The 111,265-nt window shown below is 59.8% G+C and carries 99 protein-coding genes and 1 pseudogene (1 of these 100 only partly in view); 36 read left to right on the top strand and 64 right to left on the bottom strand.

Annotation, left to right across the window (positions count from 1 at the left end; genetic code table 11):
* Window positions 1-154: 154 nt before the first annotated feature.
* Window positions 155-1,342 (bottom strand): MFS transporter, encoded by a 1,188-nt coding sequence (locus tag PMI32_RS21615; RefSeq protein ID WP_008026597.1) that lies wholly within the window; start codon window positions 1,340-1,342, stop codon window positions 155-157.
* A gap of 269 nt (window positions 1,343-1,611) precedes the next feature.
* Window positions 1,612-3,201, bottom strand: coding sequence for an ABC-F family ATPase (locus tag PMI32_RS21620; RefSeq protein WP_008026595.1), 1,590 nt, complete (start codon window positions 3,199-3,201; stop codon window positions 1,612-1,614).
* 493 nt (window positions 3,202-3,694) lie between these two features.
* Between PMI32_RS21620 and lpxO the strand changes: the two genes are divergently transcribed.
* The 3 genes from lpxO to PMI32_RS21635 all read left to right on the top strand — a co-directional run bounded on the left by lpxO (window position 3,695) and on the right by PMI32_RS21635 (window position 6,314).
* On the top strand, window positions 3,695-4,594 hold the full coding sequence (gene lpxO, locus PMI32_RS21625; RefSeq protein ID WP_008026594.1) for a lipid A hydroxylase LpxO: 900 nt from the start codon (window positions 3,695-3,697) through the stop codon (window positions 4,592-4,594).
* Window positions 4,595-4,754: 160 nt separating this feature from the next.
* Entirely contained in the window at window positions 4,755-5,111 is a 357-nt protein-coding gene (locus PMI32_RS21630; protein WP_008026592.1) for a hypothetical protein, read from the top strand.
* A 51-nt stretch (window positions 5,112-5,162) separates the two neighbouring features.
* The gene (locus tag PMI32_RS21635; protein WP_008026590.1) at window positions 5,163-6,314 is read left to right on the top strand and encodes a PQQ-dependent sugar dehydrogenase; all 1,152 of its coding nucleotides are present in this window, start codon (window positions 5,163-5,165) and stop codon (window positions 6,312-6,314) included.
* 143 nt (window positions 6,315-6,457) lie between these two features.
* Here PMI32_RS21635 and rimI read toward each other — a convergent pair whose 3' ends face one another.
* On the bottom strand, window positions 6,458-7,552 hold the full coding sequence (rimI, locus tag PMI32_RS21640; RefSeq protein ID WP_008026588.1) for a ribosomal protein S18-alanine N-acetyltransferase: 1,095 nt from the start codon (window positions 7,550-7,552) through the stop codon (window positions 6,458-6,460).
* Window positions 7,553-7,644: 92 nt separating this feature from the next.
* On the opposite strand from rimI, the gene PMI32_RS21645 reads away from it, so the two are divergent.
* Together PMI32_RS21645 and PMI32_RS21650 are read left to right on the top strand one after the other, a co-directional pair.
* Window positions 7,645-9,219, top strand: coding sequence for a RimK family ATP-grasp domain-containing protein (locus tag PMI32_RS21645; RefSeq protein ID WP_008026587.1), 1,575 nt, complete (start codon window positions 7,645-7,647; stop codon window positions 9,217-9,219).
* Window positions 9,220-9,226: 7 nt separating this feature from the next.
* Window positions 9,227-10,150: a magnesium transporter CorA family protein gene (locus tag PMI32_RS21650; protein WP_008026585.1), complete on the top strand. Its 924-nt coding sequence runs from the start codon at window positions 9,227-9,229 to the stop codon at window positions 10,148-10,150.
* Window positions 10,151-10,264: 114 nt separating this feature from the next.
* On the opposite strand, the gene PMI32_RS21655 is transcribed toward PMI32_RS21650, so the two are convergent.
* Window positions 10,265-10,600, bottom strand: coding sequence for a DUF2834 domain-containing protein (locus tag PMI32_RS21655; protein ID WP_008026584.1), 336 nt, complete (start codon window positions 10,598-10,600; stop codon window positions 10,265-10,267).
* 247 nt (window positions 10,601-10,847) lie between these two features.
* Between PMI32_RS21655 and ilvA the strand changes: the two are divergent.
* A pseudogene (ilvA, locus tag PMI32_RS21660) lies at window positions 10,848-11,864 on the top strand (threonine ammonia-lyase, biosynthetic); the annotation flags it as partial.
* A gap of 117 nt (window positions 11,865-11,981) precedes the next feature.
* On the opposite strand, the gene eco reads toward ilvA, so the two are convergent.
* Window positions 11,982-12,464, bottom strand: a complete 483-nt coding sequence (gene eco / locus PMI32_RS21665) for a serine protease inhibitor ecotin (RefSeq protein ID WP_008026580.1) — start codon at window positions 12,462-12,464, stop codon at window positions 11,982-11,984.
* Between the two features lie 304 nt (window positions 12,465-12,768).
* Here eco and PMI32_RS21670 point away from each other — a divergent pair, with 304 nt between their 5' ends.
* Entirely contained in the window at window positions 12,769-13,038 is a 270-nt protein-coding gene (locus PMI32_RS21670) for a DUF1652 domain-containing protein (RefSeq protein ID WP_008026579.1), read from the top strand.
* Between the two features lie 130 nt (window positions 13,039-13,168).
* On the opposite strand, the gene PMI32_RS21675 is transcribed toward PMI32_RS21670, so the two are convergent.
* Window positions 13,169-13,435 carry a DUF2790 domain-containing protein gene (locus PMI32_RS21675; RefSeq protein WP_008026577.1) on the bottom strand — a complete coding sequence of 89 codons (267 nt, stop codon included), beginning with the start codon at window positions 13,433-13,435 and terminating at the stop codon, window positions 13,169-13,171.
* A 443-nt stretch (window positions 13,436-13,878) separates the two neighbouring features.
* Between PMI32_RS21675 and PMI32_RS30585 the strand changes: the two genes are divergently transcribed.
* The 3 genes from PMI32_RS30585 (at window position 13,879) to PMI32_RS21685 (ending at window position 16,104) form a co-directional block, all read left to right on the top strand.
* Window positions 13,879-14,871 (top strand): polymorphic toxin type 44 domain-containing protein, encoded by a 993-nt coding sequence (locus PMI32_RS30585; protein ID WP_008026576.1) that lies wholly within the window; start codon window positions 13,879-13,881, stop codon window positions 14,869-14,871.
* A 3-nt stretch (window positions 14,872-14,874) separates the two neighbouring features.
* Window positions 14,875-15,303: a hypothetical protein gene (locus PMI32_RS30235; RefSeq protein WP_157214349.1), complete on the top strand. Its 429-nt coding sequence runs from the start codon at window positions 14,875-14,877 to the stop codon at window positions 15,301-15,303.
* Between the two features lie 504 nt (window positions 15,304-15,807).
* Window positions 15,808-16,104: a hypothetical protein gene (locus tag PMI32_RS21685; protein WP_008026572.1), complete on the top strand. Its 297-nt coding sequence runs from the start codon at window positions 15,808-15,810 to the stop codon at window positions 16,102-16,104.
* Between the two features lie 94 nt (window positions 16,105-16,198).
* Here PMI32_RS21685 and PMI32_RS21690 read toward each other — a convergent pair whose 3' ends face one another.
* Window positions 16,199-18,175 carry a type VI secretion system Vgr family protein gene (locus tag PMI32_RS21690; protein WP_008026569.1) on the bottom strand — a complete coding sequence of 659 codons (1,977 nt, stop codon included), beginning with the start codon at window positions 18,173-18,175 and terminating at the stop codon, window positions 16,199-16,201.
* Between the two features lie 372 nt (window positions 18,176-18,547).
* Here PMI32_RS21690 and PMI32_RS21695 point away from each other — a divergent pair, with 372 nt between their 5' ends.
* Window positions 18,548-19,849, top strand: coding sequence for an OprD family porin (locus tag PMI32_RS21695; protein WP_008026568.1), 1,302 nt, complete (start codon window positions 18,548-18,550; stop codon window positions 19,847-19,849).
* A 122-nt stretch (window positions 19,850-19,971) separates the two neighbouring features.
* On the opposite strand, the gene PMI32_RS21700 is transcribed toward PMI32_RS21695, so the two are convergent.
* The 12 genes from PMI32_RS21700 to PMI32_RS21755 all read right to left on the bottom strand — a co-directional run bounded on the left by PMI32_RS21700 (window position 19,972) and on the right by PMI32_RS21755 (window position 33,609).
* The gene (locus PMI32_RS21700) at window positions 19,972-20,916 is read right to left on the bottom strand and encodes a carbohydrate kinase family protein (RefSeq protein WP_008026566.1); all 945 of its coding nucleotides are present in this window, start codon (window positions 20,914-20,916) and stop codon (window positions 19,972-19,974) included.
* A 13-nt stretch (window positions 20,917-20,929) separates the two neighbouring features.
* Entirely contained in the window at window positions 20,930-22,426 is a 1,497-nt protein-coding gene (gene xylB / locus PMI32_RS21705) for a xylulokinase (protein ID WP_008026563.1), read from the bottom strand.
* 157 nt (window positions 22,427-22,583) lie between these two features.
* Complete coding sequence (locus PMI32_RS21710) at window positions 22,584-24,056, bottom strand: mannitol dehydrogenase family protein (RefSeq protein ID WP_008026561.1); 1,473 nt, start codon at window positions 24,054-24,056, stop codon at window positions 22,584-22,586.
* Window positions 24,057-24,072: 16 nt separating this feature from the next.
* Entirely contained in the window at window positions 24,073-25,176 is a 1,104-nt protein-coding gene (locus PMI32_RS21715) for an ABC transporter ATP-binding protein (RefSeq protein WP_008026558.1), read from the bottom strand.
* Between the two features lie 174 nt (window positions 25,177-25,350).
* Complete coding sequence (locus PMI32_RS21720) at window positions 25,351-26,181, bottom strand: carbohydrate ABC transporter permease (RefSeq protein WP_008026557.1); 831 nt, start codon at window positions 26,179-26,181, stop codon at window positions 25,351-25,353.
* Window positions 26,182-26,191: 10 nt separating this feature from the next.
* On the bottom strand, window positions 26,192-27,118 hold the full coding sequence (locus PMI32_RS21725; protein ID WP_032828623.1) for a carbohydrate ABC transporter permease: 927 nt from the start codon (window positions 27,116-27,118) through the stop codon (window positions 26,192-26,194).
* Between the two features lie 154 nt (window positions 27,119-27,272).
* A complete protein-coding gene (locus PMI32_RS21730) occupies window positions 27,273-28,583 on the bottom strand; it encodes an ABC transporter substrate-binding protein (RefSeq protein WP_008026554.1) in 1,311 nt (436 codons plus the stop codon).
* Between the two features lie 327 nt (window positions 28,584-28,910).
* The gene (locus PMI32_RS21735; RefSeq protein ID WP_008026553.1) at window positions 28,911-29,816 is read right to left on the bottom strand and encodes an AraC family transcriptional regulator; all 906 of its coding nucleotides are present in this window, start codon (window positions 29,814-29,816) and stop codon (window positions 28,911-28,913) included.
* Between the two features lie 95 nt (window positions 29,817-29,911).
* Window positions 29,912-30,787 carry a phosphatidylinositol-specific phospholipase C domain-containing protein gene (locus PMI32_RS21740; RefSeq protein ID WP_008026552.1) on the bottom strand — a complete coding sequence of 292 codons (876 nt, stop codon included), beginning with the start codon at window positions 30,785-30,787 and terminating at the stop codon, window positions 29,912-29,914.
* A 119-nt stretch (window positions 30,788-30,906) separates the two neighbouring features.
* On the bottom strand, window positions 30,907-31,800 hold the full coding sequence (locus PMI32_RS21745; RefSeq protein WP_008026551.1) for a phosphatidylinositol-specific phospholipase C domain-containing protein: 894 nt from the start codon (window positions 31,798-31,800) through the stop codon (window positions 30,907-30,909).
* Window positions 31,801-31,850: 50 nt separating this feature from the next.
* On the bottom strand, window positions 31,851-33,152 hold the full coding sequence (locus PMI32_RS21750) for a glycosyltransferase (protein WP_008026550.1): 1,302 nt from the start codon (window positions 33,150-33,152) through the stop codon (window positions 31,851-31,853).
* Between the two features lie 91 nt (window positions 33,153-33,243).
* Window positions 33,244-33,609: a response regulator gene (locus tag PMI32_RS21755; RefSeq protein ID WP_008026549.1), complete on the bottom strand. Its 366-nt coding sequence runs from the start codon at window positions 33,607-33,609 to the stop codon at window positions 33,244-33,246.
* A 262-nt stretch (window positions 33,610-33,871) separates the two neighbouring features.
* On the opposite strand from PMI32_RS21755, the gene PMI32_RS21760 reads away from it, so the two are divergent.
* The 5 genes from PMI32_RS21760 to PMI32_RS21780 all read left to right on the top strand — a co-directional run bounded on the left by PMI32_RS21760 (window position 33,872) and on the right by PMI32_RS21780 (window position 40,416).
* The gene (locus PMI32_RS21760) at window positions 33,872-37,363 is read left to right on the top strand and encodes a response regulator (RefSeq protein WP_008026548.1); all 3,492 of its coding nucleotides are present in this window, start codon (window positions 33,872-33,874) and stop codon (window positions 37,361-37,363) included.
* Window positions 37,363-38,196, top strand: a complete 834-nt coding sequence (locus PMI32_RS21765; protein WP_008026547.1) for a CheR family methyltransferase — start codon at window positions 37,363-37,365, stop codon at window positions 38,194-38,196. Before PMI32_RS21760 ends, PMI32_RS21765 begins: the two co-directional genes overlap by 1 nt.
* Window positions 38,193-38,786 carry a chemotaxis protein CheB gene (locus tag PMI32_RS21770; protein WP_008026546.1) on the top strand — a complete coding sequence of 198 codons (594 nt, stop codon included), beginning with the start codon at window positions 38,193-38,195 and terminating at the stop codon, window positions 38,784-38,786. The genes PMI32_RS21765 and PMI32_RS21770 overlap by 4 nt, the downstream gene beginning before the upstream one ends.
* Window positions 38,780-39,961 carry a hybrid sensor histidine kinase/response regulator gene (locus tag PMI32_RS21775; protein ID WP_008026544.1) on the top strand — a complete coding sequence of 394 codons (1,182 nt, stop codon included), beginning with the start codon at window positions 38,780-38,782 and terminating at the stop codon, window positions 39,959-39,961. Before PMI32_RS21770 ends, PMI32_RS21775 begins: the two co-directional genes overlap by 7 nt.
* Window positions 39,962-40,038: 77 nt before the next feature.
* Window positions 40,039-40,416: a response regulator gene (locus PMI32_RS21780; RefSeq protein ID WP_008026542.1), complete on the top strand. Its 378-nt coding sequence runs from the start codon at window positions 40,039-40,041 to the stop codon at window positions 40,414-40,416.
* Between the two features lie 181 nt (window positions 40,417-40,597).
* Here the strand turns inward: PMI32_RS21780 and PMI32_RS21785 are convergent, their stop codons facing one another.
* Entirely contained in the window at window positions 40,598-41,653 is a 1,056-nt protein-coding gene (locus PMI32_RS21785) for a tetratricopeptide repeat protein (protein WP_008026541.1), read from the bottom strand.
* Window positions 41,654-41,832: 179 nt separating this feature from the next.
* On the opposite strand from PMI32_RS21785, the gene PMI32_RS21790 reads away from it, so the two are divergent.
* Genes PMI32_RS21790 through PMI32_RS21800 form a run of 3 tightly spaced genes read left to right on the top strand, consistent with a single transcriptional unit; the run spans window position 41,833 to window position 45,140 of the window.
* Window positions 41,833-43,980, top strand: coding sequence for an FUSC family protein (locus PMI32_RS21790; RefSeq protein ID WP_008026539.1), 2,148 nt, complete (start codon window positions 41,833-41,835; stop codon window positions 43,978-43,980).
* Window positions 43,970-44,170: a DUF1656 domain-containing protein gene (locus PMI32_RS21795; RefSeq protein ID WP_008026537.1), complete on the top strand. Its 201-nt coding sequence runs from the start codon at window positions 43,970-43,972 to the stop codon at window positions 44,168-44,170. Before PMI32_RS21790 ends, PMI32_RS21795 begins: the two co-directional genes overlap by 11 nt.
* Window positions 44,171-44,174: 4 nt before the next feature.
* The gene (locus tag PMI32_RS21800) at window positions 44,175-45,140 is read left to right on the top strand and encodes an HlyD family secretion protein (protein ID WP_008026536.1); all 966 of its coding nucleotides are present in this window, start codon (window positions 44,175-44,177) and stop codon (window positions 45,138-45,140) included.
* A gap of 54 nt (window positions 45,141-45,194) precedes the next feature.
* Here PMI32_RS21800 and efeO (PMI32_RS21805) read toward each other — a convergent pair whose 3' ends face one another.
* From efeO (PMI32_RS21805) to efeU, 4 genes are all read right to left on the bottom strand, one after another.
* The gene (efeO, locus tag PMI32_RS21805) at window positions 45,195-46,019 is read right to left on the bottom strand and encodes an iron uptake system protein EfeO (RefSeq protein ID WP_008026534.1); all 825 of its coding nucleotides are present in this window, start codon (window positions 46,017-46,019) and stop codon (window positions 45,195-45,197) included.
* A gap of 25 nt (window positions 46,020-46,044) precedes the next feature.
* Window positions 46,045-47,343 carry an iron uptake transporter deferrochelatase/peroxidase subunit gene (gene efeB, locus PMI32_RS21810; protein WP_008026531.1) on the bottom strand — a complete coding sequence of 433 codons (1,299 nt, stop codon included), beginning with the start codon at window positions 47,341-47,343 and terminating at the stop codon, window positions 46,045-46,047.
* A 17-nt stretch (window positions 47,344-47,360) separates the two neighbouring features.
* Window positions 47,361-48,560 (bottom strand): iron uptake system protein EfeO, encoded by a 1,200-nt coding sequence (efeO, locus tag PMI32_RS21815; protein ID WP_008026529.1) that lies wholly within the window; start codon window positions 48,558-48,560, stop codon window positions 47,361-47,363.
* 110 nt (window positions 48,561-48,670) lie between these two features.
* Window positions 48,671-49,513, bottom strand: coding sequence for an iron uptake transporter permease EfeU (efeU, locus tag PMI32_RS21820; RefSeq protein WP_008026527.1), 843 nt, complete (start codon window positions 49,511-49,513; stop codon window positions 48,671-48,673).
* A gap of 284 nt (window positions 49,514-49,797) precedes the next feature.
* Between efeU and PMI32_RS21825 the strand changes: the two genes are divergently transcribed.
* From PMI32_RS21825 to PMI32_RS21855, 7 genes are all read left to right on the top strand, one after another.
* A complete protein-coding gene (locus PMI32_RS21825) occupies window positions 49,798-50,814 on the top strand; it encodes an AraC family transcriptional regulator (protein WP_008026525.1) in 1,017 nt (338 codons plus the stop codon).
* A gap of 250 nt (window positions 50,815-51,064) precedes the next feature.
* Window positions 51,065-52,729, top strand: coding sequence for an AMP-binding protein (locus PMI32_RS21830; protein WP_008026523.1), 1,665 nt, complete (start codon window positions 51,065-51,067; stop codon window positions 52,727-52,729).
* 16 nt (window positions 52,730-52,745) lie between these two features.
* The gene (locus PMI32_RS21835) at window positions 52,746-53,507 is read left to right on the top strand and encodes an SDR family NAD(P)-dependent oxidoreductase (protein WP_008026522.1); all 762 of its coding nucleotides are present in this window, start codon (window positions 52,746-52,748) and stop codon (window positions 53,505-53,507) included.
* A 12-nt stretch (window positions 53,508-53,519) separates the two neighbouring features.
* Complete coding sequence (locus PMI32_RS21840; RefSeq protein WP_008026520.1) at window positions 53,520-54,713, top strand: acetyl-CoA C-acyltransferase; 1,194 nt, start codon at window positions 53,520-53,522, stop codon at window positions 54,711-54,713.
* A gap of 147 nt (window positions 54,714-54,860) precedes the next feature.
* Window positions 54,861-55,988, top strand: a complete 1,128-nt coding sequence (locus PMI32_RS21845; protein WP_008026517.1) for an acyl-CoA dehydrogenase — start codon at window positions 54,861-54,863, stop codon at window positions 55,986-55,988.
* Window positions 55,989-56,001: 13 nt separating this feature from the next.
* On the top strand, window positions 56,002-56,775 hold the full coding sequence (locus PMI32_RS21850) for an enoyl-CoA hydratase (RefSeq protein WP_008026516.1): 774 nt from the start codon (window positions 56,002-56,004) through the stop codon (window positions 56,773-56,775).
* Between the two features lie 273 nt (window positions 56,776-57,048).
* On the top strand, window positions 57,049-57,318 hold the full coding sequence (locus tag PMI32_RS21855) for a hypothetical protein (RefSeq protein ID WP_008026514.1): 270 nt from the start codon (window positions 57,049-57,051) through the stop codon (window positions 57,316-57,318).
* 122 nt (window positions 57,319-57,440) lie between these two features.
* Here PMI32_RS21855 and PMI32_RS21860 read toward each other — a convergent pair whose 3' ends face one another.
* Window positions 57,441-58,592, bottom strand: a complete 1,152-nt coding sequence (locus tag PMI32_RS21860; RefSeq protein ID WP_008026512.1) for an acyl-CoA dehydrogenase family protein — start codon at window positions 58,590-58,592, stop codon at window positions 57,441-57,443.
* Between the two features lie 3 nt (window positions 58,593-58,595).
* Window positions 58,596-59,702 carry an enoyl-CoA hydratase/isomerase family protein gene (locus PMI32_RS21865; protein ID WP_008026511.1) on the bottom strand — a complete coding sequence of 369 codons (1,107 nt, stop codon included), beginning with the start codon at window positions 59,700-59,702 and terminating at the stop codon, window positions 58,596-58,598.
* A 448-nt stretch (window positions 59,703-60,150) separates the two neighbouring features.
* Between PMI32_RS21865 and PMI32_RS21870 the strand changes: the two genes are divergently transcribed.
* From PMI32_RS21870 to aruG, 7 genes are all read left to right on the top strand, one after another.
* Complete coding sequence (locus PMI32_RS21870) at window positions 60,151-60,930, top strand: transporter substrate-binding domain-containing protein (RefSeq protein ID WP_008026508.1); 780 nt, start codon at window positions 60,151-60,153, stop codon at window positions 60,928-60,930.
* A gap of 75 nt (window positions 60,931-61,005) precedes the next feature.
* Entirely contained in the window at window positions 61,006-61,731 is a 726-nt protein-coding gene (locus PMI32_RS21875) for an ABC transporter permease (protein ID WP_008026506.1), read from the top strand.
* Complete coding sequence (locus PMI32_RS21880; protein WP_008026504.1) at window positions 61,728-62,438, top strand: ABC transporter permease; 711 nt, start codon at window positions 61,728-61,730, stop codon at window positions 62,436-62,438. Before PMI32_RS21875 ends, PMI32_RS21880 begins: the two co-directional genes overlap by 4 nt.
* A gap of 51 nt (window positions 62,439-62,489) precedes the next feature.
* A complete protein-coding gene (locus PMI32_RS21885; protein WP_008026502.1) occupies window positions 62,490-63,251 on the top strand; it encodes an ABC transporter ATP-binding protein in 762 nt (253 codons plus the stop codon).
* Window positions 63,252-63,263: 12 nt separating this feature from the next.
* Complete coding sequence (locus PMI32_RS21890; protein WP_008026500.1) at window positions 63,264-63,743, top strand: Lrp/AsnC family transcriptional regulator; 480 nt, start codon at window positions 63,264-63,266, stop codon at window positions 63,741-63,743.
* A 266-nt stretch (window positions 63,744-64,009) separates the two neighbouring features.
* Entirely contained in the window at window positions 64,010-64,948 is a 939-nt protein-coding gene (gene ctlX / locus PMI32_RS21895; protein WP_008026498.1) for a citrulline utilization hydrolase CtlX, read from the top strand.
* Window positions 64,945-65,979: an arginine N-succinyltransferase gene (aruG, locus tag PMI32_RS21900; RefSeq protein WP_008026496.1), complete on the top strand. Its 1,035-nt coding sequence runs from the start codon at window positions 64,945-64,947 to the stop codon at window positions 65,977-65,979. Before ctlX ends, aruG begins: the two co-directional genes overlap by 4 nt.
* 51 nt (window positions 65,980-66,030) lie before the next feature.
* On the opposite strand, the gene PMI32_RS21905 is transcribed toward aruG, so the two are convergent.
* The 9 genes from PMI32_RS21905 to argH all read right to left on the bottom strand — a co-directional run bounded on the left by PMI32_RS21905 (window position 66,031) and on the right by argH (window position 75,511).
* The gene (locus PMI32_RS21905; RefSeq protein ID WP_008026493.1) at window positions 66,031-66,738 is read right to left on the bottom strand and encodes an HPP family protein; all 708 of its coding nucleotides are present in this window, start codon (window positions 66,736-66,738) and stop codon (window positions 66,031-66,033) included.
* 159 nt (window positions 66,739-66,897) lie between these two features.
* Window positions 66,898-68,076, bottom strand: coding sequence for an MFS transporter (locus tag PMI32_RS21910; RefSeq protein WP_008026490.1), 1,179 nt, complete (start codon window positions 68,074-68,076; stop codon window positions 66,898-66,900).
* 151 nt (window positions 68,077-68,227) lie between these two features.
* Window positions 68,228-69,577, bottom strand: coding sequence for an MmgE/PrpD family protein (locus tag PMI32_RS21915; RefSeq protein ID WP_008026489.1), 1,350 nt, complete (start codon window positions 69,575-69,577; stop codon window positions 68,228-68,230).
* A complete protein-coding gene (locus PMI32_RS21920) occupies window positions 69,574-70,461 on the bottom strand; it encodes a polysaccharide deacetylase family protein (protein ID WP_008026487.1) in 888 nt (295 codons plus the stop codon). The genes PMI32_RS21915 and PMI32_RS21920 overlap by 4 nt, the downstream gene beginning before the upstream one ends.
* Window positions 70,454-71,296 (bottom strand): polysaccharide deacetylase family protein, encoded by an 843-nt coding sequence (locus PMI32_RS21925; protein WP_008026485.1) that lies wholly within the window; start codon window positions 71,294-71,296, stop codon window positions 70,454-70,456. The genes PMI32_RS21920 and PMI32_RS21925 overlap by 8 nt, the downstream gene beginning before the upstream one ends.
* A 135-nt stretch (window positions 71,297-71,431) precedes the next feature.
* Window positions 71,432-72,256, bottom strand: coding sequence for an ABC transporter substrate-binding protein (locus PMI32_RS21930; protein WP_008026483.1), 825 nt, complete (start codon window positions 72,254-72,256; stop codon window positions 71,432-71,434).
* A 38-nt stretch (window positions 72,257-72,294) separates the two neighbouring features.
* A complete protein-coding gene (locus PMI32_RS21935) occupies window positions 72,295-73,059 on the bottom strand; it encodes an amino acid ABC transporter ATP-binding protein (protein WP_008026481.1) in 765 nt (254 codons plus the stop codon).
* Between the two features lie 10 nt (window positions 73,060-73,069).
* Window positions 73,070-73,948 carry an amino acid ABC transporter permease gene (locus PMI32_RS21940; RefSeq protein WP_008026479.1) on the bottom strand — a complete coding sequence of 293 codons (879 nt, stop codon included), beginning with the start codon at window positions 73,946-73,948 and terminating at the stop codon, window positions 73,070-73,072.
* Between the two features lie 135 nt (window positions 73,949-74,083).
* A complete protein-coding gene (gene argH / locus PMI32_RS21945) occupies window positions 74,084-75,511 on the bottom strand; it encodes an argininosuccinate lyase (RefSeq protein ID WP_008026477.1) in 1,428 nt (475 codons plus the stop codon).
* Window positions 75,512-75,807: 296 nt separating this feature from the next.
* Here argH and PMI32_RS21950 point away from each other — a divergent pair, with 296 nt between their 5' ends.
* Entirely contained in the window at window positions 75,808-76,776 is a 969-nt protein-coding gene (locus PMI32_RS21950; RefSeq protein ID WP_008026474.1) for a LysR family transcriptional regulator, read from the top strand.
* Window positions 76,777-76,909: 133 nt separating this feature from the next.
* Here PMI32_RS21950 and PMI32_RS21955 read toward each other — a convergent pair whose 3' ends face one another.
* From PMI32_RS21955 to arnB, 8 genes are read right to left on the bottom strand one after another with little or no spacing between them, the layout of a single operon-like run.
* Window positions 76,910-78,289 carry a UDP-glucose dehydrogenase family protein gene (locus tag PMI32_RS21955; protein WP_008026472.1) on the bottom strand — a complete coding sequence of 460 codons (1,380 nt, stop codon included), beginning with the start codon at window positions 78,287-78,289 and terminating at the stop codon, window positions 76,910-76,912.
* Window positions 78,286-78,687, bottom strand: a complete 402-nt coding sequence (gene arnF / locus PMI32_RS21960) for a 4-amino-4-deoxy-L-arabinose-phosphoundecaprenol flippase subunit ArnF (protein ID WP_008026471.1) — start codon at window positions 78,685-78,687, stop codon at window positions 78,286-78,288. The genes PMI32_RS21955 and arnF overlap by 4 nt, the downstream gene beginning before the upstream one ends.
* Window positions 78,684-79,028 (bottom strand): 4-amino-4-deoxy-L-arabinose-phosphoundecaprenol flippase subunit ArnE, encoded by a 345-nt coding sequence (gene arnE / locus PMI32_RS21965; protein WP_008026468.1) that lies wholly within the window; start codon window positions 79,026-79,028, stop codon window positions 78,684-78,686. Before arnE ends, arnF begins: the two co-directional genes overlap by 4 nt.
* Complete coding sequence (gene arnT / locus PMI32_RS21970; RefSeq protein WP_008026464.1) at window positions 79,025-80,674, bottom strand: lipid IV(A) 4-amino-4-deoxy-L-arabinosyltransferase; 1,650 nt, start codon at window positions 80,672-80,674, stop codon at window positions 79,025-79,027. Before arnT ends, arnE begins: the two co-directional genes overlap by 4 nt.
* Entirely contained in the window at window positions 80,671-81,555 is an 885-nt protein-coding gene (gene arnD, locus PMI32_RS21975) for a 4-deoxy-4-formamido-L-arabinose-phosphoundecaprenol deformylase (protein WP_008026462.1), read from the bottom strand. Before arnD ends, arnT begins: the two co-directional genes overlap by 4 nt.
* Window positions 81,555-83,546, bottom strand: coding sequence for a bifunctional UDP-4-amino-4-deoxy-L-arabinose formyltransferase/UDP-glucuronic acid oxidase ArnA (gene arnA, locus PMI32_RS21980; protein ID WP_008026460.1), 1,992 nt, complete (start codon window positions 83,544-83,546; stop codon window positions 81,555-81,557). Before arnA ends, arnD begins: the two co-directional genes overlap by 1 nt.
* On the bottom strand, window positions 83,543-84,562 hold the full coding sequence (gene arnC, locus PMI32_RS21985; protein WP_008026458.1) for an undecaprenyl-phosphate 4-deoxy-4-formamido-L-arabinose transferase: 1,020 nt from the start codon (window positions 84,560-84,562) through the stop codon (window positions 83,543-83,545). The genes arnA and arnC overlap by 4 nt, the downstream gene beginning before the upstream one ends.
* Window positions 84,559-85,707, bottom strand: coding sequence for a UDP-4-amino-4-deoxy-L-arabinose aminotransferase (gene arnB, locus PMI32_RS21990; protein WP_008026456.1), 1,149 nt, complete (start codon window positions 85,705-85,707; stop codon window positions 84,559-84,561). Before arnB ends, arnC begins: the two co-directional genes overlap by 4 nt.
* Window positions 85,708-86,140: 433 nt before the next feature.
* Here arnB and PMI32_RS21995 point away from each other — a divergent pair, with 433 nt between their 5' ends.
* Window positions 86,141-87,031: a site-specific integrase gene (locus tag PMI32_RS21995; protein WP_008026453.1), complete on the top strand. Its 891-nt coding sequence runs from the start codon at window positions 86,141-86,143 to the stop codon at window positions 87,029-87,031.
* Here the strand turns inward: PMI32_RS21995 and PMI32_RS22000 are convergent.
* The 17 genes from PMI32_RS22000 to PMI32_RS22080 form a co-directional block, all read right to left on the bottom strand.
* The gene (locus tag PMI32_RS22000) at window positions 87,028-88,098 is read right to left on the bottom strand and encodes an ABC transporter ATP-binding protein (protein WP_008026452.1); all 1,071 of its coding nucleotides are present in this window, start codon (window positions 88,096-88,098) and stop codon (window positions 87,028-87,030) included. The two genes, PMI32_RS21995 and PMI32_RS22000, sit on opposite strands and share 4 nt — an antisense overlap.
* Window positions 88,095-89,693, bottom strand: coding sequence for an ABC transporter permease (locus PMI32_RS22005; protein WP_032828628.1), 1,599 nt, complete (start codon window positions 89,691-89,693; stop codon window positions 88,095-88,097). The genes PMI32_RS22000 and PMI32_RS22005 overlap by 4 nt, the downstream gene beginning before the upstream one ends.
* 3 nt (window positions 89,694-89,696) lie before the next feature.
* Window positions 89,697-90,710, bottom strand: coding sequence for an iron ABC transporter substrate-binding protein (locus PMI32_RS22010; protein ID WP_008026448.1), 1,014 nt, complete (start codon window positions 90,708-90,710; stop codon window positions 89,697-89,699).
* A 192-nt stretch (window positions 90,711-90,902) separates the two neighbouring features.
* The gene (locus PMI32_RS22015) at window positions 90,903-91,658 is read right to left on the bottom strand and encodes an ABC transporter ATP-binding protein (RefSeq protein ID WP_008026446.1); all 756 of its coding nucleotides are present in this window, start codon (window positions 91,656-91,658) and stop codon (window positions 90,903-90,905) included.
* Complete coding sequence (locus PMI32_RS22020; RefSeq protein ID WP_008026444.1) at window positions 91,652-92,713, bottom strand: FecCD family ABC transporter permease; 1,062 nt, start codon at window positions 92,711-92,713, stop codon at window positions 91,652-91,654. The genes PMI32_RS22015 and PMI32_RS22020 overlap by 7 nt, the downstream gene beginning before the upstream one ends.
* Window positions 92,710-93,897, bottom strand: a complete 1,188-nt coding sequence (locus PMI32_RS22025; protein ID WP_008026442.1) for an ABC transporter substrate-binding protein — start codon at window positions 93,895-93,897, stop codon at window positions 92,710-92,712. Before PMI32_RS22025 ends, PMI32_RS22020 begins: the two co-directional genes overlap by 4 nt.
* Window positions 93,898-93,962: 65 nt before the next feature.
* Window positions 93,963-96,392 carry a TonB-dependent receptor gene (locus tag PMI32_RS22030; RefSeq protein ID WP_008026440.1) on the bottom strand — a complete coding sequence of 810 codons (2,430 nt, stop codon included), beginning with the start codon at window positions 96,390-96,392 and terminating at the stop codon, window positions 93,963-93,965.
* A 102-nt stretch (window positions 96,393-96,494) separates the two neighbouring features.
* Window positions 96,495-97,472 (bottom strand): FecR domain-containing protein, encoded by a 978-nt coding sequence (locus PMI32_RS22035; protein WP_008026438.1) that lies wholly within the window; start codon window positions 97,470-97,472, stop codon window positions 96,495-96,497.
* Window positions 97,473-97,988: a sigma-70 family RNA polymerase sigma factor gene (locus PMI32_RS22040; protein ID WP_008026436.1), complete on the bottom strand. Its 516-nt coding sequence runs from the start codon at window positions 97,986-97,988 to the stop codon at window positions 97,473-97,475.
* A 77-nt stretch (window positions 97,989-98,065) separates the two neighbouring features.
* The gene (locus PMI32_RS22045) at window positions 98,066-99,310 is read right to left on the bottom strand and encodes an MFS transporter (protein WP_008026434.1); all 1,245 of its coding nucleotides are present in this window, start codon (window positions 99,308-99,310) and stop codon (window positions 98,066-98,068) included.
* Between the two features lie 79 nt (window positions 99,311-99,389).
* A complete protein-coding gene (locus tag PMI32_RS22050; protein ID WP_008026433.1) occupies window positions 99,390-99,950 on the bottom strand; it encodes a PqiC family protein in 561 nt (186 codons plus the stop codon).
* Between the two features lie 17 nt (window positions 99,951-99,967).
* Entirely contained in the window at window positions 99,968-101,623 is a 1,656-nt protein-coding gene (locus tag PMI32_RS22055) for a PqiB family protein (RefSeq protein WP_008026432.1), read from the bottom strand.
* A complete protein-coding gene (locus PMI32_RS22060) occupies window positions 101,604-102,254 on the bottom strand; it encodes a paraquat-inducible protein A (RefSeq protein ID WP_008026429.1) in 651 nt (216 codons plus the stop codon). Before PMI32_RS22060 ends, PMI32_RS22055 begins: the two co-directional genes overlap by 20 nt.
* Window positions 102,251-102,847 carry a paraquat-inducible protein A gene (locus tag PMI32_RS22065; protein WP_008026427.1) on the bottom strand — a complete coding sequence of 199 codons (597 nt, stop codon included), beginning with the start codon at window positions 102,845-102,847 and terminating at the stop codon, window positions 102,251-102,253. The genes PMI32_RS22060 and PMI32_RS22065 overlap by 4 nt, the downstream gene beginning before the upstream one ends.
* A gap of 413 nt (window positions 102,848-103,260) precedes the next feature.
* Window positions 103,261-104,562 carry an NAD(P)/FAD-dependent oxidoreductase gene (locus PMI32_RS22070; RefSeq protein ID WP_008026426.1) on the bottom strand — a complete coding sequence of 434 codons (1,302 nt, stop codon included), beginning with the start codon at window positions 104,560-104,562 and terminating at the stop codon, window positions 103,261-103,263.
* On the bottom strand, window positions 104,559-105,647 hold the full coding sequence (locus tag PMI32_RS22075) for a polyamine ABC transporter substrate-binding protein (protein WP_008026423.1): 1,089 nt from the start codon (window positions 105,645-105,647) through the stop codon (window positions 104,559-104,561). The genes PMI32_RS22070 and PMI32_RS22075 overlap by 4 nt, the downstream gene beginning before the upstream one ends.
* A 172-nt stretch (window positions 105,648-105,819) precedes the next feature.
* Window positions 105,820-107,178, bottom strand: a complete 1,359-nt coding sequence (locus tag PMI32_RS22080; protein ID WP_008026421.1) for a glutamine synthetase family protein — start codon at window positions 107,176-107,178, stop codon at window positions 105,820-105,822.
* Between the two features lie 161 nt (window positions 107,179-107,339).
* Here PMI32_RS22080 and PMI32_RS22085 point away from each other — a divergent pair, with 161 nt between their 5' ends.
* Window positions 107,340-108,260, top strand: a complete 921-nt coding sequence (locus PMI32_RS22085; RefSeq protein WP_008026419.1) for a helix-turn-helix domain-containing protein — start codon at window positions 107,340-107,342, stop codon at window positions 108,258-108,260.
* Between the two features lie 12 nt (window positions 108,261-108,272).
* On the opposite strand, the gene PMI32_RS22090 is transcribed toward PMI32_RS22085, so the two are convergent.
* The 4 genes from PMI32_RS22090 to PMI32_RS22105 all read right to left on the bottom strand — a co-directional run.
* Window positions 108,273-109,193, bottom strand: coding sequence for a MurR/RpiR family transcriptional regulator (locus PMI32_RS22090; protein ID WP_008026418.1), 921 nt, complete (start codon window positions 109,191-109,193; stop codon window positions 108,273-108,275).
* Between the two features lie 120 nt (window positions 109,194-109,313).
* Window positions 109,314-110,078, bottom strand: coding sequence for an ABC transporter ATP-binding protein (locus PMI32_RS22095; RefSeq protein ID WP_008026415.1), 765 nt, complete (start codon window positions 110,076-110,078; stop codon window positions 109,314-109,316).
* Between the two features lie 18 nt (window positions 110,079-110,096).
* Complete coding sequence (locus tag PMI32_RS22100) at window positions 110,097-111,209, bottom strand: succinylglutamate desuccinylase/aspartoacylase family protein (protein WP_008026414.1); 1,113 nt, start codon at window positions 111,207-111,209, stop codon at window positions 110,097-110,099.
* 9 nt (window positions 111,210-111,218) lie between these two features.
* Window positions 111,219-111,265 carry the 3' end of an ABC transporter permease gene (locus PMI32_RS22105; RefSeq protein ID WP_008026413.1) on the bottom strand. 652 nt of this gene lie beyond the right edge of the window, so 47 of the gene's 699 nt are visible here — the last part of the coding sequence; the start codon falls outside the window, past its right edge; it ends in the stop codon at window positions 111,219-111,221.

The following is a 111,265-nucleotide window of genomic DNA, read 5'->3' as shown; positions in this document are numbered from 1 at the left end:
GGCGATGGCGTCCATGAAATCGCCATCGCCGGCAAGCCGGGCTCCTACAGGTCTTGCGGCGTACCCACAAACCCAGTCATCCCCGAATCCGTAGGAGCCGGCTTGCTGGCGATGGCGTCCATGAAATCGCCATCGCCGGCATGATTTGAAATGATCAGGCTGTAGCGCGGCGTTTCAGTAGCAGAGTCAGGGCCAGGCCGGTGATCGACAACATTGCCGCACTGAAGAAAATCCACGAATACCCCAGGTTCAACGCCACTGCGCCCATCAGCGGTCCGGCAATCGCCAACGCCAGATCGAAAAACACCGCATAAGCACTCAAACCCGCGCCGCGACTGGAGTTGGGCACCTGTTTAATGGCTTCTACCCCCAACGCCGGGTACACCAGCGACAGGCCAAACCCGGCCAGACCCGCGCCAATCAGGGCGAAACCGGTCGACGGCGCGAGCCACAGCAGCACCAGGCCCGCTGTTTCAATGCTCATGCAGACAATCGCCGAGGTGAATCCACCAAAACGACTGATGCTGGAAATGAACAGCAGTCGCGCCAGAATGAAGCAGACACCGAACACCGTCAGACAGTACGCGGCGCCGGTCCAGCCACGGTTGACGTAATACAGGGTAATAAAGGTGGTCAGCGTGCCGTAGCCGATCGACGCCAGGCTCAAGCTCGCGCCGAACGGCGCAATACGCCCGAACACCGCCCAGAACGGCAGGCGTTCACCGCGAACCACTGGCACCGAAGGTTTATTGCGGATCAGCAGCAGCGCCAACGCAGCCAGCAATGACAACGCGATGCCCAGGCTGGCAAAACCATACGCGGCCACCATCACGACGCCCAATGGCGCACCGATCGCGATGGCGCCGTAGGACGCGATGCCATTCCACGAGATCGAGCGCGCGGTGTGTTCCGCGCCGACCTGGCCCATGCACCAACTGATGGTGCCAACGCCGATCAATCCCTGCGCGATGCCCAGCAACAAACGGCCGGCGATCAGGATCAACAGGCTCGTCAGCGGAAAGCTTTGCAGCAGCGTCGACAGCAACGTCAGCGCGCCGCTCAAGACAATCCCCGCCAACCCGTAAACAATCGATCGTTTCGTTCCGATGCTGTCCGACATGCGCCCGGCCATCGGGCGGCTGAGCAGGGTGGCGAGGTATTGCGAACCGATGGTCAGCCCTGCGACGACGGCGCTGAACCCGAGCTGTTCGTGGACATAACCCGGCAACACAGCAATCGGCAGGCCGATGCAAAGGAAGGCAATAAAGGTATAGAAAACGATGGAGACGATCTGCAGGGTGATCGCCATGGAGCTTTGCGGTGGCAGTTGCTGCGCAGACATGAGGGCTCGTTCGCGGGCGGCGGTGGGAGAGGTCCATCATGGCGCGGGTGTGGAATAAAAGAAAGCAGGCTAACGATCAAACATCGCACCTTCCTGACTTGGAATACGGACTACTGTAGGAGCCGGCTTGCTGGCGATGGCGATCTTGAGGACGCTATCGCCGGCAAGCCGGCTCCTACAGGGACCGGTTACCGCAGGCTCAAGCTATTTGATCCTGAAATGCAAAAAGCCCCGTCACATGGACAGGGCTTTTCATTTATAGCGAACGCTTAGAACACAACGCCCTGACTACGCAGGTAATCATCATAAGTACCGCTGAAGTCGATCACGCCGCTAGGGCTCAACTCGATGATGCGGGTGGCCAGCGACGATACGAACTCACGGTCGTGGCTGACGAAGATCAGCGTGCCCGGATAGTTCTCCAGCGCCAGGTTCAGCGCCTCGATGGATTCCATGTCCAAGTGGTTGGTCGGTTCGTCCATGATCAGCACGTTCGGCTTTTGCAGGATCAGCTTGCCGAACAGCATGCGACCTTGCTCACCACCGGAGATGACCTTGACCGACTTCAGAATCTCGTCGTTGGAGAACAGCATGCGGCCGAGGGTGCCGCGAACCAGTTGCTCGCCGCCCTGGGTCCACTGGCCCATCCAGTCGAACAGGTTGCAGTCGTCTTCGAAGTCGTGCGCGTGGTCCTGGGCGTAGTAGCCCAGTTCCGCGGCGTCGGTCCACTTCACGGTGCCGGCATCCGGGGTCAATTCGTTGACCAGGGTGCGCAGCAGGGTAGTTTTGCCGATACCGTTCGGGCCGATGATCGCAACACGCTCGCCAGCTTCAACCTGGAAACTGAAGTCCTTGAACAGTGTCTTGCCGTCGAAGCCTTTGGCCATGCCCTCGACGATGACCGCTTGACGGTGCAGCTTCTTGGTTTGTTCGAAGCGGATGAACGGGCTCACACGGCTCGAAGGCTTGACTTCGGCCAGCTGGATCTTGTCGATCGCCTTGGCGCGGGAAGTGGCCTGCTTGGCTTTCGAGGCGTTGGCCGAGAAGCGGCTGACGAACGATTGCAGTTCCGAAATCTGTGCCTTCTTCTTGGCGTTGTCCGACAGCAGTTGCTCGCGGGACTGGGTCGCCACGGTCATGTACTCGTCGTAGTTGCCCGGGAACAGGCGCAGCTCGCCGTAATCCAGGTCAGCCATGTGGGTGCACACGCTGTTCAGGAAGTGACGGTCGTGAGAGATGATGATCATCAGGCTGGAGCGCTGGGTCAGCACGTTTTCCAGCCAGCGGATGGTGTTGATGTCCAGGTGGTTGGTCGGTTCGTCGAGCAACAGTACTTCAGGATCGGAGAACAGCGCCTGCGCCAGCAATACACGGAGTTTCCAGCCTGGGGAAACCTCGCTCATCGGGCCAAAGTGCTGTTCGATGCCGATACCCAGGCCCAGCAACAGTTCGCCGGCGCGGGATTCGGCGGTGTAGCCGTCCATTTCGGCGAATTCGGTTTCCAGCTCGGCCACGGCCATGCCGTCTTCTTCGGTCATTTCCGGCAGCGAGTAGATGCGGTCGCGCTCGGCTTTAACCTTCCACAGTTCTTCGTGACCCATGATCACTGTGTCGATCACGGTGAATTCTTCGTAGGCGAACTGGTCCTGGCGCAATTTACCCAGACGCACGTTCGGCTCGAGCATGACCTGACCGCCGGAAGGCTCGAGGTCGCCACCGAGGATTTTCATGAAAGTCGACTTGCCGCAGCCGTTGGCGCCGATCAAGCCGTAGCGGTTGCCCGCGCCGAATTTGACCGAAACGTTTTCGAATAGCGGCTTGGCGCCGAACTGCATCGTGATGTTAGCTGTAGAGATCAAAGGTTTTTCCTGCGAAGCATTCAGAGTAGCTAGGGTTGCGGCAGTACCGATTCAGTACCCGTTTCCGGTATTCAAACCACGGGAAATACATCCCGATCAGAAGCGGAAGGTCCATCTGGCAATAAGTGGACAGCAGCAGTTGGAGCGCTTGGCCCGAGTCGAAGTGCGCTGAGACGGGGTTCATTCCCGTCATCAACCAAGGGGGGCGCGTAATGTTTGGCGGCGATTGTACTGGTCTGGCTCTTTAAACGATAGGGCGTTGAGGCCGCACGGATGCTTTGGCGGTACAAGTGGACAGATTTTCACACCTGAATGCTAACCATTTGTTACAAGCCGTGGCTAAAATGCCATCTTTCAACCGGGTGCCGGCCACGGGGATGCTCTAGGACGCGCCTCAGGGACGCTGTTTCGTATTCAGACGCTGCACAAGACCCTTGGGCCGTAGGGCCTGTCAGGTGTCGCAGTTTGTTCACTTCTGACGTGTGACGATTTCGTGAAACTCATCATTGCCGCTATTTATGTTGTATCGATTGCGTACGTCCACCTGCGCGGTCAAGTGCGCCACAAAGTGGGCCGCCAACTGAGCGATCACTCGACGTTTCTCGCGCCGATCAATTGCTTCCTGTACCTGTTCTCGAAGATTCCCAACAAACCGTATCTCGATCCGGCCGACTTCCCGGACCTGAGCCCGTTGCAGACCCATTGGGAAGAAATCCGCGCCGAAGGTCAGAACCTGCTCAAGGCGGGTGAGATCAAGCGCTCGAACCAGTACGACGACGTCGGCTTCAACTCGTTCTTCAAAACCGGCTGGAAGCGCTTCTACTTGAAGTGGTACGGCGACAGTCATCCTTCGGCAATGAAGCTTTGCCCGCGCACCACCGAACTGGTGCAGAGCATCGGTTCGATCAAGGCGGCGATGTTCGCCGAACTGCCGCCCGGTTCGAAACTGGTACGTCACCGCGACCCGTATGCCGGTTCCTACCGTTATCACCTGGGCCTGGAGACGCCGAACGACGCCGGTTGCTACATCAACGTCGATGGCGAGAACTATCACTGGCGTGACGGTGAAGCGGTGATGTTTGACGAAACCTTCATTCATTACGCCGAAAACACTACGCAGCAGAACCGCATCATTTTGTTCTGCGACATCGAGCGCCCCATGAAGTATCGCTGGGCGGCGGCGTTCAATGGCTGGTTCAGCCGCAACGTGATGTCGGCGGCGGGTGCGCCGAACGAAGTGGGCGACAAGACGGGTGGCATCAATCGACTGTTCACCAGAATCTACAAGATTCGCCTGCGCGGCAAAGCGTTGAAGAAGCGCAACCGCAAACTCTATTACCTGGAGAAGTGGGCGATTTTTGCCGGGTTGCTGGCGATTTTTGTCTGGATCTGATTGACGCGTCGTGGCTGCCCATGGCCCGGCGCAAAGTTTTCAGCGGCGTACCAGCCAGTCCTGGCAGGGGATCAACTTCGTGTTACATGGTTTTGGTTAACAAATCCGAACCCTCGGCGTAGCGTGCTATCGAAGGCTGTATCACCTGGAGGGACTGGTCATGAACCGATTAGCGTTTGGCATCATCACGATGGTATTGACGGGCGTGCTGAGCCAACTGGCCCAGGCCGACACCCGGTTACCCGTATTCCCGATGCTGTTGGCCCAGAGCCCGACGGGCGCCGCCAGCAATCCTTACAACAGCCCGATTCGCCGGGCCAACCCCAATAGCATGCAAGGCACACAACCCAGTGCACCGGCCATCCGCGGGCCGAACACGGTTCCCGTTCCGCGGTCACCGACGCTGGACAACGGCGGCATTGGCAACCGCTATCCCCAGGATCGGTCGGCGCCTGTCAGCCCACCGAAATTCATCCCTAATCCACCCCCTCGGGACGCAGGCACCAGCAACCGTTGAGCAGCAGGACGCACGTCTTGCCAGCCATTCAGACGACAAAAGGAATCGTGCATGTTGCGTAAAACCCTCCTGGCCACTGTGTGTGCCAGCGCCCTGATCAGCGCCGTCGCGCCGGTTTTCGCGGCGTCCGTGCAAGCGCTGAAAAGTGAACAGGGCACCCTTGAGGTCACGCCCATCGCCAAGGGGCTGGATCACCCGTGGGCCTTGGCGTTTCTGCCGGATCGCCAAGGGATGCTGGTGACCGAACGGCCCGGCAACCTGCGCGTGGTCAGCGTCGACGGCAAACTTTCGGCACCGCTCAGTGGCGTGCCGAAGGTCTGGGCCAAAGGGCAGGGCGGTCTGCTCGATGTGGTGTTGTCGCCCGATTTCAAACAGGACCGCACGGTCTATCTGTCCTACGCCGAAGGTGGCGGCGAGGGTAACAAGGCCGGCACGGCGGTCGGTCGCGGGCAACTGTCGCAAGACCTGACGGCGATCAGGAATTTCAAAGTGATCTTCCGTCAGGAGCCCAAACTTTCGGTCGGCAATCACTTTGGTTCGCGACTGGTGTTCGACCGTGACGGCTACCTGTTCATCACCCTCGGCGAGAACAATGACCGGCCAACCGCGCAGGACCTGGACAAGCTGCAAGGCAAGGTCGTGCGGATCTACCCGGACGGCACGGTGCCCGACGACAACCCCTTTGTCGGCCAGGCGGGCGTGCGCCCGGAAATCTGGTCGTACGGCCAGCGCAATCCACAAGGCGCAGCGCTCAATCCCTGGACCGGCGTGCTCTGGGAAAACGAACACGGCCCGCGCGGCGGTGACGAGATCAACGTCATCGAACGTGGCAAGAATTACGGCTGGCCGCTGGCGACCCATGGCATCAACTACTCCGGTCAACCGATCCCGGAAGCCACGGGCAAGACCGCTGTGGGCACTGTTGCACCGCGCCACGTCTGGGAAAAATCTCCCGGCCTGAGCGGCATGGCGTTTTACGACGCTGACCGCTTCAAGGCGTGGCAGCACAACGTGTTCATCGGTGCGCTGGTCAGTCAGGAGTTGATACGCCTGCAGTTGGACGGCGACCGGGTGGTTCACGAGGAGCGTTTGATGGGCGAGCTGAACAAACGCATCCGCGACGTGCGGCAGGGGCCGGACGGGTATTTGTATGTGCTCACCGATGAAGATGATGGCGTGTTGTACAAGGTCGGGCTGAAGTAACTGACTCAACACAACTCCTGAAGCCGCTGGCAAAACCTGTAGGAGTGAGCCTGCTCGCGATGAGGCAATAACAATCGATATAGATGCTGACTGTCAGACCGCTATCGCGAGCAAGCTTGCTCCTACACGCTTCGCGGCTACATCTAGCGCTGATAAAGAATCACCGCCGCCCGCAACTTGCCGCGCCCGAAACTGCACATCTTTTCGAACTCCCCATGGCTGACCGGCAAATGCTGGCAATCCATGGGCTGACGATGCTGGCTATGGTCGACATCCGGGTCGTGCAGGTACACAAACTCTTCATCGCAATCGGTGACGATCACCCAGTGCGGCGACTTGGAACGGGTCAGCCGGTAACTGCTGATCAGCACCAGCGGCTGTCCGCCGTCGTTCAGTAACCTAGGCAGGTCCAGCGGACCACCGAGCACCTGTTCGACGTCAGTCGTTCCCAACTGAGCCATGAACTCCTCATGCACCAGGCGCATGACGTCTTTTTTATGCTCATTGCGCACGCCATCGAGAAACAACGGCCCGGCCATGCTCACTTGCAGGCGCACACGAAACCCGCGTCGCGCCGCCGCCAATGCCAGGCCTTGAGGGCTGCACCCGCCGTGGCCAGAGGTCATGAACACGGTGGTCGCCTCGCGCCAGATCTGCAGTTCTTCGCGGCGCTCCAGCACGCGACCGGTTTGCAGTGCGCCCATGGCCATCATCAGGCACGCGGGGCCGCAGGTGAAATCGGTGGTCTGGGCGTACCAGGGCACGTTGATATTGCGCGAGTCACGGTGCTGAAGGATGCGTTTTTCCAGGCGCAGCGCATCGGCATGGTCCTGGTAATAATCATGGATCAGCGCGAAGCGCCGGTAACCGTTGCGCTCATACAGGGCGATGGCGGCGGGGTTGTCGATACGCACTTCCAGCCGCAGGTACGCGCAGTCGTGTTCCAGGGCGCAGGCCTCGATGCGTTCCAGCAATTGCTTGCCGAGCCCACTGCCGCGTGCCTGTTCGGCGATGGCAATCGAGTAGAGCCGCGCCAGCGATGTGCCCCGGTGAAACAACACCACCGCGTAACCCAGCAATTGCTCGCCACGCTGGGCCACCAGCAGTCGTCCGTGAGCGCGGGTGATCATCCATTGAAAGCTGCGGCTGGTGAGCCGGTCCGTGGTGAAACATTGCTGTTCGAGTGCCAGCAACGCGGGTAAGTCTTCAACTACCGCCAAGCGAAAGACAGGATTCATATGACCGCCGTAAAAGTTGCGTAACGAAACGGGACTTTCGAAAAAGTTCGTGCTTAATAGGAAAGGTCTTGTTCTCCAACGGATCAATCACTATGTCAGCGGTACAAGGTCATTGGCGCGAAGTATCCGAGCAAAGTTTGCCGGCAGCAACTTATTTAAATGACACGGTTAGAACTTCAAGTCAGTTGATTATCATCGTCGAACGCAAGGAAGACTGGGCGTCCTATTTTCCCAGCGAAGACATTGTCACGGCTCAGGAATACCTTGAGCAGACCCGCGACAACGAGCAGGGCAAACGGGTCCAGGTGATCAACCTGTGCCGCAGCTACAAGTACCTGGGGCACGGTTATTACTGCTCGCTGCTGGCCGAGGCGCGGGGGCACAAGGTTATTCCATCGGTGCGCACCATCAGCGAACTGACGCGCAAAGCCTTGTACGGTCTGGCGCTAGATGACCTGGATAAAACCCTGGAAAAAGCCCTCAGTCATCACCTTTACAGTGATACCGAAGGTTTTACCCTGACCCTGTATTTTGGCAAGACACATATAGAGCCATTGCAGGACTTGGCGCGACAGTTGTTTGAAGTGTTTCCGTGTCCGATATTATTAGTTGAGTTTCGCCGAACTAATGGCTGGCACATCGAAGGGATAAAGTCTGGCGCCTTGCACAAGTTGCGCGAAGATCAGGAAGATCAGTTCGCCCACTCACTCGACACGTTCAGCCGCAAGATCTGGCGCGTGCCACGGTCGCGACGTCTGGCCCGTTATGACCTGGCGATCCTGCACGATCCGCAGGAAGCGTTGCCGCCGTCCAATCCCAAGGCACTGGAAAATTTCGTACGCGTGGGCAAGACCTTGGGTATCGACGTGGAGTTGATCGAGCGCAAGGACTACGCACGCATCGCCGAATACGACGGGCTGCTGATCCGCGAGACTACAAGCGTCGACAACCACACCTACCGTTTCGCGAAAAAAGCCGAGAGCGAAGGGCTGGTGGTGATGGATGACCCGGCATCGATCCTGCGTTGCACCAACAAGGTCTACCTGACCGACCTGCTCAACAGCCATCAATTGGGCATGCCCGCCACCGAAATTCTCTACAAGGAACGACCGGAAGACTTCGAACGGGTCGGCGAGCGCCTGGGTTTTCCGCTGGTGTTGAAGATTCCCGACGGCTGTTTCTCCCGTGGCGTGATCAAAGTCGAGAGCCAGCAAGCCTTGCTCGAAGCGACCGCCGAACTGTTCGAACACTCGGTGCTGTTGCTGGCTCAGGAGTTCTTCTACACCGAGTACGACTGGCGCATCGGCGTGCTCAACCGCAAACCGATCTTTGCCTGCCAGTACTTCATGTCCAAGGGCCATTGGCAGATCTACAACCACAAGGCCAAGGGGCAGGACATCAACGGCGAGTGCCGTACCCTGGCGGTGCACGAAGCACCGCGCGCCGTGGTGGAGCTGGCGGTGAAAACCGCGAACCTCATCGGCGACGGCCTCTACGGCGTCGACCTCAAGCAGTCCGGCGACAAGGTGGTGGTCATCGAGGTCAACGACAACCCGAACATGGACGCCGGCATCGAAGACGCGTATCTGCAGGACAATTTGTACTCGTTGGTGCTGGAAGAGTTCGTCCGTCGACTGGAACTCAAACGCCGCGGCCAGGCCTGGTGAACGGCCGATGATCAAGAGCTTTCAACTGACCCACGGCGTGCTGCATGCGGTCGAACGGCTGGACGCCGAAGTGATGCTGTTCAGCAACCCCGATGCGGCCGAGCGCGACTTGCTGCACAGCCATTTCAAACTCGATGAACACGCCCTGGCATCGGCGCTGGACCCCGATGAGGTATCGCGCATCGAGTTTCACCCCGACAACCTGTTCCTGATCTGGAAGCGCCCGGAGAATTACTCCGGTGCCGGCAGCCTGGCTTTTGAAGTGTCGTCCTGCGGCTTGCTGTTTTCTACCCAGCGTTTGTTGGTGATCGCCACCGACGACTCACCGCTGCATGGGCTCGGCACCCGGCAGAAACTGAACACGCCGCTGGATGTGTTGCTGGATCTGCTGTTCAACAACATCCATCACTACCTGGGCCACCTCAAGGTGATCAAGCTGGTTGCGCGGGAGTTGCAGCAGAAATTCAATGCGTCGATGCAGAACCAGCACCTCATCCAGATGTTCAACCTCAGTGAAAGCCTGATCTATTACATCAACGCGATACACAGCAACGGCGCGGTCCTGACCCGGCTGCGCAACCACGCGGAAAAGGAGCACTTCGGCGCCGAGGCCATCGGCCTGATCGACGACCTGATCATTGAAAACAACCAGTGCTACAAACAGGCGGAAATCTATTCCACGGTGTTCTCTGGGCTGATCGACGCCCGGGGCAACCTGATGAACAACAGCATGAACAACCTGCTGCGCAAACTGACGCTGATCAACGTGGTGTTCCTGCCGCTGAACCTGATTGCGAGCATCGGCGGCATGTCCGAGTTCAGCATGATGACGGCGGGTACGCCGTGGTGGGTGTCGTATCCATTGTTTTTGACGGCGATGATGCTAGGGGCGGGAGTGATGGTGATGGGGCTGCGGCGGTTGGCCAAATGATGTGGTGAATGTCAGGCCGCCATCGCCGGCAAGCCGGCTCCTACAGCGGCGCGCACCACTTGTAGGAGCCGGCTTGCCGGCGATGGCGGCCTCAATAACCCCAAACACTTCGGATCAGACTTCTTGCGTGGCACCCACGGACCTCTTCCGATCCTGCAACCCCCGAACCACGAGATACAACAACGGCCCAATCGACACAAAAATCGCGGTGAGCAATAGATAGGGAATGACGGACAATGCCGACTGCCCACGCTTGCGCGCATCGCTGTACATCCACACCCCGGCCAGCGTCGCCAGCAGATAAAGATCAATCACCACCTGCGCCGTATCAGGTCGCGACATCAGGCTGATGCCAAATTCGATCAACGATTGCTCCGCCTGGAGCATCACCGCAACGGTGTAGCCAGCGAAGGCGAGCAGGGCAATCAGGGGCAGGGCGACAGACTTCATGGTTTCCTTCCTTGGACGATGAGCAGAACAGCGAGCCTACACAGGCCGGGAAAATTTGGCCATTGACTTGCCTGTCATGCCCGGCTAATTTCCAGCCATGACTTCCACCGTATTGCGCTGCCAGCCAAGCATTATTACCGCCATTCCTTATTTGGCGGGCTAGCTCACGACTGCAGCACCCAACCCGCCCTAGAGGCGGGTTTTTACTTTCTGTCTCTTGGGTTCTGATCAACGTCAGGAGACGACCATGAACAGCACACCCGCCCAGCAGACCTTGCTTGAGCATTACGTCAAAAAGATCCTCGCCGCGCCGGTGTACGAACTGGCGGTACGCACGCCGTTGCAAGCCGCGTCGGCGCTGTCCGAAGCCCTGGGCAATCAGATCCTGTTGAAACGCGAAGACTTGCAGCCGACTTTTTCCTTCAAGATCCGTGGCGCCTACAACAAGTTGGTACAGCTCAGCGATGAGCAGAAGGCGCGCGGTGTGATCACCGCCTCGGCAGGCAACCATGCCCAGGGCGTGGCGCTGGCGGCGCGTGAATTGGGGATTGCCGCGACCATCGTCATGCCCGCCACAACGCCGGAATTGAAGGTGCTCGGAGTGCGCAGCCGCGGTGCCGATGCCGTGCTGCACGGGGAGAGTTTTCCGTTTGCCCTGGCGTACGCCTTGAACCTGGCAGAACAAACCGGCCGCACCTTCGTTTCGCCCTTCGACGACCCGGACGTGATCGCGGGGCAGGGCACCGTCGCCATGGAAATCCTCCGTCAGCACCAAGGGGCGCTCGACGCGATCTTCGTGCCCGTGGGCGGTGGCGGCCTGATCGCGGGCATCGCCGCGTACGTCAAATACCTGCGACCTGAAATCCGCATCATTGGCGTCGAGTCGGAACATTCCGCGTGTCTGCGCGCCGCCTTACAGGCCGGTGAGCGTGTTGTCCTGCCCAACGTCGGCACATTCGCCGATGGCGTCGCTGTCGCGCAGATCGGCGCTTATGGTTTCGAGGTGTGCCGGTTTTGCGTAGATGAGGTGCTGACCGTCAGCAATGACGAACTCTGCGCCGCGATCAAGAACATCTACGACGATACCCGCTCGATCACCGAACCTTCCGGTGCGTTGGCCGTTGCGGGCATCAAGAAATACGTGGCGCAGACTGGCGTGCGTGGTCAGACGCTGGTGGCCATCGACTCCGGCGCCAACATCAACTTCGACAGCTTGCGCCACGTCGCCGAGCGCGCCGCGCTGGGCGCCAATCGATCACCCGTTCCCCCCTGTGGGAGCGAGCCTGCTCGCGATGACGGTTGTACATTCAACACATCTGGTGGCTGAAAGTCCGCTATCGCGAGCAAGCTTGCTCCTACAGGTTTTGCATTGGGACGGGGATTATTCCTGAACAGCTTTTTCGACCGTGCTCGACGCCGACCAAATCCGATAGCGCACTTCAACGTCCTTGGGCACATACAGCACGATCGGCAGCTTGCTGTTGTAACGCAACCTGAAACCGTCACCGACCACCGGGACGAAGTCCTGTTTGCTTTTGCCATCCGGGCAGGCCATCAGCGTGCTCATCGGGCCGATCACTTTTTCGAGGCGGTAGAACGGGTAGCCCCAGCCTTCGAGGTTTTTCTCCTCGAGCATACCGCCCAGGCGTTGGCGATTGCAGTCAACGGTCAAGGTCTTACCGGCGAGAATTTCGACCTGGTAGTTGTCTTCAGCGGATTGCGGGGCGAGGTGAATGACCTGGCGGGTGAAGCCGTTTTCGGCTTTGGGAAACGGTGCAACGTCTTCGAGTTTCGCTGCGTGAACAACGGTCGATAGCCCGGCAACAATCAGGCCGACGGTAGTGATTCGGGTCAATGAACCCATGATGCCTCCTTGCGTGTGAGTAGGGTCAGCGGATGTTAAAGGGAGTGGCCGCATTTTTACTGCCATGGGCGGCCAATGCAAACCCGGACTCATCAGGTTGCAATTTGCAGGGGCGAGAACCTGCGTTCATGCAGACTGCATGAGTCCATTTACTTGAAGACACATTAAACCTTTGAATTACCGATGAGCTGCACGGCGAAATCCGGGGCATGTTTTATGCTTCATCTGGTCCTGAAGCTGGCCGCGAATGAGTTGAGTCGGCATTGATAGCTGATTGGCAATCTCACATAAGGAGAGGGTCGCCATGTTTCTTTCTGCCTTGGAACTTCGCAACATCATCGAAAGCAGTTTTCTGCCGAAACGTTGTCAATGCACGCTGACGCCCGACCTGTCGATGAGCATCAAGGTGTATGCCGACGGCCAGACCGATCAAGTGGATCTATTGGTTACGGGCATAGACGCCAGCACACTCAATGGCTGCCGGGAAATCAATGACCTGATCGCCGAGCTGCGCACCGAAATTCAGCATAGGGCAGCGCTGCAGACGCTGCATCCCGACCGGCAAGCGCTATAAGCCAATCCTGTAGGAGCAAGCTTGCTCGCGAAGGGCGTAAGCGATAACGCGTGTTTTCTGAATAAACGCATTATCCGAACGTTTTTCGCGAGCAAGCTCGCTCCTACAGAAAAGCATGAGTGTCGCGTTATCAATTCTGATAACTGCACGCATCCGACCATTTGCGATACGAGATCTCTGCGGGTTTGCCCGACGTATCGATGTACTTCATCTCAGCCGTAATGACTTTGCAGTCCAGCGTCGTAGGTTCGGTCAGCGCAACCACCTTGGCCACGTGCAGCGGCATCCCGTATTCGTAGGGCACGGCTTGTGAGGAAGTGGTGTCGTCGGCCTGGGCAAGCCCGGCAAACCCGGTGCAGGCGAGGGCAGCGGTAACCAGCAAAATGCGCGTATTCATGAGCAATCTCCGGTGCGGACGGAACGAGAGTTCGACGTAGTGAACGTCGAACCTGCCGCACTGGGCGTCAGAGGAACCTGAGGGCGTGCGGTCCAGTAAAGTTTTGGACCGCAGGGTTAAGCAATGGTTAACCCGGCTGAATGCCGCCTGTCGTAAGGGACGATTCTGTCAGGCGTTTCGTTGGGGTGAAAATCTTCGGTAGCTTCGGCTTCGTCCTACAAGAGTGGATGCTTTGTCGACTTTCGGCTGATGGGGCGTAGCAATTACTGTTTGGGCTCGCTGCAAAATCAGCGAACGGGGTTGGCTAGCTGATGCCACCACATACATGTGCGCCATTATTCGCTCGGTTAATGTTTAAAAAGGAGATGCTCCGTAAGTCTGGGAGGTCCCTATACGGGGCTGTGCTTTATATACGTTCATTCAGTTCAAAGGGAGTTTGAAGCATGACCGTAGAGCTCGGAACAACAGATATAGTAGGAAGGCGAGATGACTTTTCTCTGCTAACGACCCGCAACACTGCAATACGCGGTGGCCCTCTAATGCATGAAGACATACTTAGTCGTCTTGTCGTCGTCCGAAACAATGTAGGGCAATGGATTTCGGATAATAAGGCCAGGCTAGATCAGCAGCACGAAAAAAATATTGCCGCCATTGACTCGGATATAGATTTAGAAATCAAGGCGGAAGGTGGATTGAATGTGCAAATGGATTCAAACACTCCGAATCAAACGATAATTAAAGAGAAAAATATTGTTGTAAGACTTTATCTTGCGAAACAATCGGAAGCCGATGATAAATCAAAGCGCTCGAAATCTTTATTTGGAGGTTATGATGTTCTCGCTTCCGACAGTAAAATTGCCGGGAGTTTTATACAGAGCAGCTTAGCGAGAGTCTATGTCAAAAAAGACCTGCTCGTTGACTGGGCCAACAGCTATGAAGCTGCGAGACTGGCTCAGGTGTACTCGGAAATAGCTCGTCGCTTGAAAGAAAAAGAGCAGTTTTTGGCAAGCATTGAAGAAGCTCAAGCCGCGCAAATAGCTCAGGCGGAAAATCAGCTAATGACTGCAAAAGAACTGGTTGAGCTCAAGCAGTATCCTGTTGCACCGCCGGAGGTTTCTATAGACCAAAATCTGCAGGAATCCAAGGAGCAGAACGAATATTTTAGCACCGGCGGTTCTGCGTTTCTGTTTAGCTGGTTTTATAAAAAAGTCCGAAATGGAGGTGATTGGGATTACAAACAACATGGTCGTCAGTATGAAAGTTTTGGTAACTTTAACTATGGTGCTGTTGGTACAGCGGCAGGCATTTCAGAGGGGATACTTTTGAGGGCTGCTGGAGCAGCACAGTCTGTAGCAGGAACCTCGGAGTCAGCATTTGACAAATGGTGGTCGGAATCGCCTTTTGGCGACGATCCTGTTGATCAAGTATGGATATAGAGTATGCAAAGTCGAAAGGGTACTAAATGGCGTATTTGGGGGCTTCTGATTATATGTCTTGGTCAGGCGCTATATATATATGTGTCTGCTCCAAGCAGGCCGGAACCTGCCAATGTTGTCTCAGTCACGAAAGTCGGTGAAGGCGGGGCTGTATATGAAATCTCTTATGATTCAGGGGGCGCTACTGTTCCGTATATTTATCGGTACTTTCTCATGGATCTTCAGCGTACTGACGAGGACGCTCTTGAAAAATCCAAGAAGACAACACCATTTCTTGTCACAAAAGGTACTGAGGCTGTTCGTGGGGTTTCAGGCGATAGGGTTAAACTAAAGTGCGAAGAAACCATATACGATTTCCACAACACTGCGTATTTTAAGGTCGATGGCGAACTCAATATCGTAAAATTTGATCTGGAGTCTACCGTTCCATAGATGTATCGGCGCGAATACACCGGCCTGGGTCGGTGTTTTTTTGCTCCACAGAACTGCCCAATCTTCTACTTTCAGAAGGCTGATCTCTTTCCCGCCATCGCCCGGTCGGGCATCGATTTCCCGGCTGAACGCTGCCTGTCGTGAGGGGCGATTCCGTAAGGCGTTTCGTTGGGGTGAAAATCTTCGGTAGCTTCGGCTTCGTCCTACAAGGACAGATGCTTTGTCGACTTTCGGCTGATGAGGCATAGAGATTACTGTTTGGGCTCGCTGCAAAATCAGCGAACAGGTTTGGTCACCTGAATAATTAAACAGTGCATACAAGTGTGACATCATTCGCTTTGCGGACATCTCTGTTCGCATGGCGCAATGCTGTGGCGGCTGTGTGCAGGACGCCTTCGGGCGAGCTGAGTTACTGTTCTCAGTTGACCAAACCTGTACACGGTCCGCCTCCCATCGTTTGGTCACGGTGCTGGCGGTTACTTCAAAACAGGCGAGTAACTAACTATGACAACGATTAATCCGTTCCCCGAACGTCACCGTTCAATCAAAAGCAGCGTCACCGAAACATCTCCTCTGGTCATCGACACCGAAGCCAACCCCCAAGACATCCTCGAAGCCGCCCTCCAGCGCATCCGCGCCTCCAGCGAGCTACTTGAAACACTCCACCTCCAATGTTTCAAGGACGGCGACGTGCAGGACATCCCCCACATCACGCATGCCCTTTACCTGCTGACGCAGGACGGTTGCGATTTGCTCAAGGTTGCTCAGCAACGGATGCTGGGCTGGAAGGCACCAGCCTGACGTTTGATCTGTACTGACAAATCCAGCGCCCGTAGGCGCTGGTTTTTTTATGGGGACGACGCAACTTGAATGGCTTGTTGCGGCTTTAAAGTTGTCAGTGAACCGTCTTCGCTTGCACCACATTCCCCGCACGATCCTGATCGGCAGGCGTCGGCACCACCGGCGGCAACTGAGCAATCCCCGTGCCCGCACCCGGCGCACCACCCGAGTTCGCCTTCACCTCAGCCCCACTAATCGTCACCCCCCCCGCATCGACCTTGACGAAACTCCCGCCAGCCTTCGCCGTCAGTTCCATCCCGCCTTCAACCACCACTTTATTACCCGCGTGGTAGTGAATCTCCTCACCAGCCTCAACAAACTGCGCCGTCCCGACCTTCACGTGCTGGGTTACGCCCACCGTAAGGTGGTCATCCGCCCGCGCTTCAGTCTTGCGATCCAGATGCGTAATCCGGTGCTCCTCAACCTTGAACTCGCTAAACACCTTCGCCTCGACCGTGTCATGCCGCTCATTGCCGATGCGGATTTTCTGGTCGTGTTCGATGTTTTCGTCCCAGTCGCGCTGGGCATGCAGGTAGATCTGTTCCGCGCCTTTTTTGTCTTCGATGCGGAACTCGTTGTAGCCCTTGCCGCCCGATGAGCTGAGGGTCTTGAAGGTGCTGCGGGTTTTGTTCGCCGGCAGGTCGTAGGGGACGACGTTTTCCTTGTGGTACAGGCAGCCGGTGACCAGCGGTTGGTCGGGGTCGCCTTCGAGGAAGGTGACGAGCACTTCCATGCCGACACGCGGGATGGCGATGCCGCCGTAGGCGCTGCCGGCCCAGCCGGTGGCGACGCGCAGCCAGCAACTGGTGTTGTCGTTGGCCTGGCCGTCGCGGTCCCAGTGGAATTGCACTTTGACGCGGCCGTACTCGTCGCAGTGGATTTCCGAGCCGGGCGGGCCGGTGACGATGGCGGTCTGGCTGCCGAGGACTTGCGGTTTCGGGTGTTCGAGGGCAGGGCGGTAGTGCGCGTCCCACGGCGTGGCGAGGAAGCGGTTGCGGTAGCCCTGGTGGAAATCGTCTTTGTTGTGGGTGACGTCGCTGGTGACGTTGGCGCCGAGCACTTGCGGTTGCTTGCCTTCGTGGACCACTTCCAGCAGTAGCCAGAGGTCGTTCCATTCGGCGCGCGGGTGTTCGCTCAGGGCCATGAAGTGACCGCTGACCAGCGTCGGCTGGTCGCCTTTGCCTTCCGCGAGTTTGTAGTCGCTGCGGTGGCGTTCGAGGGCGCGGGTGGCCAGTTGCTTGCCACGGGCACGGTCGGTGAAACGGCCGGGGTAGTCGTAGTCTTCGAGGTCCGGAGCGAACGCACTGGAAGCGGCGCCTTCAGGCAGGATGCGCGGTTTTTCGAAGTCGTAATCGCGGCGGCTGACGCGGCTGGTACGGGTTTCCAAGCGCAGGTTGAAGCGCTTGATCACCGGTTTCTCGGCGGCCATGCCCGAGTCTTGCTGATAGGCCACGGGCGCGAGTTTGCGGAACACCGTCTGGTCATCGCCGAACACCAGTTTGTGGCCGCTGCTGCTGTGCTGGAAGTGGAAGTGAATGCCTTCTTCTTCGCACAGGCGCTGGATGAAATGCAGGTCGGATTCGTCGTACTGCACGCAGTAGACGCGCTCCGGATAGATCGCGCCGAGCTGGAAGTCATAGGCGTCGGCCAGAATGCCGCGGGCCTCAAGGACCTGGGCGATGATCTTCGGCACCGTCAAATGCTGGAAAATCTGCTGGTCATGGTTGTGGCGCAGGTAGGCCAGTTGCGGCACCAGGCTGATGCTGTAGCGGGTCAGGCTTTTGCCGGAGTCGCCTTGCTCGATGCGATAGACCAGGCCGTGAATGATGCCTTCGCCGGTGGCGCCGAAGGTCAGGCAGCCGGGCTTGTGCAGCAACTCTTCGAGTTTCAGGTCGGGGCGCGCGCTGACCAGTTCGATGTCAAAACAGAAGGGCTGATTGAGGGCTTCGCGACCGACGAAACTGAGTACCTGAAGGTCAGCGGAAACGCCTTCCAGCGTGAGGGAAATATGGATTGCGTTTGCGTCCAGCATGCCTTGAATTCCGTCCTTTGGATAAGCAGGAGCGGATGGTGCAGGATTAAACCGCCTCGTTCAAGGCGCAAATGCCGTAGATGAGGGCGTGCCCCGGCATCGGGAAAACCCCTAATGGCACGGTTTCGACCAATAAACACGGGGGCTCTTTGCCTGCGGGCTCATCGATCAATTGCCCCCCGCTGGTCAGCGCCGTGCCAGAACAGGGAGTCATTTTCCGACTAAAGTCGTCTGTAGCAGGTAAAAGCCTTCTGCCATCATTGCCGCTCACCCCCGTGTGTCGCCTTCATCCTGGCCAGTTCCTGGTCCGGGGCGAAGCTATTTTCTGGCTTATTGCGCCTTGCGCAAACGCTGCACTGTTGGAGCTTTTTCATGCGTCCCCCTTTTCAACTCATCACCGCGCGCCAGTCACTTGGCTTCGGCGCTTTAGTCCTGTGCGCCGGTTTTACCGTCCAGGCTCAGGCGAGCGGTTTTCTCGATGACACCACGGCGAAGATCGAATCGCGCACGGTGTATTTCAACCGTGACTTTCGTGATGGTCATACGTCCACCGAACAGGGCGCGTCCAAGCGCGAAGAGTCGGCGCAGGGCTTCATTCTCAATCTGCAATCGGGTTACACCGAAGGCACCGTCGGCTTCGGTATCGATGCGCTGGGCATGCTCGGGTTCAAACTCGATTCCAGCGCCGACAGCAGCAACAGCGGCTTGCTGCCATCGTCGGGTGAAAACCCGCGTGGCTCGAAAGACCAGTACGCCAAACTCGGCCTGACCGCCAAGGTGCGCGTCTCCGATAGCGTATTGAAGTACGGCGCGCTGCTGCCGGACGTGCCGCTGCTCAAGTACAACGACGGGCGTTTGCTGCCGACCATGTTCAACGGCGCGCAGCTCACCTCTAAAGAGATCAAGGACCTGACGTTCATGGCCGCGCGCCTTGACCAGTACACCGCCCGGGACTCGACCGATGCCCAGGACATCCGCGTGCACTGCAAGAACAAGCGCTACGCCTGCAACGTCACGGCCGATCACTTCGACATGTATGGCTTCGACTACAAGATCAATGAGCGCCTGACTGCGCAGTATCACTACGCCGAGCTGGAAGACATCTATCGCCAGCACTTCGTGGGTTTGCTGGCCAGTCAGCCGCTGGGTGAGGGCGTGCTCAAGGCTGATCTGCGCGTGCTCAAGAGTGCCGACAGCGGCGCCGAGCGTGCCGGCTCCATCGACAACCGCGCACTGAGCGGCATGCTCGCGTACGCCATCAGCGGCCACACCTTCAGTGCCGGTTTGCAGCGCATGAACGGCGACAACTCGATGCCGTACCTGGATGGCACCAATCCGTACCTGGTGAACTACGTGCAGGTCAATGACTTCGCCGCCGCGCAGGAGCGTTCGTGGCAACTGCGTTATGACTATGACTTCAAGTCGATTGGTATCAACGGCCTGAGTTTCCTGACCCGTTACGTGAACGGCGACCACATCAAAGTGCTTGGCAGCGATCAGGAAGGGAAGGAGTGGGAGCGCGACAGCGAGCTCAAGTACGTGGTGCAAAGCGGGACGTTCAAGGATGTCAGCCTGCGGCTGCGTAATGCGACATACCGGACCAACTACGAGAAGTTTGCGCGGGATGTGGATGAGACGCGGTTGATCATCAGCTACAACTTTTCAGTCTTGTAGCGCCTGACAGGCCGCCATCGCGAGCAGGCTCGCTCCCACAATGGATCTTTAGTGAACATGGATCTTGTGTTCGGCATTGAGCCAATGTGGGAGCGAGCCTGCTCGCGATGGGGCCCTTACATTCAGCGAAGATCCAACTGCTGCCGATACGGCAAATCCGGCCCGGTCTTGCTGCACGTCAACGCCGCTGCCCGTACTGCAAACTTCAACATCCCGTCGATCTGCTCGCGCGCCAGCGATTGCACGCCCTCGACCGAATCCAGTTGCTGCTCGGTCAGCCAGGTAATCAACGCCGCCTGGAACGTATCGCCAGCGCCCACGGTGTCGGAAATCTTCACCGGACAGGCCGGCACCGACCACGAACCGTGATTGCGGCTAAACACCGTCGCACCTTCGCCGCCACGGGTCAGGAACACCACCTGACAGCGATGCTGCAACCAGCCTTCAATCACCCGCTGCGGATCCTGCCCTGGATACAACAGGCTCAGGTCCTCATCGCTGACTTTGATCAAGTCGGCCAGCTCCACCAGCGTCGCAACCCGTGAACGCCACAGCTCGATGTTCGGTTCAGGATTGAGCCGCACGTTCGGATCAAGGCTGATCAGGCGCTTGCCACTTTCCCGCTGCACCAGGGCGAGCAACGTGTCGGCAATCGGCTGCACCACCAGCGAGAACGAGCCAATGTGCAAGCCGCGCACCTCTGGCCCCAGTTCCGGCAAATGCTCCGGTTTCAACTGCCGATCCGCGCAACCTTCACCACGGAAACTGTACTGCGGTGAACCATTGGCGCCGACCGCGACCATCGCCAGGGTGGTCGGTGCAGCGAAATCCACCAGGTAATCCGGGCGTACGCCTTCATCTTGCAGCACCTGCTGCAAACGCCGGCCCAGGTAGTCGGTCGACAACCCGGCAAACAGCGCCGCGTCCACGCCTAAACGGCGCAAACCCACCGCCACGTTGAAGGGCGAGCCGCCGGCAATCGCCTTGAAATTCACTTTTGAAGCCAGGCCGCTGGCGTCGTCTTCACTGAAGAAATCGAACAGCGCTTCGCCACACACCAGATACATAGTTGTTCACTCTTTAAAGGGTTGCGACATGCTGTTGATAGCGTTCATAGGCCTGCTGACAGGCCGTTACATTCTCTGCAATCGGCAGGGTTTCGCTCGCCGGATCGAGCTTCACGCAGCGCTCGCACAAGTCCGCGAGGCTGTCTTCGTGGCCGTTTTCCCAGGATTTGCACCATGCCGCCTGAATCGCCGCGCCGAGGGCGGCGGCTTCGCTTTGTTCGGTGCAGATCACCTTGGTGTTCATGATGTCGGCGACAATCTGGCGCCACACCGGGCTTTTCGAGCCGCCGCCGATCAGGCAGATGGTGCGGCTTTGTAAGCCATTCTGGCGCAGCAGGTCCAGCCCATAACGCAAACCGAAGGTCGTGCCTTCGACCACGGCGCGGCACAAATTGGCTGGCGTCAGATTGGTCATGGTCAAGCCCAGCAAGCTGCCGGTGGCGTGGGGCAGGGCGGGGACGCGCTCGCCGTTGAGAAACGGCAGCATGCTCACACCTTCGGCGCCGATCGGTGCTTGCGCGACGAGGGCGTTGAACTGCTCGATATCCAGCTCGAACAGATCGCGAATCACCCCGGTGGCATTGGTCAGGTTCATGGTGCAGATCAGCGGCAACCAGCCACCGCTGGAGGAACAGAACGTCGCGACCGATGCGTCAGCGCTGACGGTCGGTTGATCGGCATAGGCGTACACCGTGCCCGAGGAACCGAGGCTCATGGTGATCGCGCCGGGCCGGATGTTGCCGGTGCCGATGGCGCCCATCATGTTGTCGCCACCGCCGCTGGACACTAGCGCCTTGGGGTTGATGCCCAGGTGCTCGGCGATGCCCGGCAGGATCGTGCCGACCGCTTGATGGGCGTCGATCAGCTCCGGCAGCGCCGCTTGCAAACGACCGCTGGGATCAATGTCGCGCAGCAGCTGCAAGTCCCACTGGCGGGTGCGCACGTTGAAATAACCGGTGCCGGAGGCATCGCCGTATTCGCTGCAACTGCGGCCGGTCAGCCAGTAGTTGAGGTAGTCGTGGGGCAGCAGGATGCGCGCGATCCGCGCAAAAACCTCCGGGTGCTGTTCTTTGGTCCAGAGCAGTTTTGAAACGGTGTAGCCCGGTGCAATGACCACGCCGAGGCGTTCGAGCGAGCCTTTTTCACCGCCAATGTGCGCCAGCAGACGGTCGTTCTCCGGAGTGGATTCGGTGTCGCACCAGAGCTTGGCGGGGCGCAGTACCTGGCCTTGATCGTCGAGCAGGACCAGGCCGTGTTGCTGACCGGAAACACCGATGCCGAGGATGTCCTGACCGTCGACGTTTGCCGCGATCAGCGCACGACGCGTGGCTGAAGTGAATGCTTCCAGCCATTGCGAGGTGTCCTGCTCGCGACGGCCATTGGCGCCGCTGATCAACGTGTGCGCGGCGGCGCCTTGGCCGAGGGCCTGACCGTTGTGGGCATCGAGGATGATGACCTTGGTGCCTTGGGTGCCGCAGTCGATGCCGAGGAATAGATGTTGGTTTGGCATGGTAAATCCTTGGTGTGTCAGGTCTCTCTCGGTGAAGCTATCGCGAGCAGGCTCGCTCCCACAGGGGATCTTTAGTGGACGCGGATTTTGTGTACGACACCGATCCAATGTGGGAGCGAGCCTGCTCGCGATGACGGCGGTGATGTCACCGCCGCTTTTACGCCAACACCCGCTCCAACGTCCGCGAAACCCCAACTTCGCGCAAACTGTTGCAGCACCACTCAAACGCCGCGACAAACTCCAGCGAATGCGCAATCGCCGTACCAAAAATCTCCTCCACCCCCAGCAGCCGCTGGGTCATCAACGCATCATCGGCCACCAGCGCCTGACAAAACGCCGCCCGAGGATCCGGAATGGCGTAGGTATCACCATTCTCGTCCACACCCTTCAAATACAACGCCCAAGCCGCCACCACCAGCGCCGCACGCTTGGTCTCCCGGCCATCGGCAATCAAGCGGTTGATGGTCGGAATGGTGAACTTGGGAAACTTCGACGAACCGTCCGAGCACACACGCTCCAGCTGATCGGCAATCGCCTGATTGGAAAAGCGCTCCACCAGGGTGTTCTTGTAATCAGTCAGATCAATCCCCGGCACGGACGACAGTTGCGGCGTCACGTCCAGGTCCATGTAGGCGCGCATGTAACGCACAAACAGCGGGTCGTTCATGGTCTCGTGAACGAAACGGTAACCCTTCAAAAACCCCAGGTACGTCAGCGCCAGGTGACTGCCGTTGAGCAGTTTGATTTTCATCTCTTCGTACGGCGTGACGTCGTCGGTGAACTGCACGCCGACCTTTTCCCAGTCCGGGCGACCGTTGACGAACTTGTCCTCCAGTACCCACTGCACAAACGGTTCGCAGACCACCGGCCAGGCATCGTCGACAGCGTGTTTGTCGGCCAGTTGCAGGCGATGTTCGGTGCTGGTCATCGGCGTGATGCGGTCGACCATCGCATTCGGAAAACTGACGTTTTCGGCGATCCAGTCGTGCAGGTCTGCATCGCGCAGCGCGGCGAAGGCCAGCAACGCTTTGCGGGTGACTGCGCCGTTGTGCGGCAGGTTATCGCAGGACATCAAGGTGAACGCCGGCGTGCCGGCAGCGCGGCGTTTGGCCAACGCGGCGCAGAGAAAACCGAACACGGTTTTCGGCGAATCCGGGTGCGCGAGGTCGTGCTGGATCTGCGGCAGGTGCGACATGAATTCGCCGTTGCTGTCGTCGATGCAGTAACCGCCCTCGGTGATGGTCAGCGAGACGATGCGGATCTCGGGACTCGACAGTTTGTCGATCAACACTTGCGCGCCGTCCTCGGCCAGCAGCATGTCGCGGATTGCGCCGATGACCCGGACTTCGGTGTCATCGGTGTCGCCGAGTTCAAACAGGGTGAACAGGTAATCCTGCTCCTTCAGGTCGTCCCGGGCGCGGCGGTCTTCGGCGCGCAGGCCGACGCCGCATATTGCCCAGTCCAGGCCTTCGCCAGTGTTCATCAAGGCGTCGGTGTAATACGCCTGATGGGCGCGGTGGAAGCCGCCGACGCCAATGTGCGCGATGCCTTGGCGGGCGTCGCTCAGGGCGTAGGCGGGCAGGACCACTTCGGGTGAGAGGTGGTGCAGGTTCTGTTTATTCAGTTTCATCACACGCTCTCTGAAATCAGGCCGCTGCGCGCAACGGGCGGGTCAGCGCCACGCCGTCGGCATCGAATAAATGGCAGTGTTCGGCGTCCAGGTGCAGGCTCAGCGCCTCGCCATAACGGCTGGCCAGATCGCCGCGAACCCGCATGGTCAGCGCTTCACCGGACGAGGTCCGGACGTGGCAGAAGGTGTCGCTGCCCAGTCGTTCGCTGACGTCGGCGGTGACCTGCAAGGTGCAGTCGCCGGTTCGTGCCAGTTCCAGATGTTCCGGGCGAATGCCCAGCGTCACCGCGCCACCGACGCTCAGGCTGGCGCCGCTCAGCGGCAACGTGATGCGGGTGCCGGCATCGAGCGCCACTTCGCAGCTTTGGCTGTCGACACGGGTGACTTTGCCCTTGAGAAAGCCCATCTTCGGTGTGCCGAGAAAGCCTGCGACAAACAGGTTGGCCGGCTGGTGATACAGGTCCAGCGGCGAGCCGACCTGCTCGATCTTGCCGCCATTGAGCACGACGACTTTGTCGGCCATGGTCATGGCTTCCACCTGGTCGTGGGTCACGTAGATCATCGTCGCTTGCAGTTCTTTGTGCAGGCGCAACAGTTCCAGACGCATCTGTACGCGCAGCGCCGCGTCGAGGTTGGACAGCGGTTCGTCGAACAGGAAAATTTTCGGGTTGCGCACGATGGCGCGGCCGATGGCCACGCGTTGACGCTGGCCGCCCGACAGTTGCTTCGGCTTGCGCTCCAGCATCGGTCCGAGCTCAAGGATGCGCGCCGCCTCGCCGACTTTCTTCTCTACTTCGGCTTTCGGTACGCCGGCCAGATCAAGGGCAAACGACATGTTTTTGCGCACGCTCATGTGCGGGTACAGGGCGTAGGTCTGGAACACCATCGCCAGGTCACGCTTGGCCGGGCTGACTTCGGTGATGTCGCGGCCATCAAGTTCGATGCTGCCGCCGCTGACTTCTTCGAGGCCTGCGATCAGGCGCAGCAGGGTGGACTTGCCGCAGCCGGACGGGCCGACGAAGACCACGAATTCCTTGTCGTTCACTTCCAGGTCGATGCCTTTGATGATGGAAAAGCCTTCGAAGCCTTTTTGCAGATTCTTGATTTTCAGGTTGGCCATGGTGATGGGCCTCCGCTTGTTTTTATTCAGTTGAACCGAACGGGCTTTTTTGTAGGAGCCGGCTTGCCGGCGATGAGGCCCTGAAATTTTGCATCGCTTTTGAGGCCGTCATCGCCAGCAAGCTGGCTCCTACAGGGGATCGTGTCAGGCCGGAAATTCGTATCAGGCGTCGTTTCATTTCACCGCGCCAAACGACAGGCCGCGGACCAGTTGTTTCTGGCTGATCCAGCCGAAGATCAGGATCGGCGCGCAGGCCAGGGTCGACACCGCCGACAACTTGGCCCAGAACAACCCCTCGGGGCTTGAGTACGAAGCGATCAACGCGGTCAGTGGCGCGGCTTTCGACGAGGTCAGGTTCAGCGACCAGAAGGCTTCGTTCCAGCACAGGATCAGCGACAGCAACACCGTGGAAGCCAGACCGCCCTTGGCGATCGGCAGCAACACGCGAACCATTTCCTGCCACAGCGTGGCGCCGTCCAGACGCGCGGCTTCGAGGATGTCTTTGGGGATGTCCTTGAAGTAGGTGTAAATCATCCAGACCACGATGGGCAGGTTGATCAGCGTGTAGATCACGATCAGTGCGATGCGCGTGTCGAGCAGGCCAAAGCTCTTGGCCAGCAGGTAGATCGGCATCAGCACGCCCACCGGCGGCAGCATCTTGGTGGAGAGCATCCACAGCAGCGTGCCTTTGGTGCGCTGGGTTTCGTAGAACGCCATCGAGTAGGCCGCCGGCACCGCGATCAACAGGCACAACGCCGTGGCGCTGAAGGAAATCACCACCGAGTTCCAGGCAAAACTGAAGTAATCGCTGCGCTCGTTGATGTGCAGGTAGTTCTCCAGCGTCGGTGTGAAGATGAATTGCGGCGGCGTGGCGAACGCATCGATTTCGGTTTTGAAACTGGTCAGCACCATCCAGAAAATCGGGAAGAAGATCAGGATCGCGATGGCCCAGGCCAGCGTGCCGAGCAGCACACTTTGCAGACGACGGGATTGTTGAAGGGTCATGGCGCGGGCCTCAGGCTTTGTCTGTCAGGTTTTTGCCGATCATGCGTACCAGCACGATGGCCGCGATGTTGGCGATCACCACCGCAATCAAACCGCCGGCGGACGCCATGCCGACGTCGAACTGCACCAGCGCCTGGTTGTAGATCAGGTAGGCGAGGTTGGTCGAGGCGTAGCCGGGGCCGCCGTTGGTGGTGGTGAAGATTTCGGCGAACACCGAGAGCAGGAAGATCGTTTCGATCATCACCACGACGGCAATCGGTCGTGCCAGGTGCGGCAGGGTCAGGTGCCAGAAGATCGCAATCGGCCCTGCACCGTCGAGGCGCGCAGCTTCTTTCTGTTCCTGGTCGAGGGACTGCATGGCGGTCATCAGGATCAGGATCGCGAAGGGCAGCCATTGCCAGGACACAATGATGATGATCGACAGCAGCGGGTAGTGCGCCAGCCAGTCCACCGGTTGCGCGCCGAACAGTTTCCAGACGTAGGCGAGAATCCCCGACACCGGGTGGAAAATCAGGTTCTTCCAGATCAGCGCACCGACGGTGGGCATGATGAAAAACGGCGAGATCAGCATCACCCGCACGACGCCGCGACCGAGAAAATCACTGGCCTCCAGCAACGCACTGATCAACACCCCGAGCACCACACTGATAAGCAATACGCTACCGACCAGCAACAAGGTGTTGGTGGCGCCGGGCATGAACCCGGAATCGGTCAGGAAGTAGGTGAAGTTCTCAAGCCCCACGAACTCGTTCTCGCCCGGGTTGAGCAGGTTGTAGCGGATCATCGAGAAGTAAACAGTCATGCCCAGCGGCACGATCATCCACAGCAGCAGCAAGGCCACCGAGGGGCTGACCAGAAACCAGCCGGGGTTGGCCAACCGGCTTTTACGCACCGGCTGGGGAATGTCCATGTGAGCTTTGGCAGTTGAAATATTCATGGCGTTAAAACCGAGTCGTACAGACCTGAGAAGATCCCATGTGGGAGCGGGCTTGCTCGCGAAAGCGGTGTGTCAGTCAACGTTGATGTTGAGGCTGCCGGCCCCTTCGCGAGCAAGCCCGCTCCCACATAAGGCGAGAGCGGGAAGGCTGGGGTTACTTGGGGTAACCCGCGCGCTTCATCTCACGCTCTGTGGTTTGCTGGGCGGCGGTCAGGGCCTGGTCGACCGTGGTCTGACCGATCAGCGCCGCCGAGAACGACTTGCCTACCTGAGTACCGATGCCCTGGAACTCGGGGATGGTCACCAGCTGAATGCCGATGTAAGGCACAGGCTTGAGCGTCGGCTTGCTTGGGTCCGCCGTTTTCAGCGATTCAAGTGTGACTTTGGCAAATGGCGCTGCGCTCATGTACGCCTCGCTGTAAGTCGAGGCCCGCGTGCCTGGCGGTACGTTGGCAATGCCGTCTTTTTCCGCGACCAGTGCGCCGTACTCCTTGGAGGTTGCCCAGGCACTGAAGGTCTTCGCCGCGTCCTTGGCTTTGGAGCTGGTTGGAATCGCCAGCGCCCAGGAATAGAGCCAGGCCGAGCCTTTGTCGGTGGTCTGGTGCGGCGCGTAGGTGAAGCCGACGTGCTCGCTGACTTTGCTCTGGGTTTTGTCGGTGACGAACGAGCCGGCGACGCTGGCATCGACCCAGATCGCGCATTTGCCGCTGTTGAACAGCGCCAGGTTTTCGTTGAAACCGTTGCTCGACGCGCCCGGCGGGCCTGACTTCTTCATGGTGTCGACGTAGAAGTTCAGGGCGTTTTTCCACTCGGGGCCGGTGAATTCCGGTTGCCATTTTTCATCGAACCAGCGCGCGCCATAAGCATTGGCGACGGTGGTGATCAGCGCCATGTTCTCGCCCCAGCCGGCCTTGCCGCGCAGGCAGATGCCGTACTGCTCTTTATCCTTGTTGGTGAGTTTGCTGGCGAATTCGCCGATCTGTTCCCAGGTCGGATGTTCCGGCATGGTCAGCCCGGCGTCCTTGAACAGGTCGGTGCGGTAATAGGTGATGGAGCTTTCGGCGTAGAACGGCAAGGCATACAGCGAACCCTTGACTGACAGGCCTTCACGCACCGAAGGGAACACGTCGTCGAGGTCATAAGTGGCCGGCAAATCCTTCATCGGTTCCAGCCAGCCCTTGGCGCCCCAGAGTGCAGCTTCGTACATGCCGATGGTCAGCACGTCGAACTGCCCGCCCTGGGTGGCGATGTCAGTGGTCAGGCGCTGACGCAAGACGTTTTCTTCGAGCACCACCCAATTGAGCTTGATGTCCGGGTGCTCGGCCTCGAAGGTTTTCGAGAGCTTTTGCATGCGGATCATGTCGCTGTTGTTGACGGTGGCGATGGTCAGGGTCTGAGCGCCGAGGCTGACGCTGCTGAGGGTCATGCAGGTGAGGGCTAGCAGAGTTTTTACAGAAGGTTGCATCGTGCACTCCTTTTCTGCACCCGGAGGGGACAGAAGGACAGTTATTGTTTTTGTGTCTTCCGGGGCAGGAAGAATGTGCGCTGATTACAGCCTTCAATTGAGGATGAGACAAATCATCCATCGCACTTGAATTGATACTATTTTGCACTGCTGTCGGGGGTGGGGGATGCAGGGATAGGCGTCACAGCGGTGTGCGGGGATAGAATTTGTACAGGTTTTAGGGCGCCTTCGCGGGCAAGCCTCGCTCCTACAGGGGGGGCGCAATTCCTGTAGGAGCGAGGCTTGCCCGCGAAGGCGATCTGGAAATCAACGCATGACGCGAATGGATTAACCCAGATTCTGCTCAGTCAACCGCTGCACCGCCAACCGCCGATAGTGCGATGGCGTCATGCCTTTCAACTGCTGAAAACGCCGATTGAAGTTGGAGATATTGTTGAAGCCCGACTCGAAGCACACATCGGTCACCGGTTTGTCACCGTCAGCCAGCAGTTCACAGGATTTGCTGATGCGCAGCCGGTTGACGAACTCGATGAAGCAGCGCCCGGTGGCTTGCTTGAACACGCGACTGAAATAGGTCGGCTTCATGCCCAGGTGCTCGGCGACTTCCTCTAGCGGCAGTTCACGGGCGTAGTGGGCAAAGATGTAATCCACCGCGCGGTTGGTGCGATCGATGTTGTGTTCATCCGCCAGTTGCGGCGTTGTGGCACCGGACAGCAGTTGGTAGTCGTCGGTGGCTGCGAGCAGCTCCAGCAAAATGAAAAAGTGCCCGAGGCGGGTCATGCCTTTGGTGTCGGCGATCCGCTGCATCAAGGTCATCGCCTGGCGGATGGTGTGCTTGCAGCGAAACTCTATGCCGTACTGCGCGCGCTCCAGCAAGGGCGCCAGTGTCTTGAGTTCGGCAAACACCTGGTGGCCGCTCTCGAACAACTCGTCGGTGAAGTTGACCAGCATGTCCCGCTTGGGCACCACTTCGTCCTCGGCGACCTGGCTGATCCAGTTGTGGGGCAGGTTGGGGCCGGTGAGGAAAAGTGTTTCCGGATAGAAGTTGCCGATGTAGTCGCCAATGAACACCTTGCCGGAGCTGGCGACGATCAGGTGCAGTTCGTATTCCTTGTGAAAATGCCAGCGCACCAAGGGGCAGGGGAAACCGTGCTGGCGATAGATGATCGACAACCCGTTATGGTCGTCCATCAGTTCGTAGGAAGGATCGGTGACTCTGGCAGTCCGGGTCATATCAGGGCGCTTTTATTGTTATTGCGCCCTGATCATGCCTCTTTACCGGCCGACATTGCCAGCCTGGGGCATGTCGACCGACGTCATGCGCCCGGTTACGGATGCAGGGCGCTGCCATAAACCGCCTTCATGCTCGACGCGCTCCAGCAGTAACGCACGATGTCTGACTCATCGAAAAAGTCGGTGCTGACAATGCTGCATCGGGTCACCCAGTCCCGGGTCGGGTTGAACCAGGCGTTGATCTGGTTCTTGATGTCCTGAGGCCCGCCCAGAAAGCCGTAGCTGGTGGCCGATAACGACCAGAGAAAGCTCTCGAACGGTGCGTCTTGCAGCTCGTTGGCTATGTGACGTTCCAGTTCCGCCGTGTCGGTGAAGGTTTCGCCGCTCCATTTGTGCGGGATGCGCGGCCAGAAGTAATCATCGTCCAGCCCCCGCACAACGTGCGCTGCCAGCACCAGCCTGCGGCGGGTGCTCATGCGTTTGAGTTGTCCCACCGTTTTCGTTGCATCGTAGGGTGGTATGACTCGGTAACCGAGCCGACTCACCAGCAGGTCATTGAGTTTTTTGTGGTCAAAACGCTTGGCACCGTCGCCCATTTGGTGGAAGTCGAAGACGATGAACTCGTCCGGGTTTTGATCAAGAAACGCGGTCGTCGCGTCGATCAGCTCATCAAGGACACGATGAGACTGAAAGCCATTGTGATGAAAGTAGAAGATCGATTGATCGCGTCCCTCGGTGTAACCAAGTCGGATATCAAATGCCCGTGCACCATTGGCCAGTTGCCACGCAAATGAATCGTTTTGGCACGTGGTCCAGTTACCAATGACAACATCATAGTTGGGGGCTTTTTTGTCCATGCCGCTGTTGTGAGTGCCTGGCCAGATCAAGTCGGTTAACTTCAGGCGGTCGATGTCGAGCACATTACTCATCCATTTCTTTTTGTCGAACGTACCTTGTAAAGATTGGGTCATTGTCATTCCTGATAGTGGCTTCAGCCCATCCGTGGGATGAAGTGGATATATGTAATTTCAAGCATAGAGGTGCGTTCCAGCATTGCCAGTGACGGAAACATCTGCACAAATTAATAGTGTCAGGCGTTGGCTTTGATCAGATTGGCCATCCGGCAATGGCTGACCAGATTCGACGTTTCAAAAAAGTCCGCATTGATAATGCTGCACTTCAGAATCCACGCGCTGACGGCCGGGTCAAACCATTGATCAAGCTGCTCGCCGATGTTCACCGGGCCGCCCACGGCATGGTAACTGGTGGCGGAGAGCGACCATGGCATGTCGCTGGTTGGCGGGTATCGCATGACCTGCGAGATATGCGCGTTCAGCTCACTGATGCTGGTCGTCCCGATTCCGCTCCATTCGTGCGGGATGAAGCGACAAAACAAGGTGGCATCGAAGCTCGGGTGATATTCGGCGGCAACCAGCACACGCCGGGCATGACTGGCCCGTTTCAATTGACCGAGTGTCAGGCCTGCATTCCTGTAAGGAATTATCCGGTCACCCAAATGAGTCATCAGCAGGCGGTTGAACTCCTGATAGTCAAAGGTCTGGTCACCCGCATTCAGCTGATGAAAATCCAGCACGATGAATTCATCGGGGTTTTCCTGCAGAAACCGGATCACGCTCGTGATCAGGTCTTCCAGGGAGCGGGAGGAGCGAAATCCGTTGTGCTGGCACCAGAATGTTCCAACGCCATTGCGGCCGATTTCATACTCCAGCCTGACATCGAGCGCGCGGGCGCCTTGGGTCAATTGATAGTAAAACGTATGGGTCTGGCAAGCGGCCCAGTGACTGATGCCCGGCGCCGCATACGAGGCCTTTTTGTCCACGCCGGCATTATGCGCGCCGGGTAAAACCAGTTCCGCAAGCGTGAGTGAATCAATGGCCGGAAGTTGTGTCATCCAGCGATGGGTTGTAAATGATTGGTTGTTGTAGATGAAATTAAGATTAGTTGCTGTTAGATCGTTATTCATTGTGCGTCCTTGCACAGTAGGTTAATCGTCAGGGGAGACGATTCTAACGATTAAGTGTCATCTTTAGTTCGGTTTTTCGCTTCAATCCATTGCGCCATGTATTGAGTGCTTTTATGTTGATGGTGGCGCAACATGCTGCCGGTAAAGTTGTCCCGTCTTAGTGTCCGCAAGTGCTGTTGGCAATACTCGAGTTTTGCAATCAACGCCGGGCCGTGGGTGTGCAGCTGGTAACGTTCGGCCAGCAGTTCCAGGCCAACAGCCTGGGCGTTCAACCATTGGGCCTGGTCTTTATAGAGTTGCACCGCGCAATCGGCAAACTCGCGTGCCGTGCGGGTCACGGCGCCCGGCCAGGGGCCTTGGCCATACATCGCTTCGGCACCGATCGGCGTGGTGACATTCGGTGTACCGCAAATCATCGCATCGACGATTTTGCCCTTGATGCCCGCACCGAAACGCAACGGCGCCAGGCATACGCGAGCGGCCGACATCACTTGTAACGCGTCTTCTGCCCAGTTCATTACATGGAAACCTTGAGCCGCATTGTGCAGCGCGGTCGCCTTGGGTGGCGTGTAGGCCCCGTAGATGAGCAAACGAGCGGTGGGCAATTGCTCGCGAATCAGTGGCCAAATGGTGGTTTTCATCCAGAGCACCGCATCCCAGTTGGGCGCGTGACGGAAGTTGCCGATACTGAGGAAGTCCGCGCGCTCCTCAAAACCCGCCGGCGGCGCGCTCGGTAGATCGACCATCAACGGGCACCAGTGCAGCAGGCTGCGTGGCACCTTGAACTGCTCGATCAGCAATTCGATTTCCGTTTCGGAAATCATCAGGTTCAAGTCGCAGCGATACAACGCAGCGATTTCCCGTTTCGCCAGGTCGGTGTCGGCCATCAGTTCGAATTCTTCACGCAAGGCCGGTGCGAACAGCCCGCTGAAGTCATTGTCGTCGTCGCTGGCCTTCAACCGGTCCTTGAGCCGTTGATGCCGGGCATGGCGCAGGCTTTGCAAATCCTGCGTTCCGAGCACGCGCAAGGCATCGGGGCAGTGCTTTTCGACACGCCAGCCGAACTGTTCTTCCATCATGAATTGCTCGAACAACACGATGTCCGGCGCCAGTTCGCGGACAAACACATCGAAACTGCTGTTGTTCAGTTCGATCGGCACTTCACGAATGCCCAGCGCCGTCAGGTCTTCCTGATGTTCGCCAGCACCGGCCGGGCTGCTGAAGGTCACGTCCCAACCTTGTTGCAGAAACGTCCCGAGCAGTTGCATCACATACCCACCCGCCGCGGAGGAGCGTGGCTCGGGCCAGACGTAGCCGATAACCAGGACTTTGGTGGCGCGGGGCAGACTCATGCAGGGAGATTCCTTGAAGCGGGCAGGGGAATAAAAGCGGGGCGCAATTAAACCACAGCCGAGGACGATTCCTCAGCCCGCTCAACGAAGGCTAGGTAATAGCGAGAATGCCTTTGACCTTGTCGCGCAATTGATCAATGGAAAACGGTTTGCCGATCACATGCATTCCGGCGGGCACATCAATATTTTCTGCGTAGCCGCTGGCAAACAGGACGGGCAGTTCCGGGCGAACCATGCGCGCCTGCGTGGCCAGTTCGCGGCCATCCATGACCGGCAAACCGACGTCGGTCATCATCAGGTCGATGTATTGATCTTCATCATTGAGAAATTCCAGCGCCTGCTCGCATCCGTTCGCCTCGAGTACCTTGAATTCCAGCTCCTCCAGCACATCGACGATCAGCATGCGCACAATGTCGTCGTCTTCAACGACCAGGATGATGGATTGTTCAGCGGACATATTGGGGGTTCTCAACAGTTGAATTCGCAGTGACCGGCCGATCAAAAACGCCGGGCTCTAGCATGAGTAAGTAACGGAACCCGACAAGTTCCCGACCCCACTGGAAAAAGAATAGCCGTACCAGGGCGGACAAGGATAACCGCTCCTTTGCGCTGGGGCAGTTGAATGTAGGATTTCGCGCACAATCACGTCAGAAAATTGGATCAATGCGGCAGATTTGAGGCAGACTCCCTGCATTCCAACAGTTCGACAAGGCCCTCCCATGACCACTGCGTCTTCGGTTGACGAGCAACGATTTCGTAAACTCCTGAGCCGCAACGTCAGCCTGCCGTTGGGTGTCGGTGTGCTCAGTGCGGTGTTCTTTGTCTCGCTGATCACCTATCTGCTGTCGGTGATCCAGTGGGTCCAGCACACCGACCGGGTGATCAATAACGCCAATGAAGCGGTCAAGCTGACCGTCGATCTGGAGACCGGCATGCGCGGTTTCCTGCTCAGTGGCGACGAGAGATTTCTTGAACCCTACGAAACCGCCAAGCCGAGAGTCGCGGTAGCGGTCAAGACCTTGCTCGAACTGACGGCGGACAACCCGGTGCAAACCGACCGCCTGCAACGGCTCCAGGCCCTGCAGAGTGAGTGGGCGACTTACGCGCAGAACATGATCGACTTGCAGCATGCGGGCGGTGACTACCGCAGCGCCATCAAGGCCGGACGCGGCAAACGCCTGACTGATGAAATCCGCAAGCAATTCGAAGACGTGATCGACATGGAGCAGCAGTTACGCGCTACGCGTAACGAAGAAGTGCGCCGCAGCACGATCTGGAGTATCAGCCTTTATCTGCTGTTCATTGTCGGCATCAGCGGGTTGCTCGCCTACATTGGCCGTCGGGATCTGCTCAACCTTTCGCAAAGCTACAGCGCCAACCTGGCCGCGCAACAGGCCAGTGCTCATCGACTGGAACAGCAAGCCTGGCTGCGCAACGGCCAGACCGAACTGGCCGAGCAAGTGCTGGGGCAACTGTCGCTCAATCTGTTGGGGCGCAACATTCTGCAGTTTTGCGCGCAATACCTCGGCACGGCGGTGGCGGCTATTTATGTACGTGAAGAACATGGCGGCCTCAAGCGCATTGCCTCTTACGGTTTTTCCCGTGAGCAGGAAGCCATTGAGCAACAGATTTACAGCGACGAAGGGATTGTCGGGCAAGTGGCGCAACAGGCGAAGCTGATACGCCTCGACAATGTGCCCAGCAACTATTTCAAGGTCAGTTCCGGCCTTGGTGAAGGCTTGCCGCACAGCGTGCTGGTGGTGCCGACCAGTGATGACGATCGGGTCAACGGGGTCATCGAACTCGGCTTCCTGCGCCCATTGAACGACCGCGACATCGAACTGCTCGAACTGATTGCCGGCAACATCGGCACTTCCATCGAAGCCGCGCGCTATCGTCAACGCTTGCAGGAAGTGCTGGCCGAAACCCAGCAACTCAACGAAGAACTGCAAGTTCAGCAAGAAGAACTCAAGACTGCCAACGAAGAGCTTGAAGAACAATCAAGGGTTCTCAAGGAATCCCAGGCGCATCTGGAAACCCAGCAGGTCGAGCTGGAGCAGACCAACGAACAGCTTGCCGAACAGGCCCTGACTCTGGCCGAGCAACGCGATGCCATGGACCTGAAGAACACCGAACTCAATCAGGCCCAGGCCCAGCTCGAAGAGCGCGCCGAAGAGTTGCAGCGCTCTAGCAAGTACAAGTCCGAATTCCTCGCCAATATGTCCCACGAATTGCGCACGCCGCTGAACAGTTCGTTGATCCTGGCCAAGTTACTGGCGGAAAACCCGCAGGAAAACCTCAGCGCCGAACAGGTCAAATTCGCCGAGTCGATCTATTCGGCCGGTAATGATTTGCTGAACTTGATCAACGACATTCTCGACATCTCCAAGGTCGAGGCCGGCAAGCTGGATATGCGTCCGGAAAACACCAGCGTCGCCCGCCTGGTGGACGGTCTGCGCGGGATGTTCCAGCCATTGGCGACGGACAAGCAGCTGGATTTCCAGGTCGATGTGCAGCCCGGCGCACCGATGATGATTTTCACCGACCGCCAGCGTCTGGAGCAGGTGGTGAAGAATCTGCTGTCCAACGCGGTGAAGTTCACCGAGAAAGGCACGGTCAGCCTGACCGTCGCCAGCCAGCCCGGCGACGGCATTGCCTTTATCGTCCGCGATTCCGGGATCGGTATCGCACAAGAGCAGCAGGAAAGCATTTTCGAAGCGTTCCGCCAGGCCGACGGCACCACCAATCGCCGTTACGGCGGTACCGGGCTGGGCCTGTCGATTTCCCGTGATCTGGCGGCACTGCTCGGCGGTTCCATCAGCGTCACCAGCGAACCGGGGCAGGGCAGTGTGTTCACCCTGGTCTTGCCGCAGCAATACGTTGAACCGGGCGAGACGCCGGTCGAGCCGATGCAGGCCTCACCGGTTGCGATGGCGCCGAGAGCACCGGCGCCTGCCCTGGTGCCGCTGATCGCTGAAGTCGATATCCCGCGTTTCGACGATGATCGAGGCAAGGCACCTTTCACCACTCGCTGCATTCTGGTGGTGGAAGATGAGCCGAACTTCGCGCACATCCTCTACGATCTGGCCCACGAATTGGGTTATCAGTGCCTGGTGGCCCACGGCGCCGACGAAGGTTATGACCTGGCGAAGGAATACATTCCCGACGCGATCCTGCTGGACATGCGCCTGCCGGACCACTCTGGCCTGACCGTGTTGCAGCGCCTGAAGGAACACGCCGAAACCCGACACATCCCGGTGCACGTCATCTCGGTCGAAGACCGGGTCGAAGCCGCGATGCACATGGGCGCCATTGGTTACGCGGTCAAGCCGACCACCCGTGAAGAGCTCAAGGACGTGTTTGCCCGCCTCGAAGCGAAGCTGACCCAGAAGGTCAAACGCGTGCTGTTGGTGGAAGACGACGACTTGCAGCGCGACAGCATTGCCCGGTTGATCGGCGACGATGACATCGAGATCACTGCTGTCGGCCTCGCGCAGGATGCACTGGACCTGCTGCGCACCACCGTTTTCGACTGCATGATCATCGACCTGAAACTGCCCGACATGTTGGGCAATGATCTGCTCAAGCGCATGTCCACCGAGGACATCTGTTCGTTCCCGCCGGTGATCGTCTACACCGGGCGCAACCTCACTCGCGATGAAGAGACCGAACTGCGCAAGTATTCGCGCTCGATCATCATCAAGGGTGCGCGCTCGCCGGAGCGTCTGCTGGATGAGGTCACACTCTTTTTGCACAAAGTCGAATCGCGGTTGTCCCATGAACGGCAGACGATGCTCAAGACCGCGCGCAGCCGCGACAAGGTCTTCGAGGGTCGCAAAGTGCTGTTGGTGGACGACGATGTGCGCAACATCTTCGCCCTCACCAGCGCGCTGGAGCAAAAGGGCGCAATCGTGGTCATCGGCCGGAACGGTCGTGAGGCGATTGAAAGACTGAATGAAGTGGAGGACATCGATCTGGTGTTGATGGACGTGATGATGCCGGAGATGGACGGTTTCGAGGCGACGAGCCTGATCCGTCAGGACCCGCGCTGGCGCAAGCTGCCGATCATTGCGGTGACGGCCAAGGCCATGAAGGACGATCAGGAGCGCTGCCTGCAGGCCGGCTCCAACGATTACCTGGCCAAGCCCATCGACCTGGATCGCCTGTTCTCGCTGATTCGCGTGTGGTTACCGAAGATGGAACGCATTTAGTGGAACGCAATTATTCAGTGGAGCGAAGTAGCGAAATCGAATTGCGATTGTTGATCGAGGCGATCTACCTCAAATACAGCTACGACTTTCGTGATTATTCCGGCGCGTCGATCAAACGCCGCGTCCAGCATGCGTTGAGCCAGTTCGAGTGCGCGACCATTTCGGCGCTGCAGGAAAAGGTGCTGCACGATCCAACCGCGTTCATGCAGTTGCTGCAATTGCTGACGATCCCGGTCAGCGAGATGTTCCGCGACCCTTCGCACTTCCTCGCCATTCGCCAGGAAGTGGTGCCGCTGCTCAAGACCTACCCCTCGATCAAGATCTGGATCGCCGGTTGCAGCACCGGAGAAGAGGTGTACTCGATGGCGATTCTGCTGCGCGAGGAAGGTTTGCTCGATCGCACCATCATCTATGCCACCGACATCAATCCGCGCTCGCTGGACAAGGCCAAGCAGGGGATTTTCTCCATGGAGAATGTCCGGGCCTACACTCATAACTACCAGCAGGCAGGTGGCCAGCGTTCATTCGGCGACTACTACACGGCAGCGTATGGCTACGCGATTTTCGACAAGAGTTTGTGTGAGAACGTGACCTTCGCCGACCACAGCCTGGCGACGGACAGTGTCTTTTCAGAAACTCAATTAATTTCGTGCCGTAATGTTTTGATTTACTTCAATAAAAAACTCCAGGACAGGGCGTTTGGGTTGTTCCACGAATCCCTTTGTCATCGCGGTTTTCTGGTGCTGGGCAGCAAGGAAACCCCGGATTTTTCGGCCTTCGGCAACCAGTTCGAGCCGTTGGTCAAACAAGAACGGATCTACCGTAAATCATGAACAGTGCAGCGAAATTGCCTTCTGTGGAGGCTATCGTGATCGGGGCTTCGGCCGGTGGCGTGGAGGCGTTGCTGAGCATCCTCAGCCCTCTGCGCGAAGGCTTCGTGCTGCCGATCATCGTGGTGCTGCACCTGCCGGACGAGCGTCGCAGCCATCTCGCCGACGTGTTTTCCCGAAGAGTCGCCATGCGCGTTGTCGAGGCGCATGACAAGACGCTGATTGAAGCGGGCACGCTGTATTTCGCCACACCGGGCTATCACTTGTCGGTGGAACAGGACCGCAGCTTTTCCCTGAGCCTGGAAGACCGCGTGCATTATTCGCGGCCCGCCATCGACTTTCTGTTCTCGTCGGCGGCGGATGCCTACGGTCCCGCCCTGGCCGCCGTGCTGTTGACCGGCGCCAACCGCGATGGCGCCAGCGGCCTGGCCGAGGTCAAACAACGTGGCGGCCTGACCATCGTCCAGGATCCGAAAGAAGCCCAAGTCGCGACCATGCCCCTGGCGGCGCTGGATGTTCACCAGCCAGACCATGTTCTCCCTATCAACGACATCGGCCGTCTGCTTGTCGAGTTGGAACGAATAGCATGCTAAGTAACATCCAAGCCAAACTGCTGATTGTCGACGATCTGCCGGAGAACCTGTTGGCGCTTGAAGCGCTGATCAAACGCGAAGACCGCATCGTCTACAAAGCCTTGTCCGCCGACGAAGCCTTGTCGCTGCTGCTGCAACACGAATTCGCCATGGCCATTCTCGACGTGCAGATGCCTGGCATGAATGGCTTCGAACTGGCCGAATTGATGCGCGGCACGGAGAAAACCAAGAACATCCCGATTGTGTTCGTCAGCGCCGCCGGCCGTGAGCTGAACTATGCGTTCAAGGGCTACGAAAGCGGCGCCGTGGACTTCCTGCACAAGCCGCTGGATATCCACGCGGTCAAGAGCAAGGTCAACGTGTTCGTCGATCTGTTCCGCCAGAGCAAGGCCATGAAGCAACAGGTCGAAGCGCTGGAGCAGAGCCGCCGCGAGCAGGAAGCGCTGCTTAAACAGTTGCAGAGCACCCAGCTGGAACTGGAGCAGGCGGTGCGCATGCGCGATGACTTCATGTCCATCGTCGCCCACGAAGTGCGTACACCGCTCAACGGCCTGATCCTCGAAACCCAGCTGCGCAAGATGCACCTGGCGCGCGACAACGCCGCAGCGTTCACCCTGGAAAAGATGCACGCGATGGTCGATCGTGACGAACGGCAGATCAAAAGCCTGATTCGCCTGATCGAAGACATGCTCGATGTGTCGCGCATTCGCACTGGCAAGCTGTCGATCCGACCGACACGCTTCGATCTGTCGGCGCTGGTGCGCAACTTGTTACAAAATTTCGCCCCGCAGATCGATGCCGCCGAATCCTCGGTCACCCTGGACGCCGAGCATCCGGTGGAGGGCAATTGGGACGAATTTCGCATAGAACAGGTGATTTCCAACCTGCTGACCAACGCCTTGCGATACGGCGCGAAGAGCCCGATCACCGTGAAGGTGTACAGTGAGAGCGGTCAGGCGCGGGTGGACGTACGCGATCAGGGGATCGGCATTGGTGAAGAAAACCAGAAGCGTATTTTCCAGCAGTTCGAACGGGTTTCGGCCAAACACGCCGTCGCCGGACTGGGCCTGGGGTTGTTTATTTCAGAACAGATAGTGACCGCCCATGGCGGTACCATTACCGTCGAGAGCCGGATTGGCGAAGGCGCCTTGTTTCGCGTTTGTCTGCCGCTGTAGGAAAACAGCCATTTAAACGCAACCTCTGATCGACCTCACGGTCGTATCAGCAGCTATTGACCGAACAAAGGCTACCCATGAGTGAAGATGCACAAGATGTCGTACTGATCGTCGAAGATGACCCTTCGATCCTGATGGTGCTGTCGGCCTACCTGTCGGGTGAGGGTTACCGGGTATTGCAGGCCGAAAACGGCGAGCAGGCCTTCGAGATTCTGGCGAGCAAGCCGCATCTGGACATGATGATCACCGACTTCCGCCTGCCGGGCGGGATCTCTGGCGTGCAGATCGCCGAGCCCGCCGTGAAACTGCGACCGGAGCTCAAGGTGATTTTCATCAGCGGCTACCCGCAGGAAATCCGTGAGACCGACAGTCCGATCACGCGCACGGCGCCGATTCTGGGTAAGCCGTTTGATCTGGATGTGTTGCAGGAAATAATGCAGGACATGCTGTCCTGAGCATGGCTCGACAGGTTGTCCCGACCTTGTAGGAGCCGGCTTGCTGGCGATGGCGTATGTTCTGACACTGCGCGTTATCGTTCTTCGCGGGCGAGCCTCGCTCCTACAATGCTGCGTCGTGTTGCCCCGATCCTGTAGGAGCCAGCTTGCTGGCGATGGCGACCGCAAGATGAACAATGATTTAAAGCCCTTGCTGCAGGGCGGGATCATCCGGATTGAGCTGTTCGAGTTGCGCCAACAGAATCTGCACGTTTTGCAGTTGCCCGCTTTCTTTCCAGTAGTTGATCAACAACACCCGTGCCTTGCGGTCGGCCGGATGGCGCTGGACGATTTCCTGCAACTGTTTCTGCGCCGCTTCCAGCTCTTGTTCGCCGTGTAGCGTGGTGGCGAGGTCGTAGCGGTAATCCTTGTTGTCTGGTTCCAGCTCCACGGCTTTGGACAGGCCGAGCAGGGCGAACTCACTCTGTCCGTGATGCAGCAACCAGAGCCCCAGGGCATGTTGCAGGTAGGCAGAATCGGGTTGAGCCTTCAATTGTTTGGCCAATAGCAACCGGGCGGCTTCGCCTTGGCCCTGTTTGTCCAGCACCTCGATCTGCATCACCAGTGCCGGCAGATTGTCAGGCGCAAGGCGCAAAGTGTTCTCGAGCGCCTGTTGCGCCGCCTTGAATTCGCCGTTGTGCAAGTGCAGCCGGGCCAGCTGGTACTGGTTGTCCGCGCTGTCGGGCGCGCTCGTGAGCACTTGCTCCCACGCGTCGATCGCCTGCTGCAACGGACCAAAATACAAACCAAGGTCGTCCGGTGACAATCCAAGCAATGCGTTCACCGCGGCAAACCGCACGTTTTGTTCGCTGTCATCGAGCAACGGGCCCAACAGCAGGCTGCGCTGCCCGCTGGGGACTAAACCGCTGATGCTCTTGATCGCCGCGATGCGCACCTCGGCCACCGGGTGTTGCAGGTCTGCATCCGCCAGTTTCAAGGCAAGCGGACTGGGATAATTGGGCAGTTCGGCATGCAGCCAGACGCGGCGTTTGGGGGATATGTCAGGGCGACCCAACTGCTGATACAAAACCCGCGCGGCGCCCGGTTGCCCCGCCCGCGCCTGGTTCAGCGCTTCGCTGTAACCGCGCTTGATCGCCTCCGGCACTACGGGCGTTGTGCTGCGCAGCAACAGCCACGCAAGGCCGATGGCAAACAGGACACAGAAGCTGATGATCAGGTAGCGGCGGGACTGGGGCATGCAGGAATCCGGTAGCAGGCAAGCTTTTGCAAGGCTGCCAGCTTCGGTCAGGCCGGGCTGTGAGTCAAACCCTGAGGCCATTACGCGGCGAATAGTCAGTATTTTTCCTACAAGTGCTGTCGACACTGAAACCCTGTCGAGCCGCCGAAGCAGTGACTACGCTTGCTGGAGATGACCCGATGAGCGTTCCCATGCAACCGCTGCTTCAATACTTCAAGGCAATACTCAACCCAGGGCCAGGGGTGGTGTTGTTCGCCTTGAGAACCATCGCGGCCGGGCTGTTGACGCTGTACCTGGCGTTTCTGTTCGACCTCGACCAACCCAAGTGGTCGATCATGGCGGTGGTCATCGTCAGTCAGCCATTGGGCGGAATGACCCTGGCCCGCAGCTTCGGCCAAGTCATCGGCACCACATTCGGGGCCGTCGTCGCAGTGTTGATCATGGCGGTTTTTCCCCAGGCGCCGTTGCCTTTCATCGTTACCCTGGCCTTGTGGCAGGCGTTGTGTACCGCCGGCGGCACCTTATTGCGCTATACCAGTTCCCAGGCGTTTGTCTTGAGCGGCTACACCGCGGTGGTCGTGGCATTGCTGGCAGTACCTGATCAGGACGGCACGTTCCTGTTGGCCGTGACCCGCGTCACCGAAACCTTGCTGGCGGTGGCCTGCGTGTGTGTGGTCAGCCTGCTCACCGCGCGCCCGGAAACCGTGGCCCGGGACTATTTCGCCAAAATCGATCAAGTCATCAAGCTGCTGGCAACCCATGCCGCTGCGGTCATTCGTACCGAAGAAAACGAGGCTGACTTTCACCGTCGGCAGATGCAACTGTTGGGGGAAATCAGCGCCCTTGAAGGCGTACGCCGGCATTTGTATTTCGACGCGCCACGGTTACGCAGCGCCAATGGCCTCGTGCAGTTACTGGGCAATCAGCTCGTGTTACTGACCTCGCGGCTGACAGCGCTGCGTCACCAGCGAGAACTGCTGACCGAGCGTTGGCAAGGGGCATTACCCGAGGAAATCCAGCGTTTGCGCGCCGAAGAGCTGGCCTTCCTCGATCAACTGGCCCTGCAAGGGCGCTCGCTGTCGAGCGAGGCGCGGCGCCATTTCTCGGCGTTGCAACAGCGTTTCGATGATCAGGCCTACAAGGCTGAACAACTCACCGAGACAATGCCTGCCACGTTGCGTTCTCTAGCCTGGGCACTGCGCTGGGAACAAGCCCGGATGTTGGAGCAACTGGGGCAGATGCTGGAGCTGAGCGACGCGATCCAGGAAGAGCGTGCGGCCAGTTGCGTCTTTCGCGGCCAGGATAATCCGTTGCATCTGGACTATACGCTGGCGGCAATGAACGCAATCCGCGCCTTTACTGCATTGGTGGTGGCCGGGTTCATCTGGATCGAGACCGCCTGGGACGGGGCCCGGGGCGGGATGATTGTGGTAGGGATTCTCTGTTCGCTGATGGCGACTTTCCCTCGGCCATTACTGGCCAGCCAGAGCTTTGCCAGGGGGTTGGGTCTGTCGTTGGTGGTGTCGGCGCTCTACCTGTTCTTGCTGATTCCGATGATCAATGGCTTCGAACTGCTGGCCTTGCTGCTCGCGCCGTTGCTGTATGCCGTCGCGGTGGGGCTGTCGAGTCCGCCAACCACGGGCACCGGTATCGGCCTCGGATTGACGACGATGCTGTTGCTGGGCCCGCAAAACGTCGGCGTCGGGCAAAACACCGCAATTCAGTGGTTCGAGTTTGCCGGCGCCTATATCAGTGCCACCGCACTTGCACTCAGTGTCTATGCCCTGATCTTCCCGTTCCGACCCGTTTTGCGAATGCGTCGACTGTTCAATGAGAACTGCCAGCAGGTCTACGCTTTGCTGAAGACCCCGGCCACCGACGAGCAACAATTTGCGTTTGAAAGCCGCATGGTCGACCGCCTGACCATGATGTTGGGGTTGTTGCCGGCCATCAGTGACAAGCATTCCAGAGACCTGTTTGAAGTCAGCCTCGGGTGCATGGCACTGGGCGTGGCGTTGAATCAGCTCAGGCAACAGGCGCAAGACAACACGTTGCTCAGTACCGATCAATTGAACCGTTTGCTGGCGGCGGTCCGCGAGACAGGGCGATTGATTGCCGGGCGCGCCGGGATCGACCTTGAACGATTGCTGGAGAACCTGCATGTCCTGGGTGATGAAATGGACGACTTGCATCTGGACGTTCATGAACACCTGTGGTCGGTCTTCAGGATGCGCGTGGCGCTATTGATTGTGGTGTCGTTTCTGGAGCGATATCGCGCCTGGTTTCAACCCGCCGGACAGGAAGGAGACCCCATCCTTGCCCATTGATCTGGAAGTAGGCGGCGTCTATTTGCCGCCGATCGCGCAGGCGCTGTTGCTGGCCTTGCCGATTTTCCTGCTACTGGACTGGACCTTGCGCCGCCTCGGTGTATTGCGGTTCGTCTGGCACGAAGCCTTGTTCGAAGGTGCGTTGTACGCCTGCGTTTGCGCGACGCTGATTCTGGTGATGGGAGCCTGATGCCTTGAAGAAGATCCTTGCCCGGCTCACAACCGTGGCGGTGGTGCTGCTCGCCTTTGTGCTCGGCTGGTTCGCCTGGGAGCATTACACCCGCGCACCCTGGACTCGCGATGCACGGGTGCGGGCTGATGTGGTGACCTTGTCCGCCGATGTCTCGGGGCGCATTGTCACGCTGAGGGTTCAGGACAATCAGCATGTCGACAAGGGCCAGTTACTGCTGGAGATCGACCCGGCTCGCTACGTTCTCGCAGTGGAACATGCCAAGCGTTCGGTGGAGGTTTCGAAGGCCACTCTCGGCCAATCCGAAGCTACGATTGTCGCCAGCGAAGCGCTGCTGCGCCAGCGTCAGAGTGAAGAGCGCCGGCGGCGCACGCTCAAGCAACGCTTCGCGATTTCAGGCGAAGAATGGGAAAAGTCCAGTACAGAGGTGGCGGTAGCACAGGCTGAGTTGCTGCGTAACCAAGCCAACCTGGGGCTGGCGCAGGCCAATGTGCAATTGGCCGTCGCGGCCTTGACCCAGGCGGAACTGGATCTGCAGCGTACCCGGGTCGAAGCGCCCGTCAGCGGTTACGTCACCAACCTGCTGACCCGACAGGGCGACTATGCCGCGGCCGGGGGCGCATTGTTGGCGTTGGTGGACAGCGACTCGTTTTATGTCAGCGGCTATTTCGAAGAAACCAAGCTGCCGAGAATCGAGGAGGGTGATCGGGTCAGGATCGAATTGATGAGCGGCGAAACCTTCGGCGGCACGGTGCAAAGTATTGCCTTCGCCATCGCTGACCGCGAGAACCTGCCGGGCGGCCGCCTGTTGGCCAATATCAACCCGAGTTACACCTGGGTCAAACTGGCGCAACGGGTGCCGGTGCGGATCAGGATTGACGCTGACTATGCCGGCAAGGACAAATTGCGGGCCGGGACAACAGCCACAGTGACCGTGCAGGAAACCCGCAATTCTCAAGATCGCCGCTAGCCCCTGTGTGAGCGGGCTTGCCCGCGATGAGGGCCTTCCCGGCGCGAAAAAACTTCAGTTCAAACCCAGTTTTCCACGCAACGTCGACAAATCCTCAGCCAAAGTATTCACCGGCCCGACCAGCGCTTTACGGTCGTTGTCTTTCACTTTGTCATAGGTCTCAAAACCGCCGTCCTTGGTTTTGTACTTCGCCAGCGTCTTGTTCACCGTGGCGAAGTTTTTGTCGACCTTGGCAATGAACGCCGCGTCCTGCTTCTCGATCTGCGGACGGAACAGGTCGACTATTTTCTTGGCGCCGTCGATGTTGCCCTGGAAGTCATACAGGTCGGTGTGGCTGTAACGATCCTCTTCGCCGGAGATCTTGGTGGCGGCGACTTCTTCCAGCAGCGCCGCCGCGCCGCCCACCACTTTTTCAGGCGGGAAGGTCAGGCCGGCCACGCGGGTTTGCAGGTCCTTGACGTCTTTGTTCAAGCCATCGGCCAGTTCGCCCAGGCCCTTGGTGCTCTTCTCGGAGAACAGCGAGTATTCGATGCGGTGGAAACCGGTGAAGTCTTCAGCTTTCACGCCTTTTTCGTGGTCGTCGACGCGGGAGTCGATGGAGGCGTCGAGGTCACTGAACAGCTCGGCAATCGGCTCGATCGATTCGTAGTAAACCCGGGTCGGCGGGTAGAGTTTTTGCGCGGTGGCCAGATCACCTTTCTTCACCGCATCGGTGAATTTCTGAGTGTGGCTGGCCAGTTCGTCCAGTTGCTCGGTGACGTAGATCTTGTAATCCGAAATCGGCCCCACCAGTTCCAGCGGCGCCGTCGCCGCGAAAGCCGAAAACGGGGTGTTGAGCAAACCAAGGGTCAGCAATAACGCGAGTGGCGACTTTTTCATGGGACGGTTCCGTGTTGGGGGTTGGTTAGGCGGTGGCTTTTGTTTGTGTGGCGTTGAGCAGTGAGCGACCGATGAAATCCTGGTCGCCCGTCACACCCGGCAGGGTGAAGAAGTACCCGCCGCCGACCGGCTTGAGGTATTCCTCGAGCGGCTCGCCGTTGAGCCGGGTTTGCACGGTGATGAAGCCTTTTTCCAGGTCGGCCTGGTAGCAGATGAACAGCAAGCCCATGTCCAGCTGACCGTTCTTGTTCACGCCGTTGGAGTAGTTGAACGGCCGGCGCAGGATCAGGTTGGCCTGACTCGCGGCGGTGCGCGGGTTGGCCAGACGGATGTGCGCGTCGAGCTTGGTCAGCTTGCCTTCCGGGTCCTTGGCGTAATCCGGAACCTCGGTTTCGTGGGCACCGCCCATGGGGGCGCCGGTGCTTTTGACCCGACCGAGAATGCTTTCCTGCTCCTGCAACGGCGTGCGGTCCCAGCGTTCGACGAAATTGCGGATGATCCGCACCGCTTGATAGCTGCCATTGATGGCCCACGCCGGTTCGTCGCTGCCGGGCTGGACCCAGACGATGCGATCCATGGCCTTGGCGTCATTGGAGTCGGGGTTGGCCGAGCCGTCGCGAAAACCCAGAAAGTTACGCGCACTCTGCGCCGGCACACCGGGTTTCACTGGTGCCTGGGGCGGTACGCTGCCTTCCTGTTTCCAGCGCACCAGCAGCAAGTCCGGCAGGTTCTTCACGATGTCGCGCAGGGCGTGGATGTTGGTGTCGGTGGTGTTGGAGCAGAACTGCAAACTCAGGTCGCCGTGGCAGCAATCGGCTTCCAGCGCATCGTTGGGGAAACCGACCATGCGGATGAGCCGTTTCGGTTTGGCGTTGGCCAGGCCGAAGCGTTCGTCGAACAACGATTCACCCACCGAGACGGTGATGGTCAGGTTGTCCGGCGTGACCACCGGGCCAAGAATCCCTGAATCCACTGGCGGCAGTTTCGGATCGACCTGCGCCACCGGGCCGCCCTTCATCAGGAACGCGATGCGCTCATTGAGCGTGCGGAACAGCCGTTCAAGGTCTTCGCGGTCACTGGCCAACACATCAAACGACACCAACATGCCCGACGCCGGGCGCGGGGTGACGATGCCGCTTTGGTGCTGGCCGTGGAAGTCGTGGTGGTCTTCGGTCCGGTCGCTGCTCGGTGCTTCGGTGACTTGCGCCGGGCTGGCGGCCATGGCCGGGCAGCTCAATGCCGAAGCGGCCAACGCCACACCGGTGGCGCCCATGCCCATCAATACCCGGCGACGCTGGAAGTTGAATTGCTCTGAATCGTTCATCTGAATGTCGTCTTCTGCTACAGGCCGGAAAGGCCAAGGGCGGGATCGATTCCATCGAGTGCATCGGCCAGTGCCTTGGCCTTGTCGGCGATCTGTTTGCGTTGTGTGGCGCCGACCGTGTCGTAGCTCGCAAAGCCGTCCTTGACCTTGAAACCGTTGAGTTCGGCATCAAGGCTGGCGACAGCGCTGTCGATGGTTGGCAGCAGTTCGGCGGCGGACTTGGTCAGCAGCGGACGCAACAGGTCGACGACTTTGCGGGCAGCTTCGAGGTTGCCGGCGAAACCGTTCAAGTCGGTGTGGCTGTAGCGTTCTTCTTCACCGCTGCTGGCGCGTACATCGCCGAGGTTATTGAGGTTGCGCACCACGATGCTGACCAGTTGTTCCGGGGGCAGCGATTGCGCGAGCAGTTGTTGCTTGAGCGTGGTGACGTCGGTCAGCAGCTGTTGGGCTACCGGTGTCAGGCCGTCGAGGTTGCGTTGCTGGAACAACGCATATTCCAGGCGATGGAAGCCCGCGAAGCCGGGGTCCTGCTCGCGCTTTTCAAAGTAATCGGCACGGGCGTTGATGGTGTTGTCCAGTTCCGCCAGGCGTTGCGTGGCCGGGGCAATGCGTTGGTAGGCACTGCGCGCCGGGACGTACAACGCTTGCGCCTGACTCAGTTCACCGGCTTCGATGGCTTGTTCAAGCGCGGTGACGGCTTTGATGAGCGCGGTACTTTGGCTGCTCAGGTAAACGCGGAATTCCGACAACGGCCCGACGAAAGCCACCATCGACGGCTTGGCCTTGGCCGCGGCATCGGACTCCGCGGTTGGTGTCACGTGCAACGTGCCACGCGGGTTGCTCAGCAGGCCGCAGGTGATCGCGTAATCGCCGGGCAACAGGTTGGCGTTGATCACCTGACTCAGGCCAGGCGCGATGTTTTCCCGTTCTTCGACCACCAGCACGCCGTCAAGGATTTCCCATTCAACGGCGCGATCCGAGCGGTTGACGATGCGGAAACTGGCGCGACCGGCCGGCACCGTCAACGCGTTCGGTTCGCAGCTGTGGGGGTGAATGGTCACCAGCACTTCGTCATGGTTGGCCTGGCGTTTGGCCGAGGCCATTTTCGAGGCGTAATAGAACAGGCCGCCGGCGGCGATCATCACGATCACCGAACCGGCCACCGCCCAGCGCAAGGCACGGGGAGGGGAGGCCTGAGGAGGGGCTTGATTTGACATGGATGCCCTTACTGACTGGAAAAAATGCATTGGCGCACGCCCCTGTAGGAGCGAGCCTGCTCGCGAAAAAGCCACAGGCGCCGCTGGGCATCTGGTTTTACGCGTTATCGTTAACGACCATCGCGAGCGGGCTCGCTCCTACAGAGGGCAGGTGGCGCCGGGAGAAAAAACATCACCAGCGCCACCAGCAGGTAAATCAGATAAGCGCCGAGGGTGCTGACGGTGGGCGCGTCCTGGTAGCCGAACATCCCGGCCAGCACCGAGCCCAGCGGGCCATCCATTGGCAGCGTGGCGCTGAAGTCGAACAACACGGTTTGCAGCTGATTCCACACCCCGGCCTCATGCAGAGCCTGTACCGAGTTGGCGAGAATGCCGGCGGCCACTACGAGGATGAACAGCCCGGTCCAGCGAAAGAACGCGCCGAGGTTCAGGCGCATGCTGCCGGTGTAAATGAGGAAGCCAACGATGATCGCCAGAATCAGGCCGAGCAGGGCACCAATCGGTGCCGCCGGGCCTTCGCTTTGCTGGAACACCGCGAGCAGGAAAAACACCGTTTCCAGGCCTTCCCGAGCGACGGCGAAAAACACCATGGCGATCAGCGCCGTGACCTGATGCTTAGAGCCAGTCAGCGCCTGATCGAGGGAGACGTGCAGCGAATGCTTGATCGAGCGCGCCACCTTGCGCATCCAGAACACCATGGAACTGAGGATGCCGACCGCCACCAGGCCGACCACGCCTTCAAACAGTTCCTGTTGTTTCTGCGGGAACTCAGCGCTGACCAGTTCCAGGCCGCCGCCCACCAGTAGGGCCAGTGCCGCAGCGAGAAACACACCAATCCAAACGGCCGGCATCCACTGGCCACGACCGGTTTGCTTGAGGTAGCTGGCGATGATGCCGACGATCAATGCGGCCTCGATGCCTTCGCGCAGCATGATCAGAAAAGGAACAAGCATTCAGCACCGTCGTGGAATTAGATAGGGTGCTAATTTGTAACATAATGACACTCATTCCCAAATGCTAATAGTTGACATTTACCTGAACCTAACCTGAACAACCCTCAACATCACCCATATCCCCTGTGGGAGCGGGCTTGCTCGCGAAGAGGCAATGTCAGTCACTATGGATGTTGAATGACACACCGCCTTCGCGAGCAAGCCCGCTCCCACAAGGGATCTGCGCCAAGCGGACGGCTGCGCTACTATGCCCTCCACTCAAACAACAGGGCACACCCCGCGCAATGTCGGAAAAAGACACCATTTCCATTCAACTGGTGCGTGAAGCGCTGTTGCAAAGTTGCGCCCCTGGCGCGGCCACCGATGAGGTGTTGAACAAGGTCGGTATCGATCCGGCGCTGCTGGAGTCCGCCGTTGCCCGCGTCCCGGCCACGGCCTATGCGCGTTTGTGGCGGTTGCTGGCCCGACGTGGCGACGATGAGTTTTTTGGCATGGACCCGCGCAAGCTCAAATCCGGCAGCCTGGAGTTCCTGTGCCGCTGCTCGATGGTCCAGCCGAGCCTGGCCGCCGGCCTGACTTCGGGGCTGGGGTTTCTGTCGTTGATGCTCGAATACCTGCCCGCGCAGCTGGTTCGTCAGCAAAGTCTCGCGGAAATCGTCTTGCTGGAAGACGACCAGGACCCTCGCCGCGCGTTCACCTATTTCACCTACTGGATGATCGTTCACGGCGTTGCGTGTTGGCTGGCCGGGCGGCGGATTCCGATTCTGGCCATCGAGTTGCGCTGCCCGGAACCGGATTTCTGTGATGACTATCAGGTGATGTTTTCCGAGAACCTGCGTTTCGACCGGCCACGCACCCGAATGATTTTTTCGGCCGATTGCCTGGATCTGCCGATCAAGCGCAGCGCGGAAGAGCTCAAGCGCTTCCTGGCCCATGCGCCGGCCAATATTCTGGTCAAGTACCGCGACCCGGAGAGTCTGGCGAGTCGGATCAAGCACGATTTGCGGCAATTGCCCGCCGAGCAGTGGCCGGAAACCGAACCTCTGGCACAGCAACTGTGCATGTCGGCCTCGACCTTGCGTCGGCGGCTGGCGGAGGAGGGGCAGACCTATCAAGGCCTCAAGGACAGCGTACGCAAGGAACTGGCCATTGTCTGGCTGGCGGAGCCGAGTATCAGCTTCGCCGAAATCGCCACGCGGCTGGGGTTTGCCGATGCGAGCTCGTTCTACAAGGCGTTTCGCAAATGGTCGGGGTCGAATCCGGGGCACTATCGGAGTTTGATTCTGACCGAGGCCGACTGATCCGGATTTTGTATTGATGCAGCTGACCTCTTCGCGGGCAAGCCTCGCTCCTACAGGATTAACACTGAACCTGTAGGAGCGAGGCTTGCCCGCGAAGGCGTCAAACCAGGCGCCACATCTGCTGGATCTTGGCCAAACCAGTCAGACAACTTGATAGCTTTGACCATTGCCCCACCCCCCGCGCAGAGCGAGTATTTCCCTGTTGGTTACGCTTCCCCCAACCTAATAAAAATACCGAGGGATTCTGGCAATGCGCGATTACTTGTCTGCCACGTCACAGTTCAATTATCAGCACACCGTCGACGCCGCACTCGCGGGTAACCTGACGGCCCTCAATGCCTGTGTCGAGTGTTGCGACCGGCATGCGTTGCCAGGTCGCATCGCGCTGTTCTGGGAAGGTCGCGACGGTTCCAGCTCTACGTACACCTTCAGCGACTTGCAGGACAAGGCTGCACGTTTCGCCAATTTCCTGCTGGCGCAGGGCGTAAAAAAAGGCGACAAGGTCGCCGGCCTGCTGCCGCGCAATATCGAATTGTTGATCACCGTGTTCGCCACCTGGCGCATCGGCGCGGTGTATCAGCCGCTGTTCACCGCGTTCGGCCCCAAGGCCATCGAACATCGCTTGAGCAGCTCCGGCGCCAAAGTGGTGGTGACCGACGCGGTCAATCGCTCGAAACTCGCTGAAGTCGCCGACTGCCCGACCATCGTCACCGTCGGCGGTGCAAAAGGCCAGGGCATCGTCCGTGGCGATTTCAGTTTCTGGGCCGAACTGGCCAACTATTCCGCTGACTGCGAACCGGTGCTGCTGACCGGCGAAGACCCGTTCCTGCTGATGTTCACCTCTGGCACCACCGGCCCGTCGAAAGCGCTGTCGGTGCCGCTCAAGGCAATCGTCGCGTTCGAGAGCTACACCCGCGACGCCGTGGACCTGCGCCCTGAAGACGCGTTCTGGAACGTCGCCGATCCGGGTTGGGCCTACGGCATCTATTTCGGCGTCACCGGGCCGATGGCGATGGGGCATCCGATCACCTTTTACGATGGCCCGTTCACCCTCGAAAGCACCTGCCGGGTGATCAACAAATACGGCATCACCAACCTCACTGGCTCACCGACCGCCTATCGTCTGTTGATCGCCGGTGGCGATGAGTTCGCTAAGTCGATCAAAGGCAAGCTGCGCATCGTCAGCAGCGCCGGCGAGCCGTTGAACCCGGAAGTGATCCGTTGGTTCGCCGACAACCTCGGCGTGGTCATTCACGACCATTACGGCCAGACCGAATTGGGCATGGTCCTGTGCAACCACCACGGCCTCGATCATCCGATCCACATGGGCGCCGCCGGTTTTGCTTCGCCGGGCCACCGCATCGTGGTGCTGGACGAGGAGTACAAGGAACTGGGTGTCGGCCAACCCGGCATCCTCGCCATCGACCGCACTCAGTCGCCAATGTGCTGGTTCAACGGCTACGAAGGCGCACCGACCAAAGCCTTCGTCGGCAACTATTACCTGAGCGGCGACACCGTCGAGTGGAACCCGGACGGCAGCATCAGCTTCGTCGGCCGCAGTGACGACGTGATCACCACCTCCGGCTACCGTGTCGGCCCGTTCGACGTGGAAAGTGCATTGATCGAACACCCGGCCGTCGTCGAAGCCGCGGTGGTGGGCAAACCCGATCCGGAGCGCACCGAACTGGTCAAAGCCTTCGTCGTGCTCAGCGCGCAATACCGCGCCGCGCCGGAGTTGGCCGAAGAGCTGCGCCAACATGTGCGCAAACGTCTGGCCGCGCACTCTTACCCACGTGAAATCGAATTTGTCAGCGAGTTGCCGAAAACCCCAAGCGGAAAATTGCAGCGCTTTATCTTGCGCAACCAGGAAATCGCCAAGGCTCAAGAGGCCGCAGCGAAGAACGTTTCAGCTTGAATCCAAGGAAACAATGATGCAGATCGAAAACAAGGTTTTTCTCGTCACCGGCGGTGCCTCCGGGCTCGGCGCGGCCACGGCTGAAATGCTGGTCGCTGCCGGCGCCAAAGTAATGCTGGTGGACATGAACGCCGAGGCGGTCGCGGCCCAGGCTGAACGTCTCGGCGCGCAAAGCGTGGTCGCGGACATCAGCAACGAAGCGGCGGCGGAAGCGGCGGTGCAGGCCACGGTCAAGGCCTTCGGTGGCCTGAACGGTTTGGTCAACTGCGCCGGCATCGTGCGTGGCGAGAAGATCCTCGGCAAAAACGGTCCGCATGCTCTGGCCAGTTTCAGCCAGGTGATCAACGTCAACCTGATCGGCAGCTTCAACATGCTGCGTCTGGCGTCGGCGGCCATCGCCGAAACCGAACCGGATGCCGATGGCGAGCGCGGTGTGATCATCAACACGGCTTCCGCCGCAGCCTATGACGGCCAGATCGGCCAGGCGGCCTATGCGGCATCGAAAGGCGCGATTGTCAGCCTGACCTTGCCGGCGGCTCGTGAACTGGCGCGCTTCGGTATCCGTGTGATGACCATCGCTCCGGGCATTTTCGAGACGCCGATGATGGCCGGCATGACCCCGGAAGTCCGCGATTCCCTTGCCGCTGGCGTGCCGTTTCCACCACGTTTGGGCAAACCGGCCGAGTACGCGCAGCTGGTCAGGCATATCATTGATAACAGCATGCTCAATGGCGAGGTGATCCGTCTTGACGGTGCCTTGCGCATGGCCGCCAAGTAAGGAGGATTTGTCATGACCCTTTCCCACGATCCAATCGTTATCGTCAGCGCCGTCCGTACCCCGATGGGCGGTTTCCAGGGCGAACTGAAAAGCCTGACTGCACCGCAATTGGGTGCCGCCGCGATTCGCGCCGCCGTTGAACGCGCCGGTGTTGCGCCGGACGCGGTTGAAGAAGTGCTGTTTGGCTGCGTGCTGCCCGCCGGCCTCGGCCAGGCCCCGGCGCGCCAGGCCGCACTGGGCGCCGGGCTGGATAAATCGACCCGCTGCACCACGCTGAACAAGATGTGCGGTTCCGGTATGGAAGCGGCCATCCTGGCTCATGACATGCTGCTCGCCGGCAGCGCCGATGTGGTGGTGGCGGGTGGCATGGAAAGCATGTCCAACGCGCCATACTTGCTGGACCGCGCCCGCAGCGGTTATCGCATGGGCCATGGCCGTGTGCTCGACTCCATGTTCCTCGACGGCCTGGAAGACGCCTACGACAAGGGCCGCCTGATGGGCACGTTCGCCGAAGATTGCGCTGAAACCAACGGCTTCAGCCGCGAAGCGCAGGATGCGTTTGCCATCGCTTCGACCACCCGCGCGCAGCAGGCGATCAAGGACGGCAGCTTCAAGGACGAGATCGTGCCGGTGACCGTGACCGTCGGCAAAGAGCAAGTCGTCATCAGCAATGACGAGCAGCCACCAAAAGCCAAACTGGACAAGATTGCCTCGCTGAAACCAGCCTTCCGCGAAGGCGGCACGGTGACGGCGGCCAACTCCAGTTCGATTTCTGACGGTGCGGCGGCGCTGGTGCTGATGCGTCGTTCCGAAGCGGACAAGCGCGGCCTGAAACCGCTGGCGGTGATCCATGGCCACGCGGCATTCGCCGACACGCCGGGCCTGTTCCCGGTGGCACCGATCGGCGCGATCAAGCGGCTGATGAAGAAAACCGGCTGGTCGTTGAATGACGTGGATCTGGTGGAAGTCAACGAAGCCTTCGCCGTGGTCGGCATGGCAGCGATGACCCATCTGGAAATCCCTCACGAGAAACTCAACGTGCACGGCGGCGCGTGCGCCTTGGGCCACCCGATCGGTGCGTCCGGCGCGCGGATCCTCGTGACCCTGCTCTCGGCCCTGCGCCAGAAAGGCCTGAAACGCGGCGTTGCGGCGATCTGCATCGGCGGCGGCGAAGCCACGGCGATGGCCGTGGAATGCCTGTACTGAAACCAACGCAAAACCCTGTAGGAGCGAGCCTGCTCGCGATGGACGTTAACGATGACGAGGGCTGCCCGGATAAACGCGGTGCCCTGAAGTTCTTCGCGAGCAAGCTCGCTCCTACAGGGAATGCGATTCTTTTTTTAAGGACTGGTCATGATTCCCAATGACGAACAACTGCAGATCAGCGAAGCGGCCCGGCAGTTTGCCCAGGAACGGCTGAAACCGTTCGCCGCCGAATGGGACCGTGAGCACCGTTTCCCCAAGGAAGCCATCGGCGAAATGGCTGAACTGGGCTTCTTCGGCATGCTGGTGCCCGAACAGTGGGGCGGGTGCGACACCGGTTACCTGGCCTACGCCATGGCCCTGGAAGAAATCGCCGCCGGCGACGGCGCCTGCTCGACCATCATGAGCGTGCACAACTCGGTCGGTTGCGTGCCGATCCTCAACTACGGCAACGACGACCAGAAAGAACGCTTTCTCAAACCGTTGGCCAGCGGTGCAATGCTTGGCGCTTTCGCCCTGACCGAACCGCAGGCCGGCTCCGATGCCAGCGGCCTGAAAACCCGTGCGCGCCTGGAAGGCGATCATTACGTCCTGAACGGATGCAAACAGTTCATCACCTCCGGGCAGAACGCCGGCGTGGTGATCGTGTTTGCAGTGACGGACCCGAGCGCCGGCAAACGCGGGATCACCGCACTGATCGTGCCGACCGATTCACCGGGCTATAAAGTCGCCCGCGTCGAAGACAAACTCGGCCAGCATGCGTCCGACACCTGCCAGATTCTGTTCGAAGACGTCAAAGTGCCGGTGGCCAACCGCTTGGGCGAGGAGGGCGAAGGCTATCGAATTGCCCTGGCCAACCTCGAAGGCGGTCGCGTCGGTATTGCTTCGCAATCGGTGGGCATGGCCCGAGCCGCGTTTGAAGCGGCGCGGGATTACGCCCGTGAGCGCGAGAGCTTCGGCAAACCGATCATCGAGCATCAGGCCGTCGCGTTCCGCCTCGCGGACATGGCGACCCAGATCGCCGTCGCCCGGCAAATGGTGCATTACGCCGCCGCGCTGCGTGACAGCGGCAAACCGGCGTTGGTCGAAGCGTCCATGGCCAAACTGTTCGCCTCGGAAATGGCCGAAAAGGTCTGCTCTGCTGCATTGCAAACCCTCGGCGGTTACGGTTACCTGAACGACTTCCCGCTGGAGCGGATCTACCGCGACGTGCGGGTATGCCAGATCTACGAAGGCACCAGCGATATTCAGCGCATGGTCATTTCGCGCAGTCTTTAAGAAGGAGTCCATTGTGAGTTACGAAACGATTTTGCTGGAAATCCATGGCCGTGTCGGCCTGATCACCCTGAACCGTCCGCAGGCGCTGAACGCGTTGAACGCGCAGATCGTCAGCGAACTGAACCACGCCCTCGATGGCCTGGAAGCCGATTCGAACATCGGTTGCATCGTGCTGACCGGCTCGAAAAAAGCCTTCGCCGCCGGTGCCGACATCAAGGAAATGGCCGAGCTGACCTACCCGCAGATCTACCTCGACGATCTGTTCAGCGACAGCGACCGCGTGGCCAACCGCCGCAAGCCGATCATCGCTGCTGTGAACGGGTTTGCCCTGGGCGGTGGTTGTGAACTGGCGTTGATGTGCGACTTCATCCTGGCCGGCGATAACGCCCGGTTCGGCCAACCGGAAATCAACCTCGGCGTGCTGCCGGGCATGGGCGGCACCCAGCGCCTGACTCGCGCCGTCGGTAAGGCCAAGGCGATGGAAATGTGCCTGAGCGGGCGTTTGATCGATGCGGTTGAAGCGGAGCGTTGCGGGATCGTCGCGCGGATCGTGCCAGCGGATGAATTGCTGGAAGAAGCGCTGAAAGTCGCCGCGCTGATCGCCAAGAAGTCGTTGCCGATTGCGATGATGGTCAAGGAAAGCGTCAACCGCGCCTTCGAAGTCAGCCTGTCGGAAGGCGTGCGCTTTGAGCGTCGGGTGTTCCATGCGGCGTTTGCGACGCAGGATCAGAAGGAAGGGATGGCGGCGTTTATTGCCAAGCGTGAGGCGGACTTCGTCGGTAAGTAATGCGGTGTCCTGACGGACGCCATCGCGAGCAGGCTCGCTCCCACATTCGACCAGGTTTCTTCAGGAGAAATGCGGTCAAGTGTGGGAGTGAGCCTGCTCGCGATGCTTTTTCAGCGTCCTTGAAATGCATTGAAAGAATTCAGCGAAGCAGGGCCATCACTCCGCCCGTATCCGATCCCATGTACCTCGACTATGGTGAATTTGCCCGGACGCTAACCGAGGCTTCAGGACGAAGCCGTCGTTTCAGGCTCAATCACTTTATTCGAGGTTTACATGAGCATTTGTCATTTTGTGCACGCCCAGTGCGGTACGCCGGTATCGCACGTTCCCCAAGGTTATGTTCTGGCCAACGAGCCCATGAAAGACGACATCGTCTATTGGCCGCAAACCCCCAACACAGCCTTGTTGGTGACCCGACGAACCGTTGTGATTGAGGAAGACGGCACGACATCGGTGTTCTTCGCGGTGCAGGAAATGCCGTCCAGCGAACCCGATTTGAGCGTGGCAATTCAGACCGTACGTGCCACAACGTCGGTGGTTTAAACCAATAACGCCTTCGCTGTAGGAGCGAGCCTGCTCGCGAAAAACCTGAGAGCACCGCGGTGTTTCAGGTTCCCCGCGTCATCGTTGACGACCCTCGCGAGCAAGCTTGCTCCTACACGGTGTCACACCAAATAGTTTTTCAGTTCGCGGGCAATCACCATCCGCTGAATCTCGCTCGATCCTTCATAAATCTGCGTGATCCGCGCATCCCGGTAGTAGCGCTCCACCGGGTAATCCTCCAGATACCCGTACCCGCCATGGATCTGCATCGCCGAGGAGCAGACCTTTTCAGCCATTTCCGAGGCAAACAGCTTGGCCTGCGAAGCCTCCGACAGACACGGCTTGCCCGCGCTGCGCAACCGCGCGGCATGCAGGATCATCAACCGTGCAGCGTTGAGTTGCATGTGCATGTCGGCCAGCATATTGGCGATGCTCTGGTGCTCGATGATCGGCTTGGCGAACTGCACGCGATCACGGGAGTAGGCCAGTGCCGCTTCGAACGCGGCACGCGCGATGCCCAAGGCCTGCGCGGCGATGCCGATGCGTCCGCCTTCGAGGTTGGAGAGGGCGATGGCCAGGCCTTTACCGCGTTCACCCAACAGATTGGCTTCGGGGATGGTGCAGTTGCTCAGGGTGACTGCGCAGGTATCGGACGCGCGAATGCCCATCTTGTGTTCAGTGCGATCAACGATGAAACCGGCGGTATCGGTCGGCACCAGAAACGCCGAGATACCACGCTTGCCCAGGTCCGGATCGGTCACGGCAAACACAATCGCCAGTTTCGCCCGTTTACCGTTGCTGACGAATTGCTTGGCGCCGTTGATCACCCACTGACCGTCGCGCAGTTCGGCGCGGGTGCGCAGGTTATGCGCCTCGGAACCGGCTTGCGGCTCGGTCAGGCAGAAGCAGCCGATGGCCTTGCCGCTGGCCAGATCCGGCAACCAGGTCTGTTTCTGTTCGTCGGTGCCGTAGTTCATGACCGGCCCGCAACCCACGGAATTGTGGATGCTCATCAGTGCGCCCGTGGCGCCGTCGCCGGCGGAAATCTCTTCCACCGCCAGGGCGTAGGCGACGTAATCGACATAAGTGCCGCCCCATTCCTCGGGCACCACCATGCCCAGCAGACCCAGCTCGCCCATCTTCGCCACCAGACCGTCATCGATCCAGCCGGCCTTTTCCCAGGCTTGCGCATGGGGCGCGATTTCGCCACGGGCAAAGTCCCGGGCCATGTCGCGGATCATGACTTGCTCTTCGCTCAATTCGATATCGTGCATGGCTCAGCTCCCACTCCGGTCAAACCCTGTGAAAAAACTCGCGACATGTGCGGCGTCCAGCGCCTGCAAGGTCGGCGGGTTCCAGCGCGGGGTCTTGTCTTTGTCGATCAGCAAGGCGCGCACGCCTTCGATCAGGTCGCCGCGCTCGAACCACTGACGGTCCAGGTGCAGCTCCAGGGCAAAACAGTCTTCCAGACTCAGGTGCCGACCGCGCCGCAGCATTTCCAGGGTCACGCCCATGGCCAGCGGTGAACGGCTTTGCAGCAGGTCGGCGGTGGTGGTCGCCCATTCATGGCTGTCGGCAACCGTGACGTCGCGCAGTTGTTCAACAATACCCGGCACATCGGGCAGGGCGAAGAAGTGATCGATAGCCGGGCGCAGCGCTTCCAATGGCGCGTCCGGCAGTTGCTGCACGGCGAGTCGGGCCAGCAGGCCTTGCAGGTCCTTGAGCGGCGTGTCGTGCCATTCCAGCTGATCGAGTTTTTCGTCCAGCGTCGCCAGTTTGCTGCTGTCCAGATACCAGTCGGCCAGGCCGCAATAGAGCGCATCCGCCGCACGGATCTGCACGCCGCTGACGCCCAGGTAGATCCCCAGTTCACCGGGGATGCGCGGCAGGAAGTAGCTGCCACCGACGTCCGGGAAATAACCGATGGCCACTTCCGGCATCGCCAGGCGGCTTTTCTCGGTGACCACACGTAAATCGGCGCCTTGCACCAGGCCCATGCCGCCACCCAGGACGAAGCCGTCCATCAGGGCGAGAACCGGTTTGCGGTAATGGTGAATCGCGAGGTCGAGGGCGTATTCCTCGACGAAGAAGTCTTCGTGCAGGGTGTCGCCGTTTTTGAAGCTGTCATACAGCGAGCGGATGTCGCCGCCGGCACAAAAGGCTTTTTCGCCGGCACCGCGCAAGACCACCGCGTGAATGTTCGAATCCTGCGCCCAGGCGTCGAGTTGACGCTGCAGATTGCGCACCATGTCGAGGGTAATGGCGTTGAGGCCGGCGGGGCGGTTGAGGGTCAGGTGACCGATGTGGTTGCGAACCTCGGCCAGCACGTCGTTTTGCGTGGCATCCATGGACGAAGTCCGCGGAGAAGAAACCTGAGCAGTCATCACTAACTCCCTGCTTTTATTGTTCTTTATAGAGAAGCTCGCGCGCGAGCGATGCTGGATCGTAACAGTGCAAATTTGCCTAGTACAACCCGGATATGTGCAGGTCTCGTGTGCATTTTTGTAATAGCGCTGAAGGATTTCCCTCTCAAGACCACCGCGGGCCGCGCTCACGACCGAATCGGCTGTGAAAACAGCCTTATCAGCGCAATCGGGGCGTCTGGAGCGGCCCTTACGACACCTGCAACAGGTTATCTGTTGGCATTCTGGCCGTGCTTTTGAAGCCGTCTGTGCCGAGGGTTTCAGGCTGGAGGCCGCAACGTGCGGCCCCTCGAACAAAACAATAAGAACGCTGTTGCGGCTCGCGCCGCACCGACTCTCTGTTCCTGCCCAAAAAGGCGGTCCGGTTCGCCAGGCCGCGATAACTCCAAACAAATCGGGACTCAAGAAGATGAATATCAAATGGCTGACTTTGCCGACACTCGCGCTGCTGTGCTGCACCACCGGCGCCCATGCCAAGGAATGGAAAGAGCTGCGATTCGGCGTCAACCCAAGCTACCCGCCTTTTGAGTCAACCACCGCCGATGGCGGCGTGCAGGGCTTTGGCGTGGACCTGGGCAACGCGATCTGTGCCGAGCTGAAACTGACCTGCGTGTGGGTCAGCAATGATTTCGACGGGCTGATTCCAGCCCTCAAGGCCGGCAAGTTCGACGCCATCGAATCGTCGATGACCGTGACCGAGCCGCGCAAAAAGCAGATCGACTTCACCGACCGTCTGTACGCCGGGCCGACCGCCATCGTCACCCGCAAGGACTCCGGGCTGCTGCCCACCGCCGAGTCGCTGCGGGGCAAGACCATCGGTTACATGCAGGGCACGATTCAGGAAACCTACGCCAAGGCCAAACTGGGGCCGGGCGGCGTGAAGCTGCGGGCTTATCAGAATCAGGATCAGGTGTACGCCGACCTGGTTTATGGCCGTCTCGATGCGTCGATCCAGGACAAGCTGCAAGCGCAGATGAGCTTCCTCACATCCCCACAAGGGGCTGACTTCCAGAACAGCGAAGGCATCAGCGACCCGCTGGTGCCGTCGGAAATTGCCATCGGCGTGCGCAAGGACAACGAAGAACTCAAAGGCATGCTCAATGCCGCCATCAAGGCCCTGCACGACAAGGGCATCTACGCACAGATCCAGCAGAAGCATTTCGGCGATCTGGACCTCTACAACAACTGATCCTCGCGCCCCAAGACACTGTGCCGTGAACCGGCACAGTGTTTCATCGTGGGCGCCTCAAGACAGGTGACTGGCGTGAATTCCTTCCTGAATCTGATCGGGCTCGATGTTTCGGCCCTGCAAGGCTATGGCCCATTGTTGCTGCACGGCACCTGGGTCACGCTGAAACTGTCGGCGCTCTCGCTGCTGGTGAGCATGGCGCTGGGGTTGCTCGGCGCGGCGGCAAAGCTGTCGCCGCTGAAGCTGTTGAACCTGCCGGCAACCTTCTACACCACCTTGATTCGCGGTGTGCCGGACCTGGTGCTGATGCTGCTGATTTTCTACAGCCTGCAAGGCTGGCTGAGCAGCCTGACCGAAGCGATGGGCTGGCCGTACATGGAAATCGACCCGTTCGTGGCCGGGATTATCACGCTCGGGTTTATCTATGGCGCGTATTTCACCGAGACCTTTCGCGGGGCGATCCTCAGCGTGCCGCGTGGACAGCAGGAAGCCGCGGCGTGTTTCGGTTTGAACCGCTGGCAGCGGTTTCGCTTCGTGGTGTTTCCGCAAATGATGCGTTTCGCCTTGCCGAGCCTGGGCAACAACTGGCTGGTGTTGCTCAAGGCCACGGCGCTGGTATCGATCATCGGCCTGTCGGACCTGGTCAAGGTCGCGCAGGAGGCCGGTAAAAGCACCTTCAACATGCTCGATTTCCTGCTGATGGCGGGGGCGCTTTATCTGCTGATCACCAGCGCGTCGAACTACGCCTTGCGTGTGTTGGAGCGACGTTACAACCAGGGCGTACGGGGGATGGCGCGATGATCGAGTTGATTGCCGAATACTGGAAACCCTTTCTGTTCAGCGACGGCGAGACCCTCACTGGTCTGGCGATGACCCTGTGGTTGCTGGTGGCGAGCATCGCGATGGGGTTTGTCCTGTCGTTGCCGTTGGCGATCCTGCGCACCTCGCGCTGGGGCTTGCTGCGCTGGCCGGTCCAGCTGTTTACCTACGTGTTTCGCGGTACGCCGCTGTATATCCAGCTGCTGATTTGCTACAGCGGGATCTACGGCATCGCGGTGGTGCGCTCGCAGCCGCTGCTCGAAGCGTTCTTTCGCGACGCGATGAATTGCACGCTGCTCGCGTTCACCCTCAACACTTGCGCCTATACCGTGGAAATTTTTGCCGGTGCGATCCGCAGCATTCCCTACGGTGAAATCGAGGCAGCCCACGCTTATGGCTTGAGCGGCTGGCGCCTGTACCTGCGACTGATCCTGCCCTCGGCGCTGCGCCGTGCGCTGCCGTATTACAGCAACGAAGTGATTCTGATGCTGCACGCGACATCGGTGGCGTTCACCGCAACCATTCCGGACATTCTCAAAGTCGCCCGCGACGCCAACGCCGCGACCTTCATGACCTTTCAGGCGTTCGGCATTGCCGGCCTGCTGTACCTCGCGTTGTCGTTTGGCCTGGTTGGCGCATTTCGTCTCGCGGAAAAGCGCTGGCTGAGCTTTCTCGGGCCGACTCATTAATCCATTTATCCAGAGCAGCGCCGAATCGGGTGCTGCTGCAGGGGTGTCTGCATGTACAAACTCACGGTTGAAAATCTGTATAAACGTTTTGGTGACAATGAAGTGCTCAAGGGCGTCTCGTTGAATGCGCGGGCAGGGGACGTGGTGAGCATGATCGGTGCCAGCGGTTCAGGCAAAAGCACCATGCTGCGTTGCATCAATTTTCTGGAACGGGCGGACGAGGGCGCCATCGAACTCGACGGCGAACGGGTCATCACCCGCCCGGGCGCGGGTGGCATGCGCGTCGCCCATCCGGCACAGTTGCAGCGTTTGCGCACGCGCCTGGCGATGGTGTTCCAGCATTTCAACTTGTGGAGTCACCTGACCGTCCTGGAGAACATCGTGCTGGCGCCGTGCCGGGTGCTGGGCATCAGCCGCAAGGCGGCTGAAGAAAGTGCACGGGCTTATCTGGACAAAGTCGGCTTGCCGCAGCGAGCCGCCGATCAATACCCGGCATTTCTGTCCGGCGGCCAGCAGCAACGGGTGGCGATTGCCCGGGCGCTGGCGGTGGAGCCGGAAATTCTGCTGTTCGACGAGCCGACCTCGGCCCTTGATCCGGAGTTGGTCGGTGAAGTGCTCAAGGTGATTCAGGCACTGGCGGAAGAAGGCCGGACCATGTTGATGGTGACCCACGAAATGGGCTTTGCCCGGCAGGTGTCGAGCCAGGTGTTGTTCTTGCATCAGGGGCGGGTCGAGGAGCAGGGTGATGCGACGATCCTCGACCAGCCTAACAGTGAACGTTTGCAGCAATTCCTATCGGGTCGTTTGAAGTGAGGCAAGACGTACATGGCGGATATCCGCGATCTGTCGATCGTGCTTGATCGTATCGATCAGGCAATCATTGAAGTACTGCGCCATGAAGGGCGCATCACTTACCAAAAGCTTTCGGAGCGCGTGCACCTGACCCCCAGGCCGTGCCTGGAACGGGTGCGCAAGCTTGAACAGCTCGGGGTCATTCGCGGTTACGGGGCGATCCTCGATGAGAAAAAACTGACACCGGGGCTGTCTTTGCTGGTGTTGGTTGCACTGTCGAACCAGAGCGGTCGGGCGGCGCAAAAAGCCTTCGAAGCCAAGGTCCGTGCTTGCCCGCAGGTGCTGGAGTGTCGCTTGATCAGCGGTGCGTTCGACTACAGCCTGCGCATGCGTTGCCGCGACATGGAACATTACCGGGTGCTGACCGAAGTCTGGTTCGACGACCCGGAGCTGCACATCGACAAACTGGTCAGCCACCCGGAACTGGCGATGGTCAAGACCACGATGGAGTAATAAACACCGCAGTTCCCTTGTGGGAGCGGGCTTGCTCGCGAAAGCGGAGTGTCGGTCGACATTGATGTTGGATGACACTCCGCTTTCGCGAGCAAGTCGAATCGTCGCACCGCCGCTCCCACATTTGGTTTTTGGTGTCTGCCGAATCGGCTGGGCAAGACAAAAACTACAGCCGTTTCCATCACCTTCAAAACCCTTATCAACCGGGTTTTCCCGCTCCCGAAACAGACAATGAGACTCTCTCAACCCTCATTGAATCTGTGCCCATGCAAACCACCAATACCGTTTTGATGATTCGCCCGACACGTTTCTCTTTCAATCAGGACACGGCGGCGAACAACCGTTTTCAGCGCCCGGCAGCCGTGTCCGAAGACGTTCAGCTCAAGGCCCTGCAAGAATTCGATGGCTACGTTGCCGCACTGCGCGGGCAAGGCGTCGAGGTCCTTGTGCACAACGACCTTGAAGCCCCGCACACGCCAGACTCGATCTTTCCCAACAATTGGTGGAGCAGCCATCCCGACGGCACGTTGGTGCTGTACCCGATGCAAGGCCACAACCGGCGCCTGGAGCGGGATAAAGGTGTGCTCGACTGGCTGCGCGATGAATACCGGGTCGAGCAGTTGCTGGACCTTTCCAGCCTCGAACAGCAAGAAGTCTTCCTTGAAGGCACCGGCAGCATGGTGCTGGATCGTCAGCAGCGGATTTGCTACGCCGGCTATTCCACCCGCACCCACGCCCGGGCGCTGGATGAGGTGGTCAACCATCTGGGTTACGAGCTGTGCGCGTTCACGGCGGAAGACCGTCAGGGCGTCGCGATTTACCACACTAACGTGATGATGAGCGTCGGTACGCAGCTGGCCATTGCCTGCCTGGCATCGGTCACGAACCCGAGCGAACGCCTGGCCCTGCGCTCGCGGCTGGAAGACAGCGGCAAGCAAGTCATCGCGCTGAACTGGAGCCAGTTGGAATCCTTTGCCGGCAACATGCTGGAAGTTCAAAGCAGTGCGGGCGACCCCGTGCTGGTGATGTCACGTACCGCCTGGCAAGCGTTGGACACACGCCAGCGTCGGTTGATTGAAGCCCGCACCACGCCGCTGCCGGTGAACATCGACACCATCGAACGCATTGGCGGCGGCAGCGCCCGCTGCATGTTGGCCGAAGTATTCCTGCCCAAACACCTGACTGCCAAGGAGCAAGTGCGATGATCGTCCGTCCCGCCACACCGGCTGACCTGCCGGCACTCCTGGCCCTGGCTCATAGCGCCGGGACCGGTTTGACTACCTTGCCTGCCGATGCGCCGCGTTTGCGCCAGCGTCTGGAATGGGCCGCGAAAACCTTTGCCGGCGACGCCGAGCGTGCCGATGCCGACTACCTGTTTGTGCTGGAGAACGACCAGCAAGAAGCGATCGGTATTTGCGCATTGGCCGGTGCCGTCGGCCTGCGCGAGCCCTGGTACAACTATCGAATGGGCTTGTTTGTCGCGGCGTCGAAAAACCTCGGGATCAATCAACAACTGCCGACCCTGTTCCTGGGTAACGACATGACCGGGCAATCGGAGTTGTGCTCACTGTTCCTGCACGCCGATCATCGCAGCGGGCTGAACGGGCGCTTGTTGTCGAAGGCGCGGTTCCTGTTTCTCGCAGAGTTCCGTCAGCACTTCGGCGACAAGGTCATTGCCGAGATGCGCGGTTACTCGGACGAAGCGGGCATTTCACCGTTCTGGGAAGGGCTGGGGCGGCATTTTTTCAAGATGGACTTTGCCGATGCCGATTACCTCACCGGCCTGGGCAACAAGACCTTCATCGCGGAACTGATGCCCAAGTTTCCGCTGCCGACCTGCCTGTTGCCGGAAGCAGCGCGCTCGGTGATTGGCCGCGTCCATCCCAACACCGAGCCGGCGCTGGGCATGCTTCAGGCGGAAGGATTCGAACACCGCGACTACATCGACATTTTCGATGGCGGGCCGCTGATTGAATGCTCCACCGCCGACATCCGCGCGGTGCGTGACAGTCAGGTGCTGCAGCTGAGCATTGGCACTCCCGGAGAACAGGCGGCGACTTACCTGATTCACAACCGCCAGTTTGCCGAGTGCCGGATTACCGCAGCACCGGCGCGGGTGGCGGCGGGCACGTTGATTGTCGACGCGCAGACCGCAAAAACACTGGGGTTGGGTGCCGGTGCATCAGTGCGGGCGGTGAGTCTGGCAGTACCGGCCAAGCAATTATCTGCGGCTTGACTCGAACCTTCAGGAGCGCGCCTGCTCGCTCCTGAAGGGTTCTGTAGGGTGTCAGGTTCTGCGGCTAAGGACTTCAGTGATACTGCGCCGTTTGGCATGCAACTCACTGGCTTGAATCAACTGCTCAAGGTCTTCCGGCGTGACGTCAAAGAAAGCTTCCATGTCCGCCAGCGCCCGTTTCAGATCCTGGGCAGTGATCGCCTGGCTGTCGATGGGCGGGTGATCGGCTGGCACCATCGCCACCGGTTCGCTGGCGCGTCTTGGGTAACGAATACGCGTCAGGTTGTTGTATGCCAGCGCGCTGAGCAACATCGTCGAGGCGCCGAGCATTACCGGGCCGAGGGCTTTCCAGTCCAGCGCGATGGTCGCAGGGTCGGCCAATACCAACAGCAACGCCAAGGCACCGGCCGGCGGATGCAGGCAACGCAGCCAGCACATCAGAATCAGTGACATGCCTGCGGCCAGGCAAGCACTGCCAAGGGTTCGCCCGAGCACGTGGGCGACCAACAATGCGACCACTCCTGCGCTCAAGTAACCGCCGAGAATCGACCAGGGTTGCGCCAACGCACCGGAGGACACCGCGAACAACAGCACTGCCGAGGCGCCCAGCGGACCGATCAGGTGCTGAGCCACTTCGATGCCGAAAACCTGTGAGCACAGCCAGACGCTGAACATCGTACCGAGGGCCATGCCGATGGCGGCGCGGCTCCATTCAGAAGGTCGGGTATTGATGGCGGCGGGGAACCAGCGAGCAAACATGAGGTGAACGGTCCGTTGCAAAAGTCGAGGCAAAAAAAAGGCTTAGCTGGGATACCCAGAAAGCCCTTGAAGTCGTTCCAACTATTGGGGGAGGAACGAGGCACAGTGTGCCGCTCATTCCAGATGGAGACAAATTCATATTAATGCAGTTTCAGTGCATTAATTTTGCTGTAAAGCCACCCGGCGTCCGCTCATGAAACACAGGAATCCGCCCATGGCGGTCAGCGCGCTCAGGGCATAAAACATCGTCGGCGCCGGGGTGTGCATCAACAGGAAACCGCAAATCACCGGGCTCAGGGCACCGCCCAGGGCCGCCAAGTTCTGCGCGCCGTAGTAACTGCCGCGCAGTTCTTCCGGGGCCAGGGTGTCGACGAACAGGAATTCGGCGGGGTAAATGATCATTTCGCCGAGGGTGAAGATGAACATCGCGATGCACCACGACACCAGGCTATCGGCCAGGCTGAAGCCGATCAGGCCGAGGATGAACAGGCTGGTGCCACCGGCAATCCAGTAGCGCAGTTGTTCACGCTTGAGGAAACGGCCGATCTGGTATTGCAGCAGGATCACGCTGATGGCGTTGCAGGCGAGCAGGGCGGCCATGGTTTCCAGGGCGCGTTTGGAATCCTGGGTCACCAGCAGGTATTGCGACAGGTACAGGGTGAAGCGCCCATGGACCACGGTGCTGAGCAGGCAGCCGCAGGTGAACATAATCAGTGTGCGGTCGTTTTTCAGGGTGATCAGGGTTTTCAGAAAGCTTTGCGGCTGACCGATCGCCGGTGTCTGGCTCGAATCTTTCGGGATCCCGCTCATCAAAAAGATGCTGAAAAACGCAATGCCGCCGGCAATCAGGAACGGCGCAATCGGGTATACACCGGCGATGACTACGCCGAGCATCGGCCCCGTGGCGTAACCGATGTTGGTCAGGGTGTAGCGCAGGGAGAAGGCCTTGGCGCGCTGGCCCATGGGCAGGTTTTCGCTGAGGATCGCCTTCGAGCCGATCAGGAACAGCGCCGAAGCGGTTTCGGTGATCACCAGGGTCAGGGTGGTCAGGTAGAGGTTTTCGGCGAAGGTCAGCAGCACAAAACCGATGGCGCTGGAGAGCATGGCGAGGATCAGCAGCCGGCGCTTTTCGAGGCGGTCGATGATGTAGCCGCCGTAGAGCGCGAGCAGGGTGGCGATGAACACCGCGATGCCCAGCAGCAAGCCAACGTCCTGTTGGTTGAGGCCCAGTTTGTTGCTCAGGAACAACGTGAGCAACGGGCTGGTGATGGCGCGGCTGACGACGATGGTCAGCGATACGATCATCAACCGGCGGATAACAAGCGAGTAAGTGGCCACGGTGGGGCAAATGTCCTTATTCAGATTTCAGGGTGTTCGACGGTGTACCGTGTCGCGCCCAATCGCGAGCAGGCTCGCTCCCACATTTGGAATGCGTTCCCCTGTGGGAGCGAGCCTGCTCGCGATTGGGTCAGATCAGTCACCGCATTACTCAAGTCAGCCACCGATCCAGCACAGCAACCGATTCCAGCTGTTCCAACCGCCACAACTGCCCGATCAGTTCCTCTGCCTGCGACCTCGGCATCACCCGCACCGCCAGGCTGAAAAACTTCTGTTCCAACGCTTCATCGCTCAACGGATTACCCGGCGCCCCCAGTGGCGGGTCGACGCACAGGCTCGCCTGCCGACCGTCCACCGTCCGCACGCTCACCACGGGCTCGCCATCCTCTGACAGTTGCGGGTCCACTACAAGACGAATGCGCGACATCCATAGCGCAATCTGCGGAACACGCCGTTGCTCGTCGTCATACGCCTCCAGCCGGCAATGCCCATGCACCAGGCGTGCGGCGAGGGCGTACGGCAAACTCATCTGCGCCGCCGCGAGGCTGCTCACTTCCTGAGCGCCGCACATGTCTTGCAGAAACCCGCACAATGAAACCTCAAGGTCTTCAACCTGATCGACATCCACCTGCAGTCGATCCAGCAACAACCCCAACGCGTCGATGGCCGAATGCGTGCCACGGCACGAGGCGTACGGCTTGATCGAACAGCGGGCGAGTTTCCACACGACGCCCAGGTCGGCATCCAGTGCTTCAGGTTGTGAAGACGCCCCAGCCAGGGTTTTCAGGAAACCGCCCCAGACATCATCGAACAGCTTCGACGGCCCGGTGATGCCTTGCTGCGCAAACCGTGCCGCCAGCAATCCACCTTCGGCGGCGCGCCCGCTGTGCAGTTTTTTACTCTGCGAGCCGTCGTGGATGAAGGCCCACAAGCCGCCGCTGAAACTGCCGGCAATGCCCAGTGCCGAGAGCATTTGTCCGGCGTTCAAACCCAGGATGCGTGCACTTGCCGCCGCCGCGCCAAACACGCCGCAGGTGGCGGTGGAATGCCAGCCGGCGCCGTTGTGCGCCGAATAACCACCACAGGCTTCGAGCACGCGGCGGCCGACTTCGTAACCGATGACCACCGCCGTGATGAACTCGCGACCACTGACAGGCCGCGTCGACATCGAAACAGCGGCCATGACCGCCGGCAGCACCACTGCGCCGGAATGGTCACAGCCACCGGTGTCATCCAGTTCCAGCGCATGTGCGGCGACGCCGTTGAGCATTGCAGCCTGAGCGGCGCCGACCCGCAGGTCCGCGCCCCAGACCAGCGTGCCGCCGGTTTCGCCCGCGAACACCAGGCGCGCCTGCTTCGCCACATCGCTATCAGCCCCGGCCAGCGTCGCGCCAAAGGTGTCGAGAATGTGCCGTTTGGCTTGTGTAACCAGTGCCGGGGGCAAGTCTTCAAATCGTGTGTCGACGCAAAACTGCGCCAGTCGTTGCAAACGCTCGGTCATAGGAGGTAGTCCCGATAATGCCGTTCGTACACTGACGCCGGGTGATCCTCGGTCACAGGCGTCGCGGAATCGGCCCACCACTGAGCGACTTCGGCTCCGGTGGCGATCCACACATCGTTGTGTTGCTGAATGCCCTGCAGCAATTCGCGCAACACGCCGATCCGCCCCGGCGTGGCAATGATTTCCGGGTGCAAACGCAGCACGTAACACAGCCCGAAGCGGTGAAACCCGGCGAAGTCCATTTGCAGGTTGCCCAGGGTGTGGCTGTAGGAAGCGATCCGCGATTGCGCCGGCGGCACCGCCGGGCTCAGGTTGAACGCGAAGTAGGGTTCGTCTTCCAGCTCGTAGTGCAAGGGCAGTTCAATCACCTGCGGCGCAGTGGGATGCGCGAACGGCAAGTCATCGCCGCGCCACGAGGATGACCAATGAATGCCTTGATCCCTCAGCACCTCGATGAACCCCGGCGCGCCATTGCCGGCGGGGATGCGAAACCCCGTCGGGTGCTGGCCGGTCAATGCTTGCAGCGCCTCGCAGCCGGCGGCCATTTCGGCGCTCTGCTGCGCCAGATCGAGGGTGTCGTAGTTTTGATGGCGATACCCGGCGCAGGCGATTTCATGCCCACCGGCCTGAATCGCCTGGAGGTGTTCGGGGTTTTCTTCGGCGACGATGCCGGGGACAAACCAGCTGCTGCGAACCCCCAGTTCCTTGAACAAACCCAGCAGACGCTCGACGCCGCGCTGGCTCCCGTAACGCCATACAGACAGTGTCTTGTCGCGCCCGGCGACTTCCGGCGCCTGGGTGAGAATCCCGTGAATGTCGTTGTAATCGACGGTCAGAACCACCGCGCAGCGATAGCCGTCGGGCCAGACGATGGAATCAGCCATGGTGATGCTCCTTCAGCCACCACTGGGCGACATCGCGGCAAGTGGCAAACCACACGTCGTCGCGCTGACGCATGTGTTCGAACAGTTTTTCCAGCAACAGGATGCGTCCCGGTTTGCCGGTGATCTTGGGGTGGAACAGGGTGGTCAGGCACAACCCCTCATTCATGGCACCGTCGTACTCGCGGCACCAGTTGTCCAGAGTCAGCTCGTAGCTGGCCGTGCGGTCCAGTCCCGAAGGAAAGTCCGGCGCGCGGGTGTAGGCGAGGGAGGCGTAGTCGTCCATTTCCCAGCGACCGGGGATTTCCACCAGTGGCGTGTCGAACCCCGGCACGTTCACCAGGTACGGTCGGTCGTCGCCGCGCATGCTGCTGGAGTAGGTCACGCCGGCTTCCACCAGCATCGCCGGGGTCTCGGCGCGCCAGTCGCCGGACGGCGTGCGGAAACCTTCGGCGCGGATGTTCAGGTGTTTCCAGAACACCTCGCGGGATTTCTTCATTACGTCCCTTTGCTGGTCCAGCGTCAGGGCGTAAAAGGATTCGTGTTTGTAGCCGTGATACGCCACTTCATGCCCGCGTTCGACAATCGCCTGGCACTGTTTCGGCCAGTTCTCCACGACCCAGGCCGGAACGAAAAACGTGGTCGGGATGCGGAATTCGTCGAGCAGGTCGAGAATCCGTGGCAGCGCCCGGTAAGGGCCGTAACCACCAAAACCGAAGTACTCGGGCTTGTGCCAGATCGAGCCGTTGAGCATCGCATCGCCGGTGGGGCCGTCGAGGTCGAAGGCCAGGGCAAGGCAGGCCTTGTGCTGATCGGGCCAGGTTGGGGAGGACGACATCGTGATGCTCCGTATTCAATTGTCGAAACGCAACCTTGTAGGAGCCGGCTTGCCGGCGATGGCGGCGCATCAATCTGCATTGATGGTGCCTGACCCACCGCTATCGCCAGCAAGCTGGCTCCTACAGGGCAAGCATTACTTGCCGGCGTTGATGGTTGCCGTCTTGATTGCGCCCAGCTCCAGGTCCCATTTTTTCAGGATGGTCTGATAGCTGCCGTCATCGATCATGCTCTGCAACGCAACCTTCACCGCTTCGCTCAGCTCAGGCTTTTTGTTGCTCAGGCCCATGCCGGAGAACTGCACGGAAATCGGCTGGCCGACCGTTTTGTACATGTCCTTTTCCTGAGTCTTCAGGTACGACAAGGTCTCGCTGCCTTGCATCGCGGCATCGATACGGCTCTGACGCAGTTGCGCACGGGCATCCGCCGAGCCTTCGGTGCCGATCACCACGATGGCCGGTTTGCCGGCGGCTTCGCAGTTGGCCTTGCTGTATTCAGCGATTTCCGCCGGGAACGTGGTCCGGCGGCTGGTGCCGACTTTCTTGCCGCACAGGTCGGTGATTTCGTTGAAATCCTTGTTCTTCTGCAGGGTGTAGAACTGCGGACCGCTGGTGAAGTAGTCGACGAAGGTCACGCTGGCTTGACGCTCTTTGGTGTCGGTCATGCCCGACAGCACCATGTCGACGCGGTCGGTGGTCAGGGCGTTGATCATTTGCTCGAAGCCGGTTTCCTGCCATTTGATCTTCACGCCCAGACGTTCGGCCAGGGCGTTGCCCAGATCAACGTCCACACCGGTGAGGGTATTGGTGGCCGGGTCCTTGAAATCCATCGGCGGGTAGTTCGGCATGATCGCGACGACGATCTCGCCTTTTTCCTTGATGCTGGCCGGCAATTCGGCGGCGAAGCTGACGCTGGATGCCATCAGGCCTGCGAGTACTGCTGGGATTACGATGTTCTTCATGGTCGTTCTCTTATGTGTGTTGTTACGCCAGCCGGCGCTTAGGTTCGAACGGCAGAAATGAAGCTTTGGGTGCGCGGGTTTTGCGGACTTATTAGTATTTCTTCGGGGCTTCCTGCCTCCACGATCTGCCCGCCGTCCATGAACACCATGCGGTTGGATACTTCGCGAGCGAAGCCCAGTTCATGGGTGACGACGATCATGGTCATGCCGGATTGCGCGAGATCGCGCATCACCGACAGCACCTCACCGACCAGTTCCGGGTCGAGTGCCGAAGTGGGTTCATCGAACAGCATCAGCTTGGGCCGCATGGCCAATGCGCGAGCAATGGCGACACGTTGTTGCTGACCACCCGAAAGCTCGATCGGGTAGCTGTTGCGCTTGTCGGCCAGGCCGACGCGGGCGAGCAGTTCCAAGGCTTCTTCGTGCGCCTCCTTGGGCGAACGCTTGAGCACCTGGCACGGCCCTTCGATGATGTTTTGCAGCACAGTCATGTGCGGAAACAGGTTGAAACGCTGGAACACCATGCCGGTGGCCAGGCGTTGACGGGCGATCTGCGACTCGTTGAGCTCGTGCAGTTTGTTGCCGACGATGCGGTAACCCACCAGCTCGCCGTCGACCCACAGGCCACCCTTGTCGATCTTTTCCAGCTGGTTGACGCAACGCAGCAGGGTGCTTTTGCCTGAGCCGGACGGGCCGATGATGCACAGCACTTCGCCTTGCTCGACTTCGATGTTGATGTCCTTGAGGGCGTGGAAATGGTCGTAATACTTGTTCAGGCTCACGGCCTTGACGATGCTTCTCATGTTCGATTCCTCAAGAACGCTTGCCGGCGCCGCGAGCGAAACGACGCTCCAGACGGCTTTGACCAAAGGACAGCACGGTGACCGTGGCCAGGTACCAGATACCCGCAACGATCAGCAGCTCCATCACCCGGGCGTTGGCGTAGTAGATGTTCTGGGCGTTGTAGAGCAGCTCCGAGTACTGGATGACGCTCGCCAGCGAGGTCATTTTCACCATGCCGATAAACTCGTTGCCGACTGGTGGAATGATGATCCGCATGGCCTGCGGCAGGATGATCCGGCGCAGCGCTTGCAGGCGTGGCATGCCGATCGACTTGGCGGCTTCGTACTGCCCGGTGTCCACCGACAGCAGGCCGGCGCGCACCACTTCGGCGGTGTAGGCGCCCTGGTTGATGCTCAAGCCGAGGAGGGCGGCCACGAACGGCGTCATCAGGCTCACAGTGTCCATTTCGAACACGCCAGGGATGCCGATGGTGGGGAAGATCAGCGCCAGGTTGAACCACAACAGCAGTTGAAGGATCAGCGGCGTGCCGCGGAACAGCCAGGTGTAGGTCACTGCCACGTAGCGCAGGATCGGGTTGGCCGACATGCGCATGATCGCCGTGATCACCCCGAACACAATGCCTAGCCCCATCGCCAGCACGGCCATGACGATGGTATTGAGCAAGCCCCACATGATCGCCTGGGACGTGAGGAACTGGCCGATGTACGACCACTCGATCTTGCCTTCGGCGAAGGCCCGCACCAGGCCGATGATCGCGATGACGATGACCGTGGCGAAAAAGATCCGCCCGTAGTAACGCCGTGGCACGTGATCGTACTGGGTGATATCGAACTGGTTTTCCGCCAGTTTGCGCTCCGCCTGGAGTCGTTCTGCCTGAGTCTGGCTCATGTTGTTTCTCCGAACACTGGTATTACATTCCCTTTGTAGGAGCCGGCTTGCTGGCGATGATGTGTCAGCTAAAACGGTGTCGACTGACACTCCATCGCCAGCAAGCTGGCTCCTACAAGGGTTTTGCGTTGTCTATCAGAGGCGGAAGCCCTGATAGTTCTCGGTCCATTCGTGTTGCGCGGCGAGGGTGGTCTTCAACCGGCCGATCTGCTCGCGCACCTGCTGCGGCGCCGTACCACCCCAACCGCTACGGGCGGCGATTGCGGCTTCCAGCGTCAGGCTATCGCGCACTTCCGGGGTCAGGCGCGGGTCGATCTCGGCCAACAGTGCCGGCGAGGCTTCCCACAACTCGATGTCGTGTTTCTCACAGGCCTGAACCAATGCGCCGGTGATTTCATGGGCTTCCTTGAACGGCACGCCACGCACCGCCAGCCAGTCGGCCACTTCGGTGGCGAGGGTGAACCCGAGCGGTGCCTGACGGCGCAGCTCTTCAACGTTGACCTTCATGGTCGCGACCATCCCGGCCATGGCAGGCAGCACCAGCAACAAGGTGTCGACGCTGTCGAGCACGCCGTTCTTGTCTTCGCTCAAATCGCGGTTATACGACAGCGGCAGGGATTTCAGGGTGGAGAGCAGGCCGGTGAGGTTGCCGATCAGGCGACCCGCCTTGCCCCGGGCCAGCTCGGCAATGTCCGGGTTTTTTTTCTGCGGCATGATCGAGCTGCCGGTGGCGTAGGCATCGTCCAGTGCAACCCAGCGAAATTGCCGCGACGACCATAGGCAGAATTCTTCCGCGAGGCGCGAAATGTTGATCCCGAGCATGCTGGCGATAAACAGGAACTCGGCGACGTGATCGCGGCTGGCCACGGCGTCGATGGAGTTTTCGCAGACGCCGCTGTAACCCATTTCCTTGGCCGACTGTTGCGGCAGGCGCGCGATGGCGGAACCGGCCATGGCGGCGGCGCCGAGTGGCGACAGCGAGGTGCGGATGTCCCAGTCCACCAGCCGTTGCACGTCACGCAGCATCGATTGGGCATGAGCGAGCAAGTGGTGAGCAAAGACGATCGGTTGCGCCTGTTGCAGGTGAGTGAAACCGGGGCAGATGCTTTCGATGTGTTGTTCGGCCTGGTCGACCAGCGCTTGTTGCAAGGCCAGCACTTCGACGGCCAGGGTGCGCACGTGGTCCCGCAGGAACAGACGCAGGTCGTTGGCGGTCTGGTCGTTGCGCGAACGGCCGGCGCGCAGCTTGCCGCCCAATGGGCCGAGGCGCTCGGTCAGCAGGCGTTCGATGAAGGTGTGGACGTCTTCGTCATCCAGCGTTGGCGCGATGCTGCCGGCTTTAAAGTCAGCGCCGATACCTTCCAGCGCGCCCAGCATGGTGTGGGTTTCCTGCTCGCTCAACAGCCCGGCGCGCTGCAGTTCACGGGCATGGGCCTTGGAACCGGCGAGGTCGTACGGGGTCAGGCGAAAGTAGCGCTCAGGGCAACGGGACAGGGCCGCCAGGGCTACGGATGGGCCGCTTTTGAAGCGGGCACCCCAGAGACGGTCGGTGGTTTGAGACATTGTTGTTTTCCTCGTCGGTAAAGCGAACTGAAATTGATGCGCAGAGCCGGGAAGACCCGCCGAAAATAATTCGGGCGTGGTTCGGCCTAAGCAGTTTTCAAGAGGGCAGTTGCAGCGTTGCGAGAGCTGATCGAAGTGTCAGCTTTTAGTAGTTCGAAATCAGTGAGTTGGCACTGAAGTACGGGGATTATTAGCGGTTGCCAAGCCTGGTTTTCTGTGTTCATTATTATTGGCCAGCTATGTTTTTGTTGTTGGGTACAGGTTGTTGAATAGCGCGCCAGAGGTAAATAAGCATTATGGAAACCCCACTTTCCAATTCCGGAAACCCGGCGCCAAAAACGGCGCATCGGGCGCCACTGGCCCTCAGCGGGCTGGATTTCAAACTGCTCAAAGTGTTCAAGGCCGTGGTCGAGGCCGGCGGTTTCAGTGCGGCGCAGAACGAGCTGAATGTGGGGCTGGCGGCCATCAGCAAACAGATCTCCGACCTTGAAATTCGTATCGGCATGCGCTTGTGCACCCGAGGTCGCGAGGGCTTTCATCTGACCGAAGAAGGCCGCCTGGTGTATCAGGCGTCGATTGATTTATTTGCCTCGGTCGACAACTTTCGCGACCGCCTTAGTTCGGCGCAGAATGAACTTATTGGCGACTTGGGTGTGGGTGTTATTGATAACACTATTTCCGATTTTAATTCGCCATTAGTTGCAGCGCTTAGACGGATAAATGAAGACTCGCCGAAAGTAAGGTTTCAACTTCAAGCATCACAGCTCGATGAAATTGAAAGAGGGGTCGTAGAGGGACGCCTGGTAGCCGGTATTGTGCCGGTTTATCAGAAACGCGAAGAGTTCGACTATTACACGCTGTATGAAGAACGCTCGGAGGTTTACTGCGCAATCGGCCACCCGTTGTTCTCGGTGCCAGAGGCAGAAATCGGCAGCAACGTGCTCAAGGATTACGAGTGCATCAACCACCGATACGCGATCCATCGCGACAAACTGAATTTTGCCCGGTACGACAGTTTTTCCGCCTCGGCGACCCAGGTGGAAGCCGTGGCGCTGCTGATCAAGACCGGGCGTTTCGTGGGTTTTCTACCGCAGCATTACGCCGCGTCGATGGTCGCCCAAGGGCAGTTTCGCGCGGTGCGGCCGGACCTCATTCACATCAGCACACCGTTCAATCTGATCCTGCGTCACAACACCGTGCGCAGTCCGTTGGTGAAGGCGTTTGCCCAGGCGTTGGGCGTTGATTTGAAGGTGCCTGTTTGTTAATCAAACTTTACTGACACCATCAAACTGTAGGAGCTGGCTTGCCAGCGATAGCAATCAAAAGATCACCACAAAGTCCAAGGTCCTCATCGCCGGCAAGCCGGCTCCTACAGTGTTTTGCGTATGCCTCTGTCAATCACGCAACAACCGAAGCCACTGGCCATTGTTGATGCGGAATCGGTAACTTGCGCGAGTCGCCGCGGCCCATTGGAAAGTACATAAACCCGCTGCGCGCCAACCGGTCCGCGTCATACAGATTGCGTCCATCGAATATCACCGGCGCTTTCAATCGTTGCTGGATCAGATTGAAATCCGGCGCCTTGAACTGCTGCCATTCGGTGCAGATGATCAACGCATCAGCGCCGGCCAGCACCGATTCCGGGGTGCCCATGAGCATCAGCTTCGCTTCGTCGGGATACAAATGCTGGGTTTCCTGCATCGCCTCCGGGTCGAACGCCCGCACGCTGGCACCGGCGGCCCACAGCGATTCCAGGAGTACCCGACTCGGCGCGTCGCGCATGTCGTCGGTGTTGGGCTTGAACGCCAGGCCCCACACAGCAAACGTCTTGCCGCGCAAATCGCCCTTGTAGAACGCGTTGATGCGCTCGAACAGCTTGTGTTTCTGCCGCTGGTTGATGGCTTCCACCGCTTGCAGCAGGTCGCTGGAGCAATGCGCTTCCTCGGCGCTGTGGATCAAGGCGCGCATGTCCTTGGGGAAACACGAACCGCCGTAACCGCAGCCGGGGTAGATGAAGTGGTAGCCGATGCGCGAATCGGCGCCGATGCCCAGGCGTACCGATTCGATGTCGGCGCCGAGGTGTTCGGCCAGTTCGGCGATCTGGTTGATGAAGCTGATCTTGGTCGCCAGCATGCAGTTGGCGGCGTACTTGGTCAGCTCGGCGCTGCGCAGGTCCATGAACATGATCCGGTCATGGTTGCGGTTGAACGGTGCGTAGAGGTCGCGCATGACATCGCGCACGTCATCGTTTTCGCAACCGATGATGATACGGTCCGGGCGCCGGCAATCGGCGACGGCGGAGCCTTCTTTCAAGAACTCCGGATTGGAGACGATATCGAACTGCAGCAACCGGCCGACCTTGATCAGGCACTTGTCGATGTGCGAGCGCAAGGTATCGCCGGTGCCCACGGGAACGGTGGATTTCTCCACCAGAATCACCGGCTGCTCGCGGTGGCGGGCCACCGCTTCGCCCACCGACAGCACGTAGCGCAAATCCGCTGAACCATCGTCCCGGGACGGCGTGCCCACCGCAATGAACAACACCTGGCCGTGTTGCACCGCGAATTTTTCATCAGTGGTGAACTGCAACCGCTTGGCCTCCAGGCTTTCGCGCACGAGGCTGGCCAGCCCCGGCTCGAAAATGCTCACGTGGCCTTGTTGCAGCAACTCGACTTTTTTCTCGTCGATGTCCATGCAAACTACGTCGTGGCCGACTTCAGCCAGGACAGCGGCCTGCACCAGGCCGACGTAACCGCTACCAAATACACTGATTTTCATAGGTCACTCCTGAGTGTGGACGCGTGAGCAGGTCGAGCGTTGATGGTGATGACGCCCAGAATGACCAAGGCCACCCCGAGGCTTTTGGAAAGGCTGAAGTCTTCGTTGAACACCGGCAGGACGGCGGCCAGCAAGTACACCAGCGCGTAGCTGATGCTCAGCAGCGAGTAAGCCCGGCCCAGCGGCACATCGCGCAGGGCCACGAGCCAGCTGAGCATCGACAGGGCGTAAGCGAGGATCGCGGCCAGCACCACCGCGACGGCGCTCGGGTCGAGGCTGGCGGTCAGCAAGTGCTCCGGTGACGGCAGGCGCGTCATGCTCCAGCGCATGCCCAACTGCGCGGCACTGCCGAGCAGCACGCTGCCCAGGGCGAAGGCGATGCCCCGGCGCAGGCTCATGCGTTCAACCCCAGCAAAATCACGCCGCCGATCACCAGCGCCACGCCCAACCCGTGGCGGCGGTCGATGGTTTCGTGGAAGACAAAGCGAGCGATCAGGGTGATCAGCACAAAATTGAGGCTCAACATCGGATAGGCGACGCCGACTTCAAGTCGCTGCAACACCAGCAGCCATACCAGCAAACCCGCGCCTAGCGCGGCGAGGGCCAGCCACAGCCATGGCGAGCGCAATTTTTCGCCCCAGCCCGACGTTTTGCCGCGCCAGTTCTCCACGGCGTATTTCTGGGCGATCTGGCCCAGGCAGGTCAGCAGGCAGGCCGCCAATACCAGCAACAGGCTCATGACGCACCCTGAGGGAATATCAAAATCACAAGGTTGCCTTGTTCATAGCGTTTGCCATCCTTGGGCAAGCGGTCGATTTCATGCAGCTCGTCTTCACCCTTGACCCGCATCAGCACGCCTACCGAGCCACGCTGACGGGCGTCGTGCATCCACTGTTGCACGCGATCAGGGTCGACGCGTTGCGACACGCCGTCAGGATAAGCGAGGCCATATTTCAGTTCGCCTATCGTGTTGTACAACGCCACGTCCGGGCGTTTCAGGCGCCAGGCCAGGGCCGAAGCGGCGCCCAGATCGTTGCTCAACAAACTGACGGTCTCGCCGAGCTCCCGGGCATGCTCAAGGACAAACTGGTCGGGCATTTTGTTCGCCACCACCGATTCGGGTATGGCCGCCGGCAAGACCCCGACCAGCAGCAGACTGCCGAAGGCCGGCGCCGCCCAGCATTGCAAGGGCCGGAACGCTTGCAGCAGGTTGGCGATGATCCAGCCGATCAGGCCGATGAACACCAGCACCAGGTTGTGCAACTCGTGGTCGTACAGCGGTTTCTTAAGTTGCAGGTACACCAAAGTGAAGAGGGTGGTCAGGCCCAGCATGAGATTGAGCAAACCATTGAGGCCCAGTACCCGGCCTTGCTCCAACCGCAAGCGATCCGCCAGCGCATGCCCCAGCAGCAAAGCCAGTGGCAACAGGCACGGCATGATGTAGGTGGGCAACTTGCCGTTGCTCAGGCTGAAAAACAGCAGCGGCATCAGCAACCACAACAGCAGGAAAGCGATGTTTGCCTGCCTGCGGGTTTGCCATGCCTGACGAAGTGCAGACGGCAGCAGCACCACCCACGGCAGACTGAACGCCACCAGCAACGGCAGATAAAACCACCACGGCGCGTCATGCTGCGCGTCCTCACTGGCGAACCGACGGATGTGCTCGTGCCAGAAGAAAAACCGCCAGTAATCGGGCTCCTGCGCGTGCACCGCCAAGGCCCAGGGCAGGCTCACGACGATGGCCACGGCAATTGCCAGCGGGCCGTAGATCAACAGTTCACGCCAGCGTTTTTGCCAGAGCATCCAGGGCAGGGCGATCAGCACCGGCAGCAGCCAGGCGAGAAAGCCCTTGGTCAAGAAGCCCATGCCACAGGCCAGGCCCAGTGTTGCCCAGGCAATCAGGCGTCGGGCGCGGGTGGCGCTGTCCAACGCAAACCACAAGGCGACCAGGCTCAGGTTGACCCAGAAAGTGAACTGCGGATCGAGGTTGGCGTAGCCGGCTTGCCCGGCGACCACGGTGAAACTCATGTACAGCAACGCGCAGGCAAAGCTTTTGCGTGGCTCGTTCCACAGCCGGCGAGCGATCAAGTAACACAGCATCACACTGAGTCCGGTACTGATGGCCGAAGCAATCCGAACCCCGAACAGATTGTCGCCAAACAGTGCCTGGCCAACGGCAATCATCCAGTACCCGGCCACCGGTTTTTCGAAATAGCGCAGGCTCATGAAATGCGGCGAGATCCAATTGCCGCTCAAGAGCATGTCCTGGCTGATCTGCGCGTAACGGGTTTCATCGGGAATCCACAGTCCGTGGGTGCCCATTGGCAGCAGGTAGCCCAGCAGGAAAAGCCCCAGCAGCAGCGGCAGTACCCAGCGTTTACTCATGCACCTTGCACTCCCAGCCAGCCTTCACGGCCGTCGAGCGTGCCGCGCAGTACGCGACCGGTCGGCAAGGTGCCTGGCGCCGCGGGCAGCCATTCGCCCAAGGGTTGAAAGCGAATACCTCGCTGACGCGCAGCGGCCAGCAGTTGACGAAAATCGTTGGCCATCAGAATCCCTTCTACTTCGGCGTGGATCGTATAGACGTTGAGTTTTTCCGGGGAGAATCGATCGAGAATGAATCCATTGAAGTCTTTGGACGCGAGCGTTGGGCCAACCACTTCATCGAAGGTCGGCAGGTCCACCGGAATCTGCGGTGCCCCCAAACCACCCCCGGCCAGAGTCGGCTGGAACAGGCTGTGGCCACGGCAATCGCTGTTGTATCGAAAGCCAAAAGCCTGCTTGGCCTCGATCACGCGCTCGTCCGCGCGCCAGCCAGCGGCTGCCGAGCACTCGATTTTTTGCCCGAGGATGTCGCCGAGCGTGTCCACGCCCTGGCGAATCTGCTCGATCAACTGTGCGTCGCTCCAGCGCCCGGCATTGGCCTGCCAGCCGTGGTGATCCCAGGCATGCAGGCCGACTTCATGACCTGCATCCCGGGCCTGGCGCATCAAGTGCCCGAGGTCGCGACCAATGAGTTTGCCCGGCCATGCGGTGCCGGCCAACAGGATGTCCCAGCCGTACAGCCCGGCGGCGTTGGAGCGCAGCATCTTCCACAGGAACTGCGGACGGATCAGGCGCCACAAGTGGCGCCCCATGTTGTCCGGCCCGACACTGAAGAAAAAAGTCGCTTTGACCTGCGCTTCATCGAGCATCTCCAGCAACCGGGGCACTCCTTCCCGAGTGCCCCGGTAGGTGTCGACATCGATTCGAAGGCCTGCCTGCATCAGAGCTTGTCCGCGATTTCGAGCATCGCTTCACGCAAGAAGAAATCCAGGGTGTTGCCGATGGTTTCGCTCATCTGCACGGTCGGCGCCCAGTCCAAAAGACGCTTGGCGTTATCGATGCTCGGTTTGCGGTGGGACACGTCCTGGTAACCGGTGCCGTAGAACGCCTTGCTTTCAACGTCGCGGAAGCCGGCGAACGGCGGGAAGTTGTCGCGCAGCGGGTGCGCTTCGAACTGGCGCAGCAGCTCCTCGCCCAACTGACGGATGCTGGCTTCGTTGTCCGGGTTGCCGATGTTGATGATCTGGCCGTTGCAGGCATCGTTGTCGTTATCGATGATCCGCGCCAACGCTTCGACGCCGTCGGCGATGTCGGTGAAGCAGCGTTTTTGCTCACCGCCGTCGAACAGGCGAATCGGCGTGCCTTCCACCAGGTTGAGGATCAGTTGCGTGATCGCCCGGGAGCTGCCGATTCGCGCCGAGTCCAGTCGGTCGAGGCGCGGGCCCATCCAGTTGAAGGGGCGGAACAGGGTGAAGTTCAGGCCTTTCTGGCCGTACGCCCAGATCACGCGGTCGAGCAATTGCTTGGAGGTCGAGTAGATCCAGCGCTGCTTGTTGATCGGCCCGACCACAAGGTTGGAAGTGTCTTCGTCGAAATACTGATCCTGGCACATGCCATAGACTTCCGAGGTCGAGGGGAATATCACGCGCTTGTTGTATTTGACGCAGTAGCGCACCAGTTTCAGGTTTTCTTCGAAGTCCAGTTCGAACACGCGCAGCGGGTTGCGGGTGTACTCGATCGGCGTGGCGATCGCCACCAGCGGCAGGACCACGTCGCACTTCTTGATGTGGTACTCGATCCACTCGGAGTGAATGCTGATGTCGCCTTCGACGAAGTGGAAATGCGGATGGCTGCGCAGGCGTTCGATGGCGTCCGAGCCGATATCGAGGCCGTAGACCTCGTAGCGGTCGTCACGCAGCAAACGTTCGGACAAGTGATTGCCGATGAAGCCGTTGACGCCGAGGATCAGCACGCGGGTGCGACGTGGCGCGCGCCCTGATTCGGCACCGCGCAGGACGGAACCGTCGACCAGCCCCAGTTCGTTGGCCAGTTGCGGGCCGCTCAGGTACAAACCGTTGTCGTTGCGTTGGCCGGCAGTGATCACCAGGGAATCTTCGCCGCAGGCAATACGCAGCGGATCGACGCTGATGACCCGGCCCGGTGCCTGACCTTCGTTGCCCTGGGCGACTTCGGCGCTCCAGACGATCAGCTTGTGCTCACCCACCGCGCAGAAAGCGCCGGGATAAGGCTGGGTCACGGCGCGTACCAGATTGAACAGTTCTTCGGCCGGTTTTTGCCACATCAACTTGCCGTCGGCAGGCGTGCGGCGACCAAACACCGTGGCTTTCGATTCGTCCTGCGGGGTCTCGCTGACTTTCCCGGCGAGCAACGCCGGCAGCGTGTCGCGCAGCAGGTCGGTAGCGGCCACGCGCAACTTGCCGTGCAGGCTCAGCGCGGTGTCGTTTCGCTCTATCGCGACTTTTTTCTGGGCGAGAATCGCACCGGCATCGGCACGCTTGACCATGCGGTGCAGGGTCACGCCGGTTTCGCTTTCGCCATTGACCAGCACCCAGTTGGCCGGCGCACGACCGCGATAGCGCGGCAGCAACGAGCCGTGCAGGTTGAACGCGCCCTTAGTGGCCGTGGCCAGCAACGGCTCGCTGAGCAGGTGGCGGTAGTAAAACGAGAACAGGTAATCGGGGTTGAGCTTGGCGATGCGTTCGATCCACAGCGGATGATTGACGTCTTCCGGCGCGTGCACCGGGATCCCCTTACGGGCGCACAGTTGCGCAACCGAGCCGTAGAAGGCGTTTTCCTGCGGATCATCGGCATGGGTGAACACGGCGGCAATTTCGTAACCGCTGGCGAGCAGGGTTTCGATGCCGGCACAGCCAATATCGTGATAGGCGAAGACAACAGCTTTTGCGCTCATGAGAGAACCTGATCTGAAGAGGTGGAAGTGAGGCCGTCGACGGTGACCACAGGCGCCGGGGTGGCCGGCTGGCCGCGCAGGACTTTTTCGATGAAGAACCGCGGACGGGCGCGAACGTCGCTGTACATGCGCCCGAGGTACTCGCCCAAAAGCCCCATGCCGATGAACTGGCCGCCGGTGAACACGAACAGCACGGCGAACAGCACGAACGTACCGTCACCGGCCCAACTGGCACCGAACACCAGCCGCAGGACGATCAACGCCATGGCGAATGCCACGCCCAGTCCGGCCATGGCGAAACCGACGATGCTCAGCAACCGCAGCGGCGTGGTGGTCATGCACGTGATCAGGTCGAACATCAGATTGACCAGGCGCATGGGGCTGTACTTCGATTCGCCGTGTTCGCGCTCGGCGTGGGTCACCAGGATTTCCGTGGTGTGCCGGGCGAAGCTGTTGGCCAGGATCGGAATGAACGTGCTGCGTTCACGGCAGGCGAGCATGGCGTCGACAATGGTCCGGCGGTAAGCCCGGAGCATGCAGCCGTAGTCGCTCATGGCGACGCCGGTGGAACGCTGCACGGCGAGGTTGATCAGCTTCGACGGCCAACGGCGCAGGGCCGAGTCCTGGCGGTTGTTGCGTACCGTGGCGACCACGTCATAGCCGAGTTCGGCCTGAGCCACCAACCGTGGAATTTCTTCGGGCGGGTTTTGCAAATCGGCATCGAGGGTGATGACGACATCGCCCTTGCACTGCTCGAAACCGGCCATGATTGCCGCGTGCTGCCCGTAATTGCGGTTGAGAATGACCGCCACCACCGGGCTGCACTCGCGACTGGCGGCTTCTTCAAGTATCTGCGCCGAGTGGTCGCGGCTGCCGTCGTCGACCAATACGATTTCATAGTCATGGTGCAATTGCTGGCACGCCGCTTCGGTGCGCCTGAGCAATTCGGGCAGGCTGTCCTGTTCGTTGTAGACCGGGATGACAATTGACACGCAACGGATTGGGTAGGGTTTCACAGGCGTCTGTCCACAGTGGCTTCGATGGCGCTGACCACTCGGTCGACGTCGTCGTGGGTCATGTCGGGGAACAACGGGATCGAACACAGGCGCGCCGAGTTCCATTCGGTGTTGGGTAAGTAAATATTGGGGAATCGCTGGCGGTAGTAGGTGTGCAGGTGAGTGGCGATGAAGTGAATGCCGGTGCCGATGTTTTGTTCCTGCAGGGCTTTCATGAACGCCTCACGGTCCAGCCCGCAACGCTCGGTGTCGATACGCAGGATGAACAGGTGCCAGGCGTGCTGCTGCGGGTAGGCCGGAATCGTCAGCGGTTGCACCGGTGAGCCTTCCAGCCGTTGCAGGTAAGTCTTGGCCAGTTCGGTGCGCTTGGCGTTGATCTGGTCCAGGCGCTCCAGTTGCACCAAAGCAATGGCGGCATTGATGTCGGCCAGGTTGTATTTAAACCCCGGTTCGATCACCTGGGCCTGGGGTTTGCGGCCGTGGGTCAGGCGGTCGTAGGCATCGACGCCGAGGCCGTGAAACTTGAGCATGCGCACTCGACTGGCCAGCGCTTCATCATCCGTGACGAACATCGCGCCCTCGGCACAGGTCATGTTCTTGATCGCGTGGAACGAGAAGATCGCCGTGCCTTTCGCGCCGACGTGACGATTTTTGTAGCGGGTTCCTGCGGCGTGGGCGGCGTCTTCAATAACGGGGATGCCGTGTTTGTCGGCCAACGCATAGAGCGGGTCGAGATCGAAGGCGGCACCGGCATAATGCACCGGAATGATTGCCCGGGTGCGCGGGGTGATGGCCGCTTCAATGTGCTCCACATTGCTCATCAGCGTGTCGCGGTCAACGTCGACGAACACCGGTGTCGCGCCCAGCAGACAGATCATGTTGGCGGTGGAGACCCAGGTCTGTGACGGCGTGATCACTTCATCGCCGGGACCAATGCCCAAGGCCAGTAATGTGACGTGCATGGCGCCGGTCGCCGAGGAAAGTGCCACGGCATGACGGCAACCCACGTAGTTGGCGAAGTGTTCTTCCAGTTGCTGGTTTTTCGGTCCGGTAGTGATCCAGCCGGAGCGCAATACTTGCTCTACGGCAGCCATTTCTTCATCGCCGATACTGGGGCGGGAGAAGGGGAGAAAAGCCTGACTCATGGGCACCTCAAGGCTGTTGGCTTAGTGGTATGGCTCTAGATAATTCTTGGATCCAATGAAAGCGTAGCCGAACAAATGAAAGCTGCATCAATGAGTTGACTCATCATGCTGACAATCCGCTTTCATTGACTTTTCCTGCCTGGACCGGCAGGTTGGGAGCCCCTTGCGGCTCACCGTATTCATAAGAGGTTAGGCGCGTTTTTGTGAAAGGAACATGAAAAACCGGTCGTTGAATCGTTTTTCTGACAGCTATTAAGCCCATGTTCAGACTACTGCCGTTCATCGCGTTTTTAGTAGAAAGGTCCTACAGAAGTGTTCCGCTTTATATGAAGGATGTTTCAATCCTTAGTTGTTTTATTGATCTGTTTCCACTCAAGGCCGTTTTGTTTTGATTGACTTACCTGTTGCTGATTCAACTGCTGCAAAGAGCCCGATGACCGTGTATCTGGCGCGACTGGCGCCGTCCAGCCAACTGACCATGCGTTATGTGTTGCAGGATGCCGCCGACCGTCTGGGCTTCGAAGACATGAACGTCGAGGAAATTCCCTGGCACGAGCTTCAGCCCGAGGATGTGATCGCGCTGGTCGCGGCACTGCGTGAGGATGGCTACGCGCCGAATACGTCGTCGCTGTACGTCAACGCTGTGCGCGGGGTGATGAACGAAGCATGGCGCATGAGCCTGATCAGCCAGGAACACTTGCTGAAAATGCGTTCGGTCAAAGGAATTGCCGGAACGCGACTGTCCCAGGGGCGCAACCTGCGGCGCTCGCTGATTCAGGAAATGATGGCGGTCTGTGCCGCGGACCCACGGCCACAGGGCCTGCGAGACGCGGCGATCATCGGGATTCTGTATGGCTCGGGCATGCGCAAGTCGGAATCAGTGAACCTGGACCTCGATCAGGTGGATTTCACCGAGCGCAGCCTGCGGGTGACCGCCAAAGGCAACAAGCAACTGATCAAATACGCACCGGCCTGGGCATTCGCCAAGCTGGATGCCTGGCTGGAGCTGCGCCGCTCGCAACTCAAGGACGGCGAAGTGGACGATCCGTTCCTGTTCAATCGCATTCGCCGTGGCAGCCACATCACCCGTGAGCGCATCACCAAGCACGCGATCTATTACATCGCCCGCCAGCGCGGTGCGCAGGTCGGGGTGAAGATCATGCCTCACGATTTTCGCCGCTCGTTCATTACCCGGGTGATCGAGGAGCATGACCTGTCGATCGCGCAGAAACTCGCTCATCACAGCAATATCCAGACAACCGCCAACTACGACGTGCGGGATGACAACGAGCGGCGACGGGCCGTGGATCGTTTCGACCTTTAAGCTTCGCTCAACACGTGGGCGTGACCGATGGTCGAGACGTGCACCGCACTGCCGGTGGGGGGCGCGTACAGGCCCGAACTGCGCACCATGAGTGTGCGGCCGGGCTGCTCGGCGGATGGCAGCGACTCCAGTTCCACGGTCAAGGTGCAGGTATTGCCGCTGAAATCCCGCTCGGTCACCACCGCGCGACACCCGGTGGCCTCCACCGCGCTCGGCACGATGCCGACCACCTGCAGCTGCTCGGGCCGCAGCATGATCTGCGCGCAACGGTTGTTGCGATGGTTGTTGACCGGGATCCGCCCCAGATCACAATGCGCCCAGCCAGCCTCGATCCTGGCGGGCATGACCACCGCATCGCCGAGAAACAGCGCGGTTTGTTCGTCACCGGGGTAGCGGTAGAGGTCCAGTGGATGACCTGACTGCACCAGTTGGCCCTCGCGCATGACCGCCAGTTGATCGGCAAATGACAGCGCCTCGCTTTGGTCATGGGTCACCAGGATGGTGGTGACCCCGGCGTCTGCCAGCAACCGCGCGACCAGTTTGCGCATGGCCGCGCGCAAGCCGGTGTCGAGCGCGGAAAACGGCTCATCAAGCAACATCAGGCGCGGCTGTTGCGCCAGTGCCCGTGCCAGAGCCACACGTTGTTGCTGGCCGCCGGAAAGCTCGTGGGGCCAACGATTGGCCATGCTGGAATCCAGTGCGACGCTGTCCATCAGTTCAGCAATTCGCTCCTGTTTTTGCGCACCTTTGATCGACAGGCCGAAACCGATGTTGGCGGCGACGGTCATGTGCGGGAACAGGGCGCCGTCCTGCGGGACATAACCTATCTGACGTTGGTGCGCCGGGACTTCGTGGGTGTCGTCCACCAACGTCTGGCCGTTGAGTGTCAGGCGACCCCAGTCCGGAAACTCGAAACCGGCGATCATGCGCAACAAGGTGGTTTTGCCCGAACCGGAAGGCCCGACGATCACCGTGCGGCTGCCCGTTGGCACCGACAGGCTGATGTTTTCCAGGGCGCGTTGCGAGCCATAGGATTTGCAGATCGAATGCAGTTCAAGAGCGTTCATCGGCCAGCCGTTTTTTTGGATTGGTGATAGAGGAGCCCGGTCAACGGAAGTGACAGCAGGATCATCAGCAAGGCATATGGCGCGGCAGCGGCGTAGTCGATCTCGCTGGTCAACGCCCAGAACCCGGTCGCCAGCGTGCGCGTGCCGTTCGGCGCGAGCAGCAAGGTGGCGGTCAATTCATTGGTGATCGCCAGAAACACCAGCGCGGCACCCGCGGCTGCACCGGGCGCGGCGAGGCGCAGGGTAATCAGCCACAGTGCGCGGCCGGGCGAGCGACCGAGACTGCGCGCGATGTTCTCCAGCTCCACCGGCGCCTGGGCGATGCCCGCCCGCAAGCTGACCAGCGCACGGGGTAAAAACATCAGCATATACGCCAGCAGCACGGTGATCGTGGTCTGATAAATCGGCCGGGCGAAATGTACCGTGACGGTCACCAAGGCCAGGGCGACCACAATGCCCGGCAATGAGCTGGTGATGTAGTTGCAGCTTTCGAGGACCCGTTGCAGTCGCCCCGGCGAGCGGATCGACAGCCAGGCAATCGGGATTGCCGCGCAGGTGGTGAGGGCCGCACCCGCAATCCCCAGCAGCAACGTCTGTTGCAGTGCCGGTATCAAGTCGTCCATCTGCCAGACGTGCACACCACCGGCGATCAGCCACTTGCCCAAGGTGATCAACGGCACCCCGAGCGCGAGGGCGCAGGTCACGATTTGCAAGGTCAGCGCGAGCACCGTGGGCACCTTTTTCAGGCGCACGAGCTGCTGCTCCCGGGCGCTGCCGGAACCCACGCGGGCATAACGCGCATTGCCACGCGCCGTCGATTCGACGGTGAGCATCGCCAGGCAGCACAGCGCGAGAACACTGGCCAGCATGTGCGCGGCAGGTCCGTTGAAGGTGGATTTGAACTGATCGAAGATCGCCGTGGTGAAGGTGTCGAAGCGGATCATCGCGTACAGGCCATATTCGGCCAGCAGGTGCAGCCCCACCAGCAAGGCGCCGCCGCAAATGGCCAGGCGCAATTGCGGCAGCACGACGCGAAAAAACACGGCCCAGGGCTTGAGCCCCATCGATTGAGCGACATCTTCAATGGCTGGATCGAGCCGACGCAAGGTCGCCGCAATAGGCAAGTAGAGGAAGGGGAAGTAGGCGATGACCGACACCAGAACCCCGGCAAACAGCCCGTGAATCGGCGGCACCAGGCTGACCCAGGCATAGCTGTGGACGAATGCCGGAACCGCCAGCGGCGCGGTCGCCAGTAACGACCACCAGCGTCGCCCCGGCAGATCGCTGCGCTCGGTCAGCCAGGCCAGTGTCACGCCCAGCGCGATGCACAAGGGGATCGTGATCAACACCAGCAACACCGTATTGATCAACAGCTCGCCAACCCGAGGCCGAAACACCAGCGCCAGCAAGGTCGACCAGCCAGTTTGTACGGACACGCCGATGACAAAGGCGATGGGCAGCAGCGCGAGCAGAGAAACCAGCACCGACAAACCGATCACCCACGCACCGCCGCGACCCACGAACAATCCGCGGGAACGGCGGCGTAAAGTTGCGGGAATCGCCTCAGCGACGCCCGCGGGTAATGTTTCAGGTATCAATTAGAGCAGTCCGGCCTGAGTCATCAGCTCCACGGCTTTTTTACTGTCGAGTTTCGAGGCGTCGACTTTCGGCGCGTCGAGCTGCTGCAGCGGCACCAGTTTGGGGTTGGATTCAGCGTTCTTGCCTACAGCGTATTCATAGGAGTTGCCGGTCTTGAGGATCGCCTGGCCGTCTTTGCCGGTGACCCACTTCAGGAACGCCTGGGCTTGATCCTTGTGTTGGCTGGACGCCAGGACACCGCCACCGGAAATACTCACAAACGCGCCCGGGTCTTTGTGCTTGAAGTAGTGCAGGGCGGTGTTCTTGCTGTTCTCGCCGGTCTTGGCCTGATCACCGAAGCGGTAATAGTGATAAATCACGCCGCTGTCAATTTGCCCGGCGTTGACCGCTTTGAGCACTGAGCTGTTGCCCCGGTACGCGGTAAAGTTGTTTTTCATGCCCTTCAGCCACTCAAGCGTGGCGGCTTCGCCCTTGAGCTCCAGCACGGCGGCGACAATCGCCTGGAAGTCGGCACCGGCCGGCGAGGCCGCCCAACGGCCTTTCCACTTGGCGTCGGCGAGGTCCATCAGCGACTTCGGCAATTCGGCTTCAGGCAGTTTGCCCGGGTTGTAGACAAACACCGTGGAGCGCGCCGCGATCCCGACCCATTTGCCATGGGCCGGACGGTAGGCTGCGTCGACTTGCTCCAGGGTGGTCGGCGCCACTGGCGCAAACAGCCCGGCGTTGTCCACCAGCACCATGGCCGGGGAGTTTTCGGTCAGGAACACGTCAGCCGGGGAGGCCGCGCCTTCCTGCACGATCTGATTGCCCATTTCCGTGTCGTCGCCATTGCGTATCGTGACCTTGATCCCGGTTTCCTTGGTAAAACCTTCGACCCAGGCTTTGGTCAGGCTTTCGTGCTGGGCGTTGTAGACCACGATACCGTCGGCATCGGCGGCGTAGACGTGGCCGGCGCTCAGCAGGGCAGTGGCCAGCAGGGCTTTTTTCAGGAAAGAGGGGATATGGCGATTCATGCTTCGGGCAGCTCCTGTTTTTTTGGGCGTCATGCGCAGGATTTCGCGGTTCAACCAATGCGAATCATTTGCATGTTTCGGATCGCTGGAATGTAGTGGGTACAATGAGAAAAAAACGTTAAATAAACCGTTAATACATGTCATTTTCATTCAGATTAGCAGTGACTCAGCCCCTTGCCCTGTCGATCTGATTCAAACGATGTCGTCGATCAGGATATGGCGCTGGCCACGGCTGCAAATCTCGATTCTGGCTTCGACCTCGTAGACATCGCGCAGCATCTGTTCGGTGATCACTTCATCGCTGGGGCCGCTCCCCCGGGACGTTCCATTGGCAATCACCAATACCTGATCGGCAAAGCGTAGCGCTTGATTCAGGTCATGAATGGCAATAAATACAATGACTTCGCGTTTTCGTGCCAGTGCGCGCATGAAGTTCAGCACTTGAACCTGCCGATGCATGTCCAGCGCGCTGGTCGGTTCGTCCATCAGCAGGATTTCCGGTTCGCGCACCAGCGTTTGTGCGATCGATACCAATTGCTGCTGCCCGCCACTGAGTTCACCGAGGTTGCGAAAGGATAGTTCGGTGATGCCGAGCGCGTCGAGAATCTGGTCCACGAGTTTCAGCTCGTCGTCGTGAACGACCCATCGCGGCGTCAGTTGTTTGCGGGCCAGCAGCACGGACTCATAGACGGTCAGCCGGGCACTGGCATTCAAGCCCTGAGGCATATAGCTGATGCCCTGCGGCCCCTTTTTCGAGCCCTGCAAGTTGACCTGTCCCGGGCCGTCGATCATCCCGGCCATGCGTTTGAACAGGGTGGATTTACCCGCTGCATTGGGCCCGACCACTGCGACCACCTGGCCACCGATAAACGTTGCCGTGGTCACGGCGCTAATGATTTCGCGCTGGCCATAGCGGGCGCCAAGGTTTTCAAGCTGGAGCTTCACCATGTGTTTTTCTTCCCGCCGAGGATCAAAGAGATGAAGAACGGCACGCCGATCAGCGAAGTGACCACGCCAATGGGGAAAATCGCACCGGGGATCAGGGTTTTGCTGACCACCGAACTGGCGGACAGAATCAGCGCACCGGTCAGCAATGACGCCGGCAAAAAGAACCGTTGATCTTCACCAATCAGCATCCGGGCAATGTGCGGGCCGACCAGCCCGATAAAACCGATGGTGCCGACGAAGGCCACCGGAAACGAGGCGAGCAGGCTGACCATGATCAGCGTCTGGAAGCGCAAGCTGCGCACGTTGATCCCAAAGCTCGCGGCTTTGTCATCGCCTAAGCGCAGGGCCGTCAGGGCCCAGGCCCGTTTGGCGAAGATCGGCAGGGTGATGAGGATCACCGCGCAAATCACCCCGAGTTTTGGCCAGGTGGCTTTGGTCAGGCTGCCCATGGTCCAGAACACCACGGCCGCCACCGCTTGCTCTGTGGCAAAAAACTGCACCAGTGCCAACAACGCGTTAAACGTAAACACCAGGGCAATGCCGAGCAACACGATGGTTTCGGCTGTTACGCCACGACGCATGCTCAGAAAGTGGATCAGCAGTGCGCAGAGCATGGCCATGATGAACGCGTTCAGCGGCACCATGTACTGCGCCGCCAGTGGAAACAGCGCCACCCCGAAAGCCAGCCCCATTGCCGCGCCAAAACTTGCGGCGGCAGAAAGGCCCAGGGTGAACGGGCTGGCCAGCGGGTTGTTGAGGATCGTCTGCATCTGCGCACCGGCCAGCGACAGCGCCGCGCCGACCGCAACCGCCATCAGCGCGACCGGCAAGCGGATATCCCACATCACCACCCGCACTTGCGCCGACGCCGTGTCCGGTGAAAACAGGGCGCCAAGCACCTCCCTCAGGCTGTAACTGGCCGGCCCCAGCGCCAGATCGAGCAGCACGCTGAACACCAGCAACACCGCCAGCGCCACCAGGATCAGCCGTTTTCGCAGGACCCGTTGACGGTACGTCACGCTCTGCGCAATAGGCAGTTCGCCTAACGAACTCATGGCTTGCCCCCGGTTTTCTCAAGGCTGACGAAGTAGCCCGGCTGGTAGGGCACGGGCAGGAAGCGCTCGTGGAGTTCGCGAAACGCGGCGTCGGGATCCAGATCGGCAAACAGCGCCGGATGGAACCACTTGGCCAATTGCTGGATGGCCACAAACTGATAGGGGCTGTTATAGAACTGGTGCCAGATGGCATGAAATGCTTGATCGTTCTGCGCCTTGATACCGGCGTAGGCGGGGCGTTGGGTATACCAGGCCAGTTTATGTCGTGCTTGTGTCAGGTCCGCGCCCGGTCCGACGCCCACCCAGCGACCGCCGGGCGCAAAGGCTTGCCAGTTGGCGCTGGTGACGACCACTTGGTCCGGGTTGGCGACGATCACCTGTTCGGGGTTCAACTGGCCAAAGGTGTTCACAATGATGCTTTTGGCGATGTTGTTGCCACCGGCCATGTCGACAAACAGGCCGAAATTCTCGTTGCCGAAACTAAGGCAGCAATCGTCGGTGTACCCACCGATTCGCTCGATGAACACCGTGGGCCGCGCAGGGTGTTTGGCCTCGATGACGTCGGTGACACGACGGATCTGTTGATTGCGGAAGTCGATAAACGCCTCGGCGCGCGCCTCCTTGCCAAACAACTGGCCGAACAGGCGCATGGTCGGCTCGGTGTTTTGCATCGGGTTGTTGCGAAAATCGACGTAGACCACCGGGATCCCCAGCGCGTCGAGCTTCTCGATGTAACGCGCATCTTCGGTGGCGTGTTGCGCTTCGATGTTCAGGACGATGACGTCCGGTTGTTGCGAGATCGCTTGCTCGATGTCGAAGGTGCCGTCCTCGAAGCCGCCGAAGGTGGGAATCCTGGCGATGTCGGGGAACTTGCGCAGGTAGGCGCCGTAAGTATCCGGGTCGGACTGAATCAAGTCCTTGCGCCAACCGACGATGCGCTCGATGGGGTTTTGCGTGTCCAGCGCGGCGACCAGGTACAACTGACGCCCTTCGCCGAGTATCACCCGCCTGACCGGGAGGTGAACCTTGACCTTGCGGCCCAGCAGGTCAGTGACCGTGACGGCGGCGGGATCCGGATTCGCCGCGAGCGCGGTGCGTGGTGCCAGAGAAAACCCCACCACGCCCAGCAGCCCCGCCAATAGCAGGGCCGCGAAGGCGTGGCGGCGTGGATGAACAGATGCCATGGTTGAAACCTTTGCAGGTAGCCAGACAGGGCAACGGCTCAGGCCGTTGCCCGGGGCTGAACGTTTCAGAAGTCGACGGTGGCCGACAGTTGCAGGGTGCGCGGCGAACCTTGTGAGAAGGCGCCATAGGACGCGACACCGGACCAGTACTCACGGTCGAAAACGTTCTGCACTGTGGCCCGGAACGTGGTCGGACGCTCGGCGATGCGCGTGGCGTAACGTGCGCCAACATCGAAGCGGGTCCAGGGGTCGAGTTCCTGGGTGTTGGCCTGGTTGACGTATTGGCTGCCGGTGTAGATCGCGCCGCTGGTCAGGGTCAAACCTTCGATCCACGGCGTATCCCACTCGGCCCACAAGTTGGCCTGGACCTCGGGCACGCCCACCGGCTTGTTGCCGCGATTGGCGACGGTTGCGGTCTTGGTCAGTTCAGCGTCGAGGACGGTGACGCCACCGAGCAGGCGAGTGCCTTGGGCGATCTCGCCAAACACGTTCAACTCTACGCCCCGGTTGCGCTGTTCACCTTGTACCGAGAACACGCCGGAGGCCAGCTCGCCGCTGGGTTTCTTGATCTGGAACAGGCTGAGCGTGGAGGTGAAGGTGCCGTAGTCGACCTTGACCCCGACTTCCTGCTGGCGGGAAATGTACGGCGCGAAGATCTCGCCGGAGTTCGACGCGGTGGCCGGGGCGATGTCGCCCTTGCTCAAGCCTTCGATGTAGTTGTAGTAGAACGACACGTGGTCCCAGGGCTTGACCACCACCCCGAACAGCGGCGTGGTTTCGCTTTCGTCGTAAGACGTGGTGACGGCGCCGGCCGCATTGAAGTTGTCGGATTCGATGTTCTGCTTGCGCAGGCCGACAGTGACCTGCAAGCGCTCATCCAGTACCGAAAGGGTGTCGGCCAGCGCCACGCCCGACAGTTCTGTCTCGGAAACTTTGAGGGCATCCGGTTCGGCAATGGACGGTTTCGGACGGTCGATCGGGTGGTACATGTTCGACAGCACGGCCGGGCCGGAGATGATGCCGCGTTTCAGTTCGTCGCGATAACGGGTGACCTGCAACGTGGTGCTGTGGCTGATCGGGCCGGTGTCGAAGCGCAGGCGGGCACCAGCGTCGACGGTGTAGCGCTCGACTTCGAACTTGTAGTAGCCCGGGATTGAAGAGGTGTCACCCGCGTTGTTGAGAATGGTGGGAGTCTGATCAGACATCCGCTTCACGTCCGACCGGCCGCCACCGGCGTGGGCAAACACGGTCAAGGCGTCGTTGAGGTCGTACTCGGCACCAAGCAGGGCCGATTTATCGCGGGTTTCGGCCCAACCCCAGTCCTGGCTCACGTTGGTGCGGCCGTTGGCGGCGGAGGGAATCTCCACGCCCGAGGCGATGAGGAACGGACGGGATGCGGCGTCGAATTGTTCTTTCTGGCTGATCAGGTCCAGGGTGGTTCGCAGACGATCACCCTGATAGTCCAGGGAGATGGCGCCGATGTCGACGTCACGAGATTGATCGTCGATGGCCGTGTCACCTTGCTGGGTGCTGCCGTTGACGCGCACACCGAAGCGACGTTCTTCGCCGAAGCGTCGGCTGACATCGATGTGCCCGCCGATCTGCGAATCCATGGCGTAGCTGGCGGTGAAACGGGTCAGGTCCTCATCGAGAGAACGCTTGGGGACTACGTTGATCACGCCACCGACACCACTGTTGGGCGACATGCCGTACAGCAGGGCGCCGGGGCCCTTGATCACTTCGATACGCTCGGCGTATTCGGTGAAGACCCGGTAGTTGGGTGCAACGCCATACACCCCGTCGAATGCCAGTTCGCCGAGGTTGCCTTCGCCCACCGGGAAACCGCGAATGAAGAAGGAATCGACAATGCCGCCGGTCTGGCCAGTGGAGCGTACCGAGGAGTCGCGCTCCAGCACATCGGCCACTGTCACGGCCTGCTGATCTTTCATCAGCGTCGAGGTGTAGTTGCTGACGCTGAACGGCGCGTCCATCACGTCCTTGTTGCCCAGCATGCCGAGACGCCCGCCACGGGCGACCTGACCGCCCGGGTAGGCTGGCGGCAAGCTGCCCTTGCGACCGTCGGTGCCGTTGATCGTGGTTTCGGCAAGGGTCAGGTCACCCTCGCTGTTGGCCGGGATCGGCGCCAGGGTGTAGCTGCCATCAGTGCGCGGCACTATTTGCAGACCGCTGCCGGACAACAGTCGGGTGATCGCTTCCTGGGTCGAGTACGTGCCGGAAAGCCCCGGACTCATCAGGCCCTCGGTCATCGATGGCTGGAATGACAGCGCAATGCCGGCGTCCACCGCGAACTTCGACAAGGTTGCCCCCAGCGGGCCGGGGGCAATGCTATAGGCGCGGGTCGCAGTGGCATCCAGTGACGCTGGCGCGGCAAGGGCAACGGGGCAGGCGACGCCGGTCAGGGCAAGGCTTAGCAACGCGCTGCGGATAGCCAGCTTGAGTGAGCGATCCGAACGCAGAGGGCGTGCAACGAACATGGAGTGATGACCCTTTCGACGAGGTTGAGAAGTTCTTCCTTTCCTTGCCAGTCGAGATCAAAAAAAGTATCACCCGCTCAGCCATTTTTTTTTGCGCGAGGTTCAGGCGGGGGAGAGCGTCACCCAATAACCGCTCAAGTGGCCGGTTGCGAGCACCGGGTAGGTTTGCACCAGCATGTTCAAGGTGCGTTGGGTATCGCTGATGGGGAACGCGCCAGAAATGCGCAGATCGGCAATCGCCGGATCACAACGCACGAAGCCTTTGCGATAACGCGCCAGTTCCGCGATGAAGTCGGCCAGACGCATGTTGTCAGCCATCAGCATGCCTTGGGTCCAGGCGCTGACGGAGCGGTCCACCGGGTTCAACAGGCCGAAAGCCTGCGATGAAAAGTCGGTGCGTTGCCCGGCATTGACGATCAAGGGCGTTACGCCGTTGCCACCGGGCAGTTCAACCCTGACAGCGCCGTCCAGTACCGCGAGCTGAGTGCGGGTTTGCAGTTCGCGCACCGTAAACCGCGTGCCCAATGCCTGCATTCGCCCCTGACGGGTGGTCACCAGAAACGGTCGGGACTGGGGGGCGACATCCGGCGCGGTCTGCACCAGGATTTCACCTTCACGCAAATTGATCAGCCGTTGACGGGCGTCGAACAGCACATCGATCGCCGAATCGGTGTTGAGGGTAATGCGCGAACCATCGGCCAGCGTCAACTCGCGTTGCTGGCCCACGGCGGTCCGGTAGTCGGCCGACCATTGCTGGGATTCAACCAGCTTCCAACTGCCCCAGCCGGCGGGTAACACGGCCAGCATTATCGCCAGTTTGCCGAGGGCCACGCGGCGCTCGGGATTGCTCGGGCGATCCAGCGCCGACATCGCCAATGACGGGGGCAGGCCGCCCAGCTTGCTTTGCAGCAGTTGGGCGCGGCCCCAGGCGCGGCTGCGTTCAGGGCTGCTGACGCGCCAGCATTCCCACTCGGCGCGTTCGATATCGTCAAGGTCGCCTTCGCTGATGCGCATCAGCCACTCGGCCGCTTCGTCGAGTACTTGTGGATCAATCTGAGTGGGCGTGGCGTAGGTCGACATTCATTCCACCAGCATCAGGCATTGAACGAAGGCCTGTTTCATGTAGCGCTTCACGGTGATCAGCGACACGTCCAGTTGCGTGGCGATGTCGTCGTATTTCAGCCCGCTGATCTGCGACAACAGGAACGCGCGTTTGACCAGCGGCGGCAGGGCGTCGAGCATCGCGTCGATTTCATGCAGGGTTTCCAGCACGATGAAACGCAATTCGGGCGAGGGCGCTTCAGGGGCAGGCAACAGCGCCAGGGCATCCAGATAGGCGCGTTCAAGCGCCTTGCGCTGATACCAATTGACCAGAATGCCCTTGGCCACACAGCTCAGGTAGGCGCGGGGCTGTTCAATGACCGCGACCCTGGAAGCCAGTATGCGTGTGAAGGTGTCTTGCGCCAGGTCCGCCGCATCCATGGCGTTGCCCAGTTTTTTGCGCAGCGTGGCGTACAACCAGCCGTGATGGCCGGTATAGAGAGCCTCGATCGCGCGCAGGTGATTGTGATGAGTCGCGGGCAGGGTATCGCTCATGGATGATAATTTTTAGCGATTGAGAAGTATTCCCAATCCTAAGTGACTGCACCCCTGCGGCGCAAGGGGGAGGCTGATCAGTCGCAGCGTGGCGCTTCGTCCGGTTGCAACAGTACTGATCGATAACGCAAGGCGACAATGAGCACCAAGGCCATTGCGTAGGCGAGGCAAACGGTCAGATAGGTGTATTGCAGGCCGTAGACCTGACTGAGCAAACCGCCCAGGGAAATACCTGCGATGGAGGCCAGTTGCGCAGTGCTCTGAGCCACACCCAGTACATAACCCTGTTGTGAACTGTCGACCGTTTTGGAAATCAGCGCCATCAGCACCGGCGTCGTGGCGCCCAGCAGCACGCCCCATAGGAAGTAGGCGATGACAAACACTGCCGGGTTTCGGGTAAGGCCGGCAACGCCGGTCAGGCCGATGCAGCCAATGACAACCCAGGACATTCGCTGCAGGGTTTGCTGTTGGGTTCGGTGTTCGAAGTAGCGTGCCCAGCGTGTCGCCGAAAGGATGAAGCCCAGTGCCAGCAAGCCGTAACACAGGCCCGTGACCGAGTTGCCAACCTCAAACACCGAGCTGACGTACAACGAAAACGATGTCTGCGGCAGCATCCGCGCCAACAGCAGAATGCCCATGACGCCCAACAGCGACATCAGGGGGGAACCCTGCCACACGCCGCGGGCTCGAGTCGGCTGCGGCGCCGCATCCACCACCGGCGTTTTTTTCACGGGCGGTACATCCGGCAACGTCACGGCCGCCACCACGGTGCACACCGCGCAGAGCGCCGAAGCGATGAGATTGATCCAGAAAAAAGTCGCGTAATCGAGAATCAGACCGCCAACCACTGCGCCGAGCAACGAGCCGACGTTGGTGGAGATTTGCAGGATCGCAAACAGGCGGGCCCGCCGTGATGGCGCCTCGATACTGACCCCGTAAGCCTGGGCTGGCGCGATATACCCGGCAAAGGCGCCTTGCAGGAAGCGCAGCAGCAGAATCACCCAGATATCGCTGCACAGCGCCAACCCCAACTGAGTCAACGACAAACCGGCCAAGGCACGAATCATCATCAACTTGTGGCCATAACGGTCGCCGATCCGGCCCCAGAAGGCGCTGGTCAGCATGATGCCCAGCATCGGGCCGACGTACACGGCGATGCTGGCGAAACTGAACAGCGATTCCGACGTGGTCAGCCCGCGCAGGTAGACCGGCCAGAACGGGCCGCTCATTTCCATCGCACCCATGGAGATGAGCTGGATCGTGAACAGAAGATAAATCAGGATTCTGACGCTGGAACCCTGAAAAGTGCCTGAATGGAACATCGGTCAGCCTCGGTGGTTGGCCGGCATCCTACGTGCTTTGCCATCGAGGGAAAACCATATCGGGCGTTCTGTATCGGTGTCAGTTGGCAGATGGACAGCCTCGCTGCGCAGTGGTTGCCGCCTGGCTGATCAACGCGGCCAGGCGTTTGACGTTGTTTTGCTGGGCCACCACCAAGTCATCAATGGAGGGGCCTGAAGGCGTCTGCAAGGTGCTGCGGCACGTAATCAGCGTGCTATCGCCTTCGCCGGGATTGCGCAGGCGCCATTTGACGTCGATCAAACCGTACTGCCCGGGAATCGAGTCGAAGCGTTGCACCTCCAGGCGTACTGACACTCTTCGCTTCGGACTGCTGTTGGCCAGTTGATCCACCAGAGCACTGCGCAACTCGTCCACCAGACTCGCAGCCCACCATTGGGTTTCGAGAATTGCCACACCGCTGTTGCCCTGACGAATGACGATCTGCGGGCGATCGACCTGGGCCGGTACGCTGAGGCTTTCGATCTGGATTTCCCCGCCGTTGCCTCGTGCGGTGCCGCTCAATTGTGCCGGGGTCAGGGTGTGGAACTGAATCGGGTCACTGCGGCAGGCGGCGAGCAGTAGACACGCAGTGACCAAGGTAATCTTCAGCGGAAAAGCCATGGGTGTTGCTCCTGTGGTCAGTTGCGCGGTGGGCCCTGTAGGTCCGTCGGTGCTGCGTTATTGGGACGACCGCGAATCAGCGACTCTGGATGCCGGCCCAGGTAATCCGAGAGCTCACGCAGGGAGCGCGACATGCGCCCGAGTTCTTCCAGGGTCTGGGTCAATTGCTCGCGTTGCGGCGAGTCTTCAGCAAGGGTCGAGCTGGCCGATTGCAGGGTTTTGCTGACGTCTGCCAGGGTGGTTTGCACGCCAGGCAGGGTCTTGGCGTTGAATTGCGCGAGGCCCTTGCGCAGCTCTACGAGGTTGCTGTCGAGGTTGCCGGCGATGCGCTCGATGGGCAGTTGGTTGATCTTGGTGACCATGCCTTCGAGTTTTTCCTGCAATTGTTCGAGGCTGCCAGGAATGGTGGGAATGCTGACAGGGCGGGCGGTCGGGTCGAACACGACTTTCTCCGCTTTGGGGTAGAAGTCGAGTGCGATGTACAACTGGCCGGTCAACAGATTGCCGCTGCGCGCCTGGGCCCGCAGACCGTTTTCGATGAAGCTGCCCATCAACCGTACGCCGGCGGCTTCGTCATTGGGGTCATGCTTCAACGCTTCAAGCATTCTGGCGTGGGCCTGGCCGAGCCGTTGCGGGTAGATCACGATGCCGACGTTGACCGGAAAGCTGCGTTTTTTCGGGTCGAAATCCAGATTGACTGACACGACCCTGCCGAACTCGATGCCGAGGAATTCCACCGGTGCACCGACCTTCAGCCCGCGCAATGCCTGGTCGAAACGCAAACTCAGGAACTGCGCCTTGCCGCTGGGCGGGGCGAGGGCGGTTTGCTGGTCTTCGAACAGCTCGAAGCCTTTGTCCTCCAGCGCCGGTTTATCGTTGGGGCTGTATTCCGGAGCCCTGAACGTGATGCCGCCCACCAATATGGACGAGAGCGACTCGGTCTTCACCGAAAAACCGTTGGCGCCGACGTTGACATCGATGCCGCTGGCATTCCAGAACCGGGTGTTATCGGTGACGAAGGCATCGTTGGGCGAATGGATAAAGACTTCGAGGTTTACCCCTTTGCCATCGGCATCCAGGGCATAGGCGACCACTTGGCCGACCGGAATTTTGCGGTAGTAGACGGGGGAACCAATGTCGAGCGAGCCCAGGTCCTGGGTGTGCAGCGTAAAGCGCTTTCCGGGTTCGCCATAGGTAATGGGGGGCGGATTTTCCAGCCCGGTGAAATTCTTCGACCGGGCATTGGCCTGGCCGATGTCGGCGCCAATGTAGTCCCCGGACAGCAGTGTATCGATGCCCGAGACGCCGCCAGCACCGATGCGGGGCCGCACCACCCAGAATTGCGAGTCTTCGCGGGTGAAACTTTCCGCCTGCTTGGACAGTTTGACGGTGGCGTTGACGCTTTTCTGGTCGTTGCTCAGTTCCACGTCGGAGACATGCCCGATCACCACGTTGCGGTATTTGACCTCGGTCTTGTTGGCGGTCAGGCCGCTACCGGTCTTGAACGTGACGGTAATGGTCGGTCCTTCCTGCAAAATGCTGTGCACTACCAGCGAAATACCCACCAGCACCGCGACAATCGGCACGATCCACACCAATGAAACGCTGTAGCGGCGGGTCTTGATGGGGGCCTGCCCGGGAGCTTGCGGCCCGTCAGCGGCTTGAGACTTCATCCATGACCTCCTCGTTTTCGGAATGTTGCTGATCCCAGATCAGACGTGGGTCGAAACTCATCGCCGACAGCATGGTGAACACCACCACCAGACCAAAAAACAGGATGCCCGCGCGCGGTTCGATATCGGCCAGCGCCTGGAACTTCACCAACGAAGCCACCAGGGCGACCACGATCACGTCGAGCATCGACCAATAACCGATGAGCTCGACGAAACGGTACATTTTTGAGCGCTCTTTGCGCGCCCAATCACTGTCGCGCTGAACGGTCACCAGCAATAACGTCAGGGCGACGAACTTGATGCCCGGCACCGCGATGCTGGCAATGAAAATGATCAGGGCGATGTCCCAGGCGCCGTGCTGCCAGAAATCCAGCACACCGCCCATGATTGTGCTGTCCGCGCCGCTGCCGACCATTTTGGTGTTCATCACCGGCAACACATTGGCCGGGATGTAAAACACCAACGATGTGATCAAGTAGGCCCAGGTTCGGGTCAGGGCGTTGGTTTTGCGCCGATGCAGCGGCGCACCGCAGCGTTCGCATTCGTGGGGTTCGCCGGTCATGTCACAGGCCAGGCCGCAGCTGTGGCAGAGACACAGGTTGAGTTCGCTGGCGACCGGTGGCGTGTTCATAAGACATCCCACAGTTCACGGACATCGCGCCCGGCGACGCGGATCATCATCAGGCTGAGAATGGCCAGGGCGAACAGGCCGATGCCGGGCAGGACGTCGAGCAACCCGGCGAGCTTGATCACCGCGACCATCGCCCCCAGCAGGCAGACTTCCAGCATGCTCCAGGGCCGCAGGGTTTCCAGCCAGCGCATACAGAATTTGAAACCCGGCGAACGATGGGAGGCGAGGGCAAAACTCAGGACCCAGATCAGCAGCAGCAACTGGAAAATCGGCGCGATGATCATGGCGATCGCCGCCACCATCGCGATGAAGGTAATCGGACCCAGACTCAGGGCCTGCACCGAATCCCACAGCGTCGCGCTGTTTTTCAGGCCTTGCAGGCTGATGCTCATGACCGGGTAGAAATTGGCGAATATCCACAGCATCAGCGCGGTGACGGTCAGCGCCAGCCGCTGCTCCACCGTCAGGCCGTTATAGCGCTGAAGCACGCCGCCGCAGCGCGTACAGAGGGTTTTCTGATGTTTGGCGAGCGTGACTTTTTGATACACGCAGTCGCAGTGCTCGCAGATGATCAGTTGGTCAGTCGTAGCCATAGGCCGCACTCGCCAGGAGGCAGGAAAGTCAGAGCACATCCTCAATATAGAAGTGCCTTGCGATTGAGCAAATTAAAAGGCGGACTAAGAGCCGGTTTGCTGGCGATCGGGCCTTGAGTCCTGCACTGATCTTTCGGCCGCCATCGCCAGCAAGCCGGCTCCTACAGGGTTTTGTGTTTACCCGGTGGATCGGCTGCGCACGGATATTGTAGGAGTCGGCTTGCCGGCGATCGGGCCTTGAGGTTTGCGGTGATGTTGAGGATGCCATCGCCAGCAAGCTGGCTCCTACAGGGGGTGGTGTTTACCCGATGGATCGGCTGCGCATGGCTATTGTAGGAGCCGGCTTGCTGGCGATTGGGCCTTGAGGTTTGCGGTTATCTTGGGGGCGCCATCGCCAGCAAGGAGTGGGTGTTTTAGCCGAGGATTTCGCGCAGGCGATACCAGAACATGCCGAGGGCCAGCAGCGGTGAGCGCAGCTTCGGGCCGCCGGGGAAGGTCATGTGGGGCACGGCGCTGAATATGTCAAAGCCTTGGCTGTGCCCGGCATGAATCGCTTCGCCCAGCAGTTTGGCGCACCAGTGGGTCACGTTCAGGCCGTGACCGGAATAACCCTGTGCGTAGAACACGTTCGGATGCTGGTTCAAGCGCCCGACCTGCGGGAAGCGATTGGCGGTAATACCAATCTTGCCGCCCCATTGATAATCAATGCGCACATCGGCCAGTTGCGGGAACACCTTGAGCATTTGCGGGCGCATGTAGGCGGCAATGTCTGCCGGATCACGCCCGGAATAATGGCAGGCACCGCCGAACAGCAAACGCCGGTCCGCCGAGAGCCGGTAGTAATCCAGGCCGACTTTCTGGTCACACAGCGCCAGGTTCTGCGGGATCAACTGCGTTGCGACGTCAGGCGCCAAAGGCTCGGTGGCGATGATGTAGCTGCCCGCCGGAAGCACCTTGCCGCTGAGCTTCGGTTCGAGTTCGTCCAGATGCGCGTTACACGCCAGCACCAAACTGCCTGCGCGCACCGTGCCCCCGGCACAACGCACCTGCACGGTATTGCCATGAATCAACTCCAGCACCGGGCTCTGTTCAAAGATCTGCACTCCAAGCGATCGCGCCAGTCGCGCTTCGCCGAGCACCAGATTGAGCGGGTGCAAGTGCCCGGATCCCATGTCCACCAGGCCACCGGCATACACGCCTGAGTTCACCACGTGCTCACGGATCTGCTCCGGCCCGACCAAGCGCGTCTCATGGGCGTAACCCGACTCGACAAGGCCTTCCTGCTCGGCCTTGAACGCCGCGAACTGTGCCTTGGTGTTGGCCAGTTCGCAAAAACCCCAGCGCAAATCGCAATCGATGCCGTGCTCGCGGATGCGCTTGCCCACCAGCTCCACCGATTCGGTTCCCGCGCGCTCCAGGTAACGCACGCCTTCTACACCGACGTGCCGGGCGAAACCGCTGACGTCATGGCCAATGCCGCGGATCAACTGACCACCGTTGCGCCCACTGGCGCCCCAGCCGATCCGTCGGGCTTCCAGCAAAATCACCGAGAGCCCGCGCTGAGCCAGTTCGATGGCCGTGTTGACCCCGGTAAACCCGCCGCCGATCACGCAGACATCGGCGACAAGGTCCTCTTCCAGCGCAGGGAAGGGCGTCAGCGTATGGGCCGATGCCGCGTAATAGGAACGCGCATGTTCGTGGTTGTACTGATTCATTTGTTGGACTTCACTTTGCTCCAGGAACGGGTCATCAGCCGCATGATCGCCTGGGGCGGGGTGGTCGAGATGTAGAGTTTGTCGAGCACTTCCTGAGGCGGGTAAACCTCGGGATTGTTCACCAACTCAGGGTCCATGAATTGCTTGGCGGCCGGGTTGGGGTTGGCGTAACCGACCGAAGCGCTGACCTTGGCGATCACTTGTGGGTCGAGCAGGTAGTTGATGAAGGCGTGCGCCTCTTTCGTGTTACTTGCGTCGGCAGGAATCGCCAGCAAATCGAACCACAGGTTGCTGCCTTCCTTCGGAATCGCGTAGGCGATGTTCACGCCGTTCTTGGCTTCCTTGGCGCGGTTGGCGGCCTGGAACACGTCGCCGGAATAACCGAACGCCACGCAGATGTCGCCGTTGGCCAGGTCCGACACGTACTTGGATGAGTGGAAGTAAGTGATGTAAGGCCGGATGCTCAGCAGCTTGGCCTCGGCCTTCTTGTAGTCCTCGGGATTTTCGCTGCGCGGGTCCATGCCCATGTAGTTGAGGATCGCGGGGAAGACTTCATCCGCCGAGTCCATCATCGACACGCCACACTGGCTGAGCTTCTTGATATTTTCCGGTTCGAACAGCACGGCCCAGGAGTCGATGTGATCGATGCCCAACACTTGCTTGACCTTGTCGACGTTGTAGCCGATGCCATTGGTGCCCCACAGGTAAGGCACCGAATGCTCGTTACCGGGATCGTTTTTCTCCAGTAGCGCCAGCAGTTTTGGGTCGAGGTTCTTGAAGTTCGGCAGCTGTGCGCGATCCAGCTTGAGGAACGCGCCGGCTTTCACCTGGCGCGCGAGGAAGTGGTTGGACGGCACTACCACGTCATACCCGGTACGACCGGCGAGCAGTTTACCCTCCAGGGTTTCGTTGGAGTCGAAAACGTCGTAGATCACCTTGATTCCGGATTTGGCCTGGAAGTCGGCGAGGGTGGTTTCGCCGATGTAATCGGTCCAGTTGTAGACGCTGACCTGTGGTTGAGCCTGGGCAACAGCGCTGAACAGCAGGGCCAGCGCGACCGGGACCACGGATTTCAATAGACGCATATCGACACCTCTTGGAGTTATTGGATTCTTCCTGAGTTTTACTGTCCCTCTGTAGGAGCCGGCTTGCTGGCGATGGCGGTGTGTCAGGCGCCATCAATGTTGATTGATACACCGCCATCGCCAGCAAGCCGGCTCCTACAAAGGAAACGTGATCTCATATGACGTGTGGTTGTTAGACGCTTAAGAGCAAAAACTCCCGCTCCCACGAGCTGATCACCCGCTTGAAGTTCTCGTGCTCCGCCCGCTTGACCGCGACATAACCGCGGACAAACTTGCTGCCCAGATAACGCTCGATGGTTTCGCATTCTTCCATCTGCGTCAGCGCGTCTTCGATGGTGATCGGCAGGCGCAGGTTACGTCGTTCGTAGGCTCGGCCCTGTACCGCAGCGCTCGGCTCGATGCGTTCGACCATGCCGAGGTAACCGCACAGCAGGCTGGCGGCGATGGCCAGATACGGGTTGGCATCGGCGCCGGGCAAGCGGTTTTCCACGCGCATCGCCTCAGGGCTGGAGGTCGGCACACGCAGGCCCACGGTGCGGTTTTCCTCACCCCACTCGACGTTCACCGGTGCCGAGGTGTCAGGCAGGAAACGGCGGAACGAGTTCACGTTGGGCGCAAACATCGGCAGCACTTTGGGGATGTATTTCTGCAGGCCGCCGATGTAATGCAGGAACAGCTCGCTCATCTGCCCGTCGGCATTGGCGAAGATCGGCTGGCCGGTGGCGATGTCCACCACACTCTGGTGAATGTGCATGGCGCTGCCCGGCTCGTCGCCAATCGGCTTGGCCATGAACGTCGCCGCAACATTGTGCTTGAGCGCTGCCTCGCGCATCGTGCGTTTGAACACCGTGATCTGGTCGGCCAGGTCCAGCGCGTCGCCATGACGGAAGTTGATTTCCATCTGCGCCGGGCCGTCTTCGTGGATCAGCGTGTCGAGGTCCAGGCCTTGCAATTCGCACCAGTCGTAGACGTCTTCAAACAGCGGGTCGAACTCGTTGGCGGCGTCGATGGAAAACGACTGACGCCCACTTTCCGCACGGCCCGAACGGCCCATCGGCGCCTTGAGCGGCAAGTCCGGGTCTTCGCAGCGCTGGGTCAGGTAAAACTCCATTTCCGGCGCGACAATCGGCTTCCAGCCTTTGTCGGTGTACAACTGCAAGACTTTCTTCAGCACGTTGCGCGGCGACAGTTCAATCGGGTTGCCGAACTTGTCGAAGGTGTCGTGGATCACGATTGCGGTGGGCTCGATGGCCCACGGGATCACGTACACCGCATCGGAAACCGGCTTGCACACCATGTCAATGTCGGCCGGGTCGAGCAGGTCGTAGTAGATGTCGTCGTCGACAAAGTCCCCGGTTACCGTTTGCAACAGCACACTTTCCGGCAGGCGCATGCCTCGCTCATGCAGGAACTTGTTGGTGGGCGCAATTTTGCCGCGTGCAATGCCGGTCAGGTCGCTGACGACACACTCGACTTCGGTAATCTTGTGATCTTTCAGCCACGTGAGCAGCTGATCGAAAGGGACATTCATAAAGACCTCGTTATTGGTTTTATTAACGCCGGGGAGGGTGGTTTCATCCGCCACACACTTCCCCTGGGACGCGTTGACGACTATCTTGGGCGAGCCTTGACGTTCCATCTATCCACTTTCAGCAGCACCAAAACGCACCAAACGAGTGCGTAAGGTCACCCATGACAGCGTGCAATCCATTACAGGTCCAAGCGTTCGATACCGCCGATGTCGCCGAGCAAATCCGCGCCACACCCGGTTGGGTCCAGCATTACCAGCAGATGTCGCCGGGGCATTTCGCCGGGCGGGTGCGTTACCTCGACCTGCAGGGCGTAGAGATTTACGAAGAACACATGAACACCCGGGTCGAGCAGAATTTCAGCGCGCCCGAGGGTGCACTGGCGTTCTGTTTCGATCGCAGTGACAACGCGCTGTACGTGCTGAATGAAGAAAGCCGCAACATCTGGATCACGCCGGAGAACTACCAGGAAATTGCCGTGGTGTTCGGGGCGGAGTTCGTTCAGCGTCACGGTCTGAATGTCGCCAGACTCGAAGGATTGTTCATGGCGCCGCTGAATTCGGGGCAGAACGCGCTGTTCAGTCGCTGGCTGAGCGGGACCTTGACCCGGTTGGCGCAAACCCTCGATCCGCCGAGCAAAGAGGCCTTGACCCAGCAGTTGCTGGAAGACTGCCTGTACATCCTCGACAACGCCTCGGTCTGCCTGGATCGCGGCGGTTTGCAGCGCCGCGCTGAAGAGCGGGCGGTGATGAAGCGCATTGGTGAATGGGCGGCCGATTCCCCGGAAGAAACCCTGAACCTGCTGGAGCTTTCCCGGGTTGCCGGGGTGTCATTGCGTCAGTTGCAGCACGCGTTCAAGGCGTACACCGGCATGACGCCGACCCATTGGCTGCGTCTGCGCCGACTCAACAGCGCCCACCGCGAACTGCTCAATCGCTCGCCTATGGAAACCACCGTGGCCGAAGTGGCGATGCAGTGGTCGTTCTGGCATTTGGGGCGGTTTTCCAGCAGCTACCGAGCGTTGTTCAAAGAGCTTCCCAGTCAGACCCTCGCGCGCAAAACCGGTCGGGCATCAAGCCGCTGAGCCGATCACTGCTCAGCGTGGCTTGGTTGCTTTGGGCGATTTAGTGCTGCCGGGGATGTGCAGGTAAGCCATGACGCTTTCGGTCAACTCGGTCGCCAGTTTGACGGCTTCCTTGTTGCGCGCCATCACCCCTGCGACCAACCCTTCGATCAAGGCGAGTACGGCGATGTTGGAACTGGTCATGACCGGGTGATCGGCCGGGGCGAACAGTACGTGATCGGCAACGCTGGTCAGCGGCGACGCAGGCGAATCGGTGATTGCCAGCACCTTGGCCCCGCGTTCATGGGCGAAACGGGCAAGTTGCAGGGTGTCGAGCGAGTAACGCGGCAGGGCAATCGCGAGCAGGACGTCCTGGTCGGTAATCGCGGCCAGACGGTAAGCGGCGTTTTCGTTACCGCCCTCCATGCTGATAGCGGTGGCGTCCGCACAGAACGGCATCAGCGTCGAGGCGGCGAGGCCGGCAAAGTAGACGCTGTTGCCAAACCCAAGAATGTAGATTTTGCGTGCATTGATCAGGCTGGTGACGAACGATTCAAACGTGTCTTCATGGTTGTTGGTCGCCGCCGTCGCCAGGTTACTGGTGGCGCTCTGGATTTGTTCCTGCAGCCCAAACGCGCCGTCGGGGCGATGCGCCAGTTCGTTGCGCAGCTTGTCGACGGGCGAGACCATTTGCTGCAACGTCGCCACCAGCTCGGCCTTCATGCCGGTGTAGCCGCCGAGGTTCAGGGCTTTGGCCAGGCGGTTTACCGCTGCGGGTGAGGTGGATGTGACGTGAGCCATCTCTTCAATGGTCAGCGTCGCGGCCTTCAGCGGGTGACGCAGAATGAAGTCGGCCACTTTGCGCAGTGACGGCGGCAATTCGGAAACGGTTTCCGCCAGTTTGCGCATGACCGGCGCGGCATAGACCGTGGTGTCTTTCGATGGGGTCGGCATATCCGGCTCAACATTTCCTGAGAATTAGAGAAGGCCTGGCATGAGGTTGGCGCGAGTGTATCCGAAGCCGACCCTCGGCGTGCAGCGTAAGGGCGAGGGTCGGTGACGCAAACGCGCGGATTACTTCAAGCTGCCGGCCAAAAACTGTTGCAGCCGTTCGGACTGTGGTTTTACCAGCACCTCACGCGGATCACCGCGCTCTTCGACCAGGCCCTTATGCAGGAACACCAGTTGATTGGAGACTTCCCGGGCAAAACCCATTTCGTGGGTCACCACCACCATGGTGCGGCCTTCCTGAGCGAGGTCCTGCATGACCTTCAGCACTTCGCCGACCAGTTCGGGGTCGAGTGCCGACGTCGGTTCATCGAACAGCATCACTTCCGGTTCCATGGCCAGCGCACGCGCTATCGCCACGCGCTGCTGCTCGCCACCCGACATATGCGCCGGCCACGCGTTCATGCGGTGCGCCACGCCGACTTTGTTCAAGTAATGCTCGGCCTTTTCCCGCGCTTCTTTCTTGCCCAGCCCCTGCACATGCACCGGGGCTTCCATGACGTTTTCAAGGGCACTCATGTGCGACCAGAGATTGAAGTGCTGAAACACCATCGACAGTCGCGAACGCATGCGCTGCAACTGCCGGGGTTCGGCAGCCTTCAGGCCACCGAGTTTGTTGTTCACCAGTTTGAGCTGCTCGCCATTGAGCACGATATTGCCCGCGTTCGGCTGTTCCAGCAGGTTGATGCAGCGCAGGAAGGTGCTTTTGCCTGAGCCGCTGGAACCGATGATGCTGATGACGTCGCCCGCTTTCGCTTCCAGGGATACGCCCTTGAGCACTTCGTGGGTGCCGTAGCTTTTGTGCAGGTTCTGGATTTCAAGTTTGTACATTCTGTTCACTCTCTGGTGTCAGTCGCTGAGTAAGCGGCCCTGGCGAATCAGGCGGGTGCCGGCGACTTTGGCCAGCCACAAACCGGGTTGGGCAAAACGCAGACGTTCGCGGGCATAAAGGATGCCGTCGGTGCTGGCGCGCACGATGCTGTGGCGATCGTTCAGCGGATCAAGCACTTCAAACAGTGGATCGCCAACCTTGACCCGGGCGCCCAGCGGTTGCAGGAAACTCACCACACCGGGGTGCGGCGCGTAGGCGTATTGCGTCCCGGCGAATGGCGTTGCTTCACAAGCGGATATCGGGGCCTGGGGCCAGTCACCGCTGATCAGGCCTTGTTCGGCGAGATAGCCGAGAATGGCCTCGGCGCTGTCGACACATTGCTCGCGCTCGGTGTCGGCCATGCCACGCAATTCGATGGTTGTGGCCACGCACGCCATCGGGATAGCCGCTTCGGGAAACAGCTCGGCCAGGCGTAACCAAGGAATCGCACAGGCTTCATCGAAGGCACTGCCGCCAGCATCTTCGGCCAGCAGGGCGGCACCGGCGCCCAGGCGTGCGGCCAATGAGCGCAAGCGTGGCCAGTGTTGCGGCATGGCATAAAGCAGCATGATCGACTCGAAGTCGCAGTGCAGGTCCAGCACCACGTCGGCGTCACACGCATGCTGCAACAGCAGGCGACGCAGGCCATCGAGTTCCGAAGTGGCTGGTGGTATGTCGGCGAGGACATCGGCCATGGCGCGACGGATCAGCGCGGTGTTGACGTCTGCGTCGGCGCCCAGTTGACCTTTCACCAATGCGGCTACGGCTTCGGTCAGCTCGGGGAAATCACGATTGAAATTCTTGCCGCTGGAGAACTCGAAGCGACCTTGATGGGTCGCCTGGAACATCTGGGCGATGCCGATGGGGTTGGACATCGGCACCAACTCGACGACCCCGTTCAGGCGACCTTGCTCTTCCAGTACTCGCAGACGACGTTTGAGTTCAACCGCCACGCGCATCCCCGGCAACTCGTCGGCATGCAGTGAGGCCTGGATGTAAGCCTTGCGCGGCCCGCTGCCAAAGCGAAACAGTGACAGGCGCCGCTCGGTGCCCGAAGCACTCCACGGCAACAGGTATTCAATGTGCTCCATAACAGCTCCTTAATGCTTGCGCGGTGCCAGGTATGCCAGCCAGCGGCGCTCGGCCA

This window comes from Pseudomonas sp. GM60 (assembly GCF_000282415.1).
Lineage (GTDB): Bacteria > Pseudomonadota > Gammaproteobacteria > Pseudomonadales > Pseudomonadaceae > Aquipseudomonas > Aquipseudomonas migulae.
The sequence above is the reverse complement of the archived record's forward strand: the minus strand, read 5'-3'. Positions and strand labels throughout refer to the sequence as shown.

What these genes read in the sequence shown, in the direction of transcription:
- PMI32_RS21615 (WP_008026597.1), bottom strand. Translation starts at nt 1,342, where the DNA reads ATGTCTGCGCAGCAACTGCCACCGCAAAGCTCCATGGCGATCACCCTG.
- PMI32_RS21630 (WP_008026592.1), top strand. Translation starts at nt 4,755, where the DNA reads ATGAACCGATTAGCGTTTGGCATCATCACGATGGTATTGACGGGCGTG.
- PMI32_RS21635 (WP_008026590.1), top strand. Translation starts at nt 5,163, where the DNA reads ATGTTGCGTAAAACCCTCCTGGCCACTGTGTGTGCCAGCGCCCTGATC.
- rimI (WP_008026588.1), bottom strand. Translation starts at nt 7,552, where the DNA reads ATGAATCCTGTCTTTCGCTTGGCGGTAGTTGAAGACTTACCCGCGTTG.
- PMI32_RS21645 (WP_008026587.1), top strand. Translation starts at nt 7,645, where the DNA reads ATGTCAGCGGTACAAGGTCATTGGCGCGAAGTATCCGAGCAAAGTTTG.
- PMI32_RS21650 (WP_008026585.1), top strand. Translation starts at nt 9,227, where the DNA reads ATGATCAAGAGCTTTCAACTGACCCACGGCGTGCTGCATGCGGTCGAA.
- PMI32_RS21655 (WP_008026584.1), bottom strand. Translation starts at nt 10,600, where the DNA reads ATGAAGTCTGTCGCCCTGCCCCTGATTGCCCTGCTCGCCTTCGCTGGC.
- eco (WP_008026580.1), bottom strand. Translation starts at nt 12,464, where the DNA reads ATGGGTTCATTGACCCGAATCACTACCGTCGGCCTGATTGTTGCCGGG.
- PMI32_RS21670 (WP_008026579.1), top strand. Translation starts at nt 12,769, where the DNA reads ATGTTTCTTTCTGCCTTGGAACTTCGCAACATCATCGAAAGCAGTTTT.
- PMI32_RS21675 (WP_008026577.1), bottom strand. Translation starts at nt 13,435, where the DNA reads ATGAATACGCGCATTTTGCTGGTTACCGCTGCCCTCGCCTGCACCGGG.
- PMI32_RS30585 (WP_008026576.1), top strand. Translation starts at nt 13,879, where the DNA reads ATGACCGTAGAGCTCGGAACAACAGATATAGTAGGAAGGCGAGATGAC.
- PMI32_RS30235 (WP_157214349.1), top strand. Translation starts at nt 14,875, where the DNA reads ATGCAAAGTCGAAAGGGTACTAAATGGCGTATTTGGGGGCTTCTGATT.
- PMI32_RS21685 (WP_008026572.1), top strand. Translation starts at nt 15,808, where the DNA reads ATGACAACGATTAATCCGTTCCCCGAACGTCACCGTTCAATCAAAAGC.
- PMI32_RS21690 (WP_008026569.1), bottom strand. Translation starts at nt 18,175, where the DNA reads ATGCTGGACGCAAACGCAATCCATATTTCCCTCACGCTGGAAGGCGTT.
- PMI32_RS21695 (WP_008026568.1), top strand. Translation starts at nt 18,548, where the DNA reads ATGCGTCCCCCTTTTCAACTCATCACCGCGCGCCAGTCACTTGGCTTC.
- PMI32_RS21700 (WP_008026566.1), bottom strand. Translation starts at nt 20,916, where the DNA reads ATGTATCTGGTGTGTGGCGAAGCGCTGTTCGATTTCTTCAGTGAAGAC.
- xylB (WP_008026563.1), bottom strand. Translation starts at nt 22,426, where the DNA reads ATGCCAAACCAACATCTATTCCTCGGCATCGACTGCGGCACCCAAGGC.
- PMI32_RS21710 (WP_008026561.1), bottom strand. Translation starts at nt 24,056, where the DNA reads ATGAAACTGAATAAACAGAACCTGCACCACCTCTCACCCGAAGTGGTC.
- PMI32_RS21715 (WP_008026558.1), bottom strand. Translation starts at nt 25,176, where the DNA reads ATGGCCAACCTGAAAATCAAGAATCTGCAAAAAGGCTTCGAAGGCTTT.
- PMI32_RS21720 (WP_008026557.1), bottom strand. Translation starts at nt 26,181, where the DNA reads ATGACCCTTCAACAATCCCGTCGTCTGCAAAGTGTGCTGCTCGGCACG.
- PMI32_RS21725 (WP_032828623.1), bottom strand. Translation starts at nt 27,118, where the DNA reads ATGAATATTTCAACTGCCAAAGCTCACATGGACATTCCCCAGCCGGTG.
- PMI32_RS21730 (WP_008026554.1), bottom strand. Translation starts at nt 28,583, where the DNA reads ATGCAACCTTCTGTAAAAACTCTGCTAGCCCTCACCTGCATGACCCTC.
- PMI32_RS21735 (WP_008026553.1), bottom strand. Translation starts at nt 29,816, where the DNA reads ATGACCCGGACTGCCAGAGTCACCGATCCTTCCTACGAACTGATGGAC.
- PMI32_RS21740 (WP_008026552.1), bottom strand. Translation starts at nt 30,787, where the DNA reads ATGACCCAATCTTTACAAGGTACGTTCGACAAAAAGAAATGGATGAGT.
- PMI32_RS21745 (WP_008026551.1), bottom strand. Translation starts at nt 31,800, where the DNA reads ATGAATAACGATCTAACAGCAACTAATCTTAATTTCATCTACAACAAC.
- PMI32_RS21750 (WP_008026550.1), bottom strand. Translation starts at nt 33,152, where the DNA reads ATGAGTCTGCCCCGCGCCACCAAAGTCCTGGTTATCGGCTACGTCTGG.
- PMI32_RS21755 (WP_008026549.1), bottom strand. Translation starts at nt 33,609, where the DNA reads ATGTCCGCTGAACAATCCATCATCCTGGTCGTTGAAGACGACGACATT.
- PMI32_RS21760 (WP_008026548.1), top strand. Translation starts at nt 33,872, where the DNA reads ATGACCACTGCGTCTTCGGTTGACGAGCAACGATTTCGTAAACTCCTG.
- PMI32_RS21770 (WP_008026546.1), top strand. Translation starts at nt 38,193, where the DNA reads ATGAACAGTGCAGCGAAATTGCCTTCTGTGGAGGCTATCGTGATCGGG.
- PMI32_RS21775 (WP_008026544.1), top strand. Translation starts at nt 38,780, where the DNA reads ATGCTAAGTAACATCCAAGCCAAACTGCTGATTGTCGACGATCTGCCG.
- PMI32_RS21780 (WP_008026542.1), top strand. Translation starts at nt 40,039, where the DNA reads ATGAGTGAAGATGCACAAGATGTCGTACTGATCGTCGAAGATGACCCT.
- PMI32_RS21785 (WP_008026541.1), bottom strand. Translation starts at nt 41,653, where the DNA reads ATGCCCCAGTCCCGCCGCTACCTGATCATCAGCTTCTGTGTCCTGTTT.
- PMI32_RS21790 (WP_008026539.1), top strand. Translation starts at nt 41,833, where the DNA reads ATGAGCGTTCCCATGCAACCGCTGCTTCAATACTTCAAGGCAATACTC.
- efeO (WP_008026534.1), bottom strand. Translation starts at nt 46,019, where the DNA reads ATGAAAAAGTCGCCACTCGCGTTATTGCTGACCCTTGGTTTGCTCAAC.
- efeB (WP_008026531.1), bottom strand. Translation starts at nt 47,343, where the DNA reads ATGAACGATTCAGAGCAATTCAACTTCCAGCGTCGCCGGGTATTGATG.
- efeO (WP_008026529.1), bottom strand. Translation starts at nt 48,560, where the DNA reads ATGTCAAATCAAGCCCCTCCTCAGGCCTCCCCTCCCCGTGCCTTGCGC.
- efeU (WP_008026527.1), bottom strand. Translation starts at nt 49,513, where the DNA reads ATGCTTGTTCCTTTTCTGATCATGCTGCGCGAAGGCATCGAGGCCGCA.
- PMI32_RS21825 (WP_008026525.1), top strand. Translation starts at nt 49,798, where the DNA reads ATGTCGGAAAAAGACACCATTTCCATTCAACTGGTGCGTGAAGCGCTG.
- PMI32_RS21830 (WP_008026523.1), top strand. Translation starts at nt 51,065, where the DNA reads ATGCGCGATTACTTGTCTGCCACGTCACAGTTCAATTATCAGCACACC.
- PMI32_RS21835 (WP_008026522.1), top strand. Translation starts at nt 52,746, where the DNA reads ATGCAGATCGAAAACAAGGTTTTTCTCGTCACCGGCGGTGCCTCCGGG.
- PMI32_RS21840 (WP_008026520.1), top strand. Translation starts at nt 53,520, where the DNA reads ATGACCCTTTCCCACGATCCAATCGTTATCGTCAGCGCCGTCCGTACC.
- PMI32_RS21845 (WP_008026517.1), top strand. Translation starts at nt 54,861, where the DNA reads ATGATTCCCAATGACGAACAACTGCAGATCAGCGAAGCGGCCCGGCAG.
- PMI32_RS21855 (WP_008026514.1), top strand. Translation starts at nt 57,049, where the DNA reads ATGAGCATTTGTCATTTTGTGCACGCCCAGTGCGGTACGCCGGTATCG.
- PMI32_RS21860 (WP_008026512.1), bottom strand. Translation starts at nt 58,592, where the DNA reads ATGCACGATATCGAATTGAGCGAAGAGCAAGTCATGATCCGCGACATG.
- PMI32_RS21865 (WP_008026511.1), bottom strand. Translation starts at nt 59,702, where the DNA reads ATGACTGCTCAGGTTTCTTCTCCGCGGACTTCGTCCATGGATGCCACG.
- PMI32_RS21870 (WP_008026508.1), top strand. Translation starts at nt 60,151, where the DNA reads ATGAATATCAAATGGCTGACTTTGCCGACACTCGCGCTGCTGTGCTGC.
- PMI32_RS21880 (WP_008026504.1), top strand. Translation starts at nt 61,728, where the DNA reads ATGATCGAGTTGATTGCCGAATACTGGAAACCCTTTCTGTTCAGCGAC.
- PMI32_RS21885 (WP_008026502.1), top strand. Translation starts at nt 62,490, where the DNA reads ATGTACAAACTCACGGTTGAAAATCTGTATAAACGTTTTGGTGACAAT.
- PMI32_RS21890 (WP_008026500.1), top strand. Translation starts at nt 63,264, where the DNA reads ATGGCGGATATCCGCGATCTGTCGATCGTGCTTGATCGTATCGATCAG.
- ctlX (WP_008026498.1), top strand. Translation starts at nt 64,010, where the DNA reads ATGCAAACCACCAATACCGTTTTGATGATTCGCCCGACACGTTTCTCT.
- aruG (WP_008026496.1), top strand. Translation starts at nt 64,945, where the DNA reads ATGATCGTCCGTCCCGCCACACCGGCTGACCTGCCGGCACTCCTGGCC.
- PMI32_RS21905 (WP_008026493.1), bottom strand. Translation starts at nt 66,738, where the DNA reads ATGTTTGCTCGCTGGTTCCCCGCCGCCATCAATACCCGACCTTCTGAA.
- PMI32_RS21915 (WP_008026489.1), bottom strand. Translation starts at nt 69,577, where the DNA reads ATGACCGAGCGTTTGCAACGACTGGCGCAGTTTTGCGTCGACACACGA.
- PMI32_RS21920 (WP_008026487.1), bottom strand. Translation starts at nt 70,461, where the DNA reads ATGGCTGATTCCATCGTCTGGCCCGACGGCTATCGCTGCGCGGTGGTT.
- PMI32_RS21925 (WP_008026485.1), bottom strand. Translation starts at nt 71,296, where the DNA reads ATGTCGTCCTCCCCAACCTGGCCCGATCAGCACAAGGCCTGCCTTGCC.
- PMI32_RS21930 (WP_008026483.1), bottom strand. Translation starts at nt 72,256, where the DNA reads ATGAAGAACATCGTAATCCCAGCAGTACTCGCAGGCCTGATGGCATCC.
- PMI32_RS21935 (WP_008026481.1), bottom strand. Translation starts at nt 73,059, where the DNA reads ATGAGAAGCATCGTCAAGGCCGTGAGCCTGAACAAGTATTACGACCAT.
- PMI32_RS21940 (WP_008026479.1), bottom strand. Translation starts at nt 73,948, where the DNA reads ATGAGCCAGACTCAGGCAGAACGACTCCAGGCGGAGCGCAAACTGGCG.
- argH (WP_008026477.1), bottom strand. Translation starts at nt 75,511, where the DNA reads ATGTCTCAAACCACCGACCGTCTCTGGGGTGCCCGCTTCAAAAGCGGC.
- PMI32_RS21950 (WP_008026474.1), top strand. Translation starts at nt 75,808, where the DNA reads ATGGAAACCCCACTTTCCAATTCCGGAAACCCGGCGCCAAAAACGGCG.
- PMI32_RS21955 (WP_008026472.1), bottom strand. Translation starts at nt 78,289, where the DNA reads ATGAAAATCAGTGTATTTGGTAGCGGTTACGTCGGCCTGGTGCAGGCC.
- arnF (WP_008026471.1), bottom strand. Translation starts at nt 78,687, where the DNA reads ATGAGCCTGCGCCGGGGCATCGCCTTCGCCCTGGGCAGCGTGCTGCTC.
- arnE (WP_008026468.1), bottom strand. Translation starts at nt 79,028, where the DNA reads ATGAGCCTGTTGCTGGTATTGGCGGCCTGCCTGCTGACCTGCCTGGGC.
- arnT (WP_008026464.1), bottom strand. Translation starts at nt 80,674, where the DNA reads ATGAGTAAACGCTGGGTACTGCCGCTGCTGCTGGGGCTTTTCCTGCTG.
- arnD (WP_008026462.1), bottom strand. Translation starts at nt 81,555, where the DNA reads ATGCAGGCAGGCCTTCGAATCGATGTCGACACCTACCGGGGCACTCGG.
- arnA (WP_008026460.1), bottom strand. Translation starts at nt 83,546, where the DNA reads ATGAGCGCAAAAGCTGTTGTCTTCGCCTATCACGATATTGGCTGTGCC.
- arnB (WP_008026456.1), bottom strand. Translation starts at nt 85,707, where the DNA reads ATGAGTCAGGCTTTTCTCCCCTTCTCCCGCCCCAGTATCGGCGATGAA.
- PMI32_RS21995 (WP_008026453.1), top strand. Translation starts at nt 86,141, where the DNA reads ATGACCGTGTATCTGGCGCGACTGGCGCCGTCCAGCCAACTGACCATG.
- PMI32_RS22000 (WP_008026452.1), bottom strand. Translation starts at nt 88,098, where the DNA reads ATGAACGCTCTTGAACTGCATTCGATCTGCAAATCCTATGGCTCGCAA.
- PMI32_RS22010 (WP_008026448.1), bottom strand. Translation starts at nt 90,710, where the DNA reads ATGAATCGCCATATCCCCTCTTTCCTGAAAAAAGCCCTGCTGGCCACT.
- PMI32_RS22015 (WP_008026446.1), bottom strand. Translation starts at nt 91,658, where the DNA reads ATGGTGAAGCTCCAGCTTGAAAACCTTGGCGCCCGCTATGGCCAGCGC.
- PMI32_RS22020 (WP_008026444.1), bottom strand. Translation starts at nt 92,713, where the DNA reads ATGAGTTCGTTAGGCGAACTGCCTATTGCGCAGAGCGTGACGTACCGT.
- PMI32_RS22025 (WP_008026442.1), bottom strand. Translation starts at nt 93,897, where the DNA reads ATGGCATCTGTTCATCCACGCCGCCACGCCTTCGCGGCCCTGCTATTG.
- PMI32_RS22030 (WP_008026440.1), bottom strand. Translation starts at nt 96,392, where the DNA reads ATGTTCGTTGCACGCCCTCTGCGTTCGGATCGCTCACTCAAGCTGGCT.
- PMI32_RS22035 (WP_008026438.1), bottom strand. Translation starts at nt 97,472, where the DNA reads ATGTCGACCTACGCCACGCCCACTCAGATTGATCCACAAGTACTCGAC.
- PMI32_RS22040 (WP_008026436.1), bottom strand. Translation starts at nt 97,988, where the DNA reads ATGAGCGATACCCTGCCCGCGACTCATCACAATCACCTGCGCGCGATC.
- PMI32_RS22045 (WP_008026434.1), bottom strand. Translation starts at nt 99,310, where the DNA reads ATGTTCCATTCAGGCACTTTTCAGGGTTCCAGCGTCAGAATCCTGATT.
- PMI32_RS22050 (WP_008026433.1), bottom strand. Translation starts at nt 99,950, where the DNA reads ATGGCTTTTCCGCTGAAGATTACCTTGGTCACTGCGTGTCTACTGCTC.
- PMI32_RS22055 (WP_008026432.1), bottom strand. Translation starts at nt 101,623, where the DNA reads ATGAAGTCTCAAGCCGCTGACGGGCCGCAAGCTCCCGGGCAGGCCCCC.
- PMI32_RS22060 (WP_008026429.1), bottom strand. Translation starts at nt 102,254, where the DNA reads ATGAACACGCCACCGGTCGCCAGCGAACTCAACCTGTGTCTCTGCCAC.
- PMI32_RS22065 (WP_008026427.1), bottom strand. Translation starts at nt 102,847, where the DNA reads ATGGCTACGACTGACCAACTGATCATCTGCGAGCACTGCGACTGCGTG.
- PMI32_RS22070 (WP_008026426.1), bottom strand. Translation starts at nt 104,562, where the DNA reads ATGAATCAGTACAACCACGAACATGCGCGTTCCTATTACGCGGCATCG.
- PMI32_RS22075 (WP_008026423.1), bottom strand. Translation starts at nt 105,647, where the DNA reads ATGCGTCTATTGAAATCCGTGGTCCCGGTCGCGCTGGCCCTGCTGTTC.
- PMI32_RS22080 (WP_008026421.1), bottom strand. Translation starts at nt 107,178, where the DNA reads ATGAATGTCCCTTTCGATCAGCTGCTCACGTGGCTGAAAGATCACAAG.
- PMI32_RS22085 (WP_008026419.1), top strand. Translation starts at nt 107,340, where the DNA reads ATGACAGCGTGCAATCCATTACAGGTCCAAGCGTTCGATACCGCCGAT.
- PMI32_RS22090 (WP_008026418.1), bottom strand. Translation starts at nt 109,193, where the DNA reads ATGCCGACCCCATCGAAAGACACCACGGTCTATGCCGCGCCGGTCATG.
- PMI32_RS22095 (WP_008026415.1), bottom strand. Translation starts at nt 110,078, where the DNA reads ATGTACAAACTTGAAATCCAGAACCTGCACAAAAGCTACGGCACCCAC.
- PMI32_RS22100 (WP_008026414.1), bottom strand. Translation starts at nt 111,209, where the DNA reads ATGGAGCACATTGAATACCTGTTGCCGTGGAGTGCTTCGGGCACCGAG.